This is a genomic window from Streptomyces sp. NPDC002476, assembly GCF_042889785.1.
Taxonomy (GTDB): domain Bacteria; phylum Actinomycetota; class Actinomycetes; order Streptomycetales; family Streptomycetaceae; genus Streptomyces.
On record NZ_JBIARH010000016.1, the window covers coordinates 57,402 to 171,851 of the forward strand.

General features: G+C 72.6%; 96 protein-coding genes and 3 pseudogenes (1 of these 99 cut by a window edge). 42 read left to right on the forward strand and 57 right to left on the reverse strand.

Annotated features, from left to right (window positions below):
* From ACFYXM_RS19750 to ACFYXM_RS19760, 3 genes are all read left to right on the forward strand, one after another.
* A protein-coding gene (locus ACFYXM_RS19750; RefSeq protein ID WP_389290899.1) for a 3-hydroxyanthranilate 3,4-dioxygenase crosses the window boundary here: on the forward strand, positions 1-130 show its final stretch. 392 nt of this gene lie to the left of the window's left edge; only the last 130 of its 522 coding nucleotides appear in the window; its start codon lies beyond the left edge, outside the window; the stop codon is at positions 128-130.
* Positions 131-132: 2 nt separating this feature from the next.
* Positions 133-1,140 (forward strand): amidohydrolase family protein, encoded by a 1,008-nt coding sequence (locus ACFYXM_RS19755; RefSeq protein ID WP_389290901.1) that lies wholly within the window; start codon positions 133-135, stop codon positions 1,138-1,140.
* A 246-nt stretch (positions 1,141-1,386) separates the two neighbouring features.
* The gene (locus tag ACFYXM_RS19760; protein ID WP_389290903.1) at positions 1,387-3,207 is read left to right on the forward strand and encodes an acyl-CoA dehydrogenase; all 1,821 of its coding nucleotides are present in this window, start codon (positions 1,387-1,389) and stop codon (positions 3,205-3,207) included.
* Positions 3,208-3,327: 120 nt separating this feature from the next.
* Here the strand turns inward: ACFYXM_RS19760 and ACFYXM_RS19765 are convergent, their stop codons facing one another.
* The gene (locus tag ACFYXM_RS19765) at positions 3,328-4,269 is read right to left on the reverse strand and encodes a LysR substrate-binding domain-containing protein (RefSeq protein ID WP_389290905.1); all 942 of its coding nucleotides are present in this window, start codon (positions 4,267-4,269) and stop codon (positions 3,328-3,330) included.
* Between the two features lie 150 nt (positions 4,270-4,419).
* The gene (locus ACFYXM_RS19770; RefSeq protein ID WP_389290907.1) at positions 4,420-6,075 is read right to left on the reverse strand and encodes an FAD-binding dehydrogenase; all 1,656 of its coding nucleotides are present in this window, start codon (positions 6,073-6,075) and stop codon (positions 4,420-4,422) included.
* A 407-nt stretch (positions 6,076-6,482) separates the two neighbouring features.
* On the opposite strand from ACFYXM_RS19770, the gene ACFYXM_RS19775 reads away from it, so the two are divergent.
* The 6 genes from ACFYXM_RS19775 (at position 6,483) to ACFYXM_RS19800 (ending at position 11,411) form a co-directional block, all read left to right on the forward strand.
* Positions 6,483-7,376, forward strand: coding sequence for a DMT family transporter (locus tag ACFYXM_RS19775; RefSeq protein ID WP_389290909.1), 894 nt, complete (start codon positions 6,483-6,485; stop codon positions 7,374-7,376).
* A gap of 182 nt (positions 7,377-7,558) precedes the next feature.
* Positions 7,559-8,143, forward strand: coding sequence for an NUDIX hydrolase (locus tag ACFYXM_RS19780; protein ID WP_389290911.1), 585 nt, complete (start codon positions 7,559-7,561; stop codon positions 8,141-8,143).
* A gap of 43 nt (positions 8,144-8,186) precedes the next feature.
* On the forward strand, positions 8,187-8,582 hold the full coding sequence (locus tag ACFYXM_RS19785; protein WP_389290913.1) for a YidH family protein: 396 nt from the start codon (positions 8,187-8,189) through the stop codon (positions 8,580-8,582).
* Positions 8,579-8,905: a DUF202 domain-containing protein gene (locus tag ACFYXM_RS19790; protein WP_389290915.1), complete on the forward strand. Its 327-nt coding sequence runs from the start codon at positions 8,579-8,581 to the stop codon at positions 8,903-8,905. The genes ACFYXM_RS19785 and ACFYXM_RS19790 overlap by 4 nt, the downstream gene beginning before the upstream one ends.
* Positions 8,906-9,166: 261 nt before the next feature.
* Positions 9,167-10,189 (forward strand): phosphotransferase family protein, encoded by a 1,023-nt coding sequence (locus ACFYXM_RS19795; protein ID WP_389290917.1) that lies wholly within the window; start codon positions 9,167-9,169, stop codon positions 10,187-10,189.
* 7 nt (positions 10,190-10,196) lie between these two features.
* Positions 10,197-11,411 (forward strand): acyl-CoA dehydrogenase family protein, encoded by a 1,215-nt coding sequence (locus tag ACFYXM_RS19800; RefSeq protein WP_389290919.1) that lies wholly within the window; start codon positions 10,197-10,199, stop codon positions 11,409-11,411.
* A gap of 78 nt (positions 11,412-11,489) precedes the next feature.
* Here the strand turns inward: ACFYXM_RS19800 and ACFYXM_RS19805 are convergent, their stop codons facing one another.
* From ACFYXM_RS19805 to ACFYXM_RS19815, 3 genes are all read right to left on the reverse strand, one after another.
* Positions 11,490-16,493, reverse strand: coding sequence for a HEAT repeat domain-containing protein (locus tag ACFYXM_RS19805; protein WP_389290921.1), 5,004 nt, complete (start codon positions 16,491-16,493; stop codon positions 11,490-11,492).
* A 167-nt stretch (positions 16,494-16,660) separates the two neighbouring features.
* A complete protein-coding gene (locus ACFYXM_RS19810) occupies positions 16,661-17,263 on the reverse strand; it encodes a TetR/AcrR family transcriptional regulator (RefSeq protein ID WP_389290923.1) in 603 nt (200 codons plus the stop codon).
* A 330-nt stretch (positions 17,264-17,593) separates the two neighbouring features.
* On the reverse strand, positions 17,594-18,364 hold the full coding sequence (locus tag ACFYXM_RS19815) for an SDR family oxidoreductase (protein ID WP_389290925.1): 771 nt from the start codon (positions 18,362-18,364) through the stop codon (positions 17,594-17,596).
* A gap of 277 nt (positions 18,365-18,641) precedes the next feature.
* Between ACFYXM_RS19815 and ACFYXM_RS19820 the strand changes: the two genes are divergently transcribed.
* The gene (locus ACFYXM_RS19820; RefSeq protein WP_389290927.1) at positions 18,642-19,925 is read left to right on the forward strand and encodes an exo-beta-N-acetylmuramidase NamZ domain-containing protein; all 1,284 of its coding nucleotides are present in this window, start codon (positions 18,642-18,644) and stop codon (positions 19,923-19,925) included.
* Positions 19,926-20,010: 85 nt separating this feature from the next.
* Here the strand turns inward: ACFYXM_RS19820 and ACFYXM_RS19825 are convergent.
* A pseudogene (locus ACFYXM_RS19825) lies at positions 20,011-20,190 on the reverse strand (hypothetical protein); the annotation flags it as partial.
* 329 nt (positions 20,191-20,519) lie between these two features.
* Between ACFYXM_RS19825 and ACFYXM_RS19830 the strand changes: the two are divergent.
* The gene (locus ACFYXM_RS19830) at positions 20,520-21,131 is read left to right on the forward strand and encodes a hypothetical protein (protein WP_389290929.1); all 612 of its coding nucleotides are present in this window, start codon (positions 20,520-20,522) and stop codon (positions 21,129-21,131) included.
* Between the two features lie 198 nt (positions 21,132-21,329).
* On the opposite strand, the gene soxR is transcribed toward ACFYXM_RS19830, so the two are convergent.
* Positions 21,330-21,878, reverse strand: coding sequence for a redox-sensitive transcriptional activator SoxR (soxR, locus tag ACFYXM_RS19835; protein ID WP_389290931.1), 549 nt, complete (start codon positions 21,876-21,878; stop codon positions 21,330-21,332).
* 191 nt (positions 21,879-22,069) lie between these two features.
* On the opposite strand from soxR, the gene ACFYXM_RS19840 reads away from it, so the two are divergent.
* On the forward strand, positions 22,070-22,531 hold the full coding sequence (locus ACFYXM_RS19840; RefSeq protein ID WP_389290933.1) for a MaoC family dehydratase: 462 nt from the start codon (positions 22,070-22,072) through the stop codon (positions 22,529-22,531).
* A 58-nt stretch (positions 22,532-22,589) separates the two neighbouring features.
* On the opposite strand, the gene ACFYXM_RS19845 is transcribed toward ACFYXM_RS19840, so the two are convergent.
* The 3 genes from ACFYXM_RS19845 to ACFYXM_RS19855 form a co-directional block, all read right to left on the reverse strand.
* On the reverse strand, positions 22,590-23,213 hold the full coding sequence (locus ACFYXM_RS19845; protein ID WP_389290935.1) for a TetR/AcrR family transcriptional regulator: 624 nt from the start codon (positions 23,211-23,213) through the stop codon (positions 22,590-22,592).
* Between the two features lie 197 nt (positions 23,214-23,410).
* On the reverse strand, positions 23,411-25,333 hold the full coding sequence (locus tag ACFYXM_RS19850) for an ABC transporter ATP-binding protein (protein ID WP_389290937.1): 1,923 nt from the start codon (positions 25,331-25,333) through the stop codon (positions 23,411-23,413).
* Positions 25,330-26,046 (reverse strand): TetR/AcrR family transcriptional regulator, encoded by a 717-nt coding sequence (locus tag ACFYXM_RS19855; protein WP_389290939.1) that lies wholly within the window; start codon positions 26,044-26,046, stop codon positions 25,330-25,332. The genes ACFYXM_RS19850 and ACFYXM_RS19855 overlap by 4 nt, the downstream gene beginning before the upstream one ends.
* A gap of 179 nt (positions 26,047-26,225) precedes the next feature.
* On the opposite strand from ACFYXM_RS19855, the gene hmgA reads away from it, so the two are divergent.
* The 3 genes from hmgA to ACFYXM_RS19870 all read left to right on the forward strand — a co-directional run bounded on the left by hmgA (position 26,226) and on the right by ACFYXM_RS19870 (position 30,046).
* Complete coding sequence (hmgA, locus tag ACFYXM_RS19860) at positions 26,226-27,554, forward strand: homogentisate 1,2-dioxygenase (RefSeq protein ID WP_389290941.1); 1,329 nt, start codon at positions 26,226-26,228, stop codon at positions 27,552-27,554.
* Between the two features lie 263 nt (positions 27,555-27,817).
* Positions 27,818-28,585, forward strand: a complete 768-nt coding sequence (locus ACFYXM_RS19865; protein WP_389290943.1) for a GntR family transcriptional regulator — start codon at positions 27,818-27,820, stop codon at positions 28,583-28,585.
* A gap of 150 nt (positions 28,586-28,735) precedes the next feature.
* Positions 28,736-30,046, forward strand: a complete 1,311-nt coding sequence (locus ACFYXM_RS19870) for a type ISP restriction/modification enzyme (RefSeq protein WP_389290945.1) — start codon at positions 28,736-28,738, stop codon at positions 30,044-30,046.
* Positions 30,047-30,125: 79 nt separating this feature from the next.
* On the opposite strand, the gene ACFYXM_RS19875 is transcribed toward ACFYXM_RS19870, so the two are convergent.
* Positions 30,126-30,833, reverse strand: coding sequence for a TetR/AcrR family transcriptional regulator (locus ACFYXM_RS19875; RefSeq protein ID WP_389290946.1), 708 nt, complete (start codon positions 30,831-30,833; stop codon positions 30,126-30,128).
* A gap of 65 nt (positions 30,834-30,898) precedes the next feature.
* Here ACFYXM_RS19875 and ACFYXM_RS19880 point away from each other — a divergent pair, with 65 nt between their 5' ends.
* The gene (locus ACFYXM_RS19880) at positions 30,899-31,876 is read left to right on the forward strand and encodes an ATP-binding cassette domain-containing protein (RefSeq protein WP_389290948.1); all 978 of its coding nucleotides are present in this window, start codon (positions 30,899-30,901) and stop codon (positions 31,874-31,876) included.
* A complete protein-coding gene (locus ACFYXM_RS19885; RefSeq protein ID WP_389290949.1) occupies positions 31,873-32,703 on the forward strand; it encodes an ABC transporter permease in 831 nt (276 codons plus the stop codon). The genes ACFYXM_RS19880 and ACFYXM_RS19885 overlap by 4 nt, the downstream gene beginning before the upstream one ends.
* A 163-nt stretch (positions 32,704-32,866) precedes the next feature.
* Here ACFYXM_RS19885 and ACFYXM_RS19890 read toward each other — a convergent pair whose 3' ends face one another.
* Both ACFYXM_RS19890 and ACFYXM_RS19895 read right to left on the reverse strand, forming a co-directional pair.
* On the reverse strand, positions 32,867-33,130 hold the full coding sequence (locus ACFYXM_RS19890; RefSeq protein ID WP_389290951.1) for a hypothetical protein: 264 nt from the start codon (positions 33,128-33,130) through the stop codon (positions 32,867-32,869).
* A 267-nt stretch (positions 33,131-33,397) separates the two neighbouring features.
* Positions 33,398-34,207 carry an SGNH/GDSL hydrolase family protein gene (locus ACFYXM_RS19895; protein ID WP_389290953.1) on the reverse strand — a complete coding sequence of 270 codons (810 nt, stop codon included), beginning with the start codon at positions 34,205-34,207 and terminating at the stop codon, positions 33,398-33,400.
* Positions 34,208-34,423: 216 nt separating this feature from the next.
* Here ACFYXM_RS19895 and ACFYXM_RS19900 point away from each other — a divergent pair, with 216 nt between their 5' ends.
* Entirely contained in the window at positions 34,424-35,527 is a 1,104-nt protein-coding gene (locus ACFYXM_RS19900; RefSeq protein WP_389290955.1) for a DUF5925 domain-containing protein, read from the forward strand.
* Positions 35,528-35,703: 176 nt separating this feature from the next.
* Here ACFYXM_RS19900 and ACFYXM_RS19905 read toward each other — a convergent pair whose 3' ends face one another.
* Positions 35,704-36,081, reverse strand: coding sequence for a GntR family transcriptional regulator (locus tag ACFYXM_RS19905; RefSeq protein ID WP_389290957.1), 378 nt, complete (start codon positions 36,079-36,081; stop codon positions 35,704-35,706).
* 160 nt (positions 36,082-36,241) lie between these two features.
* On the opposite strand from ACFYXM_RS19905, the gene ACFYXM_RS19910 reads away from it, so the two are divergent.
* The 3 genes from ACFYXM_RS19910 (at position 36,242) to htpG (ending at position 39,785) form a co-directional block, all read left to right on the forward strand.
* The gene (locus ACFYXM_RS19910; protein WP_389290959.1) at positions 36,242-37,162 is read left to right on the forward strand and encodes a GNAT family N-acetyltransferase; all 921 of its coding nucleotides are present in this window, start codon (positions 36,242-36,244) and stop codon (positions 37,160-37,162) included.
* The gene (locus ACFYXM_RS19915; protein WP_389290961.1) at positions 37,143-37,637 is read left to right on the forward strand and encodes a DUF402 domain-containing protein; all 495 of its coding nucleotides are present in this window, start codon (positions 37,143-37,145) and stop codon (positions 37,635-37,637) included. The genes ACFYXM_RS19910 and ACFYXM_RS19915 overlap by 20 nt, the downstream gene beginning before the upstream one ends.
* Positions 37,638-37,841: 204 nt before the next feature.
* Complete coding sequence (htpG, locus tag ACFYXM_RS19920; protein ID WP_389290963.1) at positions 37,842-39,785, forward strand: molecular chaperone HtpG; 1,944 nt, start codon at positions 37,842-37,844, stop codon at positions 39,783-39,785.
* A 61-nt stretch (positions 39,786-39,846) separates the two neighbouring features.
* On the opposite strand, the gene ACFYXM_RS19925 is transcribed toward htpG, so the two are convergent.
* Complete coding sequence (locus ACFYXM_RS19925; protein WP_389290964.1) at positions 39,847-41,394, reverse strand: methyltransferase domain-containing protein; 1,548 nt, start codon at positions 41,392-41,394, stop codon at positions 39,847-39,849.
* 171 nt (positions 41,395-41,565) lie between these two features.
* Here ACFYXM_RS19925 and ACFYXM_RS19930 point away from each other — a divergent pair, with 171 nt between their 5' ends.
* Positions 41,566-42,135, forward strand: coding sequence for a DinB family protein (locus ACFYXM_RS19930; protein ID WP_389290966.1), 570 nt, complete (start codon positions 41,566-41,568; stop codon positions 42,133-42,135).
* A gap of 374 nt (positions 42,136-42,509) precedes the next feature.
* Here the strand turns inward: ACFYXM_RS19930 and ACFYXM_RS19935 are convergent, their stop codons facing one another.
* The 3 genes from ACFYXM_RS19935 to ACFYXM_RS19945 form a co-directional block, all read right to left on the reverse strand.
* Entirely contained in the window at positions 42,510-43,415 is a 906-nt protein-coding gene (locus tag ACFYXM_RS19935; protein WP_389290968.1) for an esterase/lipase family protein, read from the reverse strand.
* Positions 43,416-43,738: 323 nt separating this feature from the next.
* The gene (locus ACFYXM_RS19940; protein ID WP_389290970.1) at positions 43,739-44,776 is read right to left on the reverse strand and encodes a hypothetical protein; all 1,038 of its coding nucleotides are present in this window, start codon (positions 44,774-44,776) and stop codon (positions 43,739-43,741) included.
* Positions 44,773-48,531, reverse strand: coding sequence for a DNA polymerase III subunit alpha (locus ACFYXM_RS19945; RefSeq protein WP_389290972.1), 3,759 nt, complete (start codon positions 48,529-48,531; stop codon positions 44,773-44,775). Before ACFYXM_RS19945 ends, ACFYXM_RS19940 begins: the two co-directional genes overlap by 4 nt.
* A gap of 191 nt (positions 48,532-48,722) precedes the next feature.
* Between ACFYXM_RS19945 and ACFYXM_RS19950 the strand changes: the two genes are divergently transcribed.
* The 7 genes from ACFYXM_RS19950 (at position 48,723) to ACFYXM_RS19980 (ending at position 55,915) form a co-directional block, all read left to right on the forward strand.
* Positions 48,723-49,763: an ABC transporter permease gene (locus ACFYXM_RS19950; protein ID WP_389290973.1), complete on the forward strand. Its 1,041-nt coding sequence runs from the start codon at positions 48,723-48,725 to the stop codon at positions 49,761-49,763.
* 143 nt (positions 49,764-49,906) lie between these two features.
* On the forward strand, positions 49,907-51,496 hold the full coding sequence (locus ACFYXM_RS19955) for a hypothetical protein (protein ID WP_389290975.1): 1,590 nt from the start codon (positions 49,907-49,909) through the stop codon (positions 51,494-51,496).
* Positions 51,497-51,599: 103 nt separating this feature from the next.
* Complete coding sequence (locus ACFYXM_RS19960) at positions 51,600-52,895, forward strand: AAA family ATPase (protein ID WP_389290977.1); 1,296 nt, start codon at positions 51,600-51,602, stop codon at positions 52,893-52,895.
* Positions 52,892-54,211: a VWA-like domain-containing protein gene (locus ACFYXM_RS19965; protein WP_389290979.1), complete on the forward strand. Its 1,320-nt coding sequence runs from the start codon at positions 52,892-52,894 to the stop codon at positions 54,209-54,211. The genes ACFYXM_RS19960 and ACFYXM_RS19965 overlap by 4 nt, the downstream gene beginning before the upstream one ends.
* A 199-nt stretch (positions 54,212-54,410) precedes the next feature.
* Entirely contained in the window at positions 54,411-54,659 is a 249-nt protein-coding gene (locus ACFYXM_RS19970; RefSeq protein WP_389290980.1) for a helix-turn-helix transcriptional regulator, read from the forward strand.
* The gene (locus tag ACFYXM_RS19975) at positions 54,656-55,186 is read left to right on the forward strand and encodes a hypothetical protein (RefSeq protein WP_389290982.1); all 531 of its coding nucleotides are present in this window, start codon (positions 54,656-54,658) and stop codon (positions 55,184-55,186) included. The genes ACFYXM_RS19970 and ACFYXM_RS19975 overlap by 4 nt, the downstream gene beginning before the upstream one ends.
* Positions 55,187-55,402: 216 nt before the next feature.
* Positions 55,403-55,915 (forward strand): hypothetical protein, encoded by a 513-nt coding sequence (locus ACFYXM_RS19980; RefSeq protein ID WP_389290984.1) that lies wholly within the window; start codon positions 55,403-55,405, stop codon positions 55,913-55,915.
* 40 nt (positions 55,916-55,955) lie between these two features.
* Here ACFYXM_RS19980 and ACFYXM_RS19985 read toward each other — a convergent pair whose 3' ends face one another.
* On the reverse strand, positions 55,956-56,408 hold the full coding sequence (locus ACFYXM_RS19985; protein WP_389290985.1) for an ATP-binding protein: 453 nt from the start codon (positions 56,406-56,408) through the stop codon (positions 55,956-55,958).
* A 248-nt stretch (positions 56,409-56,656) separates the two neighbouring features.
* Between ACFYXM_RS19985 and ACFYXM_RS19990 the strand changes: the two genes are divergently transcribed.
* From ACFYXM_RS19990 to ACFYXM_RS20000, 3 genes are all read left to right on the forward strand, one after another.
* Positions 56,657-57,502, forward strand: a complete 846-nt coding sequence (locus ACFYXM_RS19990; RefSeq protein ID WP_389290987.1) for a Scr1 family TA system antitoxin-like transcriptional regulator — start codon at positions 56,657-56,659, stop codon at positions 57,500-57,502.
* Entirely contained in the window at positions 57,499-57,705 is a 207-nt protein-coding gene (locus ACFYXM_RS19995; protein WP_389290988.1) for a DUF397 domain-containing protein, read from the forward strand. Before ACFYXM_RS19990 ends, ACFYXM_RS19995 begins: the two co-directional genes overlap by 4 nt.
* 155 nt (positions 57,706-57,860) lie before the next feature.
* A complete protein-coding gene (locus ACFYXM_RS20000; protein ID WP_389290990.1) occupies positions 57,861-58,736 on the forward strand; it encodes an alpha/beta fold hydrolase in 876 nt (291 codons plus the stop codon).
* A gap of 48 nt (positions 58,737-58,784) precedes the next feature.
* Here ACFYXM_RS20000 and fxsT read toward each other — a convergent pair whose 3' ends face one another.
* From fxsT to ACFYXM_RS20025, 5 genes are all read right to left on the reverse strand, one after another.
* Positions 58,785-62,717 carry an FxSxx-COOH system tetratricopeptide repeat protein gene (gene fxsT / locus ACFYXM_RS20005; RefSeq protein WP_389290992.1) on the reverse strand — a complete coding sequence of 1,311 codons (3,933 nt, stop codon included), beginning with the start codon at positions 62,715-62,717 and terminating at the stop codon, positions 58,785-58,787.
* A complete protein-coding gene (fsxC, locus tag ACFYXM_RS20010; RefSeq protein ID WP_389290994.1) occupies positions 62,701-64,059 on the reverse strand; it encodes an FxsC protein in 1,359 nt (452 codons plus the stop codon). The genes fxsT and fsxC overlap by 17 nt, the downstream gene beginning before the upstream one ends.
* 224 nt (positions 64,060-64,283) lie before the next feature.
* Positions 64,284-66,566, reverse strand: a complete 2,283-nt coding sequence (gene fxsBH, locus ACFYXM_RS20015; RefSeq protein WP_389290995.1) for a radical SAM/SPASM protein FxsBH, inactivated beta-hydroxylase extension form — start codon at positions 66,564-66,566, stop codon at positions 64,284-64,286.
* A 30-nt stretch (positions 66,567-66,596) separates the two neighbouring features.
* Positions 66,597-66,764 (reverse strand): FxSxx-COOH cyclophane-containing RiPP peptide, encoded by a 168-nt coding sequence (fxsA, locus tag ACFYXM_RS20020; RefSeq protein ID WP_360108120.1) that lies wholly within the window; start codon positions 66,762-66,764, stop codon positions 66,597-66,599.
* Positions 66,765-67,074: 310 nt separating this feature from the next.
* The gene (locus ACFYXM_RS20025) at positions 67,075-67,803 is read right to left on the reverse strand and encodes a hypothetical protein (RefSeq protein WP_389290997.1); all 729 of its coding nucleotides are present in this window, start codon (positions 67,801-67,803) and stop codon (positions 67,075-67,077) included.
* Positions 67,804-68,076: 273 nt separating this feature from the next.
* On the opposite strand from ACFYXM_RS20025, the gene ACFYXM_RS20030 reads away from it, so the two are divergent.
* Positions 68,077-69,003: a DUF4231 domain-containing protein gene (locus tag ACFYXM_RS20030; protein WP_389290998.1), complete on the forward strand. Its 927-nt coding sequence runs from the start codon at positions 68,077-68,079 to the stop codon at positions 69,001-69,003.
* Between the two features lie 43 nt (positions 69,004-69,046).
* Here ACFYXM_RS20030 and ACFYXM_RS20035 read toward each other — a convergent pair whose 3' ends face one another.
* A complete protein-coding gene (locus ACFYXM_RS20035) occupies positions 69,047-69,526 on the reverse strand; it encodes a hypothetical protein (protein WP_073791630.1) in 480 nt (159 codons plus the stop codon).
* A gap of 174 nt (positions 69,527-69,700) precedes the next feature.
* Between ACFYXM_RS20035 and ACFYXM_RS20040 the strand changes: the two are divergent.
* A pseudogene (locus tag ACFYXM_RS20040) lies at positions 69,701-69,847 on the forward strand (ABC transporter substrate-binding protein); the annotation flags it as partial.
* 3 nt (positions 69,848-69,850) lie between these two features.
* Here the strand turns inward: ACFYXM_RS20040 and ACFYXM_RS20045 are convergent.
* Positions 69,851-71,161, reverse strand: coding sequence for a DUF5685 family protein (locus ACFYXM_RS20045; protein ID WP_389291000.1), 1,311 nt, complete (start codon positions 71,159-71,161; stop codon positions 69,851-69,853).
* Between the two features lie 310 nt (positions 71,162-71,471).
* Between ACFYXM_RS20045 and ACFYXM_RS20050 the strand changes: the two genes are divergently transcribed.
* Complete coding sequence (locus ACFYXM_RS20050; RefSeq protein WP_351523344.1) at positions 71,472-71,915, forward strand: cell division protein SepF; 444 nt, start codon at positions 71,472-71,474, stop codon at positions 71,913-71,915.
* A gap of 22 nt (positions 71,916-71,937) precedes the next feature.
* Here the strand turns inward: ACFYXM_RS20050 and ACFYXM_RS20055 are convergent, their stop codons facing one another.
* The gene (locus ACFYXM_RS20055) at positions 71,938-73,152 is read right to left on the reverse strand and encodes an acyl-CoA dehydrogenase family protein (protein ID WP_389291002.1); all 1,215 of its coding nucleotides are present in this window, start codon (positions 73,150-73,152) and stop codon (positions 71,938-71,940) included.
* A gap of 157 nt (positions 73,153-73,309) precedes the next feature.
* Positions 73,310-75,067, reverse strand: coding sequence for an MFS transporter (locus ACFYXM_RS20060; protein ID WP_389291003.1), 1,758 nt, complete (start codon positions 75,065-75,067; stop codon positions 73,310-73,312).
* Positions 75,068-75,605: 538 nt separating this feature from the next.
* Between ACFYXM_RS20060 and ACFYXM_RS20065 the strand changes: the two genes are divergently transcribed.
* Complete coding sequence (locus tag ACFYXM_RS20065) at positions 75,606-76,643, forward strand: phosphatase PAP2 family protein (RefSeq protein ID WP_389291004.1); 1,038 nt, start codon at positions 75,606-75,608, stop codon at positions 76,641-76,643.
* 237 nt (positions 76,644-76,880) lie between these two features.
* On the opposite strand, the gene ACFYXM_RS20070 is transcribed toward ACFYXM_RS20065, so the two are convergent.
* The 3 genes from ACFYXM_RS20070 to ACFYXM_RS20080 all read right to left on the reverse strand — a co-directional run bounded on the left by ACFYXM_RS20070 (position 76,881) and on the right by ACFYXM_RS20080 (position 79,830).
* Positions 76,881-77,096, reverse strand: a complete 216-nt coding sequence (locus tag ACFYXM_RS20070; protein ID WP_389291006.1) for an I78 family peptidase inhibitor — start codon at positions 77,094-77,096, stop codon at positions 76,881-76,883.
* A gap of 512 nt (positions 77,097-77,608) precedes the next feature.
* Entirely contained in the window at positions 77,609-78,550 is a 942-nt protein-coding gene (locus tag ACFYXM_RS20075) for a transferase (protein WP_389291008.1), read from the reverse strand.
* Positions 78,547-79,830 (reverse strand): glycosyltransferase family 4 protein, encoded by a 1,284-nt coding sequence (locus ACFYXM_RS20080; protein WP_389291009.1) that lies wholly within the window; start codon positions 79,828-79,830, stop codon positions 78,547-78,549. The genes ACFYXM_RS20075 and ACFYXM_RS20080 overlap by 4 nt, the downstream gene beginning before the upstream one ends.
* A gap of 356 nt (positions 79,831-80,186) precedes the next feature.
* Between ACFYXM_RS20080 and ACFYXM_RS20085 the strand changes: the two genes are divergently transcribed.
* Positions 80,187-80,987 carry a hypothetical protein gene (locus ACFYXM_RS20085; protein WP_389291061.1) on the forward strand — a complete coding sequence of 267 codons (801 nt, stop codon included), beginning with the start codon at positions 80,187-80,189 and terminating at the stop codon, positions 80,985-80,987.
* A 363-nt stretch (positions 80,988-81,350) separates the two neighbouring features.
* Positions 81,351-81,719 (forward strand): hypothetical protein, encoded by a 369-nt coding sequence (locus ACFYXM_RS20090; protein WP_389291011.1) that lies wholly within the window; start codon positions 81,351-81,353, stop codon positions 81,717-81,719.
* Between the two features lie 420 nt (positions 81,720-82,139).
* Here the strand turns inward: ACFYXM_RS20090 and der are convergent, their stop codons facing one another.
* From der to ACFYXM_RS20120, 6 genes are all read right to left on the reverse strand, one after another.
* Entirely contained in the window at positions 82,140-83,609 is a 1,470-nt protein-coding gene (gene der / locus ACFYXM_RS20095; protein ID WP_389291013.1) for a ribosome biogenesis GTPase Der, read from the reverse strand.
* A gap of 110 nt (positions 83,610-83,719) precedes the next feature.
* Positions 83,720-84,307: a lysophospholipid acyltransferase family protein gene (locus ACFYXM_RS20100; RefSeq protein WP_389291063.1), complete on the reverse strand. Its 588-nt coding sequence runs from the start codon at positions 84,305-84,307 to the stop codon at positions 83,720-83,722.
* Between the two features lie 68 nt (positions 84,308-84,375).
* Positions 84,376-85,092 (reverse strand): (d)CMP kinase, encoded by a 717-nt coding sequence (gene cmk, locus ACFYXM_RS20105; RefSeq protein WP_389291015.1) that lies wholly within the window; start codon positions 85,090-85,092, stop codon positions 84,376-84,378.
* A gap of 188 nt (positions 85,093-85,280) precedes the next feature.
* Positions 85,281-86,366: a prephenate dehydrogenase gene (locus ACFYXM_RS20110; protein WP_389291016.1), complete on the reverse strand. Its 1,086-nt coding sequence runs from the start codon at positions 86,364-86,366 to the stop codon at positions 85,281-85,283.
* Positions 86,363-86,725, reverse strand: a complete 363-nt coding sequence (gene aroH / locus ACFYXM_RS20115) for a chorismate mutase (protein ID WP_389291018.1) — start codon at positions 86,723-86,725, stop codon at positions 86,363-86,365. The genes ACFYXM_RS20110 and aroH overlap by 4 nt, the downstream gene beginning before the upstream one ends.
* Positions 86,726-86,996: 271 nt before the next feature.
* Positions 86,997-87,422: a YidB family protein gene (locus tag ACFYXM_RS20120; RefSeq protein WP_389291019.1), complete on the reverse strand. Its 426-nt coding sequence runs from the start codon at positions 87,420-87,422 to the stop codon at positions 86,997-86,999.
* A 211-nt stretch (positions 87,423-87,633) separates the two neighbouring features.
* Here ACFYXM_RS20120 and ACFYXM_RS20125 point away from each other — a divergent pair, with 211 nt between their 5' ends.
* Positions 87,634-88,338, forward strand: a complete 705-nt coding sequence (locus ACFYXM_RS20125) for a DNA polymerase beta superfamily protein (RefSeq protein ID WP_389291021.1) — start codon at positions 87,634-87,636, stop codon at positions 88,336-88,338.
* Between the two features lie 21 nt (positions 88,339-88,359).
* On the opposite strand, the pseudogene ACFYXM_RS20130 reads toward ACFYXM_RS20125, so the two are convergent.
* From ACFYXM_RS20130 to ACFYXM_RS20195, 14 genes and pseudogenes are all read right to left on the reverse strand, one after another.
* Positions 88,360-88,659, reverse strand: a pseudogene (locus ACFYXM_RS20130) (DNA polymerase beta superfamily protein); the annotation flags it as partial.
* Between the two features lie 40 nt (positions 88,660-88,699).
* The gene (locus tag ACFYXM_RS20135; RefSeq protein ID WP_389291023.1) at positions 88,700-89,722 is read right to left on the reverse strand and encodes an ADP-ribosylglycohydrolase family protein; all 1,023 of its coding nucleotides are present in this window, start codon (positions 89,720-89,722) and stop codon (positions 88,700-88,702) included.
* 79 nt (positions 89,723-89,801) lie between these two features.
* A complete protein-coding gene (locus ACFYXM_RS20140; RefSeq protein WP_389291025.1) occupies positions 89,802-90,536 on the reverse strand; it encodes an NUDIX domain-containing protein in 735 nt (244 codons plus the stop codon).
* Positions 90,533-91,612 (reverse strand): AAA family ATPase, encoded by a 1,080-nt coding sequence (locus tag ACFYXM_RS20145; RefSeq protein ID WP_389291027.1) that lies wholly within the window; start codon positions 91,610-91,612, stop codon positions 90,533-90,535. Before ACFYXM_RS20145 ends, ACFYXM_RS20140 begins: the two co-directional genes overlap by 4 nt.
* Positions 91,609-92,268, reverse strand: a complete 660-nt coding sequence (pnuC, locus tag ACFYXM_RS20150; protein ID WP_389291029.1) for a nicotinamide riboside transporter PnuC — start codon at positions 92,266-92,268, stop codon at positions 91,609-91,611. Before pnuC ends, ACFYXM_RS20145 begins: the two co-directional genes overlap by 4 nt.
* Before the next feature lie 222 nt (positions 92,269-92,490).
* Positions 92,491-93,597, reverse strand: coding sequence for a pseudouridine synthase (locus ACFYXM_RS20155; protein ID WP_389291030.1), 1,107 nt, complete (start codon positions 93,595-93,597; stop codon positions 92,491-92,493).
* Positions 93,597-94,244: an SMC-Scp complex subunit ScpB gene (gene scpB / locus ACFYXM_RS20160; RefSeq protein WP_389291031.1), complete on the reverse strand. Its 648-nt coding sequence runs from the start codon at positions 94,242-94,244 to the stop codon at positions 93,597-93,599. Before scpB ends, ACFYXM_RS20155 begins: the two co-directional genes overlap by 1 nt.
* Positions 94,241-95,395: a segregation and condensation protein A gene (locus ACFYXM_RS20165; protein WP_389291032.1), complete on the reverse strand. Its 1,155-nt coding sequence runs from the start codon at positions 95,393-95,395 to the stop codon at positions 94,241-94,243. The genes scpB and ACFYXM_RS20165 overlap by 4 nt, the downstream gene beginning before the upstream one ends.
* Before the next feature lie 133 nt (positions 95,396-95,528).
* Positions 95,529-96,119, reverse strand: a complete 591-nt coding sequence (locus ACFYXM_RS20170; protein WP_389291065.1) for a hypothetical protein — start codon at positions 96,117-96,119, stop codon at positions 95,529-95,531.
* Entirely contained in the window at positions 96,116-97,234 is a 1,119-nt protein-coding gene (locus ACFYXM_RS20175; protein ID WP_351523306.1) for a ParA family protein, read from the reverse strand. The genes ACFYXM_RS20170 and ACFYXM_RS20175 overlap by 4 nt, the downstream gene beginning before the upstream one ends.
* A 415-nt stretch (positions 97,235-97,649) precedes the next feature.
* Positions 97,650-98,765, reverse strand: coding sequence for an alanine dehydrogenase (gene ald / locus ACFYXM_RS20180; RefSeq protein WP_389291066.1), 1,116 nt, complete (start codon positions 98,763-98,765; stop codon positions 97,650-97,652).
* A gap of 143 nt (positions 98,766-98,908) precedes the next feature.
* Positions 98,909-100,972, reverse strand: a complete 2,064-nt coding sequence (locus tag ACFYXM_RS20185; protein ID WP_389291034.1) for a tetratricopeptide repeat protein — start codon at positions 100,970-100,972, stop codon at positions 98,909-98,911.
* Positions 100,973-101,188: 216 nt separating this feature from the next.
* On the reverse strand, positions 101,189-101,815 hold the full coding sequence (locus ACFYXM_RS20190; protein ID WP_389291036.1) for an NUDIX domain-containing protein: 627 nt from the start codon (positions 101,813-101,815) through the stop codon (positions 101,189-101,191).
* An 89-nt stretch (positions 101,816-101,904) separates the two neighbouring features.
* Positions 101,905-103,590: a CTP synthase gene (locus ACFYXM_RS20195; RefSeq protein WP_389291038.1), complete on the reverse strand. Its 1,686-nt coding sequence runs from the start codon at positions 103,588-103,590 to the stop codon at positions 101,905-101,907.
* Positions 103,591-104,015: 425 nt separating this feature from the next.
* On the opposite strand from ACFYXM_RS20195, the gene ACFYXM_RS20200 reads away from it, so the two are divergent.
* Both ACFYXM_RS20200 and ACFYXM_RS20205 read left to right on the forward strand, forming a co-directional pair.
* The gene (locus ACFYXM_RS20200) at positions 104,016-105,818 is read left to right on the forward strand and encodes a glycoside hydrolase family 15 protein (protein WP_389291068.1); all 1,803 of its coding nucleotides are present in this window, start codon (positions 104,016-104,018) and stop codon (positions 105,816-105,818) included.
* 118 nt (positions 105,819-105,936) lie between these two features.
* The gene (locus ACFYXM_RS20205; RefSeq protein ID WP_389291040.1) at positions 105,937-107,565 is read left to right on the forward strand and encodes a PucR family transcriptional regulator; all 1,629 of its coding nucleotides are present in this window, start codon (positions 105,937-105,939) and stop codon (positions 107,563-107,565) included.
* Positions 107,566-107,591: 26 nt separating this feature from the next.
* On the opposite strand, the gene ACFYXM_RS20210 is transcribed toward ACFYXM_RS20205, so the two are convergent.
* The 6 genes from ACFYXM_RS20210 to ACFYXM_RS20235 all read right to left on the reverse strand — a co-directional run bounded on the left by ACFYXM_RS20210 (position 107,592) and on the right by ACFYXM_RS20235 (position 113,944).
* Entirely contained in the window at positions 107,592-108,689 is a 1,098-nt protein-coding gene (locus tag ACFYXM_RS20210; RefSeq protein ID WP_389291042.1) for a glycosyltransferase family 4 protein, read from the reverse strand.
* 264 nt (positions 108,690-108,953) lie between these two features.
* The gene (locus ACFYXM_RS20215; protein ID WP_389291044.1) at positions 108,954-109,769 is read right to left on the reverse strand and encodes a hypothetical protein; all 816 of its coding nucleotides are present in this window, start codon (positions 109,767-109,769) and stop codon (positions 108,954-108,956) included.
* A 161-nt stretch (positions 109,770-109,930) separates the two neighbouring features.
* Positions 109,931-111,676 carry a DNA repair protein RecN gene (recN, locus tag ACFYXM_RS20220; RefSeq protein ID WP_389291046.1) on the reverse strand — a complete coding sequence of 582 codons (1,746 nt, stop codon included), beginning with the start codon at positions 111,674-111,676 and terminating at the stop codon, positions 109,931-109,933.
* Positions 111,677-111,856: 180 nt separating this feature from the next.
* On the reverse strand, positions 111,857-112,762 hold the full coding sequence (locus ACFYXM_RS20225) for an NAD kinase (RefSeq protein WP_073791584.1): 906 nt from the start codon (positions 112,760-112,762) through the stop codon (positions 111,857-111,859).
* The gene (locus tag ACFYXM_RS20230; protein ID WP_073791583.1) at positions 112,759-113,574 is read right to left on the reverse strand and encodes a TlyA family RNA methyltransferase; all 816 of its coding nucleotides are present in this window, start codon (positions 113,572-113,574) and stop codon (positions 112,759-112,761) included. The genes ACFYXM_RS20225 and ACFYXM_RS20230 overlap by 4 nt, the downstream gene beginning before the upstream one ends.
* A 7-nt stretch (positions 113,575-113,581) precedes the next feature.
* Positions 113,582-113,944 carry a hypothetical protein gene (locus ACFYXM_RS20235; protein WP_389291048.1) on the reverse strand — a complete coding sequence of 121 codons (363 nt, stop codon included), beginning with the start codon at positions 113,942-113,944 and terminating at the stop codon, positions 113,582-113,584.
* Between the two features lie 43 nt (positions 113,945-113,987).
* Here ACFYXM_RS20235 and ACFYXM_RS20240 point away from each other — a divergent pair, with 43 nt between their 5' ends.
* A complete protein-coding gene (locus ACFYXM_RS20240; protein WP_389291050.1) occupies positions 113,988-114,335 on the forward strand; it encodes an SCP2 sterol-binding domain-containing protein in 348 nt (115 codons plus the stop codon).
* Positions 114,336-114,450: the final 115 nt, after the last annotated feature.

Consider the following 114,450-nt stretch of genomic DNA (forward strand, 5'->3'; position numbering starts at 1 on the left):
GATCCACGAGGTCGAGCTCCAGGTGCGGGACATCGTGGCCGATCTGCCGCCGGTCTTCACCGAGTTCTACGGTGACGAGAAGGCGCGTACGTGCCCGGAGTGCGGTGCCCTGCACCCCGGGAAGGGCTGAGCGTGGACCGCACGATCGACATCCACACCCATTACGTTCCGCGTGGCTGGCCGGATCTGACGGCCGAGGCCGGACCGGACGCGCCCTGGCTGCGGATCGAGTCCGAGTCGGACGCCGTGATCATGATGGGCTCCAAGGAGTTCCGGCGGATCCGGTCCGACGCCTGGGACGCCGGGACGCGGCTGCGGGACATGGACGCGGACGGGATACACCGTCAGGTGGTCTCCCCCACCCCGGCGTTCTTCACCTACGGGCGCGACGGCGCCGAGGCGGCGAAGATAGCGCGCATCTTCAACGATCTCGCGCTGGAGATCGTCGCTCCGGCGCCGGACCGGCTGATCCCGTTCTGCCAGGTGCCGTTGCAGGACCCGGACGCGGCCTGCCGCGAGCTGGAACGCAGCATCGCGGGCGGCCACCGGGGCGTGGAGATCGGCAACCACGTCGGTGACCAGGACCTGGACAGCGAAGGCGTCGTGACCTTCCTCCAGCACTGCGCCGCGCTCGACGTGCCGGTGTTCGTGCACCCCTGGGACATGGCGAGTTCGCCGCGTCTGGACCGGTGGATGGCGCAGTGGCTCACGGCCATGCCCGCCGAGACCCATCTGTCGATCCTGGCCCTGATCCTGGGCGGCGTCTTCGACCGGATCGACGAGCGGCTGAAGATCTGCTTCGCGCACGGCGGCGGGTCCTTCGCCTTCTGGCTCGGCCGGATGGAGAACGCCTGGTACGGCAGGAACGACGTGATCGGAACCTCGGAGCACCCGCCCTCGCACTACCTGGGCCGGTTCTACGTCGACTCGGTGGTCTTCGACGACCGTGCGCTGCGGCTCCTGGTCGACACGGTCGGCGCGGAGCGGGTGATGGTGGGCAGCGACTACCCGTACCCGCTCGGGGAACGGCCGGTCGGCGAGGTGGTCCGCAGGAGCGCGTTCCTGGACGACCACAGCCGGGAGCTGATCACGTACGGCAACGCGGAACGGTTCCTGGGGCTGGACGGTCCGCAGGGCTGAATGATCACGCGAGCCGGCCGGTCCGGGGGGCGAACGGCCCCTCGGACCGGCCGGTTTCCGTTGTCGCGGCCCCGGGCTCACGGCATCGGGGCCCGCGGTCGTCGCGGGAGGAGGTGCCCTCATGTCCCGCGGTCCCGGACGGGACCGGCGGCACCGCAATACGACTACCTACCGTCATTCGGAGGTTTCTAATCGTCATGATCATCACACTGTGTGCACCGAACATATGAGCTAGCGTTCCCCTTCATGATCAAGATCTCACCCCCTTCCGACCAGGCCGCTCCCACCGTCCACGCGCTGACGCGGGCGCTGTTCGGCGAACAGCGGGAGAGCCTCCACGAGCCCTGGCGCAAGCTGTTCGGCACCGAACCGTTCGGCTTCCGGGAAGGGCTTCCGCCCGACGAACGCGCCGCGCTCTCCTACGAGCGTCTGCGTCTGATCAACGACGCGCTCGACAGCCCCGAGGAGTTCGTGGCCGACGTGGAACGCCTCACGGCGCTGCACGAATGGGTCGGGCCGGTGGACGCGGGGCTGGGGACGGTCGCGAGCATCCACTACAACCTCTTCCTCGGCAGCCTCCTCGACCACCCCGCGGGCCCGGACCGTGAGATCGGCGAATTCGTCGACTTAAGGCGTACGGGAACCTTCCTGTGCACGGAGGCCGGCCACGGCAACAGCGCCGCACAGCTGGAGACCACCGCCACGTACGAACCGGCCTCGCGCGAGTTCGTGCTGCACACGCCCCACGCGGGCGCCCGCAAGTTCATGCCGAACACGAGTCCCACCGGCGGCCCCAAGACCGCCGTCGTCGCCGCCCGTCTCATGACGGACGGGCAGGACCGGGGCGTCTTCCTGTTCCTCACCCCGCTCGGCGACGAGAACGGGCTGCCGACGCCGGGCGTCGACATACGCAGGCTGCCGCAGACCGCCACCGCCCCCGTCGACCACTGCGTCACCTCCTTCGACCACGTCCGACTGCCGTACGAAGCGCTGTTGCAGGCCGAACACGGGCGCCTCACGCCGGAAGGCGTCTTCACCAGCTCGATCGGCAGCCCCCGCAAGCGTTTCCTCCAGTCCATCGGCCGCGTCACCGCGGGCAAGCTCTGCATGAGCGCCTACAGCCTCGGGGTCACCCGCCACGCGCTCGCGGTGGCGGTGCGGCACGCCCACACGAGGCGGACGTCCGGGGTGACGGCGGGCGGCAGCGTTCCGCTGTTCGCCCACCGCAGCCACCACACTCCGCTCCTCGACGCGATCGCCACCACCTACGCGGCGACGTTCCTGCACCGCGCCGCGGTGCGGCGATGGGCGGGGGCCACCGGGTCCGAGCGGGAGGACGCGGAGCGGTTCGCGGCCGTCGCCAAGGGGTGGATCACCTGGCGGGCCCGCGACGTCATGACCGAGTGCCGCGAACGCTGTGGCGCGCAGGGGCTGTTCCTCGCCAACGGGATCGCGGGGCAGCTCGCCGCCAACGAGGGGACCATCACGGCGGAGGGCGACAACCTCGTCGTCTGGGTCAAGGCCGCCGGCGAGATGCTCCTCGGGCACTTCACTCCGAAGGAGCCCCAGGACACGCCGCCCGAGGCCCGCGAGCTCGACGATCCGCACTTCCTCCAGGACCTGCTGGCCGACATCGAGCGCATATGGCACCGGCGCGCACGGACCCGGCTGCGCGGCGGAGCGGCCGGCAACCCCCTCAACCGGTGGAACGCCACCGTCACACCGGCTCTGGAACTGGTCGACGCCCACGCGCACCGCCAGGCCGCCCAGGCTCTCCAGGACGCCGCCGACCAGGCCTCCCACCCCGAGGCGCAGCGCCAACTGCGTCTGCTGCACCGCCTGTTCACGCTGCGCCGGGTGGCGGCCCACAGCGGGGACCTGCTCGCCGAGGGACACCTCACCCACGAACAGGTGCGAAGGCTCCCGGACGCGGCCGAGTACGTGGTCGAGGAACTCGCACCCCACGCCATGACCCTCACGGACGGATTCGCCGCCGTGGACGAGGTCCTCCTCGACCACCCGATCAACCGTCCGGACGCGTTCGAGGGCATCCTGCCGCCCCGGTGAGGACCCCGGCCGGTGCGGAGGGCCGGTGTGCGGGACCGGTGCGCCGGGCGGCCTCCCGGCGACGGACCCGGCGCACCGCCTGTCCGCCACCGCCAGGGGCCTCTCCGGGCCCGGAACGAGTCAGTCGCCGTCCACGGCCCGCGGGGACATGTGGGCGGCGATGTCCTCCAGGCTCCGGATCACCGCCTGCGCCGAGGGGCCCAGCGCGCGGGCGGCCGACAGGGTCAGCCCGACGCTGTGACTGATCGGGTCCAGTGGCAGCGCCAGCCTGACGAGCCGCGGGTCGTCCTGGACGATCAGGCTGGGCAGTGCCGCGACGACATCCGTCTCCAGCAGGAGTTGACGAACCGTCAGGAATGAGGTGGTCTCCACCCGGTTCATCGGCAGTTGCATGCCGTGCCGGGCGAAGAACTCCTCGATCTCCCGCCGCAGCGCGGTCTCGGCCCCCGGCAGGATCCACGGGTAGTCCGCCAGCCCGGCGAGGTCCACCGGGTCCCGTCCGGCGAGCGGGTGCCCGGCCCCGACGACGAGTTCGACCGACTCGTCGTAGAGCTTGCGGCGCACGATCCGCTCGTCGGAGGGGACGGTGAGCCGGCCGACGACGAAGTCGATGCGGCCGGCCTCCAGGTCCAGGAGCAGCGCTTCCGGCGACGCCTCCCGCACGACCACCGTCAGATAGGGGCGCTCCTTCTTGATCTCCGCGATGGCCCTCGGAAGGAGCACATTGGATCCGGCCAGGTGAGTGCCGACGATCACGGTGCCGCGGTCGGCGTCGGCCAGCTCCACGACATGACGGCCCGCCTGGGCCAGCTGCGCCAGCACCGCCCGCGCGTGCTCGGTGAACGCCTCGCCGAACACGGTGGCGGTGACGCCCCGCGGACCGCGTTCGTAGAGCGGGACGCCGAGGATCTCCTCCAGCTCGTGCAGGCTGCGGGTGGCGGCCGGCTGGGTGACGTGCAGCTCCGCGGCGGCGCCGACGACGCTTCCCTGCCGGGAGAGCGCGTCGACGAGGACCAGGTGGCGGAACTTCAGCCGCCCGTCGAGGAGGCGCGGGATCTTCACCCCCCGACTCTATCCGCGATCCGCGCCCTCGCTCCGGACGGGCCGGTTCCGGACATCCCGCGAGGGCCGGGCGGTACCGGTACCTCACGGCGGCCGGGCCGGTTCCGCGTACGGCACGCCGTGGCGCCCGTCGGGGCCGCGGGACAGCCCTCAGCCGACGGCCTTCGCCGCCGCCCGTCCCGCCGCGCGGCCGGAGAACACGCAGCCGCCGAGGAAGGTCCCCTCCAGCGAGCGGTAGCCGTGCACCCCGCCGCCGCCGAATCCGGCCGCCTCCCCCGCCGCGTACACACCGGGCAGCGGGCCGCCGCCCTCGGTGAGCACCCGGGAGGACAGGTCCGTCTCCAGCCCGCCGAGCGACTTGCGGGTCAGGATGCCCAGCCGTACGGCGATCAGCGGGCCGGCCGCGGGGTCGAGGAGGCGGTGCGGTGCGGCCGTGCGGATCAGCCGGTCGCCGAGGTACGCGCGGGCACCGCGCATCGCGGTGATCTGGAGGTCCTTGGTGAACGGGTTGGTGATCTCCCGGTCGCGGGCGACGATCTCGCGGCGCAGCTCGGCCTCGTCGATCAGCGCCTCGCCGGTCAGCGCGTTCATCCCGCGCACCAGGGCGGACAGGTCCTTCTCGACGACGAAGTCCGCCCCGTGGTCCATGAACGCCTTCACCGGTGCCGGTACGTCGGCGCGGGCCCGCCCGATCACGTCGCGGACCGACTTCCCGGTCAGGTCGGGGTTCTGCTCGGAGCCGGAGAGCGCGAACTCCTTGCCGATGATCTTCCGGTCGAGGACGAACCAGGTGTACTCGTGGCCGGACCTCATGATGTGTTCGAGGGTGCCGAGGGTGTCGAAGCCCGGGAAGAGCGGGACGGGCAGCCGCCTGCCGCGGGCGTCCAGCCAGAGCGAGGACGGGCCGGGCAGGATCCGGATGGCGTGCTTGTCCCAGATCGGGTTCCAGTTCTCGATGCCCTCGGTGTAGTGCCACATCCGGTCCCGGTTGATGTGGCGGGCGCCCGCCTTCTCCGCGACGCCGAGCATCAGCCCGTCGACGTGGGCGGGCACGCCGGAGAGCAGCTTCGCGGGCGGGGTGCCGAGCCGCCGGGGCCACTGCTCGCGCACCAGGTCGTGGTTGCCGCCGATGCCGCCGGAGGTGACGATCACCGCCTGGGCCCGCAGCTCGAAGGTACCGGTCACCACCCGGCTGCTCGCGGTGCCCCGGGCCGCCGCGCTCGGTTCCAGGATCTCGCCGGTCACCGTGTCGACGGTGCCCGCGGTACGGCCGAGGCCGGTGACCCGGTGGCGGAACCGGAACCGGACCAGCCCCCTGGCCGCACCCGCGCGGACCCGGCGCTCGAACGGGGCGACGACGCCGGGGCCGGTGCCCCAGGTGATGTGGAAGCGGGGCACGGAGTTCCCGTGGCCGGTCGCCGCGTAGCCGCCGCGCTCCGCCCAGCCGACGACGGGGAACAGGCGCAGCCCCTGGGCGTGCAGCCAGGACCGCTTCTCACCGGCCGCGAAGTCGACGTACGCCTCGGCCCACTTCCGCGGCCAGTGGTCCTCCTCGCGGTCGAAACCGGCCGTGCCGAGCCAGTCCTGGAGGGCCAGCTCATGGCTGTCCCTGATCCGCAGCCGACGCTGTTCGGGCGAGTCGACGAGGAACAGTCCGCCCAGCGACCAGTGCGCCTGGCCGCCGATCGACTGCTCGGGCTCCTGGTCGAGCAGGATCACCGACCGGCCCGCGTCGACCAGCTCGGCGGTGGCCACCAGACCCGCGAGCCCTGCCCCGATCACGATCACATCAGCGTCGTACGCCATGGGTTCCATCCTTGTCGGGGAGGTTCGGCCGGGCCTCGGTGGCATCGTCGGCGGGAACCGCCGGGCCACGTCGGCGCCCGGCCCGAACGCCGGGATTCAGCGGAAGTCACGACCTGGGGAGCAAGAGGGAGCGGGCTCCCGACGCCCTGCGACTCCGCCTCCCGCGTCGTCGTCGGTCACCGACGCCCCGCGTCGGTGACCTCCTCCGCCTCGGATCCGAAGCCGCACGACGCCGCTCGCCGATCCACTCCCTCTTGCTCCCCAGGTCGTCACTCGTGCGTCAGATCTTCTGCACCGGCCGCCACGACGTCAACCGCCCGGTCGGCGGCACTCCGACCGCGCTCGGCGGTCACAGGCGCTATCGTCGATACAAATCACCCATTTCCGGCCTGCCTTGGGGTAGAAGCGTGTCGGTGCTGGTTTTCGTGCTCGCCGTGAGTGGCGCCTGCTGCCTGGGCTTCGGCTTCGTCCTCCAGCAGGACGCCGCCTCGCACGCGCCGAGGAGCGACTACCTCTCCCCCCGCCTGCTGCTGGATCTGATGCGGGTGCCGAGCTGGCTGGCCGGGATCGGGCTGATGGTCTGCGGCATGGTGCTGGGCGCGCTGGCCCTGGGCAAGGGCGAGGTGTCCGTCGTCGAACCGCTGCTCGCCACCAATCTGCTCTTCGCGATGGCCCTGTCGCGCCACCGCACCGGGCAGCGCCTCGGCCGGCAGGGCTGGTCCGGGCTCTGGCTGCTGGCGGGCGGGGTCACCGCGTTCCTGGTGGCGGGCCGGCCGCGCGGCGGCGAGGCGGTGACCGATCCGCTGCGGCACTGGCTGGTCATCGGCGTGGTCGTGGGCGCCGCCCTGCTGCTCACCGCCGTCGCCAAGCGCCACCGTTCCGGGGCCGCCCCGGCGCTGCTCGCGGTGGCGGCCGGGTTGCTGTACGGCTTGCAGGACGCGCTCACCCGGCTGACCGGCCAGCGGATCACCGAGGGCGGGTTCGCGGCCGCGCCGACGGCGTGGCAGCCGTACGGGGTGGTGGTCCTGGGGGTGACGGGCCTGCTCCTGGTCCAGAGCGCGTTCGAGACGGGCCCGCTGCGGGTCTCCCTCCCGCCGCTGACCGCCTCCCAGCCGCTGGCCGGGATCGCCTGCGGGGTCGGGTTCCTCGGCGACCGCCTGCGCACCGACGCGGTCGCGCTGGCCTGGCAGGCATCGGGGCTCGCGGCGATCGTCGTCGGGATCGTGCTGCTGGGACTGCATCCGGCCATGCCGGAGGGACGGGTGGGCCGGCACCGGCACAAGAGCCTCCAGCCGAACTGAACGACGCGGTGGAGCCGGGCACGGCCGGGGGGCGGGTGCACCGTACACCCCGGCACGCCCCGCACGCCGATGTCGACGGCGGCTGGACGACCGGGCCGACCGTCGAGTACGTCATGGGGCGGTGATCCGAGTACGTCGTGGGGCAGTGATCACGAAGGGGGATCTGCTGTTGGATGAGGGGTATGGCTCCTTCTGACGAGATCCCTTCCGGCTCCGGCGCGATCGCTTCCATCGGAACCCCTCCCCAGGCCCCTTGCGACGAGATCCTGGACATCGTCGACGAGAACGACGAGGTCGTGGGGCAGGCCCCGCGCGGTGAGGCGACCGCGCGGGGCCTGCGCCATCGCTGTGTGTTCATCGAGGCCAGGGACGCCGCGGGCCGGCTCTTCGTGCACCGAAGGACCCCCACCAAGCTGGTCTTCCCGTCCCACTACGACATGTTCGTCGGCGGGGTCGTCGGGGCGGGCGAGTCGTACGACGACGCGGCCTTGCGGGAGGCCGAGGAGGAGCTGGGCGTGCGCGGCCTCCCCCGGCCCGAGCCGCTGTTCTCGTTCCTCTACACGAGCGCCGAACACTCCTGGTGGAGCCGGGTGTACCAGGTACGGTGCGAGCTGCCGGTGCACCCGCAGGCCGAGGAGGTCGCCTGGCACGCCTTCCTCACCGACGCCGAGCTGGAGCGCCGGCTCGACGACTGGGAGTGGGTGCCGGACGGCCTGGACGCGTACCACCGGCTGCGCGCCTTCCGGGCGGGCGGAGCGGCGTCCTGAGCCGGACCGGCGGCCATCGGTGCAACGACGAAGGGGTTGGGGCGTGAACGAATTCGTACGGGGGCTGCGGCTGTGGTTCGCGCCTCAGCGCGTCCGCGAGGAGGGCGAGACCCCCGACTACCGGTTCTCGCTCGCCAACGAGCGGACGTTCCTGGCCTGGCTCCGCACGGCCCTCGCACTGATCGGCGGTGGCTTCGCGGTCGACCAGTTCCTTCCGGAGCTGGCGTGGGGCGTCCGGGCCGGTCTGGCGCTGGCGCTGCTGGCGGCCGGTGTGCTGTGCGCGCTGCGGGCGATCAACCACTGGGTGCGCTGCGAACGGGCGATGCGACGCGGCGAGGACCTGCCGGTCTCCCGGTTCCCGACGCTGCTGGGGCTGACCGTCGCCGTGGTCGCCGTGGCGATGGTGCTGGTGGTCCTCTTCGGCTGGGAGAGCCGGTGACGGACGGTGCGCGGACGGCCGATGCGCGCGACCCCGGGCTGCAGCCCGAGCGCACCAGGCTGGCGTGGCGGCGCACGACGCTGTCCTGCACGGTGGTGGCGCTGCTGGCGGTCCGGCAGTCGCTCCACGCCGGCGCGGGCCCCGCGGCCCTCGTCGCCGTCGCGCTGAGCGCGCTCGCCTGGCTGGGCTTCCTGCTGGTGGCGCACCAACGGGTGGTCCGGATGGCGGCCCGGCGGCCCCGGCCGCTGCCGGCGCGGGGCGCGCTGGCCGCGGCGGCGTGCGTGATCGCGCTGGCGGTGTTCGCCGCGGGCCTGGTGTTCTGAGGCCCGGCGCGCGGACGTGCCGCCGGTTCGTGGCCGCCTTCCCCACCGCCTGCGTACCCGCCGGCGCGCGGACGTGCCACCGGGTCGTGGCCGCCTGCCCCGTACCTCACCCGTCGCCACCCCGCGGCCGGCCTCCTCCCCTCGCCCCTGTCACCGTCCCCCCAGCACCTCCGCGCCCCGAATTCCCGGGGGACGCTGGACGACATACCGACTGGTCGGCATCATGAACTCCGACCGTCTCTCGTCCCGGAGGTGCGCACCATGAGCTCAGCCCATCCGCCAGGTCTCGCCCTCGACCGGCTGCGCAGGCATCTCGACCGCGAGCGGCCGGGGCTGGTGAACGGACCGCTCGAAGCCCGGCTCATCGAGGGCGGCCGGTCGAATCTGACCTATCTCGTGGCCGACGGCACCGGCCGCTGGGTCGTGCGCAGACCTCCGCTGGGGCACGTACTCGCGACCGCGCACGACATGAAGCGCGAGCACCGCGTCATCAGCGCCCTGCATCCCACCGCCCTGCCGGTGCCGGAACCGGTGCTGCTCTGCGAGGACGACTCGGTGCTCGGGGCGCCCTTCTACGTGATGGAGTACGTCCAGGGCACCCCGTACCGCACCGCCGAACAGCTCGCCCCGCTGGGCGCCGAACGCACCCGGGCGGCCGTGCTCGGCCTCGTGGACACCCTGATCGAACTCCACGCGGTGGACCCGGCGTCCGTCGGGCTCGGCGACTTCGGGCGGCCCGAGGGCTTCCTCGACCGTCAACTGCGCCGCTGGGGAAAGCAGTTGGAAGCCTCCCGCAACCGCGAGCTGCCCGGCGTCGACGAACTGCACGCCGCGCTCCGGCGTGCGCTGCCCGTCTCGCCCGCGCCCACCGTCGTGCACGGCGACTACCGCCTGGACAACGTGCTGATCGGCGACGACGACCGGATCAGGGCCGTGCTCGACTGGGAGATGTCGACGCTCGGCGACCCGCTGACCGACCTCGGCCTGCTGGTGATGTACAGCTCCGACCTCGGGCCGGCGGACTCGCCGGTCTCCACCACCAGCGGCGCGGCGGGCCACCCCACCCCCGCCGAACTGATCGAGCGCTACGCCGCCCGGTCGGGCCGGGACACCTCCGCCCTCTCCTGGTACACCGCGTTCGCCTGGTTCAAGCTCGCCGTGATCCTGGAGGGCATCCACTACCGCTACACCCTGGGCCGGACGGTCGGCGCCGGCTTCGACCGCATCGGCGACCTCGTCCCCGTCTTCATCGAGCACGGCCTCACCACCCTCCAGGAAGGCTGATCACCCCATGGACTTCGCATTCGACGCGCGCACCGAGGAACTGCGCGGCAGGCTCCTCGCCTTCATGGACGAGCACGTGTACCCGGCCGAGCGGACCGCCGACGAACAGCGCGCGCTCCTGTCGTCCCCGTGGCAGACCCCGCAGGTCGTCGAGGACCTCAAGGCCGAGGCGCGCAGGCGGGGACTGTGGAACCTCTTCCTGCCCGATGCCGAGCACGGGGCCGGGCTGACCAATCTCCAGTACGCGCCGCTCGCCGAGATCACCGGCCGGTCACCGCAGTTGGCGCCGACCGCGCTCAACTGCGCGGCCCCGGACACCGGGAACATGGAGGTGCTGCACCAGTTCGGCGACGACGAGCAGAAGAAGCGGTGGCTGGAGCCGCTGCTCGCCGGGGAGATCCGCTCGGCGTTCGCGATGACCGAGCCCGAGGTCGCCTCGTCGGACGCGACGAACGTCGAGACCCGGATCGAGCGGGACGGCGGCCACTACGTCATCAACGGCCGCAAGTGGTACATCTCCGGGGCGATGAACCCGGACTGCGCGATCTTCATCGTGATGGGCAGGACCGATCCCGACGGGGCCGACGTCCGTCGTCGGCAGTCCATGATCCTGGTCCCCCGCGACGCCCCGGGCGTCGACGTACGCCGCGCCATGCGGGTGTACGGCTACGAGGACCACTACCACGGCGGGCACGCCGAGGTCGTGTTCGAGAACGTGCGGGTGCCCGCGGCGAACCTGATCGGCGAGGAGGGCGGCGGCTTCGCCATCGCCCAGGCGCGGCTGGGTCCGGGCCGCATCCACCACTGCATGCGGCTGATCGGCATGGCCGAGCGGGCGATCGAGCTGATGTGCCGGCGCGCGGTGTCCCGTACGGCCTTCGGCAAGCCGCTCGCCGCGCAGGGCGTGGTGCAGAACTGGATCGCGGACGCGCGGGTGACGGTGGAGCAGCTGCGGCTGCTGGTGCTGAAGACGGCCTGGCTGATGGACACGGTGGGCAACCGGGGCGCGCACACGGAGATCCAGGCCATCAAGATCGCCACCCCGCGCGCGGTGGTCGGCATCCTCGACCGGGCGGTGCAGCTGCACGGCGCCGGAGGGGTCGGCCAGGACTTCCCGCTCGCCGAGCTGTGGGCGGCGGCGCGGACCCTGCAGCTGGCGGACGGGCCGGACGAGGTGCACCAGCGGTCGTTGGCGCGGCGGGAGATCAGGAGGTACCTGTAGGCGGCGCTGCGGCGGGCCCACAGGGGGACCTGCACCCGGCGGGCGCGCGGCCGGGGCCCGCCGGGTGCCGTCGCGTCCTCATTCGCCGAACGGGCCCGGCCGCCGCCCCGCGGGCCGCGCCGCCGTGATCCGGTCGAGCACGGACGTGTAGCGGCCGCGTCTGTCGGGGCGGGCGTGGTCGGCGGCGTGGCGGAGGGCGGGGACGGCCGCCTCGCCCATCCCGGCGAGACCGTCGGCCGCCGCCTCGCGCACGGCCGGACGCGGGTCCGTGAGCAGGGCCGTCAGGGCGGGGATCGCGGGCCGCCGGCGGGTGCGGCAGAGCGTACGGACCGCCGAGCGCACCACGTCGCTCCGGGGGTCGTCGAGCAGGAGCTCGGTGTGGCGCAGATGGGTGTCGCGGTCGAGCATCACCCGTGAGGCCCGGTGGGCGCGCAGCCGGACCCTGCCCCGGGAACGCAGCAGCAACTCATCGAGCAGCCCGCGCAGTTCGGGGTCCCTGTCCGGTTCCGGTCCGGGGTGCGCGTCGGCGAGTTCCGTCAGGGCCCGGCAGGCCTGGTCCGAAGTGCCTGTGCGGGCCAGCTCCAGCAGTTCCCGCCGGGAGGGGCGGTGCGGCGCCCCGGCGGGCGCGGCCGGTGTGCGGGCGCGGAGCTCCGCCCGCGCCGCCGCGTCCCGTCGTCCCGCGTCCGGGCCGCGCAGGGGGCCCTCGACGAGAACGAGCCGGTCCGCGAGCGCGTCGCATCCTTCGGCGCGCAGCCGGTCATGAACGCGCGTCAGCGCGGGGGTGCGCAGCAGCCGACGGCCGACGAGCAGGTCGAGGAAGCCCCGGGCTCCGGCGTCGAGGCGGTCTTCGAGGGCGCGGGCGAGCGCGTCGGCGGGGTGGGCGCGCAGGGCGCCCACGAGCGCCGGTCGCAGGGCGGGCGGGGCCTGCTCCCACCATTCCAGCAGCAGCGGCACCAGCGGTTCCCGCTCCCACGGGCCGAGCTTCGCGGCCACGAGGGCCACCCGGTCGCGCAGGATGCCGTCGCCGCGCAGGTCCGCCAGGTCGAACCCGGTCAGCACACGGGCGAGGCCGTTGTCGACGGGCAGGTCCACGCGCCCCCGGAGGAACGCGAGCAGCACGGCCCGCCGGGTGTCGGGCTCGGGCCATGTCACCAGTGCGCGGGCGGCGGTCGCCCTGTGGTCGGCGGAGGCGGACTCCAGCATGGCGAGCAGGCGTGCACGCAGCGGGGCCGAGCGGGGCCCGTCGAGGTCGTCGCCCCGTACGCGCCGGGGCGCGGGGAACGGCGTGCGGGCGGTCTCGGCGATGGTCCAGGGCGGCGCGTCGAGCGGCTGGAGCAGCGTCATCCAGTCGAGCAGGACGGCCCGGATACCCGGGTCGGCCCCGTGATGGGCCCCGATCAGCGCGGCCAGCCGGTCCCGGGAGCCGACCGTGCCGTCGTCCCTCCGACGGAACTCCTCCAGCGCGGCCGGGGTGCGCGTCGCCTCGTGCAGCGCCGCCCGCCAGGTCCGGGCCCTGTCGGCCTCGACGCCCGCGGCCCTCGTCCCGTCGGTTCCGAGCCCGGCGGGCGGGGACGCGCCGATGGCGGTTCCACGGACGGAGGTTCCGCGGACGGGGCTTCGCCCGGGCCGCGACGAGCCGGGCGCTGGGGACGGACCGGCCGGGCCGTCCTCCGCCCGGCCACCGTCCGCCGGGGCGGACCCGGCTTCCGGGACCGCGAACGCCTCGCGCAGCACGGCGGTCACCGCCTTCCAGGGGTCGGCGCCGAGCCGGGCCGCGTCGAGCGCCCGGTCGAGGTCGGCCCGGACCAGCACCGCGTCGAGCCGGCGCAGCAGCGTCAGCGTGGACCGGTGCGGGGTCGCGGGCGCGGGGCGCAGGGCCCGTACCGAGGCGACGACGGCCGGTCGGCCGGCCGCCGGCAGGTCGGGCGCGACCTGTTCGAGCACCGCGATCAGGTCGTGCCGGTCCTCGTCCCGGGCCTCGGTGAGCGTGTCGAGCAGGACCGGGACGGAGCGGGCGTACGCCGTCAGTTCGTCGGCCGCCCAGGGCCCTGGGCAGGCACGCAGCGCCAGTCGCACGACGTCCTTCCGGGCCGCGGGGCGCGCCGGGGCCAGCCGGAGGAGGTCGCCGAGCATCGGCCGCAGTTCCGCCGCCCGTTCGGGGCGGGGGCGGTCGGCGTGCCGGGCGAGGCGGAGCGCGACCGCGGGGTCCCAGCCCCCGGTGACCAGCGTCGTGATGTCGTGGTCGGTCCCGTCGTCCGCCGACGACCGCCCTGGCTCGTCCGGCGTGGCGACCCCGTGCCGGGCCATGGCCGCGGCGAGGTCCCGCACCGTCCCGGATGCCAGGCCGACGCGCCGGGCCGCGACCAGGGCGAGCAGGGTGGCCGCCGCCGGTGATCCCTGGTCGTCCAGAGCGAGGACCGAACGCGCCGTGAGGGTGCCGTGGAGTGCTTCCAGGAGCCGGTCCCGGCTCCGCGTGTCGCCGCTGTGTTCGGCTGCGGCGAGGAGCGTCGCCGCGTACGCGTCGCCGAGGACGGTGCGCAGGGCCTCGACGAGTGCGTCGCGCAGTCCGGGGTTGTCGTGGTGCCCGAGCCCGTGCAGCAGCCGGGGCACGGCTGCCGGGGAGCCCGCGCGGGCCAGCGCCTCGGCTGCCGTCTTCCTGATGTTCATGTTCGGATGGTCGAGGCAGGCGGCGATCGCCTCGGACGCCCAGTGGGCGCGCGCCCGGCCCAGGGCGAGCAGCGCCTGCCGGACGGTCTGGATGTCCGGGGCGCGGGTCAGCGCGATCAGGGTCGCCGACAGCGCCCGCGCGTCCTCGCCGCCGGCCGTGTCGCCTTCGGCGGACGTGTCCGCGCCGGAGTGCGTGCCCCTGCCGCCGGGCGCGGTCCCGCCACCGGGGTCGCGGGCGAGCAGGGCGATGACGTGCTTGCGCACATGCCGGTCGCGGTGACGCAGCAGCCGGTGGACCCGGGCCCGGGTGCCGGACCAGGGTGCCCTGCCCAGCAGCTCCAGCAGGATCGTCCGCTCGCGGTCGGTGAGGCCCGGACGTTCCAGCAGCTCCAGGGCCGTGGTCGCGACGAGTGCGTGACCGGCCTCCGGCGCGTCCGCCGCGTCGAGCAGGCACACCGGCCGGATCGCGCCCCGCTCGTACAGCCGGCGGCCCAGACCGTGCACGGCGTCCAGAACCTCCTGGGGCACCACCGGTTCGGCGCCCGGCCGGGCCCGGTCGTGCGGCCCGGTGACGGGGGCGGTCGGCCGGCCGGCCGCCAGGTCGGACACGATGCGCAGCAGCAGGTCGGCGACGGCCGGCAGGGTGCCCGCGCCGCCGTACGCCGCCGTCCGCCGCAGCGCCGCCACCGGCCCGTCCGGGTCCGGGCGGGAGCGCAGCAGGGCCAGTTCCCGCTCGTCGGGTCCGCCGAGGTCCGCCGCCACACGTGCCGGCAGATCGAGCGGGTCGAGCCGTACCAGCAGGGCCTGCCGTTGCTCCGGGTCGCGGGTCAGCTGCCACAGCAGTTCGAGCGCGCGGTGCCGCACGGCGTACAGGTGGGTTGCGGGCGGCGCCCCGGTCAGGCCCAGGCCGTCGCGCAGCGCCCGTACCGTCCGCCGCCCGCCGATGGCCTCCAGCGTGTCGAGAGCGGCGGCGGGCGCCGAGGGCAGCAGCGCGATCACGGCTTCCTCGGCCCGTCGGTGGCGCAGTTCGCGGATCGCGCGGAGGAACGGGCCGGGGTCGGGAGCCGACGGGAGTACGCGGGTGATCGCCTCCCCGACCGGCAGCCCGTCCGTTCCCTGCCCGGCCAGAGCCACCAGCAGGGCGAGCCGTCGCGGCCATCCGGGATCGACGGGGTCCGCGTCGGTCAGGGTCCGGAACGTCTCGGCCCGGCAGGTGAACAGGATGGTCGCGACCTCACCGGGCGGAATCGAGTGATCGGCCAGGGCCAGGCCGACGACGGCCCGTGCGTGCGGATCGGCCACGAAGTGCCCGCGCCGGTGGAGGCCCCGCAGACAGGCGATCGCGGGCCGTCCGAACAGCAGCGGATCCCCCGCGGCGACCGCCAGGAGGTCGCCGATGTCGTCGCGGTCCGCCAGGCCGCCCAGCAGTTCCATCGCCCGTCGGCGCGCGCCCGGTGGAAGGTCGAGATCCGCGACGGCCCGCCACAGCAGCGCCCCGTGGCCGTGGCGGGCGGCGGCGGTGAGCGCCGCGTCGAGCGTCTCCGGCCCGGTGCGGGCCGACGCGGCGGTGAGGAACGGGGACAGGTGTCCCGGCGGCAGCGGTTCCGTGGCGGCCCAGGGCTCCCCGAGTTCGCGCAGCGCGTCGGCGACGACGGGGGCGCCGCCGTCGAGGAAGGGCGGACCGCCGACGGGAGCCGGGGCGGTGCCGGTGTCGCCGACGAGCACCCGGGCCATGTCGACGGCGTGGGCCGAAGCCGGGGCGGTGTCGGCGATCAGAGCGGTCAGGGTCGTGCGGACCCGTGCGGGTGCCAGGAGTCCGGCGCGCAGGCCCTGCCGGGCGAGCCGCAGCGCCTCGGCGCGGAGCACCGGATCCCCGCTGCCGGCGAGTTCGTCCACCAGCCGGGCCGGCCGGGGCGCGCGGGCGATGTCCAGCGCCCGTACCGCCTGGTAGAGGAGTTCGCCGCGGGTCTCCTCGCGGACCAGCCTCGGCTCGTCGAGGATGTCGGCGCACAGCCACGCGATCCGCACCCGGGCCGGGAGCCCCGCCGTGCGCCACGCCGGGCGGGGACGGCCCCGCAGGTACGGGGCGAGTCGCTCATGGAGTCCGGCGAGGAGGAGATCCGCCTCCGGCCGTCCCGTCGGCGTGCCGGGCAGCAGTCCGGCCAGTTCGGCCCCCTCCGCCCCGTCGGACGGGCCGTCGGGCGTGACACGCTCGGTGAGCAGGACGAGCCCCAGTTCGCACAGGCCGGGATCCTCGTGCCGGATCAGGCGTCCGAGCAGGGCGGGCGGGCAGTCCCGGGCGTCGAGGAGCGCGGACAACCGGGCGGCGTCGGCCCGGCGTACGGCATCGTGGATCTCTTCCCGTATCCGTTCGTGGAACTGTTCGTCGGTCTGTGCGTCGTTGGGCGGCCTCACCGTCGGATGCTAACGACGGTGCTCCGGCCGCCGTCAACGGGATTCCGGCTTCCCCGGCCCGGCTCGTGCCCGTGCCCGTACTCGTGCCCATAGGCCTGTGCCGCGTCCGTGCCCGTGCCCGTGCCCGTGTGTGGAGCGTGTCCCGGCCGCCGGAGACCGGCGGGTGGCTACGGGCGCAGGGCGCGCAGCAGCAGATCGGCGAGGTGGTCGGCGACCTCCTGCCGACTGAGCGGGCCGTCGGGCCGGTACCAGGTGGACAGGTGGTGGACCGAGCCGAAGTGGTAGTCCACGATCAGGTCCGCGGGGGTGGCCGTGGAGAACACGCCGCTGCGCTGGCCCTCTTCGACCAGGGCCCGGAAGCGCTCGTGGTAGCGGCGCCGCTCCGCCCGCACCTGCTTGTTCTTCTCCGGGCTCAGATGGTGCATGGAGCGGAAGAAGATCGCGGCGTCGTCGAGGTTCTCGATGGTGGTGACGACCACGTCCGCCGCGGCGTCGCGAAGGCGCTTCTCGACCGGGGCGTCGGCGCCCGCGAAGGCGTCGAGGCGCTCCTGCTGAAGGCGCAGCACCCGGGCGTACACCTCTTGGAGCAGGTCCTCCTTGGAGCCGAAGTAGTGGTAGAGCGCGCCCTTGGTGACGCCCGCCGCCTCGACGATCTCCTGGACGGATGTGCGGTCGTAGCCCTGCTCGGCGAAGAGCCGGGTGGCGGCGGCCAGCAGCCGCTGGGCTACGGGGGCCGGTTCCTCCGGTTCCCCGTCCGTCACCTTGGTCATGGCCGTCGCCTTCCTTCCGTCCTGTGCGCGAGTCCGCCCGTCCTGTGCGCGAGTCCGCGCCGTGTGCCGTGCGTGCCGCGTGCGATGCGGTCCACCGAGGAGAACGCGGTCGGCGCCCGAGGATCTTCCCACTCGCGGTCCCCGGGTGTCCGGTCGGCGTCTCGGCCGCGCGGGCCCGTGATATACGGGACACCCCTGCCCGTAGCCGCCGAACCGGCACCTCTCGCGGCGGGACTCCCGTCCGCGCAGGTCCGTCCGTGCCGGTCCGTCCGTGCCGGTCCGTCCGTGCGGAGGAATCGGGTCCCTGCACGGCCGTGCGGACGAATGCGGTCAGGCGCCGCCGGTCTCCTCCCACTTTCGCTGGAGGTGGTTCATGCCGCCGAGCCAGTGGTCGGTGTCGTCGGCCCGGGCGCGATAGAACCCGGCGACCTCGGGGTGCGGCAGCACGAGGAAGCGGTCCTCGGCCATGGCGTCGAAGAGCGCGTCGGCGACCGCCTCCGGCTCGATGGCGGTGGGCGCGAGGACGAGTTCACCGGCCGATCCGGCGGCGGTCAGCATGTCGGTGCGCACGCCCTGCGGACAGATGGCGTGCACCTTGACGCCGCGGTGGCGGTAGGTCAGCGACAGCCATTCGGCGAAGGCGACGACACCGTGCTTGGTCACGCTGTACGGCGCCGCGCCGATCATCGTCAGCAGCCCGGCGGCGGAGGCGGTCGAGACGAACCGGCCGTCGCCGCGCTCCAGCCAGCCGGGCAGCAGCGCCCTGGCCGCCCGGACATGGGCCATGACGTTGACGTCCCAGGCGGCGGCCCAGACCTCCTCCTCGGCGAAGACGTCACCGGGCGAGGCCAGACCGGCGTTGGCGCAGTAGACGTCGACGGTGCCGTCCAGCGCTTCGCGGACGGCGTCCAGGGTCCGCGAGGCGTCGCCGGCGACCGCGACGGCACCGATCTCCTCGGCCAGCCCGCCGATCCGCGCCTCGTCCAGGTCGTTGACCACGACCCGCGCGCCCTCCGCAGCGAAGCGACGGGCCAGCGCGGCCCCGATGCCGCCTCCGGCCCCGGTGACCACCACGCCCGCGCCCCGCACCGTGCCACTCATCGGTACCGCCTCTCTCCGCCGACCGCATCCGGCAGACTAACCAGTCGGTATGCGCGAACGGAAGAGGCCGCCGCCCGACCGGGAGGTCCACGCGCGGGAGGCACCCGAGCGGCCGGTCACGCGGGGCGTTCCGCCCCTGCCGAGACGGCCCCACCCGGTGGGGGGAGGCACCGCCGTCACCCCCGTCGCACTGTTCACGTCCGGCTCGTTCCGTATGGCCTGATCACGCGCTAGCGTGCGTGACCATGACAGACGTCGCGATCACGGAGGTAGCCGAATGAGCCTGTCCAGACGTGGTTTGCTGGCCGCCGGCGGCGCGGTGGGCGCCCTCGCGGCGACGGCCGCAGGCAGTGGCGGGACGGCGACCGCGGCCCCCGTGGCCGGCCGAGGGCACGGGGGCGGCAACGGCCGCGGGCGGGTCCGCACCGGTTTCGACCGGCTGGCGGCGGACGGCTACGCGCTGCTGAAGGGCCAGAAGGTCGGGGTCGTCACCAACCCGACCGGAATCACCTCCGACGTGCGCCACATCGTCGACGTGATGCACCCGGACGGCCGGGTGGACCTGACCGCCGTCTTCGGCCCCGAGCACGGCTTCCGCGGCACCGCGCAGGCGGGCGGCTCGGAAGGACGGTACGACGACCCGGCGACCGGACTCCCGGTCTACGACACGTACCTCAAGAGCGGGCAGCCGCTCGCGGACGTCTTCACCGCGTCCGGCGTGGACACGGTCGTCTTCGACATCCAGGACGCGGGCGCCCGCTTCTACACGTACATCTGGACCTTGTACGACTGCATGGAGGCGGCGGCCCTCGCGGGCAAGCGGTTCGTGGTGCTGGACCGGCCGAACCCGGTGACCGGACGGGCGGCGCTCGGGCCGGTCCTCGATCCGGCGTTCGCGACGTTCGTCGGCCGCCGGGAGATCGCCCAGGCGCACGGCATGACGGTCGCCGAACTGGCGCTGCTGTTCGACCGGGAGTTCCTGGACCGGCCGGTGGACCTGCGGATCGTGAAGATGTCCGGGTGGCGGCGCTCGGACTTCTTCGACACGACCGGCCTGCCGTGGGTGCCGCCGAGCCCCAACATGCCGACGCCCGAGACGGCGCTGGTCTACGCGGGCACGTGCCTGTTCGAGGGCACGAACCTCTCCGAGGGGCGCGGCACGACCCGGCCGTTCGAGCTGCTCGGCGCGGAGGGCATCGACCACCGGTGGGCGGCCGCGGCGAACGCGCTGGACCTGCCGGGGGTCGCCTTCCGCGAGGCGTACTTCGCGCCGACGTTCTCCAAGTTCCAGGGGAAGACGGTCGGCGGGGTGCAGGTGCACGTCCACGACCGCGCCGCCTTCGATCCGGTCCGCACGGGCATCGGGCTGCTGGTGACGGCGAAGCGGACCTGGAGCGGATTCGCGTGGCGCTCCGACAACTGGATCGACAAGCTCACCGGCAACACCCGGGTCCGCACGATGATCGACGCGGGGGCCGGTACGGACGAGGTGGTGGGGGCCTGGGAAGCGGATCTCGCCGCGTTCCGGGCCGTCCGGAAGAAGTACCTCCAGTACCACTGAGAGCCTGTCGGGTGGGCCCGGACCCGCGGTTCCGGGCCCACCCGGCGTGCGACTTCCGTCCCCACCCGGCGTACGGGTTCCGTGCTCACCGATGGGCGGGGAACTCCACCACCTGCTGGTACGTGGGACGGTTCTGCCAGCGGATGGTCTTCTGGGAGATCCCGCCGAGCGCCCGGTGCACGATCGCGTCCGCGCACCGCTGGTCCCCGGCCCTGCACGTGTCGTCGCCCGGGCAGACCTGCGTGGCCGGCTGCGCCGCCGCCGTTCTGGCCGGGCGGCAGGATGTCGTCGCACTGCCCCTGGCAGGCCTCCCCCGCTCGAAAGCAGCTGAGAGCTCGGGGAAGGGGCGTCGGTGACCGACGACGACGCGGGAGGCGGAGTCGCAGGGCGTCGGGAGCCCGCTCCCTCTTGCTCCCCAGGTCGTAAGGTGAGCAACGATCGCCTTTTCCGAATCGTCACATGCCGCCGCCACCCCTCCGCGTGACAGACGCTCATCTCGCTTTCCGGACACTCTTGCCCGTCTCGGGATCTCAGACGGGCGCCCGTTCGTCTATCTCTTGACGCCGAAGTACGAGCGACGGAGGTGATGGCGCAGTGGCCGGATTCCGGAGTCTTGCGAGACAGGTGCGCGACCCGGGGAGCGACCTGGCACTGCGGCGGTATTCGCTGCGCAAGTGCCTGGAGCGGTTCGCCCCTTACGGACACCGGGCGACCTGGGACCATCTGTGCACACGGCACGGGTTCGAGCCGGAGGACCGCTCCCCCGATCCGGTGCGGCTGATGGGCGCGCTGGAGGAGCTGGAGGCGGCCCGGGCCGCCTGGCTCGGCTACGAGGCGTCCTTCGCCGCGCGCCGCAGACGCGAGAAGCACGACGGGCTGCGCAGACCCGTCGTGTTCGACGACTGGCACCGGCGCGCCTGGGGCGGGTACGGGGTGGCCCGCTGCGCGGATCCGGCCGTTCATCCCTCGGCGCCGCTCGCCGAGGTCCTCGACCGGCTGATCGCCGCCCTGGAAACGGGGCCGGGCACGGCCTGCCCGGTGTGCGGGTGCGACGAGATCGAGTGGCGGCCGGATCCGGTGTGCGAGCAGTGGACCGGACCGGTCTGCTCGGGGTGCGGCATCCTGGTGCCCCGTCCCGTGCTCACACCGGGGGCGCTGGCGAGGGCCCGGGGCGCGCGGCGGCGGGACCTCGCGTCGGCGGCGTGACCGCGCCGCACGCCACCGGTACGCCCCCCGGACGCCCACCCGTGCCCACGGACGGGCCCGGGGCACGCGAAGGACCTGACGCGGAGCTCGATGCCGTCGGGCCGACGGGCGATCCGCCGCCCGGTGTCGCGGGCGCCCTGCCGCCGGGCCGATCCACCGGAGCGATCCGCCGCGGACCCCCCTTCCGCCCCCGCCCTCCTACGCCCCGTCCCGCCGGTTGCCGTTCTTCCGGGCCTCGTCCTTCCGGGTCCCGTTCTCCCCGGCCCCGCCCGTCCGCCCGCCGTCGTCCGCGCGGCCCTCCGGCATCAGGCGCGAGCCGCTGATCCACTGACCGGAGACGTCGTCCGGGTTGGAGAGCACACAGTTCTCCAACGACAGGCAGCCGCAGCCGATGCAGTCGGTGAGATGGTCACGCAGCCGCGCCAACTGCGCGATGCGCTCGTCCAGTTCGGAGCGCCAGGCCACCGAGAGCCGCGCCCAGTCGTCGCGGTTCGGGGTGCGTTCGTCGGGCAGTTCGGCCAGAGCGTCCCTGATGGTGGCCAGCGGGATGCCCACCCGCTGTGCCGCACGCACGAACGCGACCCTGCGCAGTGCGTCCCTGGTGTAGCGACGCTGATTGCCGCTGGTCCGGCGGCTCTTGATCAGACCCTTGGCCTCGTAGAAGTGCAGGGCGGAGACGGCTGCCCCGCTGCGCGCGGAGAGCTGGCCGACCGTGAGTTCCTGGAGTGAATGTGGAATCTGAGGCACTTCCCCAACCCTACGTGCCCCTCCCCCGGCCGGTCCGTCGTTGACAGGAACGCACCCGCCAACCATGCTGAGCAAGCGCTTGGACAGCCCTGGGTGAAGGGTGTCGCCCCTCGCCCGGCTTCCCACAACGGGCGCGCGGCCCACGGGCGCGCGACGCCGGACGGCCGCGAGCGGAAGGCAGGACCAGGGATATGACGGAGCCGAGGATCTTCACGTCCGCGCAGGAGTTGCGCGACGCGGTGGGCGAGCAGCTGGGGCACAGCGAGTGGCTGAAGGTCGACCAGAAGAGGATCGATCTCTTCGCCGACGCCACCGGCGACCATCAGTGGATTCACGTGGACCCGGAGCGGGCCGCGACCGGCCCGTTCGGCACGACGATCGCGCACGGCTATCTCACGCTCTCGCTGCTGCCGGCCCTCGTACCGCAGGTCATGCGGGTCGAGGGCATGAAGATGGGGATCAACTACGGCACGAACAAGGTCCGTTTCCCGTCCATCGTGCCCGTGGGCTCCCGGCTGCGCGCGACGGCCGTGCTGAAGAATGTCGAGGAGGCCGGGGGCGGCGTGCAGGTCACCGCCCTCGTCACGGTCGAGCGCGAGGGCGGCGACAAGCCGGTGTGCGTGGCCGAATCGGTGTCGCGCTACTACTTCTGACCGGACGCGTCCCGCACCGGTCGCGGCTCGAATCCGCGCGTCCGGGGCCCCGCCGCCGCTACCGCTTGGCGCCCACCATGCGCAGCACGAGACCGGCGTAGAACTCGCCGACCTCGTCGGGCGTCCGGCTGCCCCGCGCGTTGAACCAACGCGCCACGTCGATGCAGAGCGAGAGCACCGCGAGGGCGGTGCCCGGGACGTCGGGGACGTCGAACTCCCCCGCTTCCACGCCCTCGTCGATGATCCGGCGCACCACCGCTTCGGTACTGCGGCGCAGCCCGACGATCTCGGCGCGGTGCCCTTCGCCGAGCGCGTCGAGTTCGTACTGGACCACGCGGGCCGTGGTGTGCTGCTCGGCGTGCCAGCGGACGAAGGACCGTACGGCCTCGGCCAGCCGCTCGGCGGCGGTGCCGTCCCCGTCGGCGGCGACTTCCAGGACGGCGAGGGCGCGGTCGTGGCCGATCCTGCTGATGCGGTGGAGCAGTTCTTCCTTCGTCTTGTAATGGATGTAGAGCGCGGCCGGGCTCATTCCCGCCCGGCCCGCGATGTCCCGCGTGGTGGTGGCGTGGTACCCGCGCTCGGCAAAGGCGTCGACGGCGGCGACGAGGAGCCGTCTGGCCGCCTCGGGCGTCACCTCGGCCCACGGCGCGCGGTCGCCGTCGGTCTCCTCCGCCGTGCTCATGATCACTCGCCCCTCTCGTCAACAGGACGAACACCATACCCCGAACCTGAGCAAGCGCTTAGGGCGGCTGCGCCCGGGAGCACGGGCCCCGGACGCGGGGACCTTCGGGGACTTGGGCGGGCGGGGGGCTCGGAAGGCGGAGATCCCGGTGAGCGCGCGCCGGACAGCCCGTCCTCCGTCCGGCGCGGCATCGCCGATCAGCCGAGCCCGGCGGGCTCCGCACCGGGGTTCACGATCCCGGCCCCCGGGCCCCCGGGCCCGGAATCCTGGAACTGGGTGCGGTACAGCTCCTCGTACCGGCCCCCGGCCGCGAGGAGTTCGTCGTGGGTGCCCCGCTCCACGATCCGTCCGTCCTCCACCACCAGGATGAGGTCGGCCGACCGCACGGTGGACAGGCGGTGGGCGATCACGACGGCGGTGCGTCCGGCGAGTGCCTCGGTGAGGGCCTCCTGGACGGCCGCCTCGGAGGTGTTGTCCAGGTGGGCGGTGGCCTCGTCGAGGATCACGACGCGCTGGCGGGCGAGCAGCAGCCGGGCGATGGTCAGCCGCTGGCGTTCGCCTCCGGAGAGCCGGTAGCCGCGTTCACCGACGACGGTGTCGAGCCCGTCGGGCAGCGAGGCGACCAGTCCGTCCAGCCGGGAGCGGCGCAGCGCGTCCCACAGGTCGTCCTCGGTGGCGTCGGGCCGGGCGAGCAGCAGGTTCGCGCGGACCGACTCGTGGAAGAGGTGGCCGTCCTGGGTGACCATGCCGAGGGTGTCGCGCAGGCTGTCGGCGGAGAGGTCGCGCACGTCGACGCCGCCGATGCGCACCGCGCCCTCGTCCACGTCGTAGAGGCGGGGCAGCAGTTGCGCGATGGTCGACTTGCCCGCGCCGGAGGAACCGACGAGCGCCACCGTCCGGCCGGGTCCGACCCGGAACGAGACTCCGCGCAGCACCTCTCCGCCGCCCCGGGTGTCGAGGCTCGCGACGTCCTCCAGAGAGGCGAGGGAGACCTTGTCGGCGGCCGGGTAGCCGAACCGTACCCGGTCGAACTCGACGGACACCGGCCCCTCGGGGACCGCCCGGGCGTCGGGCTTCTGCGCGATGAGCGGTTCGAGGTCGAGGACCTCGAAGACCCGCTCGAAGCTGACGAGGGCGCTCATCACCTCCACCCGTGCCCCGGCGAGCGCGGTGAGCGGCGCGTACAGGCGGGTCAGCAGCAGGGCCAGCGCGACGACGGCGCCCGCGTCCAGCTGCCCGCGCAGCGCGTAGTACCCGCCGAGCCCGTAGACCAGGGCGAGCGCCAGTGCCGACACGAGGGTGAGGGCGGTGATGAACGCGGACTGGGCCATGGCCGTACGGATCCCGATGTCGCGCACCCGGCCCGCCCTAACGGCGAATTCGGCGGACTCGTCGGCGGGCCGGCCGAACAGCTTGACCAGGGTGGCGCCGGGCGCGGAGAAGCGCTCGGTCATCCGCGTCCCCATCGCGGCGTTGTGGGCCGCCGCCTCCCGCTGGAGCCTGGCCATCCGGGTGCCCATGCGCCGGGCGGGCAGCACGAACACCGGCAGCAGCACCAGCGCCAGGACGGTGATCCGCCAGGAGATGGAGAGCATGACGGCGAGGGTGAGGAGCAGCGTCACGACATTGCCGACGACGCCGGACAGGGTGTTGCTGAAGGCGCGTTGGGCTCCGATGACGTCGTTGTTGAGCCGGCTGACGAGCGCGCCGGTGCGGGTACGGGTGAAGAACGCGACCGGCATGCGTTGCACATGGTCGAAGACGGCGGTGCGCAGGTCGAGGATCAGCCCCTCGCCGAGGTTCGCCGAGAACCAGCGGCCGACCAGTGCGAGTGCCGCCTCGGCGAGGGCGATCGCGGCGATGAGCAGGGACAGGCGCGTGACGGTGCCGGTGTCCCCGCCGGTCACGATGGCGTCGACGACACGGCCGGCGAGTACGGGGGTGGCGACCGCGAGCAGCGCTGTCGCCACGCTCACGAGCAGAAAGAGGGCGACCCGGCGGCGGTGGGGGCGGGCGAAGGCGGCGACGCGCCGCAGGGTGGCGCGGTCGAAGGGGCGCCGGTCCGCCTGCGCGTTCATGACGTTGTGGAGCTGTGTCCACGCGGTGGTTTCCATGCTCATGGCTGGAACGTACGACCTCCAGCGGACTTGAGGTCAACGCCCGGCGGACGCCGCCCGTCACCGGCCCGCGATCCGTGCGGCGTCCGCCGGTCCAGGACCTGCGCGAGATACGCCCGGAGCAGGACGCGGGTCTCGGCGACGACGGCGTCGTCCCCCGACGGATCGGCGCGGAAGGCGAGTCGGAGCAGGGCGTCCGCGGCCTCGACGCACACCAGGACCGTCCGGTGCAGGTCCTGACCGGGCACCGGGCCGAGGTACCCGGCCAGGAGCGAGGCGAGACGGACGGCCACCCGGTGGTTGGCGTCGTCGGCCGGGTCCTCGTCGGGAGCGGGGGCGGGGGCGCCGAAGTCCACGAGGGCGAAGCCGGCCACGGCGCGCTTCATCGCCAGGTACTCGTCCAGCACCGCGTCGATAGCGCTCTGCCAGTCGGTCGTCGGGACGGTGGCCAGCCGGGCGGTGACGCGCTCGGCGTAATTGTCCAGGTTGCGCCGGGCGAGCGCGTCGGCGAGCGCGCGCTTGTTGGAGAAGAACCGGTAGACGGAACCGATGGGCACCCCGGCCCGGAGCGCGACGGCCCGGGTGGACAGCTGCTCGTACCCCGTCTCGTCGAGGAGTTCGGCGCAGGCGTCGAGTATCCGGGCCAGACGTTCGGCGCTGCGCCGCTGGACCGGGACGCGGCGGAGGTGGCTGTTCGCTGGGGGCACGGGCTCCATGATGCCGTGGCCCTCCGTCGCCCGGATTCCTCCCCCCGCGCGGCGCGCCTGCGCCGCCACGGGCCGCCGTCTCGCGCCTCCACCGCGACGGACCCCCTGTATGTCACCGAATGGCGTTGACGAGCCACTTTCTGATTCCTACGGTTGTCCATAGGATTTCTTCGGCACCGGGAGCGCACATGAGTGGCATCGAGCAGGCGAGGAAGACGGCACAGGGGCTCGGATATTCCCCCGGATTCGGCAATGAACACAGCTCGGAGGCGGTTCTCGGGGCGCTGCCGCACGGCCGCAACTCGCCCCAGCGCGCCCCTCTCGGGCTCTACGCGGAGCAGCTGAGCGGCTCGGCCTTCACCGAACCGCGGGCGCACAACCGCCGTTCCTGGCTCTACCGGATCCGCCCCTCGGCCGCCCATCCTCCGTTCGTCCGCGTCGGCCACGGTGCGATCCGCACCGCCCCGTTCACCGAGACCGTGCCCGACCCCAACCGGCTGCGCTGGGACCCGCTGCCCGAGCCCGCGGCCGGGACGGACTTCCTGGCCGGTCTGTGGACCCTCGGCGGCAACGGCGACGCGACGCGGCGCGAGGGCATGGCCGTGCACCTCTACCACGCCAACGCGTCCATGACCGACCGCGTGTTCGGCGACGCCGACGGCGAGCTGCTGATCGTCCCCGAACGCGGCGGCCTGCTGCTCCGTACCGAGCTGGGCCTGCTGCGCGCCGAACCGGGGCATGTAGCGCTGATCCCGCGCGGGGTCCGCTTCCGGGTGGAGCTGCTCGACGCCGCCGCCCGCGGCTACGTCTGCGAGAACTACGGCCGCCCGTTCGTCCTTCCCGATCTCGGCCCGATCGGTGCCAACGGCCTGGCGAACGCGCGGGACTTCCTCGCGCCCGTCGCCGCGTACGAGGACGACGACCGCCCGGTGGAGGTGATCAACAAGTTCTGCGGGAACCTCTGGTCCGCGACGTACGACCACTCGCCGCTCGACGTGGTCGCCTGGCACGGCAACCACACCCCGTACGTCTACGACCTGCACCGTTTCAACGTCATCGGGTCGATCAGCTACGACCACCCCGACCCGTCGATCTTCACGGTGCTGACCTCGCCGTCCGACACCCCCGGTCTGGCGGGCGTCGACTTCGTCGTCTTCGCGCCGCGCTGGCTGGTCGGCGAGGACACGTTCCGGCCGCCGTACTTCCACCGCAACGTGATGAGCGAGTACATGGGCCTGATCGAGGGCGCCTACGACGCCAAGACGGCCGGGGAGGGCGGATTCGTGCCCGGCGGCGGTTCGCTGCACAACATGATGTCGGCGCACGGCCCGGACCGGGAGACCTTCGACCGGGCGAGCGCGGCGGAGCTGAGGCCGCAGAAGATCGACGACGGCCTGGCCTTCATGTTCGAGACCCGCTGGCCGGTGACGGCGACCGCGCAGGCGGCCGGATCCGACCATCTGCAGCACGGTTACGACGACGTGTGGCAGGGTCTGAGCCGCAACTTCAGGCCGTAGGGCGTGTTTCGAAAGTCCCGTCCGGCCCGCGACGCCTGGCACGGCGCCTCGCCACGTTGTCGGGATCGTCCACGTACGCCCCCCGTACGAGGACGACCCTCCGCCTTGCGACGCACCGCACCGGACGCCGCGGACCCTGCCCTTCGGACGGACGACGCTACGTTCGAAACACGCCCTGGGCGACGACCGCCACCACGCGGCCCACGCGTCGTCGCGTCCGCTGTGTCGCAGTACGGAGAGACCAGGTGACTCAGGTGCCCCAGATGCCCAAGACGCCCCCGGCGCCGGCCTTCGCCCCCGATTCGCTGGTCCTGAACCGCAAACTGCCGCTGTGGTACCAGGTCTCGCAGTCGCTGCGCGCCTCGATACTGGGGCGCGCGGCGGACGCCTCGCAGCGGCTGCCGACCGAGGAAAAGCTCGCCGCGCACTACGGCGTCAGCGTGCTGACGATGCGGCAGGCGCTCAAGGAGCTGGAGGCGGAGGGACTGATCAGCAGGCACCGGCGGCGGGGCACGTTCATCGAACCGCGCGCCCGCCGGGTCTCGCCGGTCCGGCTGCTGGGTTCGATCGACGCGATCGTGGCCCAGCAGTCGGGCGAACGGACCTCGGTCCTGGACCACGGCCCGGTGGCCGTGCCGTGCGAGCTCGGCGAACACTTCCCCGGCTGTTCCGAGGTGGTCGGCTATCGCAGGCTGCGCCGGGACGAGGACAGCGACGAGCCCACCAACTGGGCGGAGAACGCGGTGCATCCCGAGGTGGCGGCACGGCTCGACGTCGCCGACCTCGAACGCTGGCCGATGACCAAGGTGCTGCGCGACCGCGTCGGCGTCCGGATCGCGCGCATCACCGACACCGTCGAGGCGCGCCTCGCCGACCCGGTCACCGCCGAACTCCTCCAGGTGCCGCTGCTCAGCCCGATCCTGTTCTACACGGGGGTGACGTACGAGGAAGGCGGCCGGGTGGTGGATGTGGCGCGGATCCGCTACCGGGGCGACCGGTTCTCCTTCTCGGTCACCGTGGAGGCGCACTGACGCACCGGCACGACGGGGCCGCCCGCGCCGGACGCACCCGCGCACGGTCCGCGCCCCCGTGCCCGCTACGCGCCCGCCGGGGTGCGCCCGTGCCGCGTGCGTCCCCGCCGGGCGAGCGCCACCGGCCGCACCCCGGCGGGCGCGGTTACGATGCCGGGGCAGGCACGCGGGCGACGTGGCGACGGGGAGGACGACACGGTGGCAGCACGGGCGGCGGGCGGCTCCGACGGCGCCCGGGGCGACGACGCCCCGCTCCTCGACGACCTGATGCCCTGGTCCGTAAGGCCGTTGCGCACCGGACGCGCCTGGGTGACCGCCCCCGACGCCGCCTCGCTCAGAGCCCGCTGGGACCGGCTGACGAAGGCCCCGCGGGACGAGCACGAGCGATTGTTCCGGGTCACCCGTTCCCGTGATCCCCGAAGCCGGGTGGCGGCACTGCCCGGACAGGTCACGGGCACCGGCCCGTTCGACCGCGAGGACGGGCCGTGCCCCGCGCCGGTGCGGATCGCCCACGGCCCGTTCGACGAACAGTGGCTGATCCCCGACCACCGGCTGATCGACGCCGCCCGTCCCGAGCTGTGGCGGGTGGCCGACGGACAGCAGTTCTTCGTCGTCGAGCACGGGTACGTGCCGCAGGACACCGGCCCCGCGCTGTCCGTGACGGCACTGCTGCCGGACGGCCATTCGCCCGCGGGCCGGCCGGGCCGGATCCGGCCACTGTACCGGCGCCCCGGCGGCCTCGAACCCAATCTGGCCCCCGGGCTGCTCGCCCTGCTGAAGGACCGCCACGGGGACGGCGTCACCGCCCGGTCCGTACTGGCGTGGATCCTCGCGGCCGCGCGCCACTCCCCCGCCGGATGCGTGGTGCCGCTGCCCGCCGACACGGCGCGCTGGTCGGCGGGGGTGGAGCTCGGGCAGGAGCTGCTGCGGCTGTATCTGCGCGGCGCCCGGGGCGGGGAGCGCCCCAGGCTGCCGGGCGGACGGCGGCCCTATGTGCGGGCGTCGGTGCCGCCCGCGCCGGCGGCCCTGGAGTACGACCCGGCCGACGAGTCGCTCCTGCTGGGCACGGGCCGCGTCTCGCCGGTGCCGGCCGGCGCGTGGGAGTTCCGGGTGGCCGGGGTTCGCGTGCTGGAGCTCTGGTTCGGTCGTCGGGTGACGAACGGGGCGAACGGCGCCGGAGGCGCGAGCGCGGAGGGCTCGCCGGACGCGGACGGTCTGGAGGCGGTCCGGCCGCGCGCCTGGCCCCAGGAGTGGACCTCGGAGCTGCTGGAACTGGTCACGGTGCTCGCCCTGCTCGCCGAACTCCGCCCCCGGCGGGAGGTGCCGGTCGAGGGCCCGCACCTCACGGCGGAGGACCTCCGGGCCGCGGGCGTGCTGCCCGTCCCGGACGCGGCCCGCCGCCCCGCCTCCGTGCTCGACCACCGCGAGGAGGGCCCGGACGGGCAGTTCGCGCTGCTCTGACCGGCGGGCGAAAGGACGGCCCCGCCGAAGAGAGGCACGAGGCCGCGGCGCCGGATCGGGCCGGACCCGCCGGGCGGAGCTATCGGCCGAAGGAGTCCAGCACCCGCCCGAGCGCCCGGTCGAAGACCCCTTCCATATCGATCGGACCGGGGTCCTCGGCGAACCCGGCCGCCATCCGCGGGTACTTGCCGGTCGCTATCTGGCTGATCAGGTACTCGGTGCGCACGGCGTGTTCCCGCTCCTCGGACCAGGGCAACGACCGGCTGCGCTCCGCCGTGGCGATCTCGTTGGCCACGTAGGTGGTGACGACGCCGTTGACCATGGCGACGAGCTCCATCTTCTCGCCGAACCGCGCGTCGACCCCGTCCAGGCAGCTGAGCGCGTACTCCAGGTACCGCAGGACGTTCGGGCTGAAGCCGTAGACGGGTGACATCAGCCGGGGCATCCAGGTGTGGCGGTGCATCATCGCGCGCGCCTGATGGGCCAGCGCCATCAGATCGGCGCGCCAGTCCCCGGACGGCTCCGGGTAGTCGTAGTCGCCGCTGGCCGCGTCGAGCATCAGCTCGTGCAGGTCCTCCTTGCGCGGCACGTAGTTGTAGAGCGACATCGTGCCGCAGCCGAGCTCCGCGGCCACCTTCCGCATGGACACCGCGTCGAAGCCCTCCGCGTCGGCGATGCGGACCGCCGCCGCCGCGATGTCGGCACGGCTGAACGCCGGCTTGGGGCCGCGGCCCGCGCGCTCGGGGCGCGCCCAGATCACTTCGGGTACAGCGGGACGCCCCACCATCGATCATCACCTCGCCCCACCATCCTAGTTACGTACAGCGTACGTAGTGAGATACGGTGGGTCGCATGACAACTACGTACGCTGTACTTAGTGAAGGTCTGGAGAAACGCTACGGCGACGTCCACGCCCTGCGCGGGCTCGATCTGGCCGTCGCCGAGGGCACCGTCTGCGGGGTGCTGGGGCCGAACGGCGCGGGCAAGACCACCGCCGTCCGGGTCCTCACCACGCTGACGGTCCCGGACGGCGGCAGCGCCCGGGTCGCGGGCCACGACGTGCTGCGCGAGGCGCACGCGGTGCGCGCGGCGATCGGTGTCACCGGTCAGAACGCCTCGGTCGACGGCGAACTGTCGGGGCGGCAGAATCTGCGGCTGTTCGCGAAGCTGCTCCGGTTCCGGGGCGGGGCCGCCCGCGCCCGCGCCGACGAACTGCTGGAGCGTTTCGGGCTGACGGAGGCCGCGGACCGCCCGGCCCGCACCTACTCGGGCGGCATGCGCCGCCGACTGGACCTCGCGGCCAGTCTGCTGACCCGCCCCCGGGTGCTCTTCCTGGACGAGCCGACCACCGGCCTCGACCCGCACAGCCGCAACCGGATCTGGGCCGCGGTCCGGGAACTCACCGGACAGGGGAGCACCGTCCTGCTCACCACGCAGTACCTGGAGGAGGCCGATCAGCTGGCCGACGACATCGTGCTGATCGACCGGGGCCGAGCCGCCCACCGCGGCACCCCCGCCGAACTGAAGTCGCTCATCGGCAACTACGCCGAGGTGGTCGTCGCCCATGAGTCGGCGCTGGCCCCGGCCGCGGACGTCCTCGACCAGCTCACCGGCACCGAACCGGTGATCGACCGCGAGCGCCGCACCGCCGGTGCCGTCGCGACCGACAGCACGCTCACCCTCCCCCGCGTCGTCCGCGAACTCGACGCCGCGGGCGTACCCGTGATCGACGCGAGTCTGCGCCCGCCGACGCTCGACGAGGTCTTCCTCCGCCTGACCGCCCGCGACGACGTCCGCACCGCCCCGCCACCGAAGGAGACGGCAGCATGAGCGGCACCACCGCACCCGTCCGCGACCACGGCCTCCCGGCCGCCCCGTTCGCCCCGGCGGCCGACGCCGTGGCCGTTCTGGTCCGCCACTTCCAGCGGATCAAGGCCGCCCCCGGCGTCGTGATCCTGACGCAGACCATGCCGATCACGATGCTGCTGTTCTTCGGTTACGTCTTCGGCAGCGCCCTGGCCGTGCCCGGGCAGGAGTACCGCGCCTTCCTGGTGCCGGGGCTGCTCGCGGCGACGGCCGCGAACGGCGTCATGACCGGGATGTTCCAGGCCTCGCAGGACTGCCACCGCGGGGTGATGGACCGGTTCCGCACGCTGCCGATGAGCCGGTTCGCCGTACCGTTCGGACAGACCGCGGCCGACCTGCTGACCACGGCCGTCGGCATGGTCCCGCTGATCCTGGTCGGGCTGGCGGTCGGCTGGCGGATCGAGGACGGCCCGTTCGCCGCCCTGGGCGCCTTCGGGCTGCTGCTGCTCCTCCGGTTCGCCACGTCCTGGCTGGGCTGCTGGCTGGGCCTGCTGATCCGCAACGAGGAGGCCGCCGGCCAACTGGGCAGCGCCACGTTCGTCCTGCCGCTGCTGTCGAGCGCGTACATCCCGACCGACAACCTGCCGGGGTGGCTGCGCACGGTCGCGGAGTGGAATCCGATCAGCGCCCTGGCCGCCGCCGCCCGTGATCTGTTCGGCAACGCGTCACCGGCCGCCGATGCCGCCTGGCCGGTCGCCCACCCGGTGGCGGGGACGCTCGCCTGGTCGCTGGCGCTCCTCGTGGTGTTCGTGCCGCTGACCGTGCGACGCCACGCGCGCGGCGGCGAATGACACCCGCGCACCGCGCCGTCCGGACCGACGGCCGGTGAGCACGCCGAAGCGCCACTGCGGACCCCGGGGATGACGGGAGGGTCGGCAGCGGCGCACGGCCGGTACGAACGATCGCCCGATCGGCCCGGGCACGGCCGATGAGCGGTGGTGACGGACCGTCGGGTCAGTGGCGGCTGCCGAAGAGCGAGCGGCGCAGCCGGCTCAGCGGCGCGAAGAGCGAGACCCGCGCGCTCCTGCTCAGACGGCTGTGTCCGGCCTCGCGCGAGGTCAGCTCGCGCATCAGCAGCGTAGCCTCGGCGACCTCCCGCCGGGGCACGGCAGGGCCGCCGAGCACCGCGAGATGGCGGTCGAGGCGCGAACTGGTCGCACTGCTCCCGCATGTGATGGCAGGCACACGTGGCCTGCTGCGGACCGTTATCTGTTCCATGTCACTCCCCACCCGTACGAGGGCACCCGGCCCGGGCAGGCTAACCCTAACCCCCCGCGAGGACACTCGTGTATCCCGCCCGGGGGATCGGGCGCGCCGTCCGGAGGCCGACGATCACTCTCCACACCCGTCCGGTTCCACGGCGAGCCGGCCGCCGCGGAGCAGCCGCCCCGCCCTGGACGACGGGAGACCGGAGAAGTACCCCGCGGACGGGGCCTCCCGCCCTTCGCACCGGCCCGCCGGGCCCGGCGGGCCGTACGGCGGGGATCAGGCCGCCGAGTCGAGAACCGGCAGGTAGCCACCGGACTGTCCGGCCGCCGTGGGGTGGTACGACTCACCGATGTTGAGCCAGTTGACACTGTGCAGCCAGGCGCCCCCGGAGCAGATCTCGTGCCCGGTGAACTTCCCCGCGACATCGGCGAAGGCGAACCCGTGATCGGCGGCACGCTTCGCGGTCGTCGTGTTGAGGTAGTCGGCGGCGTCGTTGATCGCGGTGCGCACCTTGTCGCTCAGGCCGACGACGCAGCTGCCGCCGACCTTGTAGAAGCGCGGGTAACCGAGGACGACCACACGGGCGGAGGGCGCCTTGGCGCGGATCGCCGAGTACACCGAGTCGAGGTTGCCCGGCAGGGTCGCGCCGACGTAGCCGCGGGCCGTGGCGATCCGGCTGAGACAGGTGGCCTCCGACTGGAGGACACAGGTCGTCATCACATCGGCGAAGCCCGCGTCGTTGCCGCCGATGGAGATCGAGACGAGGTCGGTCGAGGAGTTCAGCGGCCCGAGCTGACCGGAGGTCACATCACCGGTGCGGGCGCCCGAGCAGGCGGTGAAGGAGAAGGACGAGGGCGAGTGGGAGGCGGCCCAGAGTGCCGGATACGCCTTGGTGCTGCGTTTGCAGGACCCGCTGGCGCTGTCGTAGCTCCCGGCACCGACGCCCGAGGAGTACGAATCGCCGAGGGCCACGTAGTCGACCCCCTGGACGGACTGCGCGGCGGACGCGGTGGTCGCCCCGGTCAACGCGATTACGGCACCGAGCAGAAGCGAGGACGAGAACGCCACGAGTCTGGACATCTTCATGGAACCTCCCTTGGACCGACCGGCAGGATCTCCGCCTTGGCCTGCCGTGTCCGTGGTAGCAGCACCACCCCCACTTTCGGAAGTGTCCATGCCAAATTGCTCGAAGGAGTTCTTCCGCACGTCCCCTTGATGTCGTGTCATGTCCGCGGACGACCTGTCGGACACGGGGAGAAAGGTGATGAAACCCGGGTGCGCCGGGCCTCCCCTTGCCGGATCATGGGCGCCATGTCCTCCACCCCTGAGTCCGCGCTGCCGATCCGGCTCACCGTCGACGACGGCGATTCGCCGTCCGATGTCGTGGACGCGCTGTTCCTCGGCCGCTTCGCGACGGGCGAGCAGCCCTACTCGCACAGTTGCTCCCTCGACCGGGTCAAGGCCGATGCCACGCTGCTGCCCCCGGCCGCCACGGTGCTGCGCGCCGCCCGGGACGACGACCGCAGCGCCACGCTCGCCGAGGGCGACGGCTGGACCCTGCTCGTCTCCCGGTGGAACCGCGGCGCCGACGTCACGGTCACCGCGACCAGCGCGGAGCTGGCGCGCCAGATCCTCGACCGGGCGACGCACGGCGTGCGGGACGAACCCGAACCGCAGCCCGAGAACGTGACGATGGGATTCTGGTACGTGTCACCGCGCCGCGGCCCGTACCGCACCACCCGTCAGATCGCCGCCGGGGCGTGGGACGAGGTCCGGAGCAACTACACGGCTCCGGTGGCAGATGCCATGGACCGGCTGATGAAGATCACCCCCGACGACATCGCGGGCCGGCTGCTCCTGCTGCACGGCCCGCCCGGCACCGGCAAGACGTCGGCGCTGCGCACGCTCGCGCGTTCGTGGCGGGACTGGTGCCAGGTCGACTGCGTGCTCGACCCGGAGCGGCTCTTCAACGACGTCGGCTATCTGATGGACATCGCGATCGGCGAGGACGAGGGCACGGCGAAGGGCCGTTGGCGGCTGCTGCTCCTGGAGGACTGCGACGAACTGATCCGCGGCGAGGCCAAGCACACGGCGGGCCAGGCGCTCTCCCGGCTGCTGAACCTCACCGACGGGCTGCTCGGCCAGGGCCGCAACGTGCTGGTCGGCGTCACCACCAACGAGGACCTGGAACGGCTCCACCCGGCCGTGGTCCGGCCCGGCCGCTGCCTCGCCAGGATCGAGGTGGGACCGCTGACCCGCGAGGAGGCGGTGGGCTGGCTGGGCACGGAGGAGGGAATCGGCCGCGAGGGCGCCACGCTCGCCGAGTTGTACGCGCTGCGGCGCGGCAGCGGCCCCGCGTCGGTGCCGAGGCAGGATTCCGGCGCGGACGCGGGCCTCTATCTCTGACGGCCCGGCACCTCCGCCGGATCCGGGCTCCTTCGACGGATCCCACGCCTCCGGCTCCGGGCCGCTCCCCCCACCGGCTCCGGGCCGTTCCCCGGACCGGCTTCGTGGCACTCCCGGGGCGCTCCGGGGGCGCTCCCGGGGCGAGAGGTCCGGCGGGTGCTTCCCCGGGCGCCGGCTCAGTGCGCCGCGTACGCCGCCCGCACCGCTTCCTCGGCCAGCGACAGCGCCTCGGCCCGCGACAGGCCCAGCCGTCGCGCCTGCTCGGCGTACTCGCGGGCGACGGACGCCGCGTGACGGTCCGCCGCCTCACCGGCCGCGGCGATGAACGTGCCGTTGCGGCCCCGGGTCTCGATCACGCCGTCGGTCTCCAGCGCCCGGTACGCCTTGGCGACGGTGTTCGCGGCGAGGCCGAGTTCTTCGGCGAAGCCGCGTACGGTCGGAAGTCTGAAACCGACGGGAAGCGCGCCGGAACGGGCCAATTCGGAGATCTGCGCGCGCAGTTGCTCGTACGGGGCGGTCCCGGAGGCCGGGTCGAGGACGATCTTGAGAGTCACGTAACGATTGTCCACCACCGCGGCCCCCCGCCGCCGACGCCCGCCACGGTGCCGTCGCCGTCCCACCGCCGTCGAGTCGCGATCCCTACACCGTTCCACCACTGTTCCGATGCCGGAAAATCGGAGGCGGTGCGACGCACCCCCGCGTAGCGTCCGGCCCATGACTGTCCTCGTTCGCGACTTCCTGCCCGCAGACACCGCTGCCTGGGCGCACGTCGGGCATGCCGCGATGCCCTACATCGTGACCACCCCCGAGCAGGTCGCCTTCGACCTCGCCTCCGCCCGGTCCGAGGAGCGCCGCCGACTGCTGGTCGCCGAGGAGGACGGGGAGATCATCGCGATCGCCCGGACCGGACTGGTGCCCGACAGCCCCGAACCCGGCCTGGCGTTCTGCGACCCGTACACGCATCCGGACCGCACCGGGCGCGGCGCGGGCGGGCTGCTGCTGCGGACGGCGGAGGAGCATCTCGCGGTGGAAGGGGCGCGCACCGTCTACACCTGGGTGCTCGACACCCCGTCGAACCGTGCCTTCGCGGAGAAGCGCGGTTACGTGCCGAGCCGCTCGGCGCACTTCCTCCGCCTCGACCTCGCGGGTGGCGCGCTGCCGCCCCGCCCGGCCGTCCCGACGGGCGTCGAGCTGCGCACGGGGGCGGACTTCGCGGACGACCCGCGCCCGCTCTTCGAGGCGGACGCCGAGACCACGGCCGACGAACCGAGCGACACCCCGGCCGAACTGCCCGACTACGAGCACTGGCTCCGGCAGACCTGGCGCCACCCCGCGCTCGACCACGAACTCACGTCGGTCGTGACGGTGGACGGAGAGGTGGCGGCGTTCACCGCGGCCCGGACCGACGGCCGGACCCGTTACATGTCGGGGATGACCGGCACCCGCCGCGCGTACCGGGGCCGCGGGCTGGCGAAGCTCGCCAAGCACGACTCGCTGAGCCGGGCGCGCGCGGCCGGGTACACGGACGCGTACACCGGCAACGACGCGGACAACGCTCCGATGCTGACGGTCAACCGCTGGTTCGGCTACGAGATCTGTGCCACGGAGGTGCGGCATGTCCGTGAGCTCGGCTGAGTCCTCGCTCGTGGTCGCCCTGGTGAAGGCCGGGCGGACCAGGATCAGATATCCGGCAGACCTGGTCCGCGACGACGGCACCCGGATCACCGTACGGGCGCCCTGGGCGGCGCCGGGGGTGCGGGACTTCGGCTTCGTGCGCTTCGAGCCGGGGGACGTGTTCACCGAGCACTACTGGCGCGATCTCTGGTTCGCGGTGAAGGAGGTCCGGACCGGGTCGGGCGGGCTCAAGGGCTGGTACTGCGACATCACCCGGCCCGCCGTGCTGCGGGACGGGGAGCTGGTGGTGGAGGACCTGGATCTCGACCTGTGGGTGTCGGCCGACGGGTCGTCCGTGCTGCGGCTGGACGAGGACGAGTTCGAGGCGAGCGGTCTCGCCGACCGTGATCCGGTGGCGGCCGAAGCCGCCCGGCGGGCGCTGGACGAACTGGAGCTGCTCGCCAGGACGGACGGTCTCGCCGCACTGCTCGGATGACGCGTCCGGCGGACGAGCCGGACTTCCGGTACTCCGCCCCGCTCGGTCGGCCCCGGCGCGTCGCCCTGCCGGCGCGGCCGGGGCCGGGCGGGGACGAACGATCAGGCACGGCCAACCTCGGGGAACCGGCTGTCCGTGGTGATCGGCTCAATTAAAGTGCTCAGGTCAGTTCCCCACCCGGTGACCTGAGAAGGAATCACGGATATGCCCACTGAGACGTTCGAGTTTCAGGTGGAAGCGCGCCAGCTTCTGCAGATGATGATCCACTCGATCTACTCGAACAAGGACGTGTTCCTGCGCGAACTCGTCTCCAACGCCTCCGACGCGCTCGACAAACTGCGGCTGGAGGCGTTGCGCGACGACTCCCTCGGCGCGGACGCGTCCGACCTCCACATCGACATCGAGACCGACGAGCAGGCCCGCACACTGACCGTGCGGGACAACGGCATCGGCATGTCTCACGACGAAGTGGTCCAGCTCATCGGGACGATCGCGAATTCGGGCACCGCCAAGTTCCTGCGGGAACTCAAGGAGGCCAAGGAGTCCGAGGACGCCACCGCGGCCGAAGGCCTGATCGGCCAGTTCGGGGTCGGGTTCTACTCCAGCTTCATGGTGGCCGACGAGGTCACGCTGCTGACCCGGCGCGCGGGCGAGACCCGGGGCACCCGCTGGACGTCGACCGGCGAGGGCACGTACACGATCGAGACCGTCGACAGCGCCCCGCAGGGCACCTCGGTCACGCTGCGGCTCAAGCCGGAGGACACCGAGGACCGGCTCTACGACTACACCTCCCCGTGGAAGATCAGGGAGATCGTCAAGCGGTACTCGGACTTCATCACCTGGCCCATCAGGATGGTCACGGAGACCGACGCCGAGGCGAAGGACGCCGAGGAGGGCTCCGACGACGCGCCGCGCGAGCCCGAGACCCTCAACTCGATGAAGGCCCTGTGGGCGCGCTCGCGCGACGAGGTCTCGGACGACGAGTACCACGAGCTGTACAAGCACATCAGCCACGACTGGATCGACCCGCTCGAAACCGTCCGGCTCCAGGCGGAGGGCACCTTCGAGTACCAGGCGCTCCTCTTCATCCCCTCGCACGCGCCCCACGACCTGTTCATGCAGGGGTACAAGCGCGGCATCCAGCTGTACGTGAAGCGCGTCTTCATCATGGACGACTGCGAAGCGCTGATGCCTCCGTACCTGCGTTTCGTGAAGGGCGTCGTCGACGCGCAGGACCTGTCGCTCAACGTGTCGCGCGAGATCCTCCAGCAGGACCGCCAGATCCAGATGATGCACCGCCGTCTGGCGAAGAAGGTGCTGTCGACGGTCAAGGACATGATGACCGCCGACCCGGAGCGCTACGCCACGTTCTGGCGGGAGTTCGGCCGTGTCGTCAAGGAAGGGCTGCTAAGCGACTTCGAGAACCGCGACGCCATTCTCAGGATCGCCTCCTTCGCCACGACCCATGACGAGGACGCGCCGACCACGCTGCGGCAGTACGTGGAGCGGATGAAGGAGGGCCAGGAGCACATCTTCTACCTGACGGGCGAGTCCCGGCAGGCCATCGAGAACTCCCCGCACATGGAGGCGTTCCGGGCCAAGGGCATCGAGGTGCTGCTGCTGACCGATCCGGTCGACGAGGTGTGGGTCGAGGCGGAGCCCGAGTTCGACGGGAAGAAGCTGCGGTCCGTCGCCAAGGGCGAGATCGACCTCGGTACCGAGGAGGAGAAGAAGGAAGCGGCGACCGAGCGGGAGAACCATCAGCGGGAGTACGCGGACCTGCTCTCCTGGATGACGGAGCGGCTCGGCGAGACCGTCAAGGAGGTGCGTCTCTCCTCGCGTCTCACCGTCTCGCCCGCCTGCGTCGTCTCGGACGCGCACGATGTGACGCCCGCTCTGCAGAACATGTACCGGGCAATGGGGCAGCCCGTCCCGGAGGTCAAGCGGATCCTCGAACTCAACCCGGAGCACCCGCTGGTCGGCGGACTCAACCGGGCCTACGCCGAGCGTGCCGAGAAGGACACCACCGGCCTGGAGGAAACGGCCGAGCTGCTGCACGACCTGGCGCTGCTGGCCGAGGGCGGGGAGCTGAGCGACCCGTCGCGCTTCGTGAAGCTGATGGCCGACCGTCTCGAACGCACCCTGTGACCTGAGCCCGTCGCATCACCGGCCGGGGACCCGTCCCCGGCCGGTGACCGTTCCCATCCCGTCAGTCCCGGACGCGTTCCCGTACGTCGGCGTACGGCTCCGGCTCCTGCGGTGCCGGACGGGCCTGTCCGACCCCGGCGACCAGCTCCACCTCGTAGCCCGCCGCGTCCTCCAGATACGCGGCGACGTGCTCGTCCCCGCCCGCGTGCGGGTAGCGGTCCGGGAAGAGCTGCCGCCAGCCGTGTTCCGGAGCCTCGGCCACCAGGGCGTCGAGGGCGGCCCGGTCCCGGACGTGGAACGCCAGGTGGTTGAGCCCGGGGCGGCACCGGTCGTGCGTCCGGCCGGTCAGGTCGGGCGACTGCTCGACCACCACGTAGCTGTCGCCGCGCCGCCAGCTACGCCCGTATTCCCAGTGCTGGTAAGGGACATGGCCCAGCTCACCGAGCAGCCATCCCCATCCCCGCTCGGCCGTCGGCAGATCGGGCACCCACAGCTCGATGTGGTGCACCCCTCCGGTGCCCGTCCCCCCGGCCGGCAGCGGGACGGCGCGGCGGGCGCCGTGCGGCTGGTACGCCACGGGGTCGCCGTCCTCGTGCCAGTGGATCAGGAAGTGCTCCCCCGCCCGGTAGCCGTCGAGCCCCGCGCGGCAGTAGGCGACGCTGTCGTCCGGGAGCGCGTCCAGCGGGAACCACTCCAGTCCGGAGCACTTGTCCGGTTCGCGGTTGTACGGCGGGCGGGCGGGGTCGTACTCCGCCTCGAAGAACCAGCCGGTCCTGGGGCTGCCGCCGGGGCCCCGGTGCTGCATGACCAGCGCGACCCGCAGCTCGTCCGGGCCGAGTTCGACACCGATCTCCTCGGCGGCCTCGCGTATCAGCGCCTCGCGGACGTCCTCGCCGTCCTCGACATGCCCGGACGGACAGTGGAGCAGCCCGTCCGCGTATCCCGTCCCGTCCCGGCGGGCGAGCAGGACGTCCGGGCCGCGGCGAAGGATCAGGTGCACGTCGACGACCTCGGTGTGCCGCCGCGGCGGTTCGGCACGGGCCACCAGCGCGTAGCGCTCGTCGTCGACCCGCCCGCCCCACAGGTCCGGGTCGCCGGAGAGCGGCTCGTGGTGGACGCGCTCGGTGAACTCCGAGAGCAGCCCGGTCAGTTGTCCGGCAGGCAGACCGGCCCCGTCCCACACGCCCTCGATCAGGATGAGCCGGCCGCCGGGCCGCAACAGGCCGAACCAGTGGCGCAGGGCCGCCGCCGGATCGGGCAGCAGCCACACCACGTGCCGGACCATGACCACGTCGAACCGCTGTCCGCCGACCGGGGGCCGTGCCGCGTCCCCGAGGAGCACCTCGGTCCCCGTCCCGGCGAGCTTGGCCCGCGCCCGCTCCACCATGCGCGGCGACCGGTCGACCGCCGTGACCCGGTGCCCCTGGCCGGCGGCGAGCAGCGCGAGGCTTCCGGTGCCGCACCCCAGATCGAGCACCTCGGAACGCGCGCCGGGCAGCCAGCCCTCCAGCCGCCTCGCCCAGGCGTGCCGGACCACCGGGTCGAGCAGCCCGTGGTCGGGCCCCTCGTCGAAGGAGTCGGCCGCGGAGTCCCAGTCGATCGTCGTCATGGGTCGATCGTGCCATCCACCACCGACAGCGGTGCCCGGGGAGAGGGGGCGCGGGCGGTCCGCCCGGGAGCCCGGGGGCGCGCTCGGGGGCCCGCGCCGCTCTCAAAACCCGTGCGGGTCCCGTTCGAAACCCGTTTCTCCACGGACCCGATGCCGTGCGAGGGTCGACCGATGAGTGCCTCGCCGAATCGACCCGCCCCACAGCGCACCCTCGAAGTGCTGCGCTGGCAGTTCGACCTGACCTGGTCGCTGTTCGAATACCACCTGGAGAGGATCGAACCCGAGGACTTCCTCTGGGAGCCCGCCGCGCTCTGCTGGACGCTGCACCGGGACGGCGACGGGACGTGGGTGCCGGACTGGGCGGAGAGCGAACCCGATCCCGTTCCCGTGCCGACCATCGGATGGCTGTGCTGGCACATCGGCTGGTGGTGGGGCGTGGCCCTCGACCACGTCCGGGGCAATACGCCCCGGGAGCGGAGCGACGTCGTCTGGCCGGGCGCGGGCGAGCCGGCCGTCGCATGGCTGCGCGGTCTGCGCGAGGACTGGCTGACGGCGCTGGACCGGCTCACCGACGCCGATCTGACCGCGACCGCCCCGTTCCCGTGGCGGAACGACCCCCGGCACACCGTCGCACACATGGTGGCCTGGGTGAACGCGGAACTGATGAAGAACGCGGCGGAAATCGGCCAGCTTCGCCTCCAGCGGGCGGTCGGCGAGCTGTCGGCCGCCCGCCGGAGCTGACGGGACGTACGGGGCACCCGCGCGCCGGCCGATGCGGTCGGCCACGGCCGGGACACCACGATCCGCTTTCACGGCGATCCCGGTGCCCCGGCCGTGGCATCCGCGGAACTTGCCGGACCGGTCCGGGAGCGGGAGCGGTCGCAGTGCCAGGGCGTGTTCCGAAAGTAGCGCCGTCCCCCCGAAGGCCGGACGGGACTTTCGCAACACGCCCTAGTGCCGTGACCGGCAAGGTTTGCCCCGTAAGGAGCGTCGTCCGGTGCGTGCGATCGCAAGGCGGCCGGAAGCCCTCGTAGCGGGGCTACGTGGGCTTTTGGCCAACGCCGCGAGCGTGCGTGCTGGGCGGCGCGACGGGGCAAACGTTGCCGGGAGCGGCACTAGCCGATGACCGAGGCGCAGGTGGTCGGGGTGGCGCGGGCGGGATCGAGGGCGTTCGCCACCTCGTGGTAGGCGATCCGGTCGACGGTGCCGATCGCCACGTGCTCGGAGACATCGAGCGGGCACAGGTCCTGGAGCAGCACGTTGCGGACGTTCGGCCCGTCCAGGAACTGCGTGCGGTACGGGGTCACGACCTCGTCGTACCTGGTCGCGATGACCGTGTACCGGACTCCGGGCACGGTGTCGCCGCCCGCGTTGAGCTTGGTGAGGAAGGGGGAGCCCGCCACCTGGTCGGCGAGAGCGGGGGTATTGGTGTTGAGCAGGTGCTCCGCGCCCGGGAAGTACGGCAGGAGTTTCGTCAGGCCGAGGAGGGTGGTGCCGTGGTTGTCGGGGGCGATCCCGATCAGGGCGTTCACCTTGGCGGCTCCACCGAGGAACTTCAGGTAGTAGTTCGGCATCATGCCGCCCTGGGAGTGACCGACGAGGTCGGCCTCGGAGGCGCCGGTGGCGGCGAGCACCTTGTCGACGAAGGCGGCGAGCTGGCCGGCGGACTTGTCGATCGGGCCGAGGCCGTTGAAGAGCGGTACGCCGGGCAGCCGGCCGTAGTCCAGGGAGTAGACGCAGTATCCGCGGTTGACGAGGTAGGGGGCGAGGGCCAGCCAGTTGTCGATCGAGTTCCCGAAGGTTCCGTGGACCAGGACGACGGGCCGGGGGTGGGCCGTGGAGGGCTTGCAGGAGTAGTCGTTCCAGCCGCGGGACGTGGCCGCGGCGGCGGGAGCAGTGGCTGTGGGGGTGGCGGCAGCGGCGGCCGTGGTGGGGGTGGCGACTGCGGCGACGGCGAGGAGCAGTGCGGCGAGGGTTCTCCGGGCGCGGAGGACGCGTGACGCACGGTTCCGGGGCAGCATCGTGTGGTCTCCTTGCGGCTCAAGGGAGTTGCGACGGGTGTGCGCCCTGCGGCCCGGACCACAAGTTCTGACAGCTGGCCTTCCGTGTGCTCAGGCCAAATTACGCATGGGTAGGGAGGCATGGGAAGTTACGCGTCGGAAAAAACTGATGGTTCACCAATATGACGGAACGGATCGGTCATTGAGTGGCGGTGCGGAAGTCGACGGCCGGCACGTACGGCACGGGCCCTTGCGGACGGCGCACGGACGCCTGCGGACAGCACGGGGGCGGCGGCCCGCGCGGGAACGTCGGGCCGCGCGGGAGCGTCGGGCCGCGCGGGGGATCAGCCGTCCGCGAGGCGTCCCGGCATCACGGCCCGCGGGCCGTACTTGTCCCGCAGCCGGTCCGCCACCGCCTCGATCCGGCGCGCCCGTTCGTCCGCCGGATCGAACGACAGCTGGTGCGCGGCCCGTTCGGCGTCCATCAGACCCTCCGCGCGCAGCGCGATCCCCCGGACCCGGGCCCGTTGCAGTCCGAACGAGTCGTGGATCCGGTACGCGAGGTCGGTGAGGGCCGCGGAGTGGGCGGTGGGTTCCGGAAGCGTACGGGTGCGGCTCAGCGTGGCGTACCCGGTCCGGGAGGCATGGCGCACGAGGACCGTGAGCCCCCGGCACACCTGCCCGTCCGCGCGCATCCGGGCGCCCAGCTCCTCGGTGAGCGACAGAAGTGCGCGGCGCTGCCGCTCCTGGTCCAACTCGTCGAGCGGGAAGGCGCGTTCGGCTGTGACCGACCGGGCGGGAGCGCCCGGTGCGACCACCGTGCGGTCGATGCCGCGCGACCGCTCCCACAGGTCCCGCCCGGTCCGTGCGCCGGTGATCCGTTGCAGGGTGCCGAGCGGGGTCTGCGCGATCCGGCCGACGGAGTCGAGCCCGTAGCCGCGCAGGGTGCGGGCCGTCGCCGCCCCGACTCCGTCCAGCGCCGTGGCCGGCTCGGCGGCGAGGAACCCCGCTCCCCCGCCCCGGGGCACCACGAAGGTCGTTCCGGGGGCCGCCCGGCGGGCCGCCGCCCGGGCCAGCATCGGGTTCTCCCCCGCCCCGATCGCGCAGTCCACGCCGTGCAGGGCGAGCGCCCGGACCCGGATCACCGAGGCCAGCCCCCTCGCGTCCTGGCCGAAGTACCGCAGTGCGCCGCGCACGTCGACGAGCGCCCCGTCGGGCCGGACCGCCTCGACCAGCGGGGTGAACGTGCCGAGCAGGGCGAGCAGTTCCTCGTAACGGACGTCGTCCGGGGGGCCGCCGCCGACCATGCGGAACCGCAGGTACAGGATGCCCGGCGCCCCGGTCCCCGGCACTCCCGGCACGTCCCGTTCGATGCCGCTCATCCCGCGCTCCCCGGGCTCTGGTGCCACAGCTTCCTGCCGGTGGCGACGCCCTCACCGGGCGGCTGGAGGTCCGACCAGGGGTTCATCTCGTACCCCGTGGGCAGCCGGACGCGACGGCCGTCGCCGTCGGGTGCGTGAGTTCCGGCGGAGGGCTCCCCGGGCGAGGAGCCGACGGCGGCCGAGGGCTTCCGGTCCGGGGATTCCTCGGCCCCGGGCTTCTCCGCCAGTCGGGCGGCAACCGCGTCGAGCCCGCCGGTGCGCCGCAGTTCGGCCAGTTCGGCCAGGTTCCAGGCGGCCGAGCCGACCACGCTCAGGCTCCGCGGTCCGCGCCGCTGCACCACGCCGCGCACCAGCAGCAGCCAGGAGTGGAAGACGGTGTGCGCGCAGGTCGCGTGGCTGTCGTCGAAGAAGGCCAGGTCGACCAGGCCGGTGCCGTCGTCCAGGGTGGTGAAGACGACCCGGCGGCCGGAGCGGACCGGCGGGGTCTGGGTGGCCGCCTTGGCCCCGGCGACCAGTACGGTCTGCCCGTGCCGCGCCTCGCGCAGCCGCTTGGCGGAGACCGCCCCGAGCTCCTTCAGGAACGCGTGGTGATCCTCCATCAGGTGGTGGGAGACATCCATGCTCAGGACGCCCAGCTCGGCACTGAGGCGTTCGGCCTCGTTGAGGTCGGGCAGCCCGATCGGACCGGTCCGGTGGCCGCCGCCGAGCGGAAGCTGCTCACCGGCACCGGCACCGGCGCCGCCGGAACCGGCGCCCCGCCGGACGTGGCGCAGTTCGGACAGGTGCAGCAGCAGATCTCGCCGGTTGGCGCCGAACGCGTCCAACGCGCCCACCTGGGCCAGCCGTTCGGCGACCGGCCTGGTCGGCCTGGCCCGCTGCCAGAAGTCCAGCAACGAGGTGTAGGGCTGTCCGGCCTCGATCCGGGCGACCTCGGCCCCGCTGATGCCGTGGACGTCCGAGAGCGCGAGCCGCACCCCCCAGACCCCGGAGCCCTCCCCGGAAGTCCCGGCACTGGCCCCACCTCCGCCACCAGACACCAGTTCGATTCGATGGGTGGCCGCCGAGCGGTTCACGTCCAGCCCCAGCACCGGCACCCCGCGCCGCCGCGCGTCCGCGAGCAGCAGCCGCTTCGGGTACATCCCCGGGTCATGGGTGAGCAGCCCGGCGTAGAAGGCCGCCGGATGGTGCGCCTTGAGCCATGCCGACTGGTACGTCGGTACGGCGAAGGCGACCGCGTGCGCCTTGCAGAAGCCGTAGCTGCCGAACGCCTCGATGATCTCCCAGGTCCGGGCGATCACCTCGATGTCGTACTTCCGTTCCGCCGCCCGCTGCGCGAACCACACCCTGATCCGGTCCTGCGAGTCGGGGTCGGACAGCCCGCGCCGCACCCGGTCGGCCTCGTCCCGTCCGCAGCCGGTCATGATGTCGAGCATCTCGATGACCTGCTCGTGGAAGACGACCACTCCGTACGTCTCGCGCAGCGGACGCTCCAGATCGGGGTGCGGGTAACGGGCGGGCGCCCGGCCGTGCCGTGCCTCGATGAACGGCCGCACCATGTCGGCGGCGACCGGACCGGGCCGGAACAGCGAGATGTCGACCACCAGGTCGTGGAAGCCGGTGGGCTGGAGCCGGCCGACGAGATCGCGTTGGCCCGGCGACTCGATCTGGAAGCAGCCCAGCGTCTCGGCACTCCTGATCAGCCGGTACGTCTCGGGGTCGCCCGGCGGCACGGCGTCCAGGTCCATGGCCTGCCCCGAGGCCCGCTCGACCTCGGCGACCGCGTGCGCCATCGCCGACTGCATCCGCACGCCCAGGACGTCGAGCTTGAGCAGCCCCAGATCCTCCACGTCCTCCTTGTCGAACTGCGCCATCGGGAAGTGCTCCCCGCTGGTGGGCACGACGGGCACCCGGTGCGACAGGGAGGCGTCCGAGAGGAGCACCCCGCACGGATGCATGGCGATGCCGCGGGGCAGGGCGTCCAGCGCCTCGACCAGTTCCCAGAGCCGGCCGTGGCGGTCCTTCTCCCGTGCCACGTCGCGCAGTTCGGGCAGTTCCGCCATGGCCGCGCGGGCGTCACGGGCCCGGATGTGCGGGAACGCCTTGGCGAGCCGGTCGGTCTCGGCCGGGTCCATGGAGAGCGCGGCGCCGACGTCCCGGATGGCGTGGCGCACCCGGTAGGTCTCGGGCATGGCGACGGTCGCGACCCGTTCGGCGCCGAAGCGTCCGATGATCGCGCGGTACACGTCGAGCCGGCGGGCGGACTCGACGTCGATGTCGATGTCGGGCAGCACGGCGCGACGTTTGGAGAGGAAGCGCTCCATCAGCAGCCCGTTCTCGACCGGGTCGGCGTGCGCGATCCCCAGGAGATGGTTGACGAGGGAGCCCGCTCCGGATCCCCGGGCGGCCACCCGTACGTTCATCTCCCTTACGTCGTCCACGACTTGAGCGACCGTCAGGAAGTAGGAGGCGAAGCCGTGGTGGGCGATGATGTCGAGTTCCCGGTGCATCCGCTCCCAGTAGTCGCGCCTGCGGTCGTAGCCGCGCAGCACCATTCCGGCGGCGGCACGGGAGGCCAGTACCCGCTGGGCGGTGCGGTGGGCGGCGCCGACGAGGTGCGGTTCGGGGAAGTGGACGGTGCCGAGGCCGAGGTCGCTCCGGGGATCGACGACGCAGGCCTCGGCGGTGTGCCGGGTCTCCGCGAGCAGCCGCACCCCGGCACCCTGGCCGAGACCGGCGGCGGAGGCGATCCGTTCGGCCGCCGCGGCCATCGCGCGGGCGCCCTTCAGCCAGCGCTCGCCGCTGTCCAGCGGGGCGCGGCGGGGATCGACGGGCATCAGCAGGCGAGCCGCGTCGAGCACGTCGGCGACCGGCCCCTGCCCGGGGTCGGCATACCGGACGGCGTTGGTCAGCACGGCACGCACCCCCTGCTCGGCGGCGAAGCCGACGGTACGGGCGGCGAGCCGCAGCGATCCGGGACCGGTGCCCTCGCGCCCGTGGTGGACGGCTTCGAGGCGCAGGTCGTCGCCGTGGATCTCCCGCCAGGCGGCGAGCAGCGCGGCGGCCCGGTCCGGACGGCCGGCGGCCAGCGCCCTGCCGACGTCGGAGTCGGGGCCGAGCAGTACGAGGAGCCCTTCGCCGGGCAGCGCGGACCGGTCGAGCAGGGGCTGCCCCGGCCGCGCACCCGCCCTGACGCCCGCGCGCGCACCGGAAGCAGGTCCGGTACCGGCGTGCGCGGCGCCCGCGGCACCGGTGCAAGCGGGTCCCGTACCGGCGCCTGCGGCGCCCGTACCCCCTGCGCGAGCGGGCCCGGTACCGGCGGCGTACGCGGCGTCTCCGGCTCCGGCATACGCGCCCCCGGCCCCGGCGTGCGCGGCGGTGACGAGGCGGCACAGTTCCGCCCATCCCCGCGCGCCGTCCCGGGCGAGGAAGGTGACCCGGGGGGCCGATTCGTCGACAAAGGCACCACCCCGGGCGGGGGTCCGCAGCCGATGCGCACCCCCGCCCTCTCTCGTGTGCTCCGCCCTCGCGGCCCCCGCCACGGCCCCCACCGCGAGCTCCGTCCCGAAGATCGGCCGCACCCCGGCCCGCTCGCACGCCTTGGCGAAACGGACCGTTCCCGCGAGCGTGTCGCGGTCGGTCAGCGCGAGCGCGTCCATCCCCCGCTCCGCGGCGCGCTCCACCAGCCGCTCCGGGTGCGAGGCCCCGTACCGCAGGGAGAAGCCGGAAACGGTACGCAGATGCGTGAACCCGGGCATCCGCACCTCCTGGACCGATCCGTACTCATCACCACCCCTCGCCTCCACCATAAACCACTTTTCGAACATTCGTACGACACCCGAGGGGCCCACAGCGGGGACAGGGCGCACCCGCACCCATGCCCGTGTACCGTTCAACCGTTTGGTCCACTTTTCCTTTACTAATGGCCTATACCCCGGATTGTGAGGACATGACTTTCGTCGACGAGGTGAAGAACGCCGTCACTCCACGAGCCGCAGTGCTCGTCATCGGTGTACTCGCACTGCAACTACTCTTCATCGCCTCCTACCTCGGGGCCCTGCACAAACCGAAGCCGACGGAGATCCCCTTCGGGGTCGTCGCTCCCCAGCAGATGTCCGCGCAGCTCCTGACCGAGCTGAAAAACCTCCCGGGCGGCCCGCTGGACCCCCGTGCGGTCGCCGACGAGGCCACGGCCCGCGAGCGGATCATGAACCGTGAGATCGACGGCGCCCTGATCGTCAACCCCACCGGCACCACCGACACCGTCCTCGTCGCCTCCGGCGGCGGCACCGCCATGGCCGACACCCTGACCAAGACCCTCACCAAGGTGGAGCAGGCCCAGCAGCGCACGGTGCGGTCCGTGGACCTGGCCCCCGCCTCCGACCAGGACTTCAACGGGATCTCGTCCTTCTACCTGGTGGTGGGCTGGTGCGTGGGCGGTTATCTCTGCGCCTCGATCCTGGCGATCAGCGCCGGCGCCAAACCCGCCAACCGGCAGCGCGCGCTGATCCGGACCGGCGTCATGGCGCTCTACTCCGTACTGGGCGGCATCGGCGGCGCGCTCATCATCGGCCCGATCCTCGGCGCCCTGCCCGGAAGCTTCTGGGGTCTGTCGGGACTGGGAGCGCTGACCGTCTTCGCGGTCGGCATGCTCACCCTCGCCCTCCAGGCCCTCACCGGCATCGTCGGCATCGGCCTGGCCGTCCTGATCGTGGTGATCGCGGGCAACCCGAGCGCCGGCGGCGCCTTCCCGCTGCCGATGCTCCCGGACTTCTGGCGGGCGATCGGCCCCGCGCTGCCGCCCGGAGCCGGTACCTGGGTGGCCCGCTCGATCGCCTACTTCAACGGCAACGCGATCACCGGACCGCTGCTGGTGCTCTCCGCCTGGGCGGCGGTGGGCACCCTCGTCACCTTCCTGATCGCCATGCGCCGCACCCCGCAGGACATCGCCGACGCCCCGCCGCCGTTCGGCTCGGTGGTCGAGGACTGATCCGCCCGCGCGGCTCGCGCCCCCGCCTCCGCGTTCCGTCCGGAAACATCTGGCGGACCGGGGTGGGGGGAAGCTACGCTGCCCGCGATGACTACTCCTTCTCTCAAGAGATTGGGGGCCCCGTCCGCGCAAGGTGAGTGCTGATGCTCACTCAGAATGCGGACAGGGACTCCCGTTTGTCCTTCTGGCTGCGCGTGCGAGAGTTCGCCGTGCCGCCCTCCATGATCGAGACCGCGACCGCCCGCCGCCGTGCCGGCGACTGGGCGGGGGCCTGCGCCGCCGCGGGCATCGACGTCGATCTCAGTCCACGCTCCGTGGCACGCGCCCACGGCCGGGAACTCGCGTCCCGGATCCGGGACGATCTGCGCCATCTGGCTCCCGACCTGCTGCGCTGGCACATGCCGAGGATCGCCCCGCGCGGACTGCTGCGTCCGGGCCTGACGATCGGCCTGGCCCGGTACGGCACCGAGGAGCACGACGGCGCACGACCGGTGCATCTGGTGGTCCGGACCCCGCCCGCCTGGGCGAACGCCGGTCAGCGGTTCAGCCTCGCGCTGTGGTACGGCTCCCGCCACGACGAACCCCTTCAGGGCGCACGGCTTCGGGGTGGATCTCCTCGGGACGGAACCCGTTGGGACGGGTCCCGCCCCGAGGCAGGCGCCCACCACCATCCGCACCCCCGCCCGCACCCTCGGTTCCGCCTCGACCTGCACCGTCACTTGTGGGACGCGCGCAGGGCCGGCGAGCTGCGGATCCGGGCCGGGGTCGGCCGCCCGCCCGGCGACGCCCCTCCCCCGGTGCGTCCGGAGGTGCTGGCCGCGGTGCCGCCGGAGCTCGGCTGCGCCGTCGACCGGTGGGCGGCCGAGGCGGCGATCCTGCTCCGTGCCGAAGGACGGGCCACCGGCACCGTCGCCGTACGGGCCGGGGCCGGACGACGGCTGCTCCTGGAGCCGGCCTCGGACAGGGACGGCAACGGGCCGGCCGTACTGCGGCTCGCCGCGGCGAGCGCGTACGGTGACGCCTCCGCGCTGCCGGTCCTGCCCGACGCGGCGACCTGGGTGCTGCCCGACCTCGATCTGCTCCGTACCGGTTCGATCGAGGCCGACCGACTGCACCCGCTGGTCGCCCCGGCGCTGGTACCGGAACCGGATCACCCGCCGACCGGCCCGGCAGCACCTCCCGACGCGGTCCGGCTCTCCGACGCGGTACGACCTCCGGACATGGCACGGCTTCCCGACTCGGTACGGCTCTCCGGCCCGGCGGTGCCTCCCGAACCGGTGGGGCGACCACGCCTCGTGGAATGCCGGGGAGCCCAGCACCGGATCGGCCTGGTCGACGGGGTGCTGGCCCCACTGGACCACGACCCGGCCGAGATCCGCCGGGAGGAGCTGCTGGCCGCACTGACCGGTACTCCGCTTCCCTGCTTCCAGGCCATCGACGAGGCGCACCGCCGTCCGGACTGTCTCACAGGCGTACGCGAACGCCTGGACCACGGCGACATCGCCGGTGCGCTGGCCGTCGTCGAGGACCTGCTGGGCCCCGACGCGCTGCTGCGCAGCGGCGAACTGCGGGACGCGCTGGAGGAGGCCGCGCGGCGGCGGATCACGTACGGACTGTTCAGGTCGGGCCTGATCGAAGGGCCCGGCCGTATCCGCCCGGACCGCCGCCGTCCCCGTGACCGCCGCTCGCACCCCCGCCATTCGGCCTTCCGGCGAACGGAAGAACTCCCGTAACCCCGAGGCACCCCCGTGCCCGGCGGGTCCCCGTGCCCACGCGGCTTCCCGCCCGGTGCCCGTGCCCGTACGTCTCATCACCACGACCCGACAGGTGATCACCATGCCCTTGCACACCCCGCCCACCCCGCCCGCCCCGTTCACGCCGTGCGCCCCGGCCGACGCCGCCTCGGGCCCCGACGGGAACCGCGTCTCCCAGCTCGGCATCGCCGACGAACTGACGGCGCTGCTCTGCGACACCACCACCGAGCCACGCCGTGATGTGCAACTGGAGGCCCTGACCCTGGCGGTGGCCGCCGATCTGCCCGTGCTCCTGTGGGGCGAGCCCGGAATCGGCAAGACAGCCGCCCTCACCCGGCTCGCCGAGTCCCTGGACCTTCCGCTGACCACGGTCATCGCCAGCGTGCACGAACCGTCCGACTTCTCGGGACTGCCCGTCCTCGGGGACGATCCCGCGGAGCAGGGCGTCCCGATGGCGCCGCCGGACTGGGCGGTACGCCTGGTGCGCGCGGGGCGGGGACTGCTGTTCCTGGACGAGCTGTCCACCGCGCCACCGGCCGTCCAGGCCGCACTGCTCCGTCTCGTGCTGGAGCGGCGGATCGGCGCGCTGCGCCTGCCGCCCGGGGTAAGGATCGTGGCCGCCGCCAACCCGCGCTCCTCGGCAGCCGACGGCTGGGAGCTGAGTCCGCCGCTGGCCAACCGCTTCGTGCATCTCCAGTGGACCCACGACCACGACGTCGTGGTGCGCGGCCTCGGCGGGATCTGGCCCCGGGCGACGCTGCCGCGGCTCTCGCCCGAGAAGCTGCCGGAGGCCGTGGACTTCGCCCGCCGCGCGGTGTGCGGACTCCTCGCCGCCCGCCCCGCGCTCGTCCACCGGCTGCCCAGCGGTGAAACCCGCCGGGGCGGTCCCTGGCCGTCGCCCAGGAGCTGGGAGATGACACTGCGTCTGATCGCGTTCGCGACCGCCGCCGGTTCCTCCAGGGACGTGCTGTCGCTGCTCGTCAGGGGCACGGTGGGGGACGGTCCAGGGCTGGAACTGCTGGCGAGTCTGGACCGCATGGACCTCCCGGACCCCGAGACCCTTCTCGCCGACCCGGCGGGGGCCGTGCTGCCCGAGCGGGGGGATCTGCGTCAGGCCGCGCTCGACGGTGTGGTGGCGGCGGTCCGCAACCGCCCGGAGAAGTCCCGGTGGGACGCGGCATGGGCGCTCCTGGTCCGGGCGCTGGAGACCGGGGCCCCTGACGTGGTGGTCGTCCCCGCCACCACCCTCGCCTCGCTGCGCCGGGAGGACTGGGACGTTCCGGCGTCGATCGAACGGCTCGCCGGAGTGGTGTCCCTGAACCGGCGGGCCGACCGGGCGGCGGCCCTGTCCGCGACCACCTCGAAGGCCGGCCGATGAGCCCGGACACGCCGGTGCCCCGGAGCGGGGGCGCACCGGCCCTCGCCGCACGGGGGGCGCCGGACACGGGCGCACGGGGGACGCTGGACCTCGACAAGCTCTTCGCCGCCCGGCTGCACGCCGCCCGGGTCCGCCCCTATCTGGCGACGGCCCTGTTCGCCCTGCACGTCGTGGAGTCCCGGCGGGTACCGACGATGGCGGTGGACCGGCACTGGAGGTGCTACGTCTCCCCCGGGTTCGTGGACCGCACGCCGGTGGAGGAGCTGGCCGGCGCATGGGTGCACGAGGTGTCGCACCTGCTGCGCGACCACCACGGACGCGGTGACCGGGTCGCCCGTGAGCGCGGACTGACCGGCCCCGGGGAGCGGCTGCGGATGAACATCGCAGCCGACTGGGAGATCAACGACGACGTGTTCGGCGAGGGGCTGGTACGGCCGGAGGGTGCCGTCGAACCCGGTGACCTGGGGCTCCCCGAGGGCGAGCTCATGGAGGACTATCTGCGCATGTTCAGCCTCGGGCCGCGCACGGACGCCCTGGCCTGGCTGGACTGCGGAAGCGGCGCCGACGGGATGGAACGGGAGTGGGAGCTGGGGCCGGACGGCGCGCACGGCCTCAGCGCGCAGGAGCGGGACGCGGTCCGGTTCCGGGTGGCGCAGGGCATCACCGGCCGCCCGGGGAACGCCCCGAAGGGGTGGCGGCGATGGGCCGAGGAGGCGTTCCATCCGCCCCAGCCGTGGCGGGAGTTGCTGGGTGCGGCGGTGCGTTCGGCCGCTTCCGGATCCGGCACGGGCGAGGACTACACGTACGGCCGCCCGTCGCGGCGCTCGGCCGGTGTGCCGGGTGCCGTGCTGCCGAGACTCCGGCGCAGGCCGCCCCGGGTCTCCGTGGTCATCGACACCTCCGGATCGGTCAGCGACACCGAACTGGGCAGCGCGCTCCTGGAGGTCGCCGCGATCACCCGTGCCGTGGGCGGCCGTCGCGACCTGATCAGCGTCGTGGCGTGCGACGCGGCCGCCCAGGTCGTGCACCCGCTGTGCCGCGCCGAGGGCATACCGCTCGTGGGAGGCGGGGGTACGGATCTGCGCGCGGGCTTCGCCGGGGCGCTCGGGAGGCGGCCCCGGCCGGACGTCATCGTGGTGCTGACGGACGGCCAGACGCCCTGGCCGAGCACCCGGCCGCCGTGCCGGACCGTGGTGGGCCTGTTCCCCCGGCAGTACACGCCGTCGTGGAACGAGGACGACCCCGACTACGTCCCGGACTCCCCGCCCGAGTGGGCCCGAACGGTGGTCATCGGAACGACTCCCGCCGCTCGTTGAGCCCCCGCCCCGGGACGGTTTCGGTGCACCGGCCGGGGAGCCGGTCTTCGTACGCGGGTCTCTGCCCCTGCGAACACGGGCGGGCGTAGGTCTGTTCGGCTTCGCCGATGTCTCCCGGGGGCGTCGGAGGCCGGTGACCGACGAGCAGGCGGGCCGGAGCAGGTTGTCATCCTCTCTCAAAATGTAGTACTTCTTATACATGGGCGAGCAGGTGCACAACAGACTGGCCGTGGTTCGCGCCGAGCGGAAGGTGTCGCGGCAGCGCTTGGCCGAAGAGGTGGGCGCGCACTACCAGACCATCGGCTACATCGAGCGGGGGCAGTACAACCCGAGCCTCGACCTGGCACTGAAGATCGCGAAGTTCTTCGAGCTGCCGGTGGAGGCGCTGTTCTCGCTGGAGCCGTTCCGGCCGCTCACGGATGAGATCTACGGGAGGAAGACGTCATGACCACGACGCGACTCACGCGCTACGACCGCAGCATGCTGCGGCTGATGAACGATCGCCGAAGCATGCCGCTGTACGCGACGGCCGCCCGTCGGCGCTCGGTGGTCGCCGTGCATCTGATGCTGACAGCGGCCATCGGTGCCCTCATGGCCTGCGCTTCCTTCGCGGACGGCACACCTGTCGGGGCCCTGGTCGTCATGGCGGTACTACTGCTGCCGTGGATGATCGCGACCGGTGCGATCAACGGGGCCACCCGTGGCCTGCTCGAACTGCGTGAACGAGCGCTGGACGAACGGCAGTCCGTTGAACGCGCCCGGGTGCAGGCCCGCGCGCACCGCGTGATGACCCTGCTCCTGGCCGCAGCCGCCGCCTGTCTGTTGATTACGCATGTGGCCGGCGGCCATTCCCTGAAGACGTACGCGGCCCCGGTGCTCGTCGCCGTTCTCGCGGTGCACTGGCTGATGCCGCTGTGGGTCGCCGGTCTGATGGTGCAGGACGAACCGGCCGAAGACGACGACCTCGCGGCCTGACGGCTCCGCGAGGGCGCGGATCCATGGCGAACCAGCGCGCGGCATCGGATGTGGGCGCATCGCAAGATGGAGGGGCCCGCATACTGGACGCATGCAGGCGTTCCGACAACGCGGCGAGGTGCCGCAGCTGTCGTCGCGCCCCGCCAGGGATGACGGGACAGCCCTTGGTTCGGATCGGGCCCCGGGGCGAGGGGCCGCACGTGGGAGGGGTGTGTCATGAGTGGTACGGGGTCGTCGGACGGCACGTGGAGGCCGAGCGACGCGGAGGGCGGGGAGCTCTCGGGCCGGTGGTGGACGTGGGCCCTGTCCGCCCCCGACGACCGTGATCCCGTCAAGGACACGACGGGCGAGTACGCCGACTGGAACCAGCCGGACGACCTCTGGTTCCTCGCCGGCACGTACGGCGGCCGGGTGGTGCGGCGTTGCGCGGTCCCCTCGGACCGGCCGCTGTTCTTTCCCGTGCTCAACATGCAGCACCCCAGGTCGTACTCCAGGGTGCCCCTGTCCATGACCGTCGTGGAGGCCACCGCGTCGCTGAACGGCGTTCCGCTGCCGCTGCGCGAGTTCACCGCGTCGTTCAGGACGGAGTCGACCCAGCGCTACACATGGGGTCTCTGGGGAGGCATCGCGCCCCTGCTCCCCGGACAGTACGTGCTGGAGATCACGGCCAGGGCCGCGAACGGCTTCTGGGTCGACACGACGTACCACCTGGAATCGACGCCCGCCTGACCCTGGGCGCCCCACGAACGGCCCGGCCGCCGGGCCGGGCTCAGCTCCCCGGGAGCGCCACTTCCGCCCAGACGGTCTTGGTGAGACCGTCGCGCACGGTGCAGCCCCAGCGGTTCGCGTAGGCGCCGATCAGAAGAAGACCGCGACCCGAGTCGGCGTCGGTGGGTACGGGGCCGGGTGGCGACTGGGGCGGGAGGTGGTCGGAGCGGGTGTCCGTCACCTCGATGCGGACGGCTTGAGGCAGGAGACGGAGCATCAACCGGAAGTCGCGCCCCGGGAGGCGTCCATGGGTGATGGCGTTGGACGCCAACTCGGCCGTGACCAGGGCGACGGTCCGGACCGGTTCGGAATCGTACGGAACGCCCCACCACTCGGTGAGCTGCTGCACGGCGAGAGTGCGCGCCAGCCGTGCGCCGCGCCTTGTGCTGCTCAGCTGGATCCTGAACTCGGCGGTGGGCGTGCTTGGTTCATGGGTGCTTGCGTGTTGCGTCACCGGACCATCGTGAGCGGGTGATCAACCCGCTGACCAGGTACGACGGCCGTACGGGACATCGGCGGTACGGGCACGGCGTGGAAGGGCCGCCCAGATTTGTACGGGTCGTGTACGGGTGCCGTACGGGGCGGTCACCGTATCCCCGGAAAAGGCTGTTCCGTTGAACCTTTCCCAGCCGTAGTGGAGTTGAGGAAAGCTACGGGTGCCTGCGGACCGGCGGAACGGTCACGGAAGGAGTGGTGACGGCCATGCGCGACGTACGCAACAGCCGTGCAGCGAAGACGAAGGAGGACAGCGACCTGCCGGGGGTGTGGGTGGCCTATGGCAAACTCCTCCAGCACCTGCGTAAACAGGCCGGGATGAACCAGCAGGCGCTCGGCGATGCCATCGGCTACTCCCAGGAACAGGTCGCCTCCGTCGAGCAGGGGCGACGCGCCGCGAAGGAGGCATTCACCGTAGCGGCGGACCAGACTCTCGCCTCGGGCGGGCTGTTGCAGGTCCTTCAGGCCGACGTGGACCGAGCGAAGCTCCCACGGTTCTTCCGCAACTTCGCGCTCATCGAGGCAGAGGTACTGAGCCGGTTCTCGTACGACCCACTGCTGGTGCCTGGCCTGTTGCAGACGGAACCATACGCACGGGCTGTGTTCGCCGGGCATTGCCCGCCGCTGAGCGAGGAGATCATCGATCAGCGCACAGAGGCACGACTGGCACGCCAGAAGCTGCTGACTCGGGACCCGCTTGCAGAACTGTCGTTCATCATCGGCGAAGAGGCGCTGCGCGATCCGGTGGGCAGCCCGGAAGTGATGCGCAGGCAGTGGCAACACCTGTTGGAAGTAGGCGCTTTGCGCAACGTAGAGATTCAGGTCATGCCCGTCAAGCGCGGGTTCCATCCGGGTAAGAACGGGCCCTTCGTGACGGTACAGACGAAGGAGCTCCGACACCTCGGGTACTTCGAGTCACAAGGCATCGGCTGCGTCGTCAGCGATCCGGCGGAGGTCAGCACGTTCGGTTTGCGGTATGGCAAGCTTCGCTCGCAGGCCCCGAATGTCGAGGAGTCTGTGCGGCTCATCGAACGGCTGGCGGGAGAGACATGAGCATGGAGCAGGTAACCAAGAACGTGGACGAGCTGCGCTGGTTCAAGAGCAGCTACAGCGGATCCGACGGCGGCGACTGCGTAGAGGTGGCCGTCGACCACGACACCGTGTGCGTACGGGACTCGAAGGCGGCGGGCGCCGGACCCGTGCTCCGGATCGAACGAGGCGAATGGGCGGCATTCGTCACGTTCGCCCGCGGGTAGCCCGGCAAGGCACCGGCAAAACGGCGCACGCGCTCCCCCAAGACCTCCCCCTCGTTTCTCAACACGCCGTCCCGGTAAGGGCTCTGATGAGCCATCATCAATTCGGGGCGGGAAGCCGGGCACGCCGTGCCCGCACCACACGGAGGAGGCACGGAGTGCGAAGTCGGGTGCACGCGGAGGACGGGCGGCATCTGATGGTGGAGCGCCTGGGTGATCCGCACGGCAGACCGGTCTTCCTGCTGCACGGGATGCCCGGCAGCAGGCTCGGTCCGGCCCCGCGCGGCATGGTGCTGTACCAGCGCAAGACACAACTGATCGCCTACGACCGGCCCGGCTACGGGAGCTCCGACCGGCTCCCGGGCCGCTGTGTCGCCGATGCCGTGCAGGACGTACGGGCCATCGCGGACCACCTCGGGCTCGAACGGTTCGCCGTGGTGGGCCGGTCCGGGGGCGCTCCGCACGCGCTGGCCTGTGCCGCGCTGATGCCCGAGCGGGTGACCCGTACCGCCGCGCTGGTCGGGCTGGCCCCCTGGGGTGCCGACGGGCTCGACTGGTTCGAGGGGATGGCCGCATCCAACGTGCTGGCGTACTCCACCGCGGCGTCCGATCCCGACGGGCTCGCGGAGTCGTTCATCTCCCGGTCCGCGGTGATCAGGAAGAACCCGGTCCGGCTCATCGACGACCTGCGCCGGGAGCTGACCGACTCCGACCGGATGGTGGTCAACGACGCCGGAGTCCGCAGCATGCTGCTGCGCAACTACCGCGAGGCGCTTCGCACTTCGGCGTGGGGGTGGATCGACGACGCGATCGCGTTCAGTCGGCCGTGGGGTTTCGATCCCGCCGACATCCCAGGTCCGGTGATGCTGTGGCACGGCGAGAAGGACGTGTTCACGCCGGTGGGCCACTCCCGCTGGCTGGCCGGGCGTATCCCGAACTCGACCGTCGTGGTGGAACCGGCCGCCGCGCACTTCGACGCCCTGCACGCCCTGCCCCGGATCCTCAACTGGCTGCTGGAGCCGGTCACGGAATGAGGGCGGAGCCCCGGGGGTGTCCGACGGTCGCCGGACACCCCCGGACGCTCACACCTGCATCGGTTCCAGCTCCCGTTCGAACCGGCGCTCGTCCCGCGCGATCCGGGTCATCGGATGGTCCTCGCCGAGTTGCCGGGCCAGCTCGTCGCCCGTCTCCGCCCGCAGGAGCGCCGCCTCCTCCGTGCGCCCCATCGCGTCGAGCGTGACCGCCATGTTCGACATCATGGCCAGCGTCTCCGGGTGGTGCGCCCCGAGCACGTGTCTGAGCTGTTCTGCGAGTCTCCGCTCGGTCTTCAGCACGATCTCCAGATCGCCCAGTTCGGCCGTCGCGTTGGCGAGGTTCATGACGCAGAACAGGGTGTTGGGGTGCTCCTGTCCGTACACCCCACGCATCGCCGCGACCACCCGGGTCAGCACCTGCTCCGACTCCTCCACCGCGCCGACCCCCAGGTGGTAGACGGCGAGATTGTTCAGGGCGGCCAGGGTGTACGGGTGCTTCTCCCCCGGCACCTTCATGTACTGGTCGACGACCTGCTGCGCGGTCTCCCTGGCCTCGGTGGTCTCGCCGGCCGCGTACAGGTCGGCCGCCAGGTTGAGGTCGCAGGCGAGCCATTCCGGGTTGGCGGCCGTGTACTTGGCCCGGTAGCGGGCAAGGGTGGCCACCGTGAGCCGGCGGGCGTCCTCCAGCCTGCCCGCCCTGCGCAGCGAGACCGCCAGGCTCTTCGCCGCGCTCAGCGTGCCGGGGAAGGCGCGCCCGAGCGTGGCCTTGTAGCTGTCGTACGTACGGCTGAGGATGGTGACGGAGTCCTCGTACCGCCCGACGTCGCGCAGATCACGCGCCAGGTTCATGGCCGAGGACAGGCTGTAGGGATGCTCCGGCCCCAGTACCTCGACCCTCCGGTCGAAGACGTCCTGGTCGATCTCCCGGGCCCGGGCGTACTGCCCGATGGACCGCAGGGTGAACGCCAGGTTGTTCGCCGCCGCCAGGGTCCTGGGGTGCGATTCGTGGAAGATCTGGTTGAACCCCTCGGTGGCCTCGGTCGCCAGCTCGATCGCCCTGGTGTACTCGCCGAGCGTGCCCAGGTCCGTCGCCAGACTGCTGGTGCTCATGTACGTGTGCGGATGCTCCGGGCCCAGGACCTCCTGCTGCACCGACAGGGTGATCTCGTCCAGCTCCCGCGCCTCCACGTAACGGCCGCGCGAGCGGTAGATGTTGGCGAGGTGGAAGCACAGGTAGAGGTACTGGATGTCCCGCTCGCCCAGGGTCTCCTTCCAGATGGCGCGCAGCTCCTCGCAGAGGCCTCCCGCCGTCCTGAAATCACCGCGCTTCCAGAGGTAGCGGACCCGGTCGATCAGCAGCCTGCGGGCCTCGGGCTCCTTGCAGTTGCGGGCGTCGGAGGGGGCGAGGTGCGGCCAGATGGTCGCGAACTGCGGCCAGGTCGAGGGGTTGTCGATGGGTTCGTCGTCATCGGGCCGGGCACCCGCGAGGATGCGGTGGACGGCGTGCCGGGCGTCCCGCTGCTCCTCCTCGCTGAGCTGTGCCCGGATGACGGCCTGGACGAGACGGTGCACCTGGATGGAGTTGGACACCTGGTCGACCTTGGCGAGGGCGAACCGGCCGATCTCCCGGATGACCCGGCCCAGCACCAGCTTCTCCTGGAGCGCGGCGTCGTACGGCTTCAGCGCCTCGATCATCTCCTTGCTGTAGAGGAGATTGCCCGAGATCGGCTCCGGGGCGAAGAAGGCGCAGAGCTGGAGCAGCCGCACCGCGGCGGGCGAGCGCTCCTTGAGCCGTTCGATGGAGATGTTCCAGGTCGCGGCGACCGGCTGCGGATAGCCGGCCGGCTGGTTGAGCGCCAGGACCTCGGGGGCCTGCTGGGCCAGCTGTTCCAGATACGTGTCGATCGGGGTGGCGGTCTCGGCGATCCACGCCGCCGCCTGCTCGACGGCGAGCGGCAGGTCACCGACCGCGGTGGCCACCTGGTCGGCGTCCTCGGCGCTCAGCCCCGGCGCCCGGCGCTGGAGGTGCTCGATGGACTCCTCGCGCAGGAACACGTCGACGGGCAGCGCGTCGCCGTGCTGCGACCACGACTGGTTCCGCGAGGTGACCAGGATGTGCCCGGAGCCGCCCTGCGGGAAGTACCGTCTGAGCCGCTCGGGGTCGTCGGCGTTGTCGAAGACCAGCAGCCAGCGTTCCGTGGGCACACCGCGCCGCAGCAGGTCCACCGCCTCCCGGGAGGCGGCCGCCATGTCGTCGCCGCCCTGGGCGCCGATCTGCACGGCCAGCTCCGCGAGCGAGGCCACCACGTCGTCGGTCTGCTCCGAGGATATCCACCAGACCAGGTCGTAGTCGGCCATGAAGCGGTGCACGTACTCCAGGGCCACCTGGGTCTTGCCGACGCCGCCGAGGCCGTACAGGGTCTGCGGCTGGGGCAGGACGACGGCCATGCCGCCGCCGAGCTGGTCGCGCATCCGCTCCAGGACCGTGGAGCGGCCGGTGAAGCCGGGGTTGCGCGGCGGCGCGTTCCAGATCCTGGGGACGGTGCCGGGGAAGCGCGGTCCGGGTGCCACCCCGTCGGTGAGCTGCACGTGCCGGTCCAGTGCGCGCAGCAGGGCGGCGGTGGCGTGCACCTCGTCCAGCCGGAAGAGGTCGACCGGGTTTCGGTCGAGGTACTGGGCGGTCAGCCGTACGTCCCCGACCCTGAACGACAACAGCTGGCGCCGGCCGCCGCCGGGGTCCTCCGCCACGGTCCGTTCCCAGAATCCGACCGCGCGCTGCGACTTGAGGTACGCGTTGGACAGCAGCACGACGGTACGGGTCGCGGTCTCCGCGGAGAACGCGGATTCGAGGGTCTCCCGCTCGGCCGACACGTCGCGCGGCACGACCCGGAACCCGGCCCGGGTGAGCACGGACTCGACCCAGTCGGCCCACATCCGGTTCTCCGCCACGTAGTTGAGGAAGAGATCGGCGGGCAGGGCCGGCCTGCGCCGGGTGAACGCGTCCCGGATGCGCAGCCGCACCTCTTCGGCGACCGGCGGCATCGAGGTGATCCGGCGGTCGGTGATGACGGCGGTGAGCCGTTCGAAGGCGGAGAGCAGCGAGTTGGTGAGGCCGGCCTCGTCGCCGAAGGTGGCGAGGGTCTCCTCGTACGCGTAGTAGGGGCGGTAGGGGATCTCCACCGCGCCCCAGTAGGCGGTGAGTTCGTCCCCGGACAGGTCGCGCGGCAGCCGGTCGAACTTCAGCCGGGCCAGGGCCCGTCCGGCGTCCGCCTTCTCCTTCTCGCCCTCGTCGATGCGCATCGGTACGGGATAGATGGCGATGGGGCGGCCGGTGTAGCGCTCGGAGATCTGCCGGGCGACCGAGGCGGCGCCGTCGATGGACTGGTCGCTGAGGGTGAAGCAGTCGACGAGGACGTCGGGCAGGTGGACGGTGCAGATGTCGGCGATGTCGCTGAGGCCGGTCCGGCTGTCGATGAGGACGTAGTCGTAGTTGGCCTTCATGTCGTCGCGCAGGGCGTCGAAGAAGTGGCCGCCGCCGAGCCGGTCGTAGAAGTTGTCCCAGTCGAAGGTGGAGACGGTCGCGGAGTACTCGCGGTTCTGGCGCCCCGCGGAGACGAAGTCGAGGGTGCCTCCGTGCGGGAACTCCCAGCCGAGCGACTCGGGTGCGAGGGACACCGCGTGCGGCTGGATGCGGGCGTAGTCGCGGTGCCAGTCGTCGGCACGCTGGGCGGGGCTGGTGGCGGCCCACGCGTACTCGGTGATCAGGTCGATGACGCCGGTGGTGGCGCCGAGTGTCGAGGGGTCGAGGAACGGGTGGAAGAACCGGTGGAGCCCGGGTGCCTCCAGGTCCCAGTCGACGGCCAGTACCCGTTGTCCGTTGGCGGCGAGTATCCAGGCGGTGTTGGCCAGGGCCATGGTGCGCCCGGTGCCGCCCTTGTACGAGTAGAAGGTGACGATGCGCCCGTCACGACCGGCCGTCATCCGTGTCCTCCGCATCCGTCGCAGGGTCGTGTGTCTCGGGGATGTAGTGCGTCTGCGCCATCGGCCCCATCAAGCGTGTCCGTTCGGTCTGTCCACCACCGGCGGCGGGCGGGTAGACCGCCGCGTGCCGCAGGTACTGCTGGGCCGCCACCTCCACCACCTGCGGCAGGATCTGCCCGAACGCCTCCATGCTGGGTACGCCCTTGGCGGCGGCCCGGCAGAAGGCCCGGCCCTGACGCATCTTGGTCGGCATGGTCCGTTCGAGCTTCTCGGTCAGTTCCGCCTCGGCCGCCCGGCTCTCCTGGTCCTCCCGGTTCCACGGCACGACCATCGTCACCCAGGGACGGTTCTCGGCGTCGAAGACGGCGAGCCGCCGGCGCCTGTCCTCGTCCTGGAGGGCCCAGCGGTCGACGAGCAGGATCTCCGGCCGGCTGGGCACCTGCTTGCCCTCAGGGTGCCCGGACTCCTCGTCGAACGAGGAGATGGTGGCCTGGTAGTTGAGGGAACGGACCAGGTCCTCGGCGACATAGGCCAGGGGGCGCACCGCGGACGGGTGGTAGGGGTTCCAGTCCTGCGGAGTGTCGCCGTAGTAGTCGGCACTGCGCCCCTCGGGCAGGTCGTGCCGGGTGGGCGCCGCTATGGTCACCTGCATCGGACGGGGGGCGACCGTGCTGTTGGGCGGGCCGAAGGCGCTGGGGGCCACGCGATAGTCCACGGGGCGCCCGGTGCCGAGCCGAATGGTGTCCGCCACGTTGACTATGCGCTTGGCGAGTTCGTACACCGCGCGCTCGTACTCCTCGGCGAAAAGCCGGAGTTTGATGAGCCCGTACAGCCCGTCACTGACGTAGCGGTCGCCGAAATCGCGGTGATTGAACTGCAACCGCTCGGCGGGCCCCGGGAGTTGACTCGGCGGCACCGGAACCCAGAGCGCCGGGACGATCGCCTCGGCACGCTGGTTGGAGCGGGCTCGATGGTGAATGGCGCGCTGCGCGAAGGCGTACCACTCCTTGCCGCACATCTCGCTGGCGAAATAGCGCGGCGAGAACAGCGGAACGAACACCCGGCAGGTGGCGAGGACTTCGCCCAGTCGCTCCGACCAGCCCTCGCCGGCGCCTATCTCCCGGTCGATGAACCCGGCGGACGCACCGGCGGGCAGATCGGTCATGGCCATCACATGGCCGCAGAGATCCTGGAAGAGCCGCTCGACCCACATGTCGGGGTCGGTTCCACGGCCGTACCCCGGTGTATGGGCATAGCTCAAGAAGAAGTACGGCCGATGGTCCGCCGCTCGCTGTTGCGTTGTTGCGTGCACACGACCCCCGTCCTGTGTGAGCACCCGCATCCGAGGAGAGAGATGAATGCGAGCGAATTCATCATTCCGGAGCGGACATTGCTCCACCCCCATGGCGTTCGGTCATTCAACGCCGGTTTCCGGTCATAGGTTCCCGGATTCAGTCGATCTTTTCCTTGATCGAATTCGGTCTGCGACCCTTTCTCCCACTTGTCCCGTGTGCACCGGCGTCGCTCAGGCGTCCGACCCAAACGGAATATCGACTTCGAATTCTCTCAGATCTCTTTTCGCATCAGATCCAACACCCGTTTCCCGTGAACGGTCAGTTCCGCGGCTCCCTCCAACGCATCAAGTGCCTCCGGTACGCCTTCCAGCCATCGTGACCCGAAAGCCCCCAATGCGATCCGTTCATAGGTGTCGGACAGCAACCGGGAAAATGGAACGGGCTCTTCCTGCCAGGGCATTCGATGGTCCCAGGAGCCGTCTGCCGCGTAAAGATCCGTGACATCGCGAAGCGCCCGCAATTCGGCTCGCCGGAAACCACGGAGCAGTCCGGACGCCAGCTCCTCGGGGCCGCCGTCCACGGGGATCCCGAGAGCGCCCCGTCCGTGCCGGCCGACGGAGCACTCCGTCGGGCCCAGCCCGGTCAGCGGGGTGAGGGTCGTGAGGAAACCCGCCATCTCCCGGACGCGTCCGGGCGCCTTCGACCCGATCACCGCCCACGCCTCGTCGATCCTGGCCGCCAGACCGGCGGCGGCGCGGTCGTCGAGCGCGGGCACGGCGGGCGTGGGGAAGCAGTCGCGGAACGGGTCGAGGTCGTCGAGCACCAGGCCGGGGAGCGGGCCGGGCACGGAGGCGGACACCGGACCGGGACCCGGTTCCGGCGCCTGGCCGGGTGCCGCCGCCCGGCGCAGCGGCCGCCACACGGGCGTCGCCTCCCGCAGCCGCACGACGTCCGTACCGGCCGCACCGGCCCCCTCGCGCCGCACGACGAAGCCGTCCCCCATGCCCCGCACCAGGGCCGTGCCGCGCTCCCCCGCGCCCCCGACCCGCGCCTCGCCGAGGCCGGGCAGGAAGAGACGGCCGTCCGAGAACGTCACCCGTACGGGCAGATCCAGTCCGGCCCGTACGACGGCCGCCGCGAGGTACGCCGGGAGCCGTCGCGCCGCCCGCGCGGCCCCGCGGCCCTCGTGGACCAGCTCCAGCGCGTGGAGCAGCCAGCTACGGGTGTACGGCAGGGCCAGCACCTCGTCCAGACCGCGGGCGCCCTCCTCGGACTCCTCGACGGCCGAGGCCAGCTCCCAGGCGGTCGCCCACTCCTCGCCGCCGCGCCGCCCGATGTCGGCGTTCAACTGGGCGAGGAGGGTGCGGGTGAGGTCCTGCTGGGCGGCGGCCAGCTCGGCGGGGTCGGTCACCGCGGGCGCGACGAGGGAATCCGCCGTGCGCGCCTCGATGCCGCGCACCAGGGCCTCCAGGTCGGCGCAGTACACGGACGGGTTGTCGAAGGCGCCGGCCGGCCCCGTGGGGTCGTAGCGATGGGTGTAGAGGCCGCCTCCGCACGACCGCACGACCGGGCAGCGCCGGCAGGTCTCGCCGACGCCGGCCAGCCCGAGCTGGCGGGCCCGTACCCCGGGATGGGCGGCCACCTCGTCGAAGGTGTGGCCGAAGACGTCGAATCCGGTGGCTGCCGCGCCCTCGTAGGCGCTCTTGAGCGAGTCGACCTGTTCCAGCCGGCCGTCGGTCTCCACCACGACGAGGTCGGTGGGGGCGAGCCCCAGGGACTCGGTGAGGCTGGGCCCCCCGCCCAGGGTGGAGAACACCGAGGAGAACATGCGCACCGGTGCCGGACGCCCCCGCTCCTCCCAGCGGTCGAAGACCGCGAGGAGCCAGTCGGCGTAGGCCGTGGGTGATCCGTCCGGGCGGAGCGGCGGCTGGTCCCATGTGGCATGCGGCAGCAGGAAGTCGATGAGCGGCGGTTCGAGTTCGACGAGCGCGTCCAGGACCGCGTGCGGGTCGTTGCGGATGTCGACGGTGCACAGCAGGCCGAGGTCGAGGTGGCGGTAGCGCTCCTGCCGAAGCAGTTCGACGGCCTTGAGGACCAGAGGGTGGCTGCTGCGTCCGTCGGCGTAGCGGCGGTGCCGGTCGTTGGCAGCGCGGTCGCCGTCGAGGGAGATGCCGACCCTGACGCCGAACGCGTCGAAGAGGTCGAGATAGCGCGGGCTGAGCTGGGTCCCGTTGGTGTGGATGCGGAGGTCGAGCTCCGCGACGCCTTCGAGGGCGGAGGTGAGTGCCTCGCAGACGCGGCGCAATCGGGCGGGGCCCGCCAGTAGGGGCTCCCCTCCGTGCAGGATCACTGACACGGAGGGCAACGCATGCGCTGAGGCATGCTCGGCCAGGCGCTGAGCTGTCTGGAAGATGACTTCGTCAGAGATTGTTCTGGGGCGGGTACGCCAACTCTGATCTGCATGTTCGTAGACGTAGCAATGGTCGCAGGCAAGATCGCACCTGCTGTGCACTTTGAGCACGAATTCGCGGAATGGGACCAGGGGTCCTGTCATTCCCTCAGTCTAGCCAGCATGCGGCGCGAATCAGAGCGCGGAACTGAAGGTGGATGCCTGGGTGTGGCGGTCTGCGGGGGCCGAGAACACACGGCCGAGCTTCCGGTTGGCTTCTGCGCCGCGGGTGTCGATCTCGGCGAGCGACATGCGGCCCTTCTTCGCGACAGCGAAGGCACGAGGGGATTCTGAGGTCTTCACGGCCATCCTTGAGGGGGAGTGTTCCGGATGATGAACAAAGCAGCCGGTTTCCGCATCATCACAGTGCCCGGCGAAACGACTTTACTCCGCTCAACGGGCTTGGCAACCGCGGAGATCCACTCGTCACACGAGTGGCATACAGAACGCATCAGGCGTCACGGGAAGCACCCGCGCGGGCGCCCGCGACCGGGAGAAATGCGCCGGTGGAACGGGTGCGCGCGGGCCTGCGCGTCCGGGCTCGACGAGCGCCGTGCCGCCGGTCGTGCCGACGGCCGACGGGGAGTGCCTTCGCCCGGCGGGCGGCTCCCCGTCACTGCGGGCGGGGCGTTCCGTCGGCCGTTGGGGGGTCGATCGCCCGTACGCCCTTCATACAGTCCATGATCCGCTCGTGGGTGTCACCCACGACGTCCGTGATCCTGGCGCGCACGTACACGGACTCGACCCGGCCGACGAAGTTCTCCGAGAACGCCCCCACCAGCACCGTCTCGTGGCTTCCGGCCCCTACCAGAGGGAACCCCGCCCCGAAGTCGACGAGCCGGAAGTCCTCACCGGCGACCAAACCGGCCCCCGCCAGCTCGTCGCAGGCGGCGGGGACGCTGCCCCACGGCGCGTCCGGGAGGTCCCGCGCGCCCCTCATCACCACCCTGCAGTCCCAGGATTCGACCACGGCGAGGTGCTGGCCGCCGTTCATGACCCCGACCCGCCACGCGGGCACGTCCCGCGTGATCTCGCCGGTCACCCAGGAAGCCCGCCAGCCCAGGTACGGCCGCACCGTGCGGGCGTACTGCGCGCGGGCCAGCACGGCTCCCGCCGTGACGGCGAGCAGACTGCCCAGCGCCTCCCCGTCGAGGAGTTGCAGCCGCCACGGCCACTCGGTCCGCGCCCCGTCCGACACGTTGGCCCGGACGGTCTCCCAGACGAGCACGGCGACCAGCAGGAGGAGAAGGGCCATCGGCACGGCGAACAGCAAGGGACTCCTGCGGATCCGCCGCTGGGCGTCGGACCCCGGATCCGCGCCCTGGCGGCCTGCCTGACTCATCCTCGACTTCTCCCCCGCGACGACGGAACTGAGAGGTGCACCAGCAGTAACTGGCCTTAAAATATTGCCAGTTGACTGACTGCCCCACAACGCTTCGGGGCGCACGAGAGGGCGCGGCGGGCGGGAACGGGGCGCGGCGGGGACCGGAATCGGCCGGATGGGACCGAAAACAGCCGTTGTGCGGCCGGGGCCGTTGCCGCGTCCGGTGACGCCACCTACCCTCATGCCTCCACCACCGCAGAACGCCTCCATCACCTCAGACGGGGAGTGAACATGACGGCGATTCCCGGACCGCTCCAGAGCATGGTGTTCAGGAACGCCGACCTTCCGGAGCTCTTCCACCACACGGACGCGATCGCCGTCGCGAGCCAGCGGGAGGCGGTGAACACCACCCGCGTCCAGCTGATCCTGCTGGTCCTGGGCACGGTACCGGCGGCCCTGCCCTGGCGCGCCGAGCTGGGCGGCACCTTCCAACTCGTCGACGTCATCGGCGTGCTGGCGTACACGGGCGTGCTGATCACGACCTACGTCGCCACCCGGCGCAGGGCGAAGTCGCAATGGCAGCTCAACCGCTCGGCCGCGGAGTTCATCAAGTCGATGTGCTGGCGCTACTCGGTACACGGCGCCCCCTTCGACACCAGTACGCCGCATCCCGAGGCGGTGTTCGCGAACCGCCTCGAGGAGGGCCTTCAGGAGCTGTGCAAGGTGGGATGGACCGATCCCCGCGACCTGACGGCGGATTCGGGCGGTCTGATCACCGATTCCATGCGGGAGTTGCGGAACAAGGCGTTCACCGTGCGCAAGGAGACGTATGTGCGCGACCGGCTGATCGAGCAGCGCACGTGGTACCGCAGGCGCCAGGAGGTGTCACGCCGGGCCACCCTGCTCTGGTCGAGCACGATCGCCGTACTGACCGCGCTGGCCCTGCTGTTCGCCCTGTTGCGGACGTTCTCCGTCATGCAGTCGTTCGCCCTGACCGGGGTCCTGTCGGCCGCCGCGGCGGCCTGTCTGGCGTGGGCCGAGATCCGCCGCCACCACCCGCTGATCTCGGCCCACTCGCTGGTGGAGCAGGACCTGGAGTCGATGCAGGTGGCGATGGAGACCACGCTGACCGAGCGGCAGTGGCCGCGTGCCGTGTTCGAGACCGAGCGCATCGTCTCCCCGCAGCACACCGACTGGCTGGCCCGTCACCAGATGTGAGGGCGCGTCACATGGGCGGGGCGCGGGGGGACGCGGACCGCGGTCAGCCGCGCTCCACGCCCTCGCGCCAGATCACGGTGACCGGGCGGCCCAGACGGCGGGCGTACGTCACGATGTCGCCGGTGCCGCCGAGGCCGCGGGCCGGCCTGCCGTCCCACACGGCGAGCAGCCGGTCGCAGTGGTCGGCGATGTACGCGCCCGCCGCGTAGTACGCCTCGTCGGTGGAGTGCGGGAAGTCCAGCCGGACCTCGCGGGCCGCGCGGTTCTTGAGGGCCCGGTAGCGGGCGAGTTCGGCCGCGTCGGCGAAGGAGGACTCGTAGTCGCCGCTGGGAACGACCACGGTCAGTTCGGCGCCGCGGGCCAGGGCGAGGTCGGCGAAGATCTGGTCCGCCCCCACCGCCAGGCTGGAGAGCGCCTCCAGAGAGCCCTCCAGGCCGCGCAGGACTGTCTGGATGCCCGCCAGCACATGCGCGTGCGCCTCCTGCGGAATGCTGCGATGACCGGTCACTCCGATGCGATTCACGGATCCGCAACCCCCTGGGGTGTCTGCCGGGGGTTCCCGGGGGACCCCCTCCGGGAGGCACAGCATCCGCCCCCGTTTGCTCCTGCATGACCGACCTGCCCCACATCCTCTCAAAAGGCGCGGGGTGAGCGGGAGCCCCCGCCCAGCATTCGGGCGGGGGCTCCGTCTCTCCTCAAGAAGGGCACCCCGTCGGCGCCCGCCTTCCAGGCGGCGGTGAACAGCCCGAAGGCGGACGGCACCTACGACCGGATCCCGCGGAGGTGGGGCATCACGGCGTCGGCGATCGCGTCCTCGCGGATCTCCCCGCCCGAGATCGAGTGACCGTCAGCAGCTGCAGTCGCAGTCGCAGCAACTGCAGGAATCGCAACAGTCCCCGCAGCCGCTGCAGCAGTCGCACGCATCGCAGCAGCTGCAGCAGTCGCACTGGCGGCACAGCCCCTCACGGCGCTGATGGGTCCACGGGTCTTCGAACGCGCCGCAGCACATCTGGCAGGTGCAGGCCAGCCCCGCCCACACCAGGCAGCCCGCGATCAGCCCGCGCCGGTCGCGCGGCGGCTCGGGCGGCAGCGGCGGGCCACCGGGACCACCGGGACCCGGGGTGTACGGGTTGCCCGGGCTCGGAGCGTACGGGTTGCCGGGCGGCGGCCCGTATGATCCGGTCGGCCCGGTGCCAGGCGCGGCGGCGATCCCGCCCTCGGCCGCGCCGTGGACGGTCCCGCCCGGGGCCGTGCCGCGGAGGTTCCCGGACGGCGCCGCGCCGTCCGCCCGGTGCGAGCACGTCGTGGTGCCGAAGGCCCGGTCCACCGACTGCCGGAGCTCGTGGGCCAGCAACACATGGGCCAGCCTGCCGTCGGTGAACTCTGCGTCCCGCAGCGCCAGCCGCACGCCGCGCACGGCGTCGTCGCACAGCCGCCGGGCCTCGTCCCGGGAGGTGCCGGTCGCGGTGAGCGGGTTCCAGGCGCCCGACGCCACGTCAGCTTCCTGGTCCTCCACGGCGTCCAGCAGATGCGCCAGGCGCCCGAAGAGGCGGCCCGCCTCGGCCAGCGGCTCCGCGTTCCCCGGCCGGCCGGCGAGCACCGCGGTGTGGGCGAAGGCCGCGGCGGTGGCGGTCTCGGTCGGCTCGGTGACCGTCAGCAGCGGCGTTCCGGGCCCGGCGAGCAGTTCGATGCCGCTCTGCCGGTCGACCGCGTCGACGAGGAGCGCCGTGTCGAATCCGAGTTGCGCGCCGGTGCGCGCGCCTGCCCGGTCCCACCCGGCGGCGACCCGGCGCGCCGCGGCGGCGACCGGACGGCGCCTCATCCAGCCGTCCCCGTCCGCGACGTGGTCCCGCACCTTCGCGGACGCCAGTACCAGCGAGACGGCGGCGGCCAGCCGGGCCCCCTCGCCCCGGGCGACCGGAGCGGTCCGCATGGCGCGCAGCGGGCAGGGCCCCGCGGTCCGGCGCCATCCCGTGGTGCGCTCGGACTGAGCCTCCGTCAGGACCGAGACGATCAGGCCGTCGTAGTTCGTGACGACGCGGGCGAACTGCCCGTGGTCCGCGCGAAGCGCGAGGCAGAGCCCGCAGAGATGGGCCATCCACTCCGTCCTCATCCCCTCGGACAAGCGATGGGCGCAGGGCCTGACGATTCCGAACACGACGATCCCCCCGAATGTCGTCCACTGTGGCGCCGGGTTCGTGCACCCGCGCGACGAGCATCGTAATCGAGCCATCCGTTCACCCGTACGTGCTGCATGTCACCCGTACGGACCGGTGCATCACATTTTCTTTCTTTCAGATCATCGATGTAGGACAAACCCTGACGAACCGCCACATCTTCTGCACCAGTACCGTCACGAATCCCCTGCGCGCCGACTATCCACTTGGCGCACGATCCGCATCATGGACGACCATAGGGATACGAAAGAGATGCGGAGCAACACGGAACCGCGGTGAGAGGAGGCGTCCATGGGATCGGTGCGCAGGGCGAGTGCCTGGCTGGGCCTCGTAGAGGACAACGACGAGCGGTACTACGACGACGACGAGTACGCCGAGGTCGCGCACACCGGGACCGGTCAGGCGTGGGTGACCGACCCCCGGGTGCAGGCGACCGCCGGGAAGGCCGAGGAGACGGACCGTCGGATCGCCACCGTCACCCCGGACAGCTTCCGGGACGCCCGGGCGGTCGGGGAGCTGTTCCGGGACGGCGTGCCGGTGATCGTCAACCTCACGGCCATGGACCCCACCGACGCCAAGCGCGTCGTGGACTTCGCCGCCGGGCTGACCTTCGGGCTGCGCGGTTCGATCGAGCGGGTGGCCACCCGCGTCTTCCTGCTGACCCCGGCCGACACCCAGGTGCTCAGCGGCGAAGCCGTCGGCCGGCCGGCCGACGGCTTCTTCAACCAGAGCTGAGCGGGGCGCTCCCCCGACCGTCCTACCGGAACGCGTCGAGACCGGTGAGCGCCTTGCCCAGCACCAGCTGGTGCATCTCCACGGTCCCCTCGTAGGTGAGCACCGACTCCAGATTCGTCGCGTGGCGCATCACGGGGTACTCCAGCGAGATCCCGTTGGCGCCGAGGATCGTGCGCGCGGTGCGGCAGATCCCGATCGCCTCCCGCACGTTGTTGAGCTTCCCGAAACTGACCTGCTCCGGGCGGAGCTTGCCCTCGTCCATCCGCCGCCCGAGGTGGTGGGCGAGCAGGATCCCCTTGTGCAGCTCCACGGCCATGTCCGCGAGCTTGGCCTGGGTGAGCTGGAAGCCGCCGATGGGCCTGCCGAACTGCTCCCGCGTCCGCGCGTAGTCGAGCGCCGCCTCGAAACTGGCGCGTGCCGCGCCCATGGCGCCCCAGACGATGCCGTAGCGGGCGTGGCCGAGACAGCTGAGCGGGCCGCGCAGTCCGGTGACCCCGGGAAGCACGGCATCGGCCGGCAGCCGCACCTCGTCGAGGACCAGTTCGCTGGTGACCGAGGCGCGCAGGGACCACTTGTGCCTGATCTCCGGCGCGGAGAAGCCCGGCACGTCGGTCGGCACGACGAACCCTCGGATCCCGGCACCCGGCCCGCCCTCGTCGGTCCGCGCCCAGACGACGGCGACCCCGGCGACCGAGCCGTTGGTGATCCACATCTTGCGGCCGGTGAGCACCCAGTCCCCTCCGCTCTCGCGCCGGGCGTACGTCCGCATCCCGGCCGGGTCGGAGCCGTGGTCCGGCTCGGTGAGGCCGAAGCAGCCGATGATCTCCCCGGCGGCCATGCCGGGCAGCCACCGCCGCCGCTGCTCCTCGGAGCCGTAGCGGTGGATGGCGTACATGGCGAGCGAGCCCTGTACGGAGACCAGCGAGCGGATCCCCGAGTCCGCCGCCTCGAGTTCGAGGCAGGCCAGCCCGTACTGGACGGCGGTGGCCCCCGCGCAGCCGTAGCCGCTCAGGGACATCCCGAGGGCACCGAGCGAACCGAGTTCGCGGGCCAGTTCACGGATGCCGGGCAGTTCGCCGTTCTCGTACCACTCGGCGATGTGCGGCAGGATCCGGTCGGCCGCCCAGTCACGGACGGTGTCGCGGATGGCCAGGTCCTCGGTGCCGAGCAGATCGTCGATGCCGAGGGGGTCTGCGGGGTCGAAGGGCGGGAGCTTCGCGGACGGGTTGGTGGACATGGGGAATGCCTCCGGGCGGCTCGCGTGTCGCCGGGCCGGACGGCGCGGGCGGTGTCACGGAGCCGGGTGCGCACCCGGCCGGTCCCGCTCCCCGCACCGTGGGCCGGCCGACCCGGAACCAGCGGTGTGGGTCACGGCGTCGAGGCGACGTTACGGGTCAGTGCCCCGCCCGTCCAGAGCCGGTCGCCTCCGCGGGCCTGCGCCGGGCCGGCGCCGGGAGCGCGCGGCGCGCGGGGCCCGTGAAGGGGGCCCGACGTGCCTCGGGGACCCCCTCGCCCGCATCGGTCTGCTCCGGGACGCGGCGGACCGGAGCCGGGTCCTCCGGCTCGGCCGGGGACGGGGCGGGCCCTTCCGGTCCGACCGGGGAAGGGGCCGGATCCTCCGTCCTGCGCGGCAGCCGCAGCGCGGCGAGGGCTCCGAGCAGCAGGAGGGCCGCACTGACCAGCAACGTGACGTGCAGTCCCGTGATGAAGGAGCCGCAGGCCGTGGTCCGCAGCGACTCCCCCAGCGGGCCGCCGATCCTGTCGGCCACCTGGTACGCCTCGCCGAGGGAGTGCGAGGCGGCCTCGCTGTCTGCGGCGGAGACGCCCTTGTCGGACAGCTCCGCGAGTCCGGGGGCGTAGGCGGCGTTCATGACGCTGCCGAGAAAGGCGATCCCCATGCCCGCGCCGAGCTGGTAGGAGGTCTCGCCGATGGCCGCCGCGCCGCCCGCCCGGTCGGCGGGGGCGTCGCTGAGCATGGATTCGTACGCCCCGAAGAGGGTGGTCTGGAGCCCGAAGCCGAGCGCGACGAAGGCCGCGGCCAGCAGGGCGGGCCGGTCCTGCCGGCCCATCGCGGTCAGGACCAGCACCGAGGCGGCGGTGAGCACGAAGCCCCAGCCGACCATCCGGCGCGGCCCGACGCGGTGCAGTGTGTACGAGCCGGTGGCGCCCGCCGCCATGGCGGCGAACGTGAGCGGCAGCAGCCGCAGACCGGTCTCCAGCGGGCTCAGGCCGAGGACGAGCTGGAGGTACTGGACGGCTATCAGCTGCAGCCCGACCAGGGCCAGCATCGCGACGACGATGCAGCCGACCGCGGTGGAGAAGGCGGGCCTGGCGAACATCCCGATGTCGATCAGCGGATGCGTTCGCCGCTTCTGGCGGCGCGCGAACAGGACGAGCAGCACCGTCCCGACGAGCAGCGGGACCAGCGCGGTCGGGCTGAGCAGCCCCTCCCCGGCACCCGCCCGCTTCACTCCGAGCACCACGCCGAGCACCCCCGCCGCGGCCATCAGCGCGCCGAGCACGTCCCACGGGCCGTCGCCGCCGCCGCGCGACTCGGGCAGCAGCAGGCGGCCGACGGGCAGCACCAGGGCCATCAGCGGGATGTTGATCAGGAAGACCGAGCCCCACCAGAAGTGCTCGACGAGGAAGCCGCCGACCACGGGCCCGGTGGCGGCCCCGACGGCGGCGACGGCCGACCAGACGCCGATCGCCACGGCCCGCTCGCGGCGGTCGGGGAAGACCTGGCGGAGGATCGACAGCGTGGCGGGCATGATCATCGCCCCGCCGACGCCGAGCAGGGCGCGCGCCGCTATGAGCACGCCGGGGGTGTCGGCCAGCGCGGCGATCGCGGAGGCGATGCCGAAGAGCGCGTAACCGAGCAGCAGGACGCGGCGGCGGCCGACCCGGTCACCGAGCGTCCCGAAGAGGATCAGCAGCGAGGCGCAGACCAGCGGGTAGGCGTCGACGATCCACAGCAGATCGACGGCGCTGGGCCGCAGGTCCTCGGTGACGGAGGGGACCGCGACGTGCAGCACGGTCGCGTCGAGCGCCACGAGCAGCAGGCTGAGGCAGAGGACGACAAGGACGACCCATCGATTGGCACCGCCGCCCACCGGGCGTGACCGGGCTCGGGCTGTGGTCGTCCCGGACATGCATGTACCTCCCAAAAGGTCCCTCGCGCTCGGCGGGCCGGCCGGGTACGCGGCGGACGTGCCGCCCCTCGGGGCCGGCATCGACGGGCGAGTGATCCGTCAGCGTACGCGAGTTCGGAGAACTCACACGTGGTCCACCTCATACCTCGACGGGCCGTGGAGTGCGGCCTGCGTCACGCGGCGGGTCGCGCTCGCCCCCGGCCTGCGCGAACGATCTCCGCGCCCGGCACAGAAGGTACTCGCCCCGGTCCGCGGAGCGATCGCCGGGCCCGGCACGGGAGCGTTCGGTGACCGGACGGGCACCGTCCGTCCTTCCTCCCATGATGCGGTTTGTATTCGTACCGACACCTCCTGGGATTTTCCACCCGCGCCAAACACCCTTCCGAAATAAGTGCGAAATGAATGAAGCAAAGGCGCGTCGATACGCTTCCTCGGATCAGGAATTAAGGCCCTGCCGAGACAAATCCCACATCACATCGTCATCACAAAGAGACCTGAACGCCCTGGTCGCACACTCACTCGCTGTAACGTCGATTGGGTGCGTACCGACATCTTTGCCCGCCTGGACCGGGAGCCGGAGCCGCCGAAGATAGAGCCGCCACGGATGAGCCGTCACCGTGTCGCTCTCTTCGGCGGGACGTTGGCGTTCTATGTCGCCATCGTCGTCGCCGTGCTGACCTCCTCCTGGCTGGTGGCGCTGGACTGGAAGGTCATGCTCTTCCGGCCGTATCAGCAATGGCCGGAAATCCATGCGTTCCTCGACTACTACGTCGTGCTCGGCCAGCGCGGTCCCACCGCCACCATGGTCGCCTGCTGGCTCGGCTGGCGCTCCTGGCGGCAGCACACGCTGCGGCCCCTGCTGACGCTCGGTGCGGCGCTGCTGCTGCTCAACGCGACGGTCGGCGCGGTCAAGATCGGCCTGGGGCGGCTCGGGCCGCATTACGCGACCCAGATCGGCTCCGCGGAACTCTTCGCCGGCGGCGACATATTTCCCTCGGGCCACACCGCCAACGCGGTGGTGACCTGGGGGATCCTCGCCTATCTGGCCACCACGCCGAGGGCCAGGCGCTATCTGTCGGCCCTCTCGGCGGTCGTCTCGCTCGGCGTCGGGCTCACCACGGTCTACCTCGGCACGCACTGGCTCAGCGATGTGCTGCTGGGCTGGGCCGCGGGGCTGCTGATCCTGCTGGGGCTGCCCTGGGTCGAGCCGCTGATCGCCCGGACCGAGACCTGGATCTTCGCGCAGCGCGAGAGCCTGCGGGGGCTCGGCCGTCCCGTGCCCTCCGCGCCCGTCCCGGTCGCGGGCCCCCGGACCGAGGCGTTCCCGTTGCCGGACGGCGACGACGTCCCGGCCGGAGGCCCGGCGCCGGAGCCGGTCGCCGTGGGCGGCCCCCCGGCGACCTCCGCGGTCGCGGGCACCCGGCCGCATGCCCACTCGGGTCCGCCGTCGCACCAGGTCCATCTGCCGCGCTCGGAGCGGACCCCGGTCACTCCCACCGGCAGCCGCCGGCCACCGCACCCGGACCGGGTGCCGCACGGCGGAGCGGCGTCGGCCCGGCCGGTGACCGGCGGCTGACCCCCGCGGACGGTGAGGCCGGTACGCACCCCGCCTCCCCCGGCATGAGTGAGGGGGCCCCCCCCCGCGGGGGCCCCCCCCCCCACCGGGGGGGGCGGGGGGGGCCCCCCCCGCCCCGGGCGGGGCCCGGGCGCCCCCCCCCCGCGGCGGCGGCCCCGGCCCCCCCCCCCCCCCCCCCGCCCCCGGGGGGGGCCCCCCCCCGGGGGGGCCCCCTCACTCATGCCGGGGGAGGCGGGCTCAGCCCACCCAGCAGCGGGTGACGACCGAGTCCGCGACCTCGAAGTTGATCCGCCCGGCCCGGAACTCCATGGTGATGACCGTGCCCGGCGGCACGGATCTGACGGTGGTCCAGCCACGCGTACGGGCCCGCCGTTCGGCCGTCTCGGCGGCGAGGCCGACGTACGTGCCGGGCGAGTCCTGGGGCTGGACGGGACGGTTCGACGAAGTCGCCATACCCCTCACCGTAGGTGTCCGGGGGCCGCGGGGAAAGCCGGGACCGGGTCCGTCGCACGGCAACCGCACATCCCTTGCCGGTCACACTTGTGTCACAGGATCACGACATCGGTTCCGGCGTCGTCACATGCCCCGAACACACCGCCCACGCCCCGACGGAGGGTAATCGGAAAACTTCGGGAAATCATGCGCAGGGCGCGGAAAATCGAGCGAATCGCTTCGTTCCCCAAGGCCGGAATTTCTCCGCCCAATATCCGCCGAGATCGCTCGCGCCACCGGGAATTCACGCTTCCTTATGGCACCCTTATCGTCTGGTCACAAAATTCGTGCCGGGGTAAGGGAAGAGGCGGCGGCATCCCGGGACGGCGGGGCTCTGACGGGTACGGGTACGCCGCCCGGACGGCGGCCGAGGCCCGCCCCGGCGGTTCCGGCTCCACCGGCTGCGGGGGGCCGAGGGCCGCGACCGGCCCGGGTCCGCATCCGGTCCGCGGCCGCCGCCCCGGCCTCCCCGATCAGGCCCCGGGGCCGGGTCCGACCCGTACGCAGAGGTCGTTGTCGCCCGTGTAGCAGGGAGTGGCCCGGGCCCCGTCCCCGATGTCGCGGCCCGGGTAGACGAAGACGTTCTTGCGGTCCCACACGTCGTCGAGGAGACGGGAGATCCGCACCGCTCCGGCCCGTTCCCCGGCGCCGGTCCCGGGGACCAGCCAGAGCGACCACAGCCGCTCGCCGCGCACCGGCCCGTCCACGAGCCGGTCGAACGGCAGCGTGAAGGCGAACGTCCCGTCGCTCCCGCCGGCCGGCACCCGGCACACCCGGTCGGGGGCGCCGGTCCACCTCGCCTCCACGTGGGCGCCGTCGCCGAGCGCGACCCCGTACAGGGTGCCCTCGACGGTCATCCCGTTCCCCTCGAAGGTCACCGGCCCGGCCTCGGCGTGCGGTGAGCGGATCCAGCAGTGCAGGGCGAGCCGTCCGTCGACGGTCGGGTACGGGATGCCGACCGCGACCCGCCCGCCCTCCGGTACCCGGTCCATCAGCAGTCGCAGGTCCCTGATGCCGGGCTCGACCGCCGTCTCCCCGTCGTCGCCCGCGCCCGGCCGCCGCACATGGACGTCCCAGCGGCCCTCGGCGGGCTCCACCGTGCTCGGCAGCACCGCCCGGAACCGTCCCTCCTCCACCGGGGCCAGGGGAAGCCGGAGAACGGCCCCGTCGCCCTTGCCGCCGCGCAGCCGGAGGAGCAGCTCGGGCGCCTCTCCGTCGTCACGGCCCGAGCCGGGACCGTGGTGAGCGGATCCGGGGCCGTCGTGGCCACCGGGGGCGGAACCGCCGGGGCCACCGGATCCGTGGGCGGGGACGTCGAGTTCGAAGGTGATCGACCCGTCCGGGCCCGCGACGCAGTCGGCCCGCGGTGCCCGCCGCTCCCCGGCGGCGGTCGTACGTTCTGCGGGGACGGTCATGCGGACTTCCTCCTGCGGATGATGTCTGCGGCCTTGTGGCGCACGGCGTACGCCCCGTCCAGCACGGCGCTCCGGGTCCGGTGCAGCGTGGTGCGCAGCGCGCCGTGCGAGCGGTCGTGCGGGACCCGGGAGGCGAGTTCGGTGAAGAGCCGCTCGTGGCGTTCGGCGATCCGCGCCGGGTCGAAGCGTTCGGACGCGGCCAGCGCGGCGCGTCCGAAGCGCCGCCGGGCCTCGTCGTCCTCGATCAGGCCGAGGAGTGCGTCCTTCAGCGCCACCTGGTCGCCGACGGGCACCAGCCGTCCGTCGCTGCCGTCCCCGATGATCTCGCGCGGGCCGTGCGGGCAGTCGGTGGCGACGACCGGCAGGCCGCAGCGCATCGCCTCCACGATGGTCATGCCGAAGGACTCGCGGTCCGATGTGACCGCGGCGATCGACCCCTTGGGCCACTCGGCCTCCAGGGGATCGACCGCGCCCATCAGGAACACGTGGTTGTGCAGGCCGAGTTCGCCGACGAGCGCGAGCAGCGCGCGGCGCTCGTTCCCGGTCGCGTCGCCGGATCCGTAGATGCGCAGTCGCCAGTCCGGGCGGACGGCGACCACGTCGGCGAACGCGCGGACGAGCAGGTCGTACCGCTTGACCCTGTGCAGCCGGCCCGCGGCGACGACCCACTTGCCGGTGCCGTCGGCGGGCGCGATCCGCGGCACGGGCACGCTGTTGGGGATGGCCTCGATGCGCACGCCGGGCAGCCTGAACCCGGCCCGGTAGGCGCGGGCGTCGGCCTCGGTGACGGTGGTGATCGCGTCGAGCAGGGCGTAGCGGTGCCCGATCTCGCGGCGCAGCCGGTAGCCGTGGCTGTCGAGGGTGAGGTGCTCCTGCCCGATCCGTACGGGCCCGCGCCGGGTCTGCCTGCTGATCTGCACGTTGAGCCCGGGGCGGGTGCCGATGACGACGTCCGCGTCCAGGGAGCGCAGGTGGTCCGCCACCCGGGTGTCGGTCAGCCTGCTGTACTGCCGGTACCTGCTGTCGCCGCGCGGGAACACGGCCGCGGGGCGGGCGTGATCGGCGGCGTCGCCGTCGTACGTCGGACTCTTCTTCCGCAGGTCGACGAGGTGGCCGAGGCGGACACCCGCCGGGGCGCCCAGCACCGGGACGTCCCGGTGCCGGAACACGGACACGATCTCCACGTCATGGTGCTCGGCCAGCGTCCCGGCGAGGTTGAACGTCGTACGGATCGTGCCCCCGACTCCATAGGCGTTGTGGAGCAGGAAAGAGATGTGCATGAGGTGCCATGGCTCCTGGTTCGGCGGGTCAACGGCGGGCCGCACTTGCCAGGACGGGGCGGATCGCCCATCGGTTCATTCCGTACCTGGACCAGTTTCAGCCATCTTTACGTTCACCTGTTTTCCTGATTTATCGATGTATCGGTGAACCGCTGCTACAGCAGACTGGCCCACCTCGCCCGGCATCAATTGGCGCATACAGGGCGCAACCACCCCTCGGAACGTGAGATTCACTCTCTACGTCAGATGGTTCGATTACGTTCCCTTTCTCGCGTGACCCCGACCTCGGATCGCCCGTTGTCCTTTTCATGAGCCGGGAAGCGCCCGGCGCACGCACCGAGTTCGAGGAGCCACCCGTGCCGCGCATGCTCGACGTCAGCGAGGACGTACGCGCCGAGATCGGCGACGCCGAAGCCGACCGACTGCTCGTCGGCGACAACACCCCAGGCAGTTACGACTGCACCTCGTGCCGTACCCCCGGCGACTCCGAACAGGAACGCACCAGCACGGTCCTCTTCGTCGGCGAGGAGAGCGCCGTCCTCGCCTTCGCACACGCGAGCTGCATCCCCTCGCAGGTCGTCAGGGTCACGGAGGAGCAGTTGCAGGGCGCGGTGCGCAGCATCACCGGTGGGGAGGCGGAGCCGCAGGACCGGCGGGTGTTTCCGGAGGGCATCGGCGCCGAGCAGGCCGTTCTCGGGATCACCAGCGGACTCGTGCTGATCGACGACGATCTCCACCCGGCGCTCGTCGTCGAGCCGACGGGCGCGATCGTCCGCCCGGGCACGGACGGCAGCCAGGGCGACGAGTTCCTCCAACTGCTCCTGGAGCAGGGCTTCCAGCCGGTCCACCGGATGGAGCAGGTGCCCGCGGCCCTGCCCGGCTGGTCGATCCTGCTCGCCATGGGCCGGCTGCACGCCGTGCTCCAGCCGGGCACCGACGGCGGGCCCCAGGTCGCCTGGTGGCAGGCGCACGCACCGCTTCAGGTCACCGAGGGCTGGCGGACCGCGGCCAACAAGACGCGGACGGTGCTCGTCTACGCCGCCCCGGCGGGGGCGATCGGCCAGCAGCCCCGGGAGGACCTGCTGCGCGACGCCCTGGACAAGGCCGCCGCGAACGGACTCCTGGTCGCCGTGGCGATGCCGCTGGCCGGGACCTGATTCGCGCCCATCGGGGCCCGGGCCCGAAGACAGGCCCGGGGCCGCGGCGAACAGGTACGACCTGGGGAGCAAGAGGGAGCGGGCTCCCGACGCCCTGCGACTCCGCCTCCCGCGTCGTCGTCGGTCACCGACGCCCCTTCCCCGAGCTCTCAGCTGCTTTCGAGCAGGGGAGGGGGAGACCCCATCCGCCTCCCTCCTCCGCCCCGGATTCGAAACCGCACGACGCCGCTCGCTGATCCACTCCCTCTCGTTCCCCAGGTCGTTAATTCTCGGCCGGGCCCGCATCCGACGGACCCCGGGGTCGTTGGCAGATACGTGCACTCATACGACTCCTCCCGTCAGCGCCCGAGCCCGATCCCTGCCATGCGCCCCTCGCGGGAGCCCTCGGGCGGTCAGTCCCAGACCCCGATCTACGACGCGCTGTACTCCGAGTACCGCCGGTCGTTCCGGGCGCTGCCGGGCGATCGTAGCGGCGAGGAGAATCTCGGCTTCGTGGCCTTCGGCCTCGGACTGCTCGGCGGGCGCGCCCCGCTGAACGGCCACTCCTCCGGTCAGCCGGCGGGCCTCTCCACCGGTCTGTCCGTACACAGCGCGTCCTCCGCGCACGGCGGGTCCAGCGGACGCCATGGCGGCGCGGCCTCCCCCACCGGCAGTCCCGCCGCCTGGCAGCGGGTGGGGCGGCATTCCGGGCGGGCCCAGGCCGCTCTCCCACCGGGCTCGCGCGGCGTGTGAACCGCATGACGGAGCCCCGGACCGCATCGTTCACGAACCGGTCCGGGGCTCCGTCACGCACGCCTGGGTGTTACGGCCGGGGGCGACAGGGAGCGGGCTCATACCGCCCCGCGACTGCACCCCTCGCGTTGCCGCCGGGAGCCGATGCACCGCATCGGCTCCCTCCTCCGCCTTGCGGCCGAAGCCGCACGCCGGCGCTCCCTGTCGGCCCGGGGCCGTTACGACTTCACCCGCGATAGGGAGTGGATCAGCGAGCGGCGTCGTGCGGCTTCGAATCCAGGGCGGAGGAGGGAGGCGGATGAGGCCTCCCCTGCTCGAAAGCAGCTGAGAGCTCGGGGAAGGGGCATCGGTGACCGACGACGACGCGGGAGGCGGAGTCGCAGGGCGTCGGGAGCCCGCTCCCTATCGAGGGTGAGGTCGTTACTTGTTGCGGCCGCGCTTCTCGCGGACCCGCACCGAGATGTGGATCGGCGTGCCCTCGAAGCCGAACTCCTCACGCAGTCGGCGCTCGACGAAGCGCCGGTAGCCGTGCTCCAGGAAGCCGGAGGCGAACAGCACGAACCGCGGCGGCTTGGTCCCCGCCTGGGTGCCGAAGAGGATCCGGGGCTGCTTGCCGCCGCGGATCGGGTGCGGGTGGGAGGCGACGAGTTCGCCGAGGAACGCGTTCAGCCGTCCGGTGGGGACACGGGTCTCCCAGCCGGCGAGGGCGGTCTCGATCGCGGGGACCAGCTTCTCCGTGTGGCGGCCGGTGGCAGCGGAGATGTTGACCCGCGGGGCCCACGCGACCTGCGCCAGCTCGGTCTCGATCTCGCGCTCCAGGTAGTAGCGCCGCTCCTCGTCGAGGGTGTCCCACTTGTTGTACGCGATCACCAGGGCACGCCCGGCCTCCACGGCCATGGTGATGATGCGCTGGTCCTGGACGCTGATGGTCTCGCCCGCGTCGATCAGGACGACGGCGACCTCGGCCTTCTCCACGGCGGCGGCGGTGCGCAGCGACGCGTAGTAGTCCGCGCCCTCCTGGAGGTGGACGCGGCGGCGGATGCCGGCCGTGTCGATGAACTTCCAGGTGACGCCGCCGAGCTCGATCAGCTCGTCGACCGGGTCGCGCGTGGTGCCCGCGAGCTCGTTGACGACGACTCGGTCCTCGTTGGCCACCTTGTTGAGCAGCGAGGACTTGCCGACGTTCGGGCGGCCGATGAGGGCGATCCGGCGGGGGCCGCCGACCGCGGCGCCGAAGCTCTGTGCCGGGGCCTCGGGCAGTGCTTCGAGCACGGCGTCGAGCAGGTCGCCCGTGCCGCGGCCGTGCAGCGAGGAGACCGGGTACGGTTCGCCGAGACCCAGCGACCAGAGCATGGCGGCGTCCGCCTCGCCGCTCTGGCCGTCGACCTTGTTGGCGCACAGCACGACGGGCTTGCCGGCCCGGCGCAGCAGCTTGACGACGGCCTCGTCGGTGTCGGTGGCGCCGACCTTCGCGTCGACCACGAAGACGACCGCGTCGGCCGCCTCGATCGCGTACTCGGCCTGGGCGGCGACGGAGGCGTCGATGCCCAGCACGTCCTGCTCCCAGCCGCCGGTGTCGACGACCTTGAAGCGGCGGCCCGCCCACTCGGCCTCGTAGGTGACGCGGTCGCGGGTGACCCCGGGCCGGTCCTCGACGACCGCCTCGCGGCGGCCGATGATCCGGTTCACCAGTGTCGACTTGCCGACATTGGGTCGTCCGACGACGGCGAGGACGGGCAGCGGCCCGTGCCCCGCCGCGTCGATCGCACCCTCGATCTCCTCGGCGTCGAAGCCCTCCTCCGCGGCGAGCTCCATGAACTCCGCGTACTCGGCGTCGCCAAGCGCTCCGTGCTCGTGGTCCGAGCCCCCGGAGTGAATCTGGTCGTTCATGAAGTCCGTTCCTCTTTGCCTCATCATCGATGGGCCGCCGTCGAGCGGCCCACTACTCAAGTCTTACGCAAGGGATCCCCGTGCCCCTCGGCGGGCGCACGGGACGTCCCTCAGCGCCCGGTGAAACACCGGGCCTCCTCCAGGTGGGCGGTCAGCCGGGCCTGGATCCGCGCCGTCGCCTCGTCCAGCGCCGCGCGGGTCCGGCGGCCACCCACCGCCGCCGCCTCGAAAGGGTCCCCGAACACGACGTCGACCCGGCTGCGCAGCGGCGGCAGCGCCCGTATCAGCCGACCGCGGCGCTCGGTGCTGCCCAGGACGGCCACCGGAACGATCGGTGCCCCGCTGCGCACCGCGAAGTACGCGAGCCCGGCGCGCAGGGCGGCGAAGTCGCCCTCGCCCCTGGTGCCTTCGGGGAATATCCCGAGGGCACCGCCGTTCTCCAGCACGCCGAGAGCGTTGGTGATGGCGGTGCGGTCGGCGGTCGTGCGGTCCACCTTCAGCTGACCGATTCCGCGCAGGAACGGGTCGAGCGGGCCGACGAACGCCTCCTTCTTGATCAGGAAGTGGACAGGCCGGGGCGCGGTGCCCATCAGCATCGGACCGTCGATGTTGTGGGAGTGGTTCACCGCGAGTATGACCGGTCCGGTGGCGGGCACCCGCCACGCGCCGAGGACGCGGGGCTTCCACAGCCCGTACATCAGGCCGATCCCGATCCCGCGTCCGACCACCGCGCCGCGCGGTGAGGGCGAGCCCGTGGTGGCTCGGGTCACTTCGCGGTCCGCTTCTCCTCGACGAGGGTGACGACGCACTCGATGACCTGCTGGAGGGTCAGCTCGGTGGTGTCCACCTCGACGGCGTCGTCCGCCTTCGCCAGCGGCGAGGTCCTGCGGCCGGAGTCCGCCGTGTCGCGCTTGATCAGCGCCTCCTTCGTGGTGGCGAGGTCGGAACCCTTGATCTCCTTGCTGCGGCGGGCGGCACGTGCCTCCGGCGACGCGGTGAGGAAGATCTTCAGGTCGGCGTCGGGCAGCACCGTGGTGCCGATGTCGCGGCCCTCGACCACTATGCCCCGCTCGGCCGCCGCGGCGATGGTGCGCTGCAGCTCGGTGATCCGGGTACGCACCTCGGGGACCGCGCTGACGGCGCTGACCTTGGCGGTGACCTCCTGGGTGCGGATCGGGCCCGAGGCGTCCGCGCCGTCGACGGTGATCGTCGGGGCGGCCGGGTCCGTGCCGGAGACGATGACCGGCTTGGCGGCGGCCGTAGCCACCTCCGCGGCGTCCTCGACGTCGATGCCGTTGTTCAGCATCCACCAGGTGATCGCCCGGTACTGGGCGCCGGTGTCCAGGTAGCTCAGGCCGAGCTGGGCGGCGACGGCCTTGGACGTGCTCGACTTGCCGGTGCCGGAGGGCCCGTCGATGGCGACGATCACTGCGGCCGGGGCCGTCCGGGCGGCGGCGCTTGCGGTTTCCACGGCGGTGGACACCTTCCTGGTACACGGGGTGGGCGGACGGGGGCGCGCGTGAACCCGCCCCGCACAAGGTTACCGAGTGTCGGGACGGTCCTCCGCACCCCTGTGGACAACCGCCCGTACCGCTGCCCGGGGCGGCCCCGTCCCCGGGAGCGCCGTCCGCCCGGGACGGGCCCGTCCCGGGCGGACGGCGCTCGTACGGCCTACTGCCGTATGGCCCAGCCGCGCTCGCGCAGGGCCGCGCTCAGCCCGAGAGCGGCGCTGGGCTCGACCATCAGCTGGACCAGGCCCGCCTGCTGCCCGGTGGCGTGCTCGATGCGCACGTCCTCGACGTTGACCCCGGCCTGTTCGGCGTCGGCGAAGATCCGGGCCAGCTCGCCCGGCCGGTCGCTGATGAGCACGGACACCATCTCGTACGAGGCGGGGGCCGCCCCGTGCTTGCCGGGCACCCGCACCCGGCCCGCGTTGCCGCGGCGCAGGACGTCCTCGATGCCCTCGGTCCCCTCGCGCCGCCGCTCGCCGTCGGCGGACTCCAGGGCGCGCAGCGCCCGTACCGTCTCGTCGAGATCGGCGGCGACCCCGGCCAGCACGTCGGCGACCGGCCCGGGGTTGGCGGAGAGGATCTCCACCCACATCCGGGGATCGGACGCGGCGATCCGGGTGACGTCCCTGATGCCCTGGCCGCAGAGGCGTACGGCTGTCTCGTCGGCCTCCTCCAGGCGGGCGGCGACCATCGACGAGATCAGCTGCGGGGTGTGGGAGACCAGGGCGACGGCCCGGTCGTGGGCATCGGCGTCCATGACGACCGGGACGGCACGGCACAGCGCGACCAGTTCCAGGGCGAGGTTGAGGACCTCGGTGTCGGTGTCCCGGGTCGGGGTGAGGACCCAGGGGCGCCCCTCGAAGAGATCGGCGGTGGCCGCGAGGGGGCCGGACCGCTCCTTGCCCGCCATCGGGTGCGTACCGATGTACGGGGTGAGGTCGACACCGAGCGCCTCCAGCTCGCGGCGCGGGCCGCCCTTGACGCTGGCCACGTCGAGGTAGCCGCGGGCGACACCGTCGCGCATGGCACTGGCCAGTACCGGGGCCACGTGGGCGGGCGGCACGGCGACGACCGCCAGGTCGACACGGTCCTCGGGCGGCTCGTCCGTACCGGCTCCGAGCGCCGCCGCGGTGCGGGCCGACTCGGGGTCGTGGTCGACGAGGTGGACCTGGATGCCGCGCCCGGCCAGGGCGAGGGCTGCGGAGGTGCCGACGAGGCCCGTTCCGATGACGAGGGCGGTTCTCACTGGGCGATGTCCTTGCGAAGGTCGGCGGTGGCACCGAGGTACACGTGCGTGATCTCGGACTTGGGAAGGTACGTCTCGACGTGCGCGAGGATCCGCACCACCCGGGGCATGGCCCCCGCGACGTCCAGCTCCTGGGCGCAGATCAGCGGCACGTCGACGATACCGAGCCCGCGCGCCGCGGCCGCAGGGAAGTCGCTGTGCAGGTCGGGGGTGGCGGTGAACCAGATGCTGATCAGGTCGTCCGTGACGAGGCTGTTGCGCTCCAGGACCGAGGTGAGCAGGGCGCCGACCCGCTCGGCCATGTGCCCGGCCTCGTCCTGATCCAGCTGGACGGCTCCGCGGACCGCTCGAACCACCACGTCGTGCTCCCGACTCTCGCGTACATGATCCTTCCGCGCGACCAGCCTAAGGTCTGTCCGGCTCATCCCTGGCGGGCGCCCGACGACGGCTGTGGCGCCTCGCCCCGCCGCCGGAACGCCCGTACACGTCCGGTGGACGGGCGCCCCGCCGCCTCGCGGTCAATGGGGTCTCCCCTGTTCGAGCGAAGCCGAGAACTCGGGGGAGCACCGGACGCCGCACGGCCCGGTCTCCGGCCGAACGACGGCACCTCGACGACAGGCCCCAGTGGCCTCAGAGCCGCTGTTCCCGGACCAGTTCCTCGATCGAGCGGCCCGCCGGGACCTCGCCCGACGGGGTCAGCCTGTCGACCGCCGTCGGCAGCGACCGGGCGATCTCGTCGGCGGCCTGCTCCGTGGTGACACCGGTCTGCTCGGCGACCTGCCGCAAGGTCTCGTCCGGCAGCGCCCGGGCGATCTGCGCTCCGCTGACCGCCTGGTTCTCACCGGTGCCGACCCAGGACTGCGCCTGTTCGAGCAGACCGGACTCGGCGAGCCTGCCGATCAGCCCTTCGAGCGCGCCACCGCCGCCCGCGTCGCTCTGGCTCGTGCCCAGCGCGCCCAGCAGCGCGCCGAGGATGTTCCCGGCACCGCCGCCCGCGCCTCCCTGGCCGCCGCCGAGCAGGCTGCCGAGCAGGCTGCCGAGGTCGTTTCCCGCCATGGTTCCGCCTTTCCGGAGGGGATGATTCATCGACAATGTCGATCAGAACCCCTGCCTCTGCCACTTGAACGCGGCGGAGCCGCCATCGGCCCGCGGCCGCAGTAAGGGGCGCGGACCACCGCAGGGCCCCGGACCGCCGACGGGGGCGCGGCGGTCCGGGCAGCGGAGAACTCCCGGCGCGGGACGCGCCCGCTCGCGTAGCCTCGCGGACATGATCACCCCCGATCCCGAGACTCTGGTACGCGATCACACGGTGTATTCGTGTGTGATGGGCTCGCGCGCCTTCGGACTCGCCACGGACGGCAGCGACACCGACCGGCGCGGCGTCTACCTCGCGCCGACCCCGCTGTTCTGGCGGTTCGACAAGCCGCCGACACATGTCGAGGGGCCGGCGGAGGAGCAGTTCTCCTGGGAGCTGGAACGCTTCTGCGAACTGGCCCTGCGCGCCAACCCCAATGTGCTGGAGTGCCTGCACTCGCCGCTGGTGGAGCGCATCGACGACGTGGGCCGTGAACTCCTCTCCCTGCGCGGCGCGTTCCTGTCCCGGCTGGCCCATCGGACCTTCGTCCGTTACGCGGTGGGGCAGCGCAGGAAACTGGAGGCGGACGTCCGGCAGTACGGGGTGCCGCGCTGGAAGCACGCCCTGCATCTGCTGCGGCTGCTGACCACCGGCCGTGATCTGCTGCGCACCGGCGAGCTCGTGATCGAGGTCGGGCCGGCCCGGGAGGAGTTGCTGGCGGTCAAGCGCGGCGAGGTGCCCTGGCCGGAGGTCGAGCGCCGGATGACCCGTCTGGCGGAGGAGAACCACGAGGCCGTACGGACCTCGCCGCTCCCTGCGCAGCCGGACCGCTCCCGCGTGGAGGACTTCCTCCTGCGCACCCGCCGGGCGTCCGCCCTGCGACACGACCAGGGGTGACCGCGTCCCCCGGGTCGGACGAGCGGGGGACAGCAACTGTTCGCGCACATAGCCGTTCGGTTTCAGTATCAGCCGGACGAACTTCCGCAGGTCGTGGGTGACGAGGTCCATCTCGACCCCGCCCCGGTCCCACATCCGCGAGCGTGTCTCCTCGGGCGGGCGCAGCCCGAGGAGATCCTCCGCGGGCAGGAGATGGACCCCCCGAAGGTCCGCATCCGAGTCCCTGGACGGAAACCCGTACAGACGCGCCCCGGAGACCGAGACGAACACCGGCGGGTCGCGTTCCCCGGCGAGGGCCGGGGCGAAGTCCGTGACCGGCAGCCCGGCCTCCTGGAGGTGTTCCGTCTTCCGTACGCGTGGATCAAGCGTCCCAGAGCGCCCCCAGCGCCAACAGGTCGCTGCGGTACTCGATCCGCTCCGACCACTCCTTGGGCCAGGCGCCCGCCCCCAGGTGGGCACCGGCGAACGCGCCGGTGAGGCAGCCGAGGGAGTCCGAGTCGCCACGGGTGCAGGCGGCCCGGCGCAGGGCGGTGACGGGGTCCTCGGGAAAGAGCAGGAAGCAGTGCAGGGCCGTGGCGAGTGCCTCCTCCGCGACCCAGCCGTCGCCGGTGGTCTCGCAGGGGTCGGTCTCCGGGGACGGGTCGCGCACGGCGTCCTGGACACGGGCCAGGGCGTCGAGGCATTCCTCCCAGCCGCGCCGGATGTACTGCTCCGGGGAGGAGTCGCCCGCGTACCGCCACAGGTCGCCGAGCCAGCGCGTGAGATAGCGTCCGCCGTTCTCGTAGGCGTAACTGCGCAGCTGCCCGATCAGGCCCGTCGGCTCCGCCCCCTGCGCCAGCAGGTACACCGCGCGGGCCGTCAGGTCGGACGCGGCGAGGGCGGTCGGGTGGCCGTGGGTGAGGGCCGCCTGCAACTGGGCGGCGCCGGAGCGCTGTTCCTCGCTCAGCCCGGGGGCGAGCCCGACCGGTACGACCCTCATGTTGGCGCCGCAGCCCTTGGACCCGGTCCGGCTGGCCTCCTGCCACAGCCGGTCGCTGTCGAGCAGCCGGCAGGCGGTCATGCAGGTACGGCCCGGGGCCCGGTTGTTGTCGGGCGAGTGGTACCAGTCGACGAACTCCTCGCGCACCGGGCGGACCAGTCGCAGCGGGGTGAGCAGGCCGCGGTCCATGGCGGTGCGTATGCCCCGCGCCAGGGCGAGCGTCATCTGGGTGTCGTCGGTCACGTACGCGGGATTCGGCAGCCGCATCTGCCGCCATGGACCGCACTTGGCGAGGATCGACGGCACGTTGTTGAACTCGGTCGGGAAGCCCAGCGCGTCGCCGAGCGCGAGCCCGGTGAGTGCTCCGGTGGCGGCCTGCTTGGTGGTGGTCCTGGTCACGATCACGTGGTTCTTCCTTCCGGTGTCGTCGGCGGTCTTGCGGTGTTGCCAGCGGTCTTGCGGTACCGGGAACGGCTGCCCGGCGTCAGGAGTGGCCTTCCGGCCTCAGGAGCGGGGGGTTCAGGGCGGTGGCGGCGCCCGCCCTGTGGAGCGCGGCGGGCTTGCCGCGTCCGCCGGTGCGGCGCGGCGGCCCCTCCACGGCCTGGACGAAGCCGGGTGTGGCGAGGACCTTGCGCCGGAAGTTGGGCCGGTCGAGCGTGACGCCCCAGACCGTCTCGTACACCTGCTGGAGTTCCCCCAGGGTGAATTCGGGCGGGCAGAACGCGGTGGCCAGGCAGGTGTATTCGAGCTTGGCGCCGATCCGGTCGTAGGCGTCGGCGAGGATCCGGTCGTGGTCGAAGGCGAGCGGACCGGTGGCCCCGGCGTCCCACCAGCGGGCGCCGGCCGCGTCGCCGCCGCCGCGCGGTTCGGGCAGGTCGGGGACGAGTGCGGCGTACGCGACGGAGACGACCCGCATCCTCGGGTCCCGGTCCGGGTCGCTGTAGGTGCGCAGCTGTTCCAGGTGGAGGGCCGAGGCCGTGTCCGGGGTCAGCCCGGTCTCCTCGGCGAGTTCCCGGCGGGCGGCGTCCTCGGCGGACTCGCGGGGCCGGACGAAGCCGCCGGGCAGTGCCCAGCAGCCCTTGTACGGGTCCTCGCCCCGCTCGACGAGCAGGACGTCGAGCCGGGCCGCGCGGACCGTGAAAACGGCGAGATCGACGGTGACCGCGAACGGTTCGAAGGCGTACGGGTCGTAGCCCGCGGGGACACCGGTGCTCGTCATCGGCGCTCCGGGAGGGGCGGGGCGAAGTCCCAGCCGGCGGCGAGCAGTGCGTCGACGGCGGCGACAGCGGTGGCCAGGCGTTCCGGGTGGGGCCCGGTGAGTTCGACGAACCGTCTTCCGGTACGGGCGAGTTCGGCGCGGAAGCGGTCGGTCATCCAGGGCCGCAGTTCCTCGCCGTCGCGCAGCCCGTCGTCCTCGAACGCGACGCCCTCGTGGTCGGTGAGCAGCCACAGGTGGTGCGGGACCCGGTCGGCGATCTCCTCGACGAGGGGGTTGCGTCCGCCGACGTAGCGTTCGTGCCAGACGGTGGTGGCGAAGGAGTCGGTGTCGCAGAACAGCACCGGCGACCCGGCGCGCGCGGCCGTCTCCTCCGCGTCGTTCTGCGCCCGGGCGATCAGCGGGAAGTCCTCCGTGCCGAAGGCGACGTCCTCCCACTGGGCCTCGGGCCACCGGGAGCGCAGGCCGGCCAGCTTCCGTTCGCTGAACTCCCGTCCGTACTCGGCGACGTACCCGGTGCGCGCCCAGACCCCGCCGCGGCGCCGGTAGTGGTCGGTGAGCGCGCGGGCCATCGTCGTGGTGCCGGTGGATTCCGCGCCGAGGACGACGACCCGCCGGGCGAGCGCGGCCCGGACGGGCGGTTCGAGGAAGTCCCAGCAGCCGACCGGGTCCTTGCGGACGGCGGTACCGGAGACCGGGAAGACCGTGCGGTCGGGGTCGACGCAGACGGGCACGGCACCGAACCTGCGGGCCAGCTCGTCCCCGTACGGCTCCGAGGTGAAGACGGCGTCCACCGGTTCGGGCACGGCCCGGGTGAAGACGGCCATGTGCGCGTCCCAGATCTCCGGGTCGTGGAGGTCCATGGGAATGTCGTCGACGGCGCCCACGACCCGTACGTCCGGGTGCGTCTCCCGCATCCAGGCCACCCGGTCGGCGAGCGGCACGGATTCGACGGAGGCGGCGCAGACCAGGACGGTCAGCCGCTCGCACCGGTCTCGCGCGGTGCGCACGAGGTGGTGGTGACCGGCGTGCGGCGGATAGAACTTGCCGAGGACGAGCCCGTGGCCGAAGCGCTTCACGCCGTCACCTCCACGGGCCGCTGCCGCTGCTGCCCTGCGGCGAGATCGCGCCGCCAGTTGCGCAGGCCGGCCAGGCACAGCGTCAGGAAGCCGATGTACAGCAGGGAGGTGAGGTAGAGCTCCTTGTGCGCGTAGAGCGGGATGTACACCACGTCGGCGGCGATCCAGAGCCACCACGACTCGACGAGCTTGCGGCACTGCCCGTACGTGGCCGTCAGGGACAGCGCGGTCGTCAGGGCGTCCCAGAAGGGCACGGTGGAGTCGGTGGCGCGGGCCAGCAGGACGGTGAGGGCGCAGGTCCCCACCGCCCCCGCCGCGAGCAGCAGGCCCCATTCGGTGCGCGTGGTGCGGCGCACCGGCAGGTCGGGCGCACCTGGTCCACCCCCGTGGGTCCAGGTCCACCAGCCGAACACGGCGAGGGCGATGAAGACGATCTGGAGGCCGGCGTCGGCGTACAGACCGGACTGGGCGAACAGCACGATGAAGAAGAGGTTGTTGGCGATGCCGATCGGCCAGTTGGCGATGTGCTGGCGGGCCACGAGCCAGACGCACAGCGCCCCGCTGCCGAAACCGAGCACCTCGGTCCAGCTGACCGGGGTGCCGAGGACGGTCACCAGGGGTTGCTGCAGGGGATCGAGGACATCCGCGAGACTCACTCCCGCCTCCTTAATAGTCACTCTGACTATAAAGGAGGGACGGGCATGACGAAAGGCCCGCGTCCGGTTCCCGCTCGACGTGCGAGAACGGGAACCGGACGCGGGCCTCGGAACGGGCGGAGCCGGAGCGCCCCGGACGGGGGCGCGGGAGCGCGGTGCGACGCTACGGACGGCGGTGCGGGAACGCGGACCGGCCGTGGCGCGGCGGACGCAGCCGCGGGACTACAGACCGACCTCGCGCATCAGCATGCCCACCTCGGTGTTCGTGAGGCGGCGCAGCCAGCCGGACTTCTGGTCACCCAGCGGGATCGGCCCGAACGACGTCCGGACGAGCCGCTCGACGGGGAAGCCGGCCTCGGCCAGCATCCGGCGGACGATGTGCTTGCGGCCTTCGTGGAGGGTGACCTCGACCAGGTAGTTCTTGCCGGTGTTCTCGACGACCCGGAAGTGGTCGGCGCGGGCGTAGCCGTCCTCCAGCGGGATGCCGTCCTTGAGCCGCTTGCCCAGGTCGCGCGGGAGCGGCCCCTGGATGGCGGCCAGGTAGGTCTTCTTCACCCCGTACCTGGGGTGGGTCAGCCGGTGGGCCAGCTCACCGTGGTTGGTGAGCAGGAGGATGCCCTCGGTCTCGGTGTCGAGCCGGCCCACGTGGAACAGCCGCGTCTCGCGGTTGGTGACGTAGTCGCCGAGGCACTGGCGGCCGTCCGGGTCCTCCATGGAGGAGACGACACCGGCGGGCTTGTTCAGCGCGAAGAAGAGGTACGACTGGGCGGCGACGGTCAGCCCGTCGACCTTGATCTCGTCCTTGTGCACGTCGACGCGCCGGCCCTGCTCCAGGACGATCTCGCCGTTGACCTCGACGCGGGCCTGCTCGATCAGCTCCTCGCAGGCACGGCGCGAACCCAGCCCGGCCCGGGCGAGGACCTTCTGCAGCCGCTCGCCCTCCTGCTCGGCGCCCGGGAAGGTCCTGGGCGTCCTGACCTCGGACCTGCCCGCGTACCGGTCCCGGTTGCGCTGCTCGATCTTGGCGTCGAGCTCGCGCGGGCGGGACGGGGCGCCCTGCCCGCGCCGGCCGCCGCCGCGGTCGTCGCGGGCCTGCGGGGGCTTCGGGCCGCCCTTGGCACCGCCGCGCGCCGCCGCGCCGCGCCCCTTGCGGGGACCGTCGCCGCCCTGCCCGTCCGGGGCGCCCACGTCGTAGCGGCGCTCCTCCGGCCGGGGCCTGCGGGGACGCTGCTCCTGCCGACCGTCGCGACCGGCACCGGCACCCCGGGGATTCCGGTCGCCGCCGCTCCGGCCGCCGCCGCTTCCGCTGTTCCTGCCACTGCTTCGCATCAAAATTCCGTCTTGTCGTCTGCGTGGGTATCGGGGGTGTCCGGTGCGTCCGGATCGAACGACGGCACACCCTCTCGCGTCTCGGCCTCGATCGCGTCCGCCTCGGGGAGGAAGGGCGCGAGCTCCGGGAGCTCGTCCAGGCCGCGCAGGCCCATCCGCTCCAGAAAGTAGTTCGTCGTCCTGTACAGGATCGCACCTGTTTCGGGTTCCGTGCCCGCCTCGTCGACGAGCCCCCGCTGGAGCAGGGTCCGCATGACCCCGTCGCAGTTCACGCCGCGGACCGCGGAGACCCTGGACCGGCTGACCGGCTGGCGGTACGCGACCACGGCCAGGGTCTCCAGTGCCGCCTGGGTGAGCCGGGCCTGCTGGCCGTCCAGGACGAAGCCCTCGACGGCCGCCGCGTACTCGGGCCGGGTGTAGAAGCGCCAGCCGCCGGCCACCAGCCGCAGCTCGAAGCCCCGGCGCCCTGCGGTGTACTCGCCGGCCAGCTCGCGCAGCGCGTCGGCGACGGCCGCGCTGGGCCGCTGGAGCACCTTGGCGAGGTGTTCCTCGGTGGCGGGCTCGTCGACGACCATGAGGACGGCCTCCAGAGCGGGCTTCAGTGCGAGATCCGCGACGGTGGAGCCGGTGGTGTCCTGCCGTGTCATGCCTTCCCATCCTCCTGGACGTCCCGCGCCCCGGCCCTGTCCCCGGCGCCGTCCTCCCGCGCGTACCGCGCCTCGGCGCCGTTCTCGGCTTCCCGTGCCCCGGACCCGTTCTCGGAGTCGAACTCGTCCGTGACGACGGGACCGGCTCCCTCTCCCCCGGCCCAACGCACCAGGAGTTCCCCGAGGGCCACGTCCTGGTCGAGCGCGACGGCCTTCTCCCGGTACAGCTCCAACAGCGCGAGGAAGCGGGCGATCACGGTGAGGGTGTCCGGGGCGTCCTCGGTGAGCTCCCGGAAACCGATCTCCCCCGCCCCGCGCAGCCGCGCCACTACGACCTCGGCCTGTTCCCGCACGCTGACCAGCGGTGCGTGGATGTGGTCGACGTACACCTGCGGCTCGGGTCTCGGCCGCATCGCCTTCACGGCGAGCCGGGCGAAGCCCTCGGCCCCGACACCGATGACGACCTCGGGAAGCAGCTCGGCATGGTGCCGCTCCAGCCCCACGGTGCGAGGGAAGCGCCGCCCCTCCGACACCAGCCGGCCGTCGAAGATCTCCGCGACGCGCTTGTACGCGCGGTACTGGAGCAGCCGCGCGAACAGCAGGTCCCGGGCTTCGAGCAGCGCCAGGTCCGCCTCGTCCTCCACCTCGGCGGCGGGCAGCAGCCGGGCGGCCTTGAGGTCCAGGAGGGTCGCGGCGACGACGAGGAACTCGGTGGTCTGGTCCAGGTCCCAGTCCGGTCCCATCGCGTGGATGTACGCCATGAACTCGTCGGTGACCGTGGACAGCGCGACTTCGGTCACATCCAGCTTGTGCTTGGAGATCAGCTGAAGGAGCAGGTCGAACGGCCCCTCGAAGTTCACCAGCCGCACGGTGAACCGGCCGTCGTCGACCTGCCCATCGGGGGCCCGCCCACCATCGGGCCGCCCGTCATCGGCGCGACCGCCGGTGATCCGCCCGTCACCGGGCCGACCGTCGTGGGCCGCAGGGCCCCCCGGAGCCACGTCGGCCACGGCGGGCGATGCGGCGGCCGGTTCCTGCCCGGGTCCCCGGTCCTCCTTCTCCCCCGGCCCGGGCTCCGGCGCTGCCCGGCCGCCCGGACCGCGGCCCAGGGGGCGGCGGGGGGTGCGGGCGGGCTCGTCGGTCGTCGGCATGAGGGTCCTGGGGCAAGCGGGATACGGGCGGCGGGCGGCGGCCCGTACGGAAGGGGCCGGCCGATCGGCCCGCGGCGGCCCCGGGCGGGCGGCCGGCCGCGGCGGCACTCCGGGCAGGCTACCGGCGACCCGGTCAGCGCCCGCGCAGCCGCCGTACGAGGATGCTCGCGTCGCCCCGCGACTCCAGGTCGGCCAGCACCACGGCGACCGCCTCACGGACGATCCGGCCCCGGTCGACCGCGAGTCCGTGCTCACCGCGCAGCACGAGACGGGCGTGCTCCAGGTCCATCAGTTCCTCGGCCGAGACGTAGACCGTGATCTTCTCGTCGTGGCGCTCCCGGCCGCTGGGCCGCCGGTTCGCCCCGCGACCGCCGCCGCGCCTGCGCTGCTGCTGCACGGCGGGGACGGACGCCGCCTCCCGGTCCGGGGAGGCGGTCGGCCGGGACCTGCGCACCGGCTGCCCGGCCGCCGTCCTCCGCTCGCCTTCGGCGCCCCGGCCGCGCGGCTGCTCCACGTCGGCGTCCGCCGCCGTGTGCTCCTCCCGGACGTCGGCCGCCTCGGCCGCGCCCGTCCCGGACCCTTCGGCCCCGGGGTCGTTCTCACCGGCGGGACCCGGCACCCGGGCCTCGCCGTTCGCCTTGCGCCGCCGGTCCACCGGGGACGAGGACTGGAGGCCCATGCCCCCGGTGGTACGGAACAGCTCGTCGGCTCCGGGCAGACTCACTCGGCGTGACACCGGGCGAGCACCTCCCTGGCGAGCTGGCGATAGGCGGCGGCGCCGACGGAGTTCGAGGCGTACGTGGTGATGGGCTCACCGGCGACCGTGGTCTCGGGGAAGCGCACGGTGCGCCCGATGACCGTGTGGTAGACGTGGTCGTCGAACGCCTCGACGACGCGCGCGAGGACCTCGCGGCTGTGCACCGTGCGGGAGTCGTACATGGTCGCGAGGATGCCGTCGAGCTCCAGCTCGGGGTTGAGCCGCTCCTGGACCTTCTCGATGGTCTCGGTGAGCAGCGCCACCCCTCGCAGCGCGAAGAACTCGCACTCCAGCGGAACTATGACCTTGTGAGCGGCCGTCAGGGCGTTCACCGTGAGCAGGCCGAGCGAGGGCTGGCAGTCGATCACGATGTAGTCGTAGTCGGCCATCAGCGGCTTCAGGGCGCGCTGCAGCGTGGATTCCCGGGCGACCTCGCTGACCAGCTGCACCTCGGCGGCCGACAGGTCGATGTTGCTGGGCAGCAGGTCCATGTTCGGGACCGCGGTCTTCAGCAGGACGTCGTCGGCCGACATGCCCCGCTCCATGAGCAGGTTGTAGACCGTGAGGTCGAGTTCCATCGGGTTGACGCCGAGTCCGACCGACAGGGCGCCCTGCGGGTCGAAGTCGACGAGCAGGACCCGGCGTCCGTACTCCGCCAGCGCGGCACCCAGGTTGATGGTCGACGTGGTCTTGCCGACGCCGCCCTTCTGGTTGCACATCGCGATGATCTTCGCGGGGCCGTGGTCGGTCAGCGGGCCCGGGATCGGGAAGTAGGGCAGGGGCCGACCGGTCGGGCCGATCCGCTCGCGGCGCTGGCGGGCAGCGTCGGGCGCGAGGGTGGCCGCGTACTCCGGATCGGGCTCGTACTCGGCATCGGGGTCGTAGAAGTGCCCCTGGGGCACCTCGTCGAAGTCGGCGAAGCGGGCGGTCTCTCGGCCACTCTCGTTGCCGGCCATGGCGTTCACGTGTAGGCCGTCCATCATCTGGGGGGCTGTCGTCATGTGCTGGTTGGTGGCGAAGGTGCGGACAGCGACGGAGCCGACAGCCTCCGGCCCGTGCGGGCCCCGGCCCCGTGCGGGCATCCCTGGACGAACACCCCCGGGAGTAAATGTCGACTCATTCACAAGTCGTCTTACCTCCTTGGAAGTGACCAGGAAACTTATCGATAGGTCAGCGTGGCACCATGCCGACGATTGGCGACTCTATGGCGTGTCACCGCTTCGCAGCAACACAATCCACCGGACCCGGCCGGTCGTGTCGGCAATCGAACACCTCGCTGTCAAGAGTGCACGAGCATCGAGACGCACCTTTATCGGGGGCACGAATCGGTCGAAGGGCCGCGTTCGAGACGAGTTGAACGACGGCCGGCCGGGTCCGGGCACGCGTCGGGCCGGACCCTGCTCGGCAAGGTCCGGCCCGACGTATGAGGTTGACGGAAGGCGGAGAGGCACCCTCCCGCCCCGCTTGGACTGCGAAGCCCGCGGACTGCGCGGAACGTCAGCCGAGGAGCGTGCTCAGCTCGACGCGCTCCAGGCCGTGCGCCTCGGCGACCTGGCGGTAGACGACCTTGCCGTCATGGGTGTTGAGACCCTTGGCGAGGGCGGGGTCACGGCGCAGCGCCTCGACCCAGCCGCGGTTGGCGAGCTCCACGATGTACGGCAGCGTGGCGTTGGTGAGCGCGTAGGTGGAGGTGTTCGGCACCGCGCCCGGCATGTTCGCGACGCAGTAGAAGACCGACTCGTGGACCTTGAAGGTCGGCTCGGCGTGCGTCGTCGGGTGCGAGTCCTCGAAGCAGCCGCCCTGGTCGATCGCAATGTCGACAAGTACGCTTCCGGGCTTCATCTTGGCGACGAGCTCGTTGGTGACCAGCTTCGGGGCCTTGGCGCCCGGGATGAGCACGGCACCGATGACGAGGTCGGCCTCGACGACGGCCTTCTCCAGCTCGAAGGCGTTGGACACGACGGTCTGCACCTTGGTGCCGAAGATCTTGTCGGCCTCGCGCAGCTTGTTGATGTCCTTGTCGAGCAGCGTGACGTGGAAGCCCAGCCCGACGGCGATCTGCGTGGCGTTCCAGCCGGAGACACCGCCGCCGATGACGACGGCCTTGCCGGCCGCAGTGCCCGGGACACCGGCCGGCAGCACGCCGCGGCCACCGGCCGAGCGCATCAGGTGGTAGGCACCCACCTGCGGGGCCAGCCGGCCCGCCACCTCGGACATGGGGGCGAGCAGCGGCAGCGCGCGGTTCGCGGTCTCGACGGTCTCGTACGCTATGGCCGTCGTGCCCGACTCCAGGAGCGCGTCCGTGCACTCGCGGGAGGCGGCGAGGTGCAGGTAGGTGAAGAGCGTCTGGTCCTTGCGGAGGCGGTGGTACTCCTCCGCGATCGGCTCCTTGACCTTGAGCACCAGGTCCGCGGCGGCCCAGACCTCGTCCGCGGTGGGGAGGATCTGCGCCCCGGCGGCGATGTACTCCTCGTCCGTGATGGAGGAGCCGGCGCCCGCGTTCTGCTCGACGAGAACCTGGTGGCCGTTACGGACGAGCTCGTGCACACCGGCGGGCGTGATCGCCACGCGGAACTCGTTGTTCTTGACTTCGCGGGGGATGCCGACCTTCACGTCGATCACGGTCCTTGACTCAGAGGGTTACCCGGACATGGCTACACATACCCGGATAGACACTGCGTAAATGGAGACACCGCGAACACACGCGGTACAGCCAGTCTAATGAAGGATTTCATACTGTCTAGCCTTACAAAGCACTAATTTTCAGTCACCACACTACGGATTTCGTAGGCCGCACCCCCGCCTCGCAGCAGACTGTCGGCCAGGCCCCGGTGCAGCCGGGCCGCGGCCGGGTCGCCGAGCCGGTCGAACGTGTCGGCCAGCCGCAGTTGCAACGCAGCCTGGAGCCGCACGTCCCCGGCCCGCCCGGCCCAGTGCACCGCCTCCTGGCAGGTCTGCAGCGATTCGCGCGGCCGTCCCGCGCACTCCTGCACCCGGGCCGCCTCGCTCAGCGCCCGCGCCTGGGCCGGTACGTCGCCGAGCCTGCGGTACCCGGCAGCGGCGGCCCGCCAGTTCCGCAGGGCCTCGCCGTACCTCCCGGCATAGGTGTGGACGGCGCCCAGCCGCCCGTACAGCCTCGCCTCGTCGGCCCGCTCGTCCCGGGTGAGGCGCTGGGCCAGGGCCCGGCCGTACCAGTCGGCGGCCCGCTGGTAGTCCCCCAGTTCGGCATAGGCGCCGCCCACGGATTCCATCGCGCGGCCGGTGGCATACGGATCCTTCGCGGCCCGTCCGGCGTCCAGCGCGGCCCGGTAGCGGGCCAGCGCCTCCCGGGTGCGGCCGGTTCCCGCGTCGAGGTCGGCGAGGTTGAGCAGCGCCGCGGCCCGCTCCCGCGGCAGGTCCCGCCGCTCGGCGACGGCCAGGACCAGGCCGTGCAGTCCGTACAGGTCGGGCGCGGCGGCCTCGGTGCCCTCGTGCACGGCCAGCGCCCGCACCAGCGCCGACGCCAACCGCCTTGCCAGGGTGTCGAGTCCGCCGTCCGCCACGGCGAGCCGGGCCGATGCCAGCAGGGCGGGCCGACGGCTCCGCAGCCAGGCGGCGGCCTCGTCGGGACCGGGGAAGCGCAGGGAACGCGGCAGCGCGGCGAGCCCGCGGCGGGCCGGGGAACCCTCGGGCTCGGTGACCGCCCGGCAGGACTGCAGCAGCCGTACGGTCCGCTCCAGCATCCGGGCCCGGGCGAGCTGAACCTCCGCGGGCCGGTCCCTGGCCTCCAGCAGCGTCCACAGCAGCGGTTCGAGGCAGCCGGGCACCTCGTACTGCGGCCGGTCCGTCCCGTCGCTGCGCAGCAGCCCGAGGGCGACGAGGTCGTCGAGGGTCGTCCGGGCGGTGTGGACGGAGCAGCCCGAGAGCGCGGAGGCGCTGTGGGCGTCGGCCGTCCCGCCGGGGGCGAGGACGAGCAGGCGCAGCGTGCGGGCGGCGGCGGGCGGCAGGGAGTCGTGGACCAGCCGCAGGACCCGGGCCAGGGGGCGGGCGCCGATGGGCTGCCCGGGGTCGTCCGGCTGCTCGCGGAGCCGTCGGGCGAGGTCGGAGACCGAGGCCATGGGGTGGGCCGCGAGCCAGCCGCCCGCCATCAGCAGGGCGGCCGGCAGCCCGCCGCACTCCTCGACGAGGGATTCCGCGGTGCGCGGGTCGACGGTGATCCTCACGTCGCCGATGAGACCGGCGAGGAGCCGGACGGCCGAGGCCGCGTCCAGGCCGCCGAGCGTGCAGGGGCGGACATCCGGGATGCCGGTCAGCGGGCCCTCGGAGGTGGCGACGACGAGGCAGTCGGAGTCGTCGGGGAGCAGCGGGTCGACCTGTTCGGCGTCCGCGGCGTCGTCGAGGAGCAGCAGGGCGCGGCGTCCGGCGAGCGCCTCGCGGACCATTCCGGACAGTTCGTCACCGTCGGCGCCGGGCGGCCCCGCCACGCCCATCTGGTCGAGCAGTTCCCGGGCGGTGCGCTCGGTGGGGACCCGGGCGCCGCCGGGATCGGTGAGCCGGGCCCGGAACGGGCCGTCGCGGCGGTCGTCGTCGGCGAGCAGCCGACGGGCCAGCTCCCCGGCGAGCGCGGTACGTCCGGAACCGGGGCGTCCTGCGATCAGCAGGACCCGGGCGCGGGCGGGTTTGCGGCCGGCCAGAGTGTCCAGTCCGACGTGTTCGATGTCGGCGTGCAGCTGCTTCAACTCGCGTTCGCGGCCGAAGAATTGGGGCGCTGCGGCGTCGGACGTCCCTTCGCTCCCCGCCGTCTCGGCCGGGCTGCCGGTGTCCACCGCCTGATCCGTCACGGGCCACGCTCCACTTCCGCCGCACGCGTCGCCCGCCGAGGGTCCGGTCAGGGCGTTCCGAGCGTAGTTCAGCCGTGTGGACGATCGGTGTGGAGCGTGGCGCAGAGGTCCCCCATTCGGATCATCGTCTTGTCCGATCAGAGAATCCGATCCGCCTCCACCACCCGGTCCACCCGCGGTGTCCGGACCGCCCGGACCGCCCGGACCGACGGGCCGTCAGCTCTCGAACGGGCGGGCCGGCCACGGCGCCCCGGCCGGGCGCAGCGAGTCGATCCCGTCGCCCGCGAGCGCCGCCGCGAGCGAGAGGACCCCCACGACGAGGCAGTTGTTGTGCAGCTCCCCGGCGAGCACGCCCCGTACCAGCTCCTGGAGCGGCACCCGGGCCAGCTCCATGTCGGCCTCCTCCTCGGAGACCTCGAAGCGATCCCCGTCCGCCTCGGAGAGACCGCGGGCGAGGAAGATCCGTACGGCCTCGTCGCAGCCGCCCGGCGTGGTGTAGACGTCGGTCAGCACCCGCCAGTCCTCTGCCTTGGCGTACGCCTCCTCGTAGAGCTCGCGCTGCGCGGCGTGCAGCGGGTTCTCGCCGGGGACGTCGAGCAGTCCGGCCGGGATCTCCCAGAGCTTGTGGCGCACCGGGTGGCGGTACTGCTTCAGCACCAGGACCCGGTCCTCCTCGTCGAGAGCCAGCACGGCGACCGAGCCGGGGTGGACCTGGTAGTCACGGCGCACGACCGTGCCGTCGGGCATCACGACCTCGTCGGTGCGGACACTGGTCTTGTTGCCGGTGAAGGGCGTCCCGGTCGCGGTGACCTGCCATTCCTCGGGCGTGTCCTGGATACCCATCTACGTCCTTCCGCAGAAAACTGAAACCGGAGCACGTGTCCTGGTCGGACCCGTACCCCGGTCAACGTTAATGCCTGCGTACCGCCGGACTACTTGCCCGAGGCGGCACGCTGCCCGCCACCGGCCTTCGCGCCCACCTTGCGCGCGACCGCCGCCTTCACCAGGCCGGCGAAGAGCGGGTGCGGGCGGGTCGGGCGGGAGCGGAGCTCCGGATGCGCCTGGGTGGCGACCAGGTACGGGTGGACCTCGCGCGGGTACTCGACGTACTCGACGAGCTTGTTGTCCGGGGAGGTGCCGGAGAAGACCAGTCCGGCCTTCTTCTCCAGTTCGGCGCGGTAGACGTTGTTGACCTCGTAGCGGTGGCGGTGGCGCTCCTCCACGTACGGCTCGCCGTCGTAGGCCTCACGGACCAGCGAGCCCTCGGCGAGCTTCGCCGGGTACAGGCCGAGCCGCATGGTGCCGCCCAGGTCGCCGGCGCCCTCGACGTAGGCCAGCTGCTCCTCCATCGTCGAGATGACGGGGTGCGCGGTGGCGGGGGCGAACTCGGTGGAGTTGGCGTCGGAGATCTCGGCGAGGTTGCGCGCCGCCTCGATCACGACGCACTGGAGGCCGAGACAGAGGCCGAGCAGCGGCACCTTGTGCTCGCGGGCGTACTGGATGGCACCGATCTTGCCGTCGACGCCGCGGTCGCCGAAGCCGCCGGGCACGCAGATCGCGTCGACGCCGGAGAGCCGCTTGGCGGCACCGGCCGGGGTCTTGCAGTCGTCGGAGGCGACCCACTCGACCTTGACCCGGGCCTTGTTGGCGAAACCGCCGGCCCGGATGGCCTCGGTGACCGAGAGGTAGGCGTCGGGCAGGTCGATGTACTTGCCGACGAGCGCGACGGTGACCTCGTGGTCGGGGTTGTGGACACGGTCCAGCAGGTCGTCCCAGGTGGTCCAGTCGACATCGCGGAACGGCAGGTCGAGCTTGCGCACGACGTAGGCGTCCAGGCCCTCGGTGTGCAGCACCTTCGGGATGTCGTAGATCGACTTGGCGTCCACACAGGCCACCACGGCGGCCTCGTCGACGTCGCACATCAGCGAGATCTTGCGCTTGATGGCGGTCGGCACGTCGCGGTCGGCGCGCAGCACGATGGCGTCCGGCTGGATACCGATGTTGCGCAGCGCCGCGACGGAGTGCTGGGTGGGCTTGGTCTTCAGCTCGCCGGACGGGCCGATGTAGGGAAGCAGCGAGATGTGCACGACGAAGACGTTGTCCCGGCCGACCTCGTGGCGGACCTGGCGGACGGTCTCCAGGAACGGCAGCGACTCGATGTCGCCGACCGTGCCGCCGACCTCGGTGATCACGACGTCGACGTCGTCGGTGGCCATGCGGCGGATGCGGTGCTTGATCTCGTTGGTGATGTGCGGGATGACCTGCACGGTGTCGCCGAGGTACTCGCCGCGCCGCTCCTTGGCGATCACCTGCGAGTAGACCTGGCCGGTGGTGACGTTGGCCGAGCCGTCGAGGTCGACGTCCAGGAAGCGCTCGTAGTGGCCGATGTCCAGGTCGGTCTCGGCGCCGTCGTTGGTGACGAACACCTCGCCGTGCTGGAAGGGGTTCATCGTGCCCGGGTCGACGTTCAGGTACGGGTCGAGCTTCTGCATGGTGACCCGGAGTCCGCGCGCCTTGAGCAGGGCGCCGAGGCTGGAGGCAGTCAGACCCTTGCCGAGGGAAGAGGCGACACCCCCGGTGACGAAGATGTGCTTGGTCGTCGTGGATGTGGGCTGCATAGCCAAAGGGGGCTCCCGTGGTCGCGGTCTTGAGGGGCGTTCCGGTCTCGCCGTCCGGAGGGGTCCCGGCGGGGCCAGTCGCTGCGGTTCGGGGGCCGCGTCTGCTGTCGCCGACGACCACCGGTCCACGGGCTACCAGGGTATCAGCGACAAAGGGGGCCTGCTTCCGGCCACATCCCGCACATTCGCCACACGAGATCATCGCAAGCCGTCCATGCCGCACCGTTCGGGGAGGACCCGTTGTCGAGACGGTCGCGCGGACCACCCGGGTGCGTCGTATCCTGCTCGGACACTCGCTGCGGGCGAGGTATCGGGTTCGCAGGTTTTCCCCCCACATCTTTTCCCCCACCACAATCCCTCGCGGTGACCTCCTGACCCGCAGTAATGCCCTACGGGGTGACATGGCCGTTCGACTGGAGACGCACGTGGCCGGGCGCATCGAGGATTACGCACTCATCGGAGACATGCAGACCGCCGCCCTGGTCTGCCGGGACGGCACAGTGGACTGGCTGTGCCTTCCCCGATTCGATTCTCACGCCGTTTTCGCGGGACTGCTGGGTACCGAGGAGCATGGCTTCTGGCGCCTGGGTCCGGCGTGGGAGGACGAGGAACAGCCCCCGTCCGCGGCCCGCCGCCGGTACCGGGGCGACTCCCTCGTCCTGGAATCGGAATGGGACACCCCGCGCGGAACGGTCAAGGTGACCGATTTCATGCCGCCGCGTGACGGCGCCCCCCAGGTGATCCGGATCGTGGAGGGCGTCAGCGGCCGGGTGCCGATGCGTTCCGAGCTGCGGATGAGGTTCAGCTACGGCCGTGTGACGCCCTGGGTGCACAAGATCGACGGCCGTACGGTCGCCGTCGCCGGCCCGGACTCGGTCTGGCTGGACACCCCGGCCGACACCTACGGCGAGAACCTGACGACGTACTCCGACTTCACGGTCACGCCGGGCGACCGGATCGCGTTCACGATCAGCTGGCAGCCCTCGCACCACGAGCCGCCGAGCCTGCCGGACCCGGAGGGTTCGCTGGAGGCCACCGAGGAGTTCTGGCGCGAGTGGGTCGAGCAGTGCACGTACCACGGGCCCTACCGGGAGGCCGTGGTCCGCTCGCTGATCGTCCTCAAGGCGCTGACGTACGCGCCGACCGGCGGCATCGTCGCGGCCCCGACCACCTCGCTGCCCGAGGACATCGGCGGCTCCCGGAACTGGGACTACCGCTACACCTGGCTGCGCGACGCCGCGATCACCCTGTCCTCCCTGCTGCGCACCGGCTACCGCGAGGAGGCCCGCGCCTGGCGGGAGTGGCTGCTGCGGGCGGTCGCCGGTGACCCGGAGAACCTGCAGATCATGTACGGCATCGCGGGCGAGCGCGAGCTGGGCGAGGCCGAGCTGGACTGGCTGCCCGGCTACGAGAACTCCGCCCCGGTCCGGGTCGGCAACGGCGCGGCGGGCCAGCTCCAGCTGGACGTGTACGGCGAGGTCATCGAGGCACTGCATCTCGCCCACATGACCGGGCTGACCCGCAACGACTACGCGATGGGCCTCCAGCTCAAACTGATCGAGTACTTGGAGAAGCACTGGGGCGAGCCGGACGAGGGCATCTGGGAGGTGCGCGGCCCGCGCCGCCACTTCGTCCACTCGAAGGTGATGGCCTGGGTGGCCGTCGACCGCACGATCAAGTTGATCGAGTCCGGGGACGTGGAGGGCCCGGTGGAGCGGCTGCGCGAACTGCGCGACGAGATCCACCGCGAGGTCTGCGAGCGGGGCTACGACGAGGAACGCAACACGTTCACGCAGTCCTACGGCTCGAAGGAGCTGGACGCCTCCCTCCTGCTGATCCCGCAGATGGGCTTCCTGCCGCCGGACGACAAGCGCGTGATCGGCACGATCGAGGCGATCCAGCGCGAGCTGTCCACGGAGGACGGCTTCGTGCTGCGCTACCCCACCCACGGCGAGGATGCTGGAGTGGACGGCCTGGAGGGCGACGAGGGCGCGTTCCTGGCCTGCTCGTTCTGGCTGGCGGACGACCTGGCGATGATCGGCCGGGTCGACGAGGCCCGCCAGCTCTTCGAGAGGCTGCTGTCCCTGCGCAACGACCTGGGGCTGCTCGCCGAGGAATGGGACCCCCGGCTCCAGCGACAGGTCGGCAACTTCCCCCAGGCGTTCAGCCATGTCCCGCTGATCGACACCGCGCTGCGCCTGACGGCGAGCGGGGCGTACGTCGGCTGAGGGGCCGGCAGCCTGATTCGGCGCCCCGGCCGGTATCTTCCCGGACCGGGGCGACCGCCCGTAGGACCCGAGTGGAAACGCGAGGCCGGAGCCAGTGGAGACGCAAGGTGCAGTCCCCGTGGAGACACAGGGCGGAATCACCGTGCAGCGGGCGCTCGAACTGCCGGGACTGCGCAGCGGGCTCCCCGAGGTGGTGGCCGGCGCGGACCGGCTGAACCGCACGGTGCGCTGGGTGCACGCCGGCGAGGTGCCGAACATCGCCTCGCTGCTCAAGGGCGGTGAGCTGCTGCTCACCACCGGTCTGGGGCTCGGCACCCGCCCCGCCGAACAGCGGGCCTTCGTCCGCAGGCTCGCCGACCGGGGCATCGCCGCCCTGGTGGTGGAGCTCGGGCCGCGCTTCGGCCGGCTGCCCGCCTCCATCGTCGACGCCGCCCGCGCGGCCGGTCTGCCGCTGGTGCAACTGCACCGGGAGGTGCCGTTCGTGACGGTGACCGAGGAGATCCACACCGAGATCGTCAACGGTCACTACGCGCTGCTGCGGCAGGCCGAGGACGTGCACCGGCGGTGCACCCAGGCGCTGCTCGGCGGCGGCGGGGTGCCCCAGGTGCTGGGCATCCTGGCGGACTTCGCGGCCACCCCGGTCTTCCTGGAGACGGCGGACGGTCAACTGCTGTACGCGGCGGGCCCCGGCTCCGGCCCGGTGTGCGCCGATCCGCTCCAGGTGTGGGAGGGCCTGCGCGGTGGCCGGGCGGCCCGTGAGTCGCCGCCCGTCGGCTCGGTGCTGGTGGACGTGCCGGGCGGTGGTCCGGGGACCGGTTCGGTTCGGGCCGGGCTGGTGCTGCCGGCCGTGTCGGGGCCGCTGCTGCCGGTGCACCGGATGGCGGCGGAGCGGGCGGCCGGGCTCCTCGCGGTCGTACTGATGCAGGCACGTCAGGAGGAGGAGCTGGCCGCGCGTGGTCGGGGCGACTTCCTGACGGATCTCGCGGAGGGCCGGATCGCACCGGAGGACGCGCCGGCGCAGGCCCGCGTGCTGGGCTTCAAACCGGGTGCGTCGCCGCTGCTGCCGGTGGTGATGCGGCTGGCGCCCGAGTTGTCCGGGTCCGGGAACTGGGCGCTGCTGGCGCGGGCCGTGCTGGACGAGCTCTCGTCCGTGGGGGTACCGGTGCTGCTCGGGGTCCGGCCGGTGGAGGGCCGGGTTCCGGTGCTGCTGGGGCTGCGGGCCGAGTCGGAGCGCACGGCGGTCGCGGACCGGGTCGCGGCGGCGCTGCGGGCCGGTGTGGAACGCGCCGGTCTGGAACGGGCCGGATCGCATCCGCCGGTCGTGGTGGTGGGCGTCGCGGGTGGCTGGGCGGCGGCCGGTGCGGGGCTGCGGCACGCCGCCGAGACGGCGACCGCGGCGCAGGGCCTGGGCGACCGGCCCTGGTACGACGCCCGGCGACTGGACATCGACCTGCTGCTGTGGCGGCTGCGGGACCACCCCGATCTGGCGGCGTTCGTGGAACGGGCGATCGGTCCGCTGCGCGATCACGACCGGACCTCGCGACCCCCGCTGCTCCCGACGCTGGAGACGTATCTGGCCCATGCGGGCCGCAAGGCGGAGACGGCACGCGAACTGCACCTGAACCGCCAGACCTTGTACAACCGGCTGGCCCGCATCGGCGAGTTGCTCGGCACCGATCTGGACGACCCGCAGACGGTGCTGGCCCTGAGCCTGGCGCTGCGGGCCCGCCGTCACACGCCGCGGTGATGCGCGGGGAGCGGCGGGCGGACCGCTCACCGCGCCCGCGGCATCACCAGAGGGCGCGTCAACTCGTCGTAGATGCTGAGCACGTGGACGATGGTGTCGTCCTCCGTGGGCCAACTCGCGGCCTGGGAACGCCCGGCGGCCACCAGCCGCGCACGCCGCTCCGGATCGCCGAGCAGTCCGGCCACCGCGCGCGCGAGCGCCTCCGCGTTCCCGTACGGCACGAGCTCCGCCCCGTCCCCGACGAGTTCGGGCACTCCCCCGACGGCAGTGGCGACCAGGGGGACGCCCAGCCGCAGCGCCTGCTGGGCCAGCACCGGGCGCGCCTCCCAACGGCTGGGCAGCACGGCCAGGTCGGCGGCGGTGAGCAGTTCCGCGATGTCCTCGCGCTCGCCGATGAGCCGGACCGGCAACTCCTCCTCCCTGATCCGGCGTTGCAGGGCCTGCCGTTGCCGCCCCTCCCCTGCGACGATCAGCAGCGGCGCGGTGCCGGGATCGCGCCAGGACCGAGCGGCGTCGAGCAGCAGGTCGTACCCGTGGTGCGGCACGAGACTCCCGTACGAGAAGACCAACGGCCGCCCTACCGCACCGAGTTCGGCACGCGTCTTGGCCGGATCGATGCGGTCGTCCGGGTGTGTTAAAGGGGCCGAGACCGGGGAGAGCCGGGCATCGCGCGCTCCGCGCATCCGTGCCCGGTCGACCAGTTCCGACGTCGTGCCGAGCACGACCGCCGCCGCCCGGGCCGCCCTTCGCTCCATGAGACGGAGCAGCCGGGCCCGGGCGCCCTCGCCGTGAGCGCGGGCGTGCCAGGTGACGACCAGCGGGATCCGGCGCCCGCCGAGCGCGAGCGCGGCGCGTACGGCGGCGTGCGGGCCGTGCGCGTGAACCACGTCCGCCGCCCTGCAGGCGGTACGCAGGGCGGCGACGGCTGCGGGGTCGCTGCGCCGCGGCACGGGAGCGAAGCAGGCCCCCGTACCGGTGAAGTGGTGGAACCGGTCGAGTGCGGCCGGGGCACAGACGGTGACGTGCACGCCCCTCGCCACCAGTCCGGCGGCCAGCGAGCTGACGTGGGCGCTGCTGCCCGCGCTGCCGCCGCCCAGGACGTGGACCGTACGCAGCTGTGACACGTTGGTTGGCTCCCGGGGCTCCCGAGTCGGCGAAAAGGGCATCGCCAAGGATGCCAGTCCGTACGCACGTTCCGGCACAGTCAGGCCAACGTCCCGCCCGTACTCCGGCGACCGACCGCGGCGCACCACTCCCATGGGTGAATTGGCGGCACGGGGTTGCCACGTCGGCGTGACAGGCCGAAGGTCCGTGGCCCGCGGGCCGTCGCCCGGGGCGGGCGGGGGCCGCTGCCGTGCCGCCGGACCGGGGCGCTCCGGGTCCGGGGGTCAGCCGCGCCCGGCGCCCGGTGCCACCCGGTCCCACGCCGCCCGGTCCCACAATGACCGGACGAGCCCGCTCACCCGCTCCCCGTACACGGCGGCGGCGACGAGCCCCGTCGCGTGAGCGAGCAGTCCGGCCCGGCCGCGTCCCGCGACGACGGCGACACCGAGCGCCGCGCCCAGGGCGTGGGCCCCGGTGTCCCCGATCATGGTGCGCTCGCCCAGGTCGTCCCCGACGAGGGCCGCCGCCGCGCCCATCGGCGCGGCCGCGAGCACAGCGGCGGTGCCGCCTCCCGGCAGACCCGGGGCCCCGAGCGCGAGCACGGTGACGGCGGCAGCGGCGGGACGTACGTCCACCAGATTGACCAGGTGCGCGGTCGCGGCGATCACCACCCCGGCCAGGAGCCGGTCGACGGGACGTTCCTTCATCAGCGCACCGGCCGCGAGCCCGGCCGCCCCGACCCCGAGCAGCTTGACGGCACCGCTGGTCACCTCGCCGTCCCGCAGCGCACCGAGGTGGGCGCGGAACCCCCGGCGCGGATCGTCGGCACCGGCGAGGTCGTCGTACGCACCGCAGCCCGCCGCCGCCAGCACCGCGAGCGACGCGGCGCACCGGGTACGGGCCGGCAGCGGCAGAACGGCCGCCCCGGCCGCGGCGCCGAGGGCGACGGCCGGTCCCGCGTACAGATTGATGCTCCGGCCCCCGTGGTTGACGCGCCGCCAGCGCTCACGCGGACGGGACCGCAGTACGCGATACGCGCCCGCGGCGACCGCGGCCGCGACGGCGCCGGACACCACTGTTCTGCCGAAAGCCGCTCCCATGCGGGCCAGACTACGGGACGGGCCCGCCGGGCCCGTCCGGCGGAGCCCGGCGACGACCACGACGGGACGGCCGCCGGCGCCGGGCCGACCCGCCGGCGACCACGACGTGAAGTTCCGCGGACAGCCGTGCCGCCACGCCTGCCCGCGACGACGTCCGTCCGCTACACGGCCGCCCGAGCAGCGGCCAGCAGCTCCTCCGCATGGGCTCGTGCCGTCTGCGAGTCCTCCTGGCCCGCGAGCATCCGGGAGAGCTCCCGCACCCGGTCCTCGCCCTCGAGGACCGTGACCCCGCTGCTGGTCACCGCCCCGTCGACCGTCTTCTCGACCAGCAGTTGCCGGTCCGCGAAGGCCGCCACCTGCGGCAGGTGCGTGACGACGACGACCTGCGCGGACCGGGCGAGCTTCGCGAGCCGCCGCCCGACCTCGACGGCGGCCTTGCCTCCGACACCCGCGTCGACCTCGTCGAAGAGATACGTGGGCACGGGGTCGGAACCGGCGAAGACCACCTCGACGGCGAGCATCACCCGGGACAGCTCACCGCCCGACGCCCCCTTGGCGATCGGCCTCGGCTGGGCGCCCGGATGTGGTGCCAGCAGGAGCTCGACCTCGTCGGCGCCGGACGGCCCGTAGAGCACGCTGCGCCCGCCGACGTCGATGCCGGAGGCATCGTCGGCCGCCTCGGTCTGCCGGACGGCGAAGGACACCCGGGCGTGCGGCATGGCGAGCGAGGCCAGTTCCTCGGTCACCGCCTCGGCGAAGCGTGCCGCCGCCTCCGTGCGCGCGTCGGTCAACTCCTGCCCCAGTACGGAGAGTTCGGCGCGCAGCGTGTCGCGTTCGGCGGTCAGCTCGCCGATCCGGTCGTCGTCGCCCTCCAGCTCGGTGAGCCGGGCGGAGCCCTCCTCGGCCCAGGCGAGCACGGCGGTGATGTCCTCGCCGTACTTGCGGGTGAGCGCGGCGAGCGCGGCGCGCCGCTCCTCCACCGCGGCGAGCCGCAGCGGATCGGCGTCCAGCCGGTCGGCGTACCCGGCCAGCTCACCGGCCACATCGGTCAGCAGGATCGAGATCTCACCGATCCGGTCGGCGAGCGCGGCCAGGGCCGGGTCGTGGGAGCGTACGGCGTCCAGCGCGCGTCCGGCGGCCGCGACCACCGTCGTCGCGTCGACGCCCTCCGGGTCCTCCGGATTCCCCGCGAGCGCGGTGTGCGCGAGGGCCGCCGCGGAGGCGAGCGCCTCGGCGTGGCCGAGCCGCTCCGCCTCGGCGGCCAGGTCGGCGTCCTCGCCCGCGAGCGGTTCGACCGCGGCGATCTCGTCGAGGCCGAAGCGCAGCAGATCCGCTTCCTGGGCGCGTTCGCGGGCGCGTGTGGTCAGCTCGTCGAGCTCCGTGAGCACGGCCCGCAGTCGCCGGTACGCCGTCGTGTACCGGGCCAGCGGGACGGCGACGCCGTCGCCCGCGTACCGGTCGAGGGCCTGCCGCTGCCGGGCAGGCTTGAGGAGCCCCTGCTGGTCGGTCTGGCCGTGCACGGCGACGAGTTCGTCGGCGAGTTCGGCGAGCACCCCGACCGGCACGGATCTGCCGCCGAGATGCGCCCGGGAACGCCCCTCCGCGGAAACGGTACGGCTGATCAGCAGGGCCCCGTCGTCGAACTCGGCCCCGGCCTCCTCCGCCCGCGACGCCACCGCGTCGCCCTCGGACACCGTGATCCGTCCCTCGACGACCGCCGCCCTGGACCCGATCCGCACCAGGGCGGGATCGGCGCGTCCGCCGAGCAGCAGCCCCAGGCTGGTGACGACCATGGTCTTGCCCGCGCCGGTCTCACCCGTCACGGCGGTGAACCCGGGCGACAGCTCGACCACCGCGTCGTCGATGACTCCGAGCGACCGTATCCGCATCTCCTCCAACACGGACATGACCTTACGAGGTCCGGGCCCCGAAGTGCGACGGGCCCCGCCTCCGCGGTTCACTCTCCCGTGTGCACCTCGCGTGTCCGGTACCGCCGCCGGAGGAACGTCCGACGGTGCGTACGGGGCGCCTCGCGGCCCCGGAACGGCGGGCCGGTACGGGCCCGCCTCGCCCCCGGGAACGGCCGGTCACTGCGGGGCGCCGCGCCACCCCGAGACGGGCAGGGCGAACTTGGCCACCAGCCGGTCCGTGAACGAGGCGTGGTGCAGCCGCGCCAGCCGTACGGGCACCGTGCCACGCTGCACCTCGACCCGCGCACCGGCCGGCAGCGCCACGGTCCGGCGTCCGTCGCACCACAGCACCCCGTGCGGGGCGTGCTGCTGGACCTCGACGGCGAGCACCGAGTCCGGCGAGGTCACCAGCGGCTTGGCGAACAGCGCGTGGGCGCTGATCGGAACCATGAGCAGCGCCTCGACCTCGGGCCACACGACGGGGCCGCCCGCCGAGAAGGCGTAGGCGGTCGATCCGGTCGGGGTCGCGCAGACGATCCCGTCGCAGCCGAACCCGGTCACCGGACGGCCGTCGATCTCCAGGACGACCTCCAGCATCCGCTCGGGCGACACCTTCTGCACGGCCGCCTCGTTGAGCGCCCAGTCGGTGTGGACGACGTCGCCGTTGCTGCGCACCACGACATCGAGCGTCATCCGTTCCTCGACCTGGTACTCCCGGGTGACGACCCGGTCGACGACCTTGTCCAGGTCGTCGCGCTCGGCCTCGGCGAGGAAACCGACCCGGCCGAGGTTGACGCCGAGCATCGGCACCCCGGAGGCGCGGGACAGTTCCGCGCCGCGCAGCAACGTCCCGTCCCCGCCGAGCACGATCAGCAGCTCGCAGCCGTCCATGGCCCCGGGGGTGGCGTCCGTGACCGTCTCGACGGACGGCGGCAGCGGCAGATCCGCCGCTTCGATGGCCAGTACCCGCACTCCGAGGCCGCTGCGCAGCAGCCCCTGTACGACCAGTTCGGCGCTGCGGATCGCGGCCGGACGGCCGGTGTGTGCCAGAAGAAAGACAGTTCGTGCCGCATTCGTCGTCAACGAGGCCCCTCCGCCACTGCACGGTCGACATCCGCGGGATCCAGCTCCGGTGCTCCGGCCCGCAGCCACAGAAAGTACTCGACGTTCCCGGAGGGCCCCGGCAACGGGCTCGCCGTCACCCCCCGCACCCCGAGGCCCAGTTCCCAGGCCCGGCGTGCCACCTCACGCACCGCCTCCGCCCGCAGCGCGGGGCTGCGCACCACCCCGCCGCTGCCCAGCCGTTCCTTTCCGACCTCGAACTGCGGCTTGACCATGAGGACCAGGTCGGCGTCGGGGGCGGCGCAGCGCGCCAGGGCGGGCAGGACCAGCCCCAGCGGGATGAACGAGAGGTCGCCGACGACCAGGTCCACGGGCTGCCCGTCGATCGCCTCCGGCGTCAGCTCCCGCACGTTGGTGCGGTCCTTGACGGTGACGCGGTCGTCGGACTGGAGCGACCAGGCGAGCTGCCCGTAGCCGACGTCGACGGCGACGACGTGACCGGCGCCGGCCCGCAGCAGGACATCGGTGAAGCCGCCGGTCGACGCGCCGGCGTCCAGGGCGCGCCGTCCTTCGACCTCCAGCCCGAGAGGCACGAAGGCGGCGAGTGCGCCCGCGAGCTTGTGCCCGCCCCGCGAGACGTACTCCGGGTCGCTGTCGTCCTTGATCACGACGAGTGCCGCACTGGTCTCGACCTGGGTGGCGGGTTTGGTCGCGGTGTTGCCCCCGACGGTCACCCGCCCCGCGGCGATCAGCTGGCTCGCGTGCTCGCGCGAGCGGGCGAGCTTGCGGCGTACCAGTTCGGCGTCGAGGCGGCGACGTGCCACTCCTGCCACGTTCGGTTCAGCTCCTGTTGTCGTACGAGGGCATCGGCGCGGGTACCGGTGCGGGTGCGGGCCCGGCGTCCAGCGCGGTCAGCGTGGAGCGCAGGCCCTCGTGTACATCCTCGTACACCTGGACGTGTCCCTCCGCCGGGAGGTGGTCGGCATCGGCGAGACGTTCCAGCCAGGCGTCGATCCCGGCGTCCCCCGTGGAGGTCCGGGCGATACCGAGGGGCGCGGGGGCGCCGGGCTCGGGAAGGGGCGCGGCACCGGGGGACGCACCCCCGGCGACCGGGTACGCCGCCGCTTCGGCGGAAGGAGCCCCCGGCGCTGTCGCGGGCACTGTTCCGGCCGCCGCACCGGGCCCCGGCATCGAGTCGCTCATGCGGGAAACGCTACCGCGAAGAGCTGCGGTACCGTCGGTCACGATGGCGACCATGGCTGAGTGCCGCAGCGCACTCGACAGACTTTCCGACAACCTCGCGGGGGCGGACGGCGACGTGCGCAGCGCGGCCGCTCTGGACCGTTCGCTGAGCTGTCACGTCAAGGACCTCGACGTCACCTTCGTCGGCCGGCTGACCGATGGCCGGATCCAGGTGCTGAGCACGGTGGACGGACCACCTCGCGAGAAGGCCGAGATCCGACTGGCGATGAACGGCGACGATCTCGTGGCGATGGTGGACGGCGAGCTGAACTTCGCGAAGGCGTGGGGATCGGGCCGGGTCCGTCTGGAGGCCGGCTTCCGTGATCTGCTGAGGCTCAGGACGCTGCTGTAACGGCCCTGCGGGCGGGGCCCGGGCCGGACCGGCCGTGCCGCTGTCAGCCCTCCGCCGACGAGCCCGCCGGCACCCCGTCCGCGCTGCCGTCCCGGCCTGCGCGCGGCCGGGGCAC

Coding starts and splice junctions, on each gene's coding strand:
- ACFYXM_RS19760 (WP_389290903.1), top strand. CDS start 1,387: ATGATCAAGATCTCACCCCCTTCCGACCAGGCCGCTCCCACCGTCCAC.
- ACFYXM_RS19770 (WP_389290907.1), bottom strand. CDS start 6,075: ATGGCGTACGACGCTGATGTGATCGTGATCGGGGCAGGGCTCGCGGGT.
- ACFYXM_RS19780 (WP_389290911.1), top strand. CDS start 7,559: ATGGCTCCTTCTGACGAGATCCCTTCCGGCTCCGGCGCGATCGCTTCC.
- ACFYXM_RS19795 (WP_389290917.1), top strand. CDS start 9,167: ATGAGCTCAGCCCATCCGCCAGGTCTCGCCCTCGACCGGCTGCGCAGG.
- ACFYXM_RS19800 (WP_389290919.1), top strand. CDS start 10,197: ATGGACTTCGCATTCGACGCGCGCACCGAGGAACTGCGCGGCAGGCTC.
- ACFYXM_RS19810 (WP_389290923.1), bottom strand. CDS start 17,263: ATGACCAAGGTGACGGACGGGGAACCGGAGGAACCGGCCCCCGTAGCC.
- ACFYXM_RS19815 (WP_389290925.1), bottom strand. CDS start 18,364: ATGAGTGGCACGGTGCGGGGCGCGGGCGTGGTGGTCACCGGGGCCGGA.
- ACFYXM_RS19820 (WP_389290927.1), top strand. CDS start 18,642: ATGAGCCTGTCCAGACGTGGTTTGCTGGCCGCCGGCGGCGCGGTGGGC.
- ACFYXM_RS19840 (WP_389290933.1), top strand. CDS start 22,070: ATGACGGAGCCGAGGATCTTCACGTCCGCGCAGGAGTTGCGCGACGCG.
- ACFYXM_RS19845 (WP_389290935.1), bottom strand. CDS start 23,213: ATGAGCACGGCGGAGGAGACCGACGGCGACCGCGCGCCGTGGGCCGAG.
- ACFYXM_RS19850 (WP_389290937.1), bottom strand. CDS start 25,333: ATGAGCATGGAAACCACCGCGTGGACACAGCTCCACAACGTCATGAAC.
- ACFYXM_RS19855 (WP_389290939.1), bottom strand. CDS start 26,046: ATGGAGCCCGTGCCCCCAGCGAACAGCCACCTCCGCCGCGTCCCGGTC.
- hmgA (WP_389290941.1), top strand. CDS start 26,226: ATGAGTGGCATCGAGCAGGCGAGGAAGACGGCACAGGGGCTCGGATAT.
- ACFYXM_RS19865 (WP_389290943.1), top strand. CDS start 27,818: ATGCCCAAGACGCCCCCGGCGCCGGCCTTCGCCCCCGATTCGCTGGTC.
- ACFYXM_RS19870 (WP_389290945.1), top strand. CDS start 28,736: ATGCCGGGGCAGGCACGCGGGCGACGTGGCGACGGGGAGGACGACACG.
- ACFYXM_RS19875 (WP_389290946.1), bottom strand. CDS start 30,833: ATGGTGGGGCGTCCCGCTGTACCCGAAGTGATCTGGGCGCGCCCCGAG.
- ACFYXM_RS19880 (WP_389290948.1), top strand. CDS start 30,899: ATGACAACTACGTACGCTGTACTTAGTGAAGGTCTGGAGAAACGCTAC.
- ACFYXM_RS19885 (WP_389290949.1), top strand. CDS start 31,873: ATGAGCGGCACCACCGCACCCGTCCGCGACCACGGCCTCCCGGCCGCC.
- ACFYXM_RS19890 (WP_389290951.1), bottom strand. CDS start 33,130: ATGGAACAGATAACGGTCCGCAGCAGGCCACGTGTGCCTGCCATCACA.
- ACFYXM_RS19895 (WP_389290953.1), bottom strand. CDS start 34,207: ATGAAGATGTCCAGACTCGTGGCGTTCTCGTCCTCGCTTCTGCTCGGT.
- ACFYXM_RS19900 (WP_389290955.1), top strand. CDS start 34,424: ATGGGCGCCATGTCCTCCACCCCTGAGTCCGCGCTGCCGATCCGGCTC.
- ACFYXM_RS19910 (WP_389290959.1), top strand. CDS start 36,242: ATGACTGTCCTCGTTCGCGACTTCCTGCCCGCAGACACCGCTGCCTGG.
- ACFYXM_RS19915 (WP_389290961.1), top strand. CDS start 37,143: ATGTCCGTGAGCTCGGCTGAGTCCTCGCTCGTGGTCGCCCTGGTGAAG.
- htpG (WP_389290963.1), top strand. CDS start 37,842: ATGCCCACTGAGACGTTCGAGTTTCAGGTGGAAGCGCGCCAGCTTCTG.
- ACFYXM_RS19925 (WP_389290964.1), bottom strand. CDS start 41,394: ATGACGACGATCGACTGGGACTCCGCGGCCGACTCCTTCGACGAGGGG.
- ACFYXM_RS19930 (WP_389290966.1), top strand. CDS start 41,566: ATGAGTGCCTCGCCGAATCGACCCGCCCCACAGCGCACCCTCGAAGTG.
- ACFYXM_RS19935 (WP_389290968.1), bottom strand. CDS start 43,415: ATGCTGCCCCGGAACCGTGCGTCACGCGTCCTCCGCGCCCGGAGAACC.
- ACFYXM_RS19940 (WP_389290970.1), bottom strand. CDS start 44,776: ATGAGCGGCATCGAACGGGACGTGCCGGGAGTGCCGGGGACCGGGGCG.
- ACFYXM_RS19945 (WP_389290972.1), bottom strand. CDS start 48,531: ATGCCCGGGTTCACGCATCTGCGTACCGTTTCCGGCTTCTCCCTGCGG.
- ACFYXM_RS19950 (WP_389290973.1), top strand. CDS start 48,723: ATGACTTTCGTCGACGAGGTGAAGAACGCCGTCACTCCACGAGCCGCA.
- ACFYXM_RS19955 (WP_389290975.1), top strand. CDS start 49,907: ATGCTCACTCAGAATGCGGACAGGGACTCCCGTTTGTCCTTCTGGCTG.
- ACFYXM_RS19960 (WP_389290977.1), top strand. CDS start 51,600: ATGCCCTTGCACACCCCGCCCACCCCGCCCGCCCCGTTCACGCCGTGC.
- ACFYXM_RS19965 (WP_389290979.1), top strand. CDS start 52,892: ATGAGCCCGGACACGCCGGTGCCCCGGAGCGGGGGCGCACCGGCCCTC.
- ACFYXM_RS19970 (WP_389290980.1), top strand. CDS start 54,411: ATGGGCGAGCAGGTGCACAACAGACTGGCCGTGGTTCGCGCCGAGCGG.
- ACFYXM_RS19975 (WP_389290982.1), top strand. CDS start 54,656: ATGACCACGACGCGACTCACGCGCTACGACCGCAGCATGCTGCGGCTG.
- ACFYXM_RS19980 (WP_389290984.1), top strand. CDS start 55,403: ATGAGTGGTACGGGGTCGTCGGACGGCACGTGGAGGCCGAGCGACGCG.
- ACFYXM_RS19990 (WP_389290987.1), top strand. CDS start 56,657: ATGCGCGACGTACGCAACAGCCGTGCAGCGAAGACGAAGGAGGACAGC.
- ACFYXM_RS19995 (WP_389290988.1), top strand. CDS start 57,499: ATGAGCATGGAGCAGGTAACCAAGAACGTGGACGAGCTGCGCTGGTTC.
- fxsT (WP_389290992.1), bottom strand. CDS start 62,717: ATGACGGCCGGTCGTGACGGGCGCATCGTCACCTTCTACTCGTACAAG.
- fsxC (WP_389290994.1), bottom strand. CDS start 64,059: ATGCGGGTGCTCACACAGGACGGGGGTCGTGTGCACGCAACAACGCAA.
- fxsBH (WP_389290995.1), bottom strand. CDS start 66,566: ATGACAGGACCCCTGGTCCCATTCCGCGAATTCGTGCTCAAAGTGCAC.
- ACFYXM_RS20025 (WP_389290997.1), bottom strand. CDS start 67,803: ATGAGTCAGGCAGGCCGCCAGGGCGCGGATCCGGGGTCCGACGCCCAG.
- ACFYXM_RS20030 (WP_389290998.1), top strand. CDS start 68,077: ATGACGGCGATTCCCGGACCGCTCCAGAGCATGGTGTTCAGGAACGCC.
- ACFYXM_RS20050 (WP_351523344.1), top strand. CDS start 71,472: ATGGGATCGGTGCGCAGGGCGAGTGCCTGGCTGGGCCTCGTAGAGGAC.
- ACFYXM_RS20055 (WP_389291002.1), bottom strand. CDS start 73,152: ATGTCCACCAACCCGTCCGCGAAGCTCCCGCCCTTCGACCCCGCAGAC.
- ACFYXM_RS20060 (WP_389291003.1), bottom strand. CDS start 75,067: ATGTCCGGGACGACCACAGCCCGAGCCCGGTCACGCCCGGTGGGCGGC.
- ACFYXM_RS20070 (WP_389291006.1), bottom strand. CDS start 77,096: ATGGCGACTTCGTCGAACCGTCCCGTCCAGCCCCAGGACTCGCCCGGC.
- ACFYXM_RS20075 (WP_389291008.1), bottom strand. CDS start 78,550: ATGACCGTCCCCGCAGAACGTACGACCGCCGCCGGGGAGCGGCGGGCA.
- ACFYXM_RS20080 (WP_389291009.1), bottom strand. CDS start 79,830: ATGCACATCTCTTTCCTGCTCCACAACGCCTATGGAGTCGGGGGCACG.
- ACFYXM_RS20090 (WP_389291011.1), top strand. CDS start 81,351: ATGCGCCCCTCGCGGGAGCCCTCGGGCGGTCAGTCCCAGACCCCGATC.
- der (WP_389291013.1), bottom strand. CDS start 83,609: ATGAACGACCAGATTCACTCCGGGGGCTCGGACCACGAGCACGGAGCG.
- ACFYXM_RS20100 (WP_389291063.1), bottom strand. CDS start 84,307: ATGTACGGGCTGTGGAAGCCCCGCGTCCTCGGCGCGTGGCGGGTGCCC.
- ACFYXM_RS20120 (WP_389291019.1), bottom strand. CDS start 87,422: ATGGCGGGAAACGACCTCGGCAGCCTGCTCGGCAGCCTGCTCGGCGGC.
- ACFYXM_RS20125 (WP_389291021.1), top strand. CDS start 87,634: ATGATCACCCCCGATCCCGAGACTCTGGTACGCGATCACACGGTGTAT.
- ACFYXM_RS20140 (WP_389291025.1), bottom strand. CDS start 90,536: ATGACGAGCACCGGTGTCCCCGCGGGCTACGACCCGTACGCCTTCGAA.
- ACFYXM_RS20155 (WP_389291030.1), bottom strand. CDS start 93,597: ATGCGAAGCAGTGGCAGGAACAGCGGAAGCGGCGGCGGCCGGAGCGGC.
- scpB (WP_389291031.1), bottom strand. CDS start 94,244: ATGACACGGCAGGACACCACCGGCTCCACCGTCGCGGATCTCGCACTG.
- ACFYXM_RS20165 (WP_389291032.1), bottom strand. CDS start 95,395: ATGCCGACGACCGACGAGCCCGCCCGCACCCCCCGCCGCCCCCTGGGC.
- ACFYXM_RS20175 (WP_351523306.1), bottom strand. CDS start 97,234: ATGCCCGCACGGGGCCGGGGCCCGCACGGGCCGGAGGCTGTCGGCTCC.
- ACFYXM_RS20190 (WP_389291036.1), bottom strand. CDS start 101,815: ATGGGTATCCAGGACACGCCCGAGGAATGGCAGGTCACCGCGACCGGG.
- ACFYXM_RS20195 (WP_389291038.1), bottom strand. CDS start 103,590: ATGCAGCCCACATCCACGACGACCAAGCACATCTTCGTCACCGGGGGT.
- ACFYXM_RS20215 (WP_389291044.1), bottom strand. CDS start 109,769: ATGGGAGCGGCTTTCGGCAGAACAGTGGTGTCCGGCGCCGTCGCGGCC.
- recN (WP_389291046.1), bottom strand. CDS start 111,676: ATGTCCGTGTTGGAGGAGATGCGGATACGGTCGCTCGGAGTCATCGAC.
- ACFYXM_RS20235 (WP_389291048.1), bottom strand. CDS start 113,944: ATGAGCGACTCGATGCCGGGGCCCGGTGCGGCGGCCGGAACAGTGCCC.
- ACFYXM_RS20240 (WP_389291050.1), top strand. CDS start 113,988: ATGGCGACCATGGCTGAGTGCCGCAGCGCACTCGACAGACTTTCCGAC.